The sequence below is a fragment of the Cyclobacteriaceae bacterium genome, from assembly GCA_013141055.1.
Classification (GTDB): domain Bacteria; phylum Bacteroidota; class Bacteroidia; order Cytophagales; family Cyclobacteriaceae; genus ELB16-189.
This window is the reverse complement of record JABFRS010000002.1, coordinates 1,153,431-1,268,773: the sequence shown is the minus strand read 5'-3', so window position 1 is coordinate 1,268,773 and position 115,343 is coordinate 1,153,431. Positions and strand designations below refer to the sequence as shown.

Sequence of the window (115,343 nt, the reverse complement as noted above, 5' to 3'; positions counted from 1 at the left end):
TTGAATAACCGACTTATACCAGACGCTTGCCAAAAACCTCCAAATCGACCCAAAATCGCCACTTTTACCATTTAATGTCAGGTTTGAGACCCACTTTTCTTCGTTTTTAGCTCAATTTGAGGGTTTTTTGAGGTGTTTCTCGAACGTTTCTCGGACGTTCCTCGGACTTTTCAGCTACCATTGCTTGCTTTCTCTGATGTTTCTCTGATCGCTCTCTGATGATTCTCTGATAAAAACGCTGGATTCTCTGATAAATCTCTGATTCACCTCTGATCACTCTCGGTTAAATGCCTGTATTTTACCTTTCAGTCTCTGATACTTCTCTGATTCGCCTCTGATCACTCTCTGATGTTTCCCTGATTCATGTCGGATCTATCTCCTTCGACTCTCTGATTCATCTCTGATCCTTGCCCATGCTTACCCGGAGCTTACGCGATCTCTACTCAGATGTGATTCAGACTCTACCCGGTCTCTATTCGGATCTTACTCAGTTGTTTGTTCGGTAACTCCGATTTTCTTTTTCCAATAAAGGTAGAATGGTACTCCCGTCACCATCAATCCCAATCCAAGCAAAGCTTCTCTCGGTCTTTCCATCAGCGTGATCGCTACCAATGCCATGCAGAACAATATGAACAATGCCGGCACTACCGGATAACCCCATGCTTTGTATGGTCGCGGTGCATCAGGCATCTTGTAGCGAAGGATGAATACACCCAGCGTTGTTGATCCGTAGAATATAAAGGAAGCAAAGATCAGCATGTCGGTCAGCTGTTCAAAGCTTCCGGATAGCACAAGAATGCTGGCCCATATCCCCTGAATGATAAAAGCTTTTGATGGCGTGTTATACTTTGGATGGATGTATGCTGCTGATTTAAAAAACATTTGCTCGCGTGCCATCGAGTAATACAATCGCGGAGGCATCAGCGCAGTGGTGTTTGTTGCTCCGAACGTTGTCAGGAGAATCAGAATTGAAATTAATAATCCACCCGGTCCGCCCAGGAAATGTTTCACAACTTCAACAGCAGCAATCGTGTTTTCTGTTTTACTAACCGCTACCATCTGATCGATGGGCAGAACAAACAGGTATGTAAAGTTAATGCTCACGTATATCAGCATCACAAACAATACTCCAAACACCAACGCGAGAGGAAGATTGCGATTCGGATTTTTTATTTCACCACCGAGATAGCCGGTTGTCGCCCATCCTTCAAAAGCCCAGAAGGCCCCGATCATCGCAGCAAACATTCCTTTTATCAATCCTACATCATACCATGGCCGTTCGACAAAACCTGTTGCATTGGTTTGAATATTTTCAAAACTTCCACCACCAATTGTCAATCCCAGAACGATGATAATGACAATATTAATGACCACCAGGATCAGGATGATGCGACTGAGTCCTTCACCACCTTTCAATCCGCGAAGGTTGACAAAACTTAACGCTGCGATCAACGCAATGGTCAGAAACTTCACTCCGAAATTGTCAAACGGAGTGAAGACTCCAAAGATTGAGATCTCCGAAAGGTAGGTGGGCAGAACCGGTAGCGGTACTAATGAATTAAATGATTGAGAAAATACATACGCGATGGAAGCAAGAGATGCAGACCGGATCACCGTAAAGGCGGTCCATCCATACAGGAATGCAAAGAAGCGATTGTAAATTTTCCTATAGTAAACATATTCACCACCTGAATCTGCCAGCATGCTTGCGATCTCTGCATTGCTCAATGCTCCGCACACAGATATCAAACCAGCCAGCATCCATGCCAGCAGAACAAGTCCCGGTGATAAAAGTTCGATGGACATGATCCCGACCTTTTTATAAACTCCGGAGCCGATGACAGAACTAACCGTAAGAATAAAAGCCGAGAATAACCCAAGGGATTGAATGAGGCGGCCTTGGGGTTGATTCATGATAGAAATTAAGAATTAAAAATGAGGAAGCGTCATGACCATTAAAACTCAGCATTTCCAGGGAATCTCGGGAACGGAATCACATCCCTGATATTCGTCATTCCACTGACGAACAGGATCAATCTTTCAAATCCCAAACCGAAACCGCTGTGAGGAGCAGAGCCGAACTTTCTTAACTCAAGATACCACCACAGGTCTTTCTCAGGAAGATTCAATTCATGAACACGTTTCAGTAAATTGTCATAACGCTCTTCACGTTGTGATCCACCAATGATCTCACCAATACCCGGAAATAAAACATCCATAGCGGCAACAGTTTTTCCATCTTCATTCTGGCGCATGTAGAATGATTTGATGCCAGCCGGATAGTTGTAAAGAATAACCGGTTTCTTAAAGTGCTTCTCCACCAGAAAGCGTTCGTGCTCGCTTTGAAGATCTACACCCCACTCCTCAATAAGATACTGGAATTTCTTCTTCTTGTTTGGATTGGAGTTCTTAAGAATATCAATGGCTTCTGTATACGTAAGTCTCTGGAAATCATTTTGAACAACAAACTTCAGTCTGTCGATCAAGCCAAGTTCGCTTCTTTGCTCCTGAGGCTTTGCGGCTTCTTCTTCTGCAGCACGCTTATCCAGAAATTCAAGATCATCCTTACAGTTGTCCAGTGCATAGCGCACGAGATATTGCAAAAGATCCTGAGCCAGTTGCATGTTATCGTTGATGTCATAGAATGCCATCTCCGGTTCGATCATCCAGAATTCAGCAAGGTGACGCGTAGTGTTGGAGTTCTCAGCGCGGAAGGTTGGTCCGAAAGTATAGATCTCGGACAATGCCATCGCATAGGTCTCACCTTCCAGCTGACCCGATACGGTCAGATTGGTTTCCCGTCCGAAGAAATCTTCTTTATGATTGATGTGTCCTGATTCATCCAGTGGAGGTTTGGTAAGGTCCAGCGTTGTTACTTTAAACATAGCTCCGGCGCCTTCTGCATCAGATCCTGTTATGACGGGAGTATGCACATAAAAGAAACCTCTTTCATTGAAGAAATTATGAACAGCGAAAGCCATTGCATGACGCACGCGCATGACCGCACCGAAAGTATTGGTCCGGGGGCGGAGGTGAGCGATCTCCCGAAGGAATTCCATCGAATGTTTCTTCGGTTGAAGCGGAAACTTTTCTGCATCGCTGTCGCCGAGTATTTCGAGTGACTGCACTTTGACTTCAACGCTCTGACCTTTTCCCTGAGATGCGATCAATTCTCCGGTAACGGAAACGCAGGCTCCTGTCGTAATTCTTTTAAGAGTTGCTTCGGGTTCTGAATTCAGTGTGACGACAGCTTGTATATTATTAATGGTAGAACCATCATTAATGGCAATGAACTGATTGTTGCGAAAAGTACGTACCCAACCCTGGACTAAAACGGTTTGGCTGGAGGGTGAGGTAGAAAGAAGTTCCTTGATCTTCGTGCGCTTCATAGTATTTAGAAATAGGGTTGCAAAAAACGCCATTTTGGAGGGGAAAGCAAAATGCATTTCCCTCATATCCACTCTGATATACCTTTAATGATTGGATGGAACAGTAATAATTGTTCATTGGCTTAAAATTTGCAATTAAAGATCGACACGCTTTTAACTCCATCTTTGAAATGGTAGTTTTGACGATTCAGAACCCGATCAATGCAGCGCCTAGGACTTAGTCAGAATCTTCAGCAAAAGCTTTCACCCCAGCAGATACAATTTATCAAGCTGCTGCAGGTGCCTACGGCCGAACTTGAAAACCGCATAGAAGAGGAGATGGAGATCAATCCGGCCCTTGAAGAAGGTGCTTCCGATGAACCCGAAAATAATACTGAAGACAATTCCGGTGATGACAGTGAACAGGCAGAAGCGCCAACCTCCGAATCAGAAGATCCACAGAAAGAAGGTGAAGTAGACATCAAGGATTATCTCCAGGATGATGACTACGGCGGTTATAAGTCACAGAGCGATGGAGAAGAGGATGAGGAACGCGAGCTCCCGATCCCGATGTCATCTTCCCTGCATGAAAATCTTTCTACCCAGCTTGGATTCCTCGGTCTCGATGACCGCCATTATGCAATTGGAAAACAACTCGTAGGAAGCATTGAAAGTGATGGTTACATCCGTCGTGATCTTGATGCGATCGTTAATGACCTTGCCTTTTCACAGAACATTGAGACCAGCATTGAAGAAGTTGAGCAGGTATTAAAAAAGATCCAGGCTTTTGATCCTCCGGGTATCGCTGCGCGCAACCTGCAGGAATGTCTGTTGCTTCAGCTTGAACGAATGGATGACGGTCAGGATGTAGATGTGATCGTTGCCAAGCGCATTATTAAAGAGTGCTACGAAGAGTTTACCAAGAAACATTATCCGAAGATCCTCAAGAAGCTTGATCTGGATGATGAAGATTATATTAAGGATGCCATTGATCTCATTATAAAGTTAAATCCGAAGCCGGGTGGTGAGATGACCAACAGTCTGGTCAAGAATCAGTATGTCATCCCTGATTTCATTCTTACGAATACGAATGGCAAGCTGGATCTTGCACTGAATTCACGCAATGCACCGGAACTGAGGATCAGTCGCTCGTACACGGATATGTTCAAGGCATATGACAAGAGCGACAAGAAAGATAAGAAGCTGAAGGAGGCTGTGACGTTCGTTAAGCAGAAGCTTGATTCCGCAAAATGGTTTATCGATGCGATCAAGCAGCGTCAGCATACGCTGATGAGAACGATGCAGGCGATCATTGATTTTCAATACGATTATTTCCTGGAGGGAGATGAGACGAAACTTCGTCCGATGATCCTGAAAGATATTGCTGAGAGGATCAACATGGATATTTCAACGGTGAGTCGTGTGGCGAGCAGCAAGGCCATTCAGACGGACTTTGGAATACTACCTCTTAAGTATTTTTTCTCAGAGGGTATCTCTACTGATTCGGGAGAAGAGGTGAGTAGCCGTGAGGTGAAACAGATCATCAAGGAACTCATTGAAACAGAAGATAAGAACAAGCCATTCTCTGATGAAAAGATCGAAGAGATCCTGAATCAGAAGGGTTATAACATCGCCCGAAGGACAGTGGCGAAATATCGCGAGCAGCTGAATATCCCGGTTGCCCGGTTAAGGAAAGAATTATAATCCGAGATGTAATAGAAATGCAAACCGTAGCGAAGATCGTTTCCTATATTTTCCATCCGCTTTTATTTTCGACGTATCTCGTATTGATTCTGGGATATACCATTCCAAGATTCATAGCGTTGCCAACGGCGGCATTGCTTCCTTTTGCAGGATTTGTTTTTGCCATGACATTCATACTGCCGGTTGCCAATCTTATGATGTTCAAGGCATTTGGAACCTTGCCCTCCCTTCAGATGCCGACGCGCGAGGAAAGATTACTTCCCTTCACGCTTATTACGATCATTTATATTGTTGTTACCATCATGTTCTTTTATAAAGTGAAGATGAATATTCATTTTAATAAAGTGATGGTGCTGGTGGCTGCGATGGTGCTTGTGGCTACGGTTGCTACGTTATTTCAGAAGATCAGCATTCATAGTCTGGCGGTATGCGGAGCACTGGGTATTATGGTACCGCTGAATAAGGCCGTTGAGAATGGATCGATGCTCTGGCCAACGATTGGTGTGCTGCTGGTGGCGGGTACTGTTATGTCTTCAAGGTTGTACCTCAATGCACACACGCCACGGGAAGTAATGTATGGAGCGGTGACGGGATTTTCGATCGGCTTCTTCGGAATGATCTTTCTTTTTTAAGTAAAATTTTAAAGCTGATATTTTATGGCATTTCAATTTCTGAAATATGAAGTAGCAGAGGGTGTTGCTACCATCACATTAAACCGTCCTGAGTTTTACAATGCGTTGAATGATGAGATCACTTTTGAATTTCAGGATGCGTTGAAGGCGGTTGCCAAAGATGATGCGGTGAGAGTGGTGGTATTGACGGGTGAGGGGAAAGCATTTTGTTCTGGGCAGGATCTGAAAGCGGAGCCGACAGGTAAGAAGCGATCTTTTCTGGATTCACTTCACAAGAGATATAATCCGATCGTTCGTGCGATGCGGGGATTGCCGAAGCCGATACTTTGCAGATTGAATGGAGTGGCAGCAGGAGCAGGATGTTCGCTGGCGCTGGCGTGTGATATGATCATAGCTTCAGAGGATGCAACGCTTATTGAAGTGTTTGTGAATATTGGTTTGGTGCCGGATTCAGGGTCGTCTTATTTTCTCCCGCGACTGGTAGGCATGGCCAAGGCGTTTGAGTTGTGTGCGATGGGAAGCAAGGTTAAAGCGGCGGAAGCCCTGCAGCTTGGATTGGTTAATAAGGTTGTTCCGGCGGCACAACTGGATGCGGCGGTAAAAGAGTACACAGATTATTTCGCGAAAGCGCCGACGAAAGCGATCGGCATTATTAAGAAGATGTTGAATAAGTCAACGACCTCTTCCCTGGATGAGATGCTGGAATACGAGGCATACAGTCAGGAGATTGCGGGAGGATCGGAAGATCATAAAGAAGGAGTCAAGGCGTTTCTTGAGAAGAGGAAGCCTGGGTTTGTTGGAAAGTGAGAGAGTCGTTCTCTAAATCGGGTTATTTCCACTTGCTTTAATCAATCCTCTCAAAGTTCATTCTAGTATGACAATCAAGAAAAGTATTTTTTTTGTTTTGAATATTTTGCCATTGGTATTCGTGGCGGACAACGTTCAGGGACAGTCACTAACGTTGACAAAGGAGCAGGCAATTGAAGATTTCAGATGGTTACGGTTTGCGTTGGAATATGTGCATCCGAGATTGTATAAGTATGACGATAAGAGAACAGTGGATGCACGATTTGATAGCATCAATAGAAGAATTAGTAACGAAATATCCGGGCTTGATTTTCTTGCTCTTGTAAGTAAGGCAAATGCAACAGTCCGTTGCGGACACCTTTACACGATTCCTCAAGGGCAATTAGCAAAGGACGTTTTGGAGAAAAGGGTATTGCCTTTTCATATCAAGATATTGGAAGACAAAATTTACATCCTAAACGATTGCAGTAACTCGTCGATTCCTGGTGGCTCGCAAATATTGGCTATTAATGGAAAAAATGACAAAGAGATATTTGATGCTATCATACCTGGAATAGCTTCAGATGGATACATCAGGACCAGAAAGCTAAGATTGATGGAGAGGTATTTCTTTTATCCTTTCCATGGCTTTGACCTGTATTACCATCTCTACGTTGACAGAAGTGATTCTTTTAAAATCGACTACCTGGAATATGGCACTCAGAAAAGAAAAACCGTCACCGTAAAAGGTATATCAATTTCCGAGAGACAAAAATTATTAGCGAGGAAATATAGTATTGACGAACAAGCCTGGTTTAAAGAGCCTTCTCCGAAATTTAAAATTGATAAGCAAAATGACTATGCGATCCTGACGCTTTCTCGTTCATTTTACGATAAGACAATTGATCCAAATTTTGACTCATTATTGAGTTCGGCCTTTTCCAAAATCAGGAGCGGAGGTATAAAGAATCTGATTATCGATCTCAGAAATAATGAAGGCGGTGATGAACGCCAACAGATAGAATTGATTTCATATTTATACAATAAACCATTTAAACTTTATCAGAATATCTATTTAAGTCATTTAGATTTCCGACCATTGAAACAGGTTATTCTTGAAAAGGATACATCGAAATTGTTATACAACAACGATGATGAATATATGAGAAGAATCAATGATAATCTCTGGATCAACAACTACGACTACAGCGATAATCTTATATTGAAAACTCCAAAGGAGAATGTTTTCACCGGCAAATTGTATGTATTAATAAATGGTATTTCTTTTTCGAGTGCTGCCGACCTGGCCTCTGATTTAAAAAAGACTACGGACGCGGTTTTCATTGGAGAGGAAACGGGAGGGGCGTATGAGGGACCTACCGGTGGTGACAACATCGTTATTCAATTGCCGAATAGCAAAATAATGATTCGGATTTCTCCAAACATTCAAATTGGACACATGTATCAAAAGCACCCGATAGGTCGTGGTGTTTTACCGACCCACACCCCTAAATATACTATCAAGGACATCCTGGAAGGCAAGGATTTAGAAATGGAATTGGCAAAAACATTGATTCAAGGAAAAAAGTAATCACCGGGCATTCAATACCTGTGACAGAATCGTAGCGAGTATTTCCATTTCGTACAAACTCCTCACTTCGTTGTTATAGATTATTTTTGTTTTATCCTCATCACCGGGACCGAGGAAGCCAAGCAAAACAATTTTTCCTTCCACATCATTTGAATTGATCTTTCCTGTCAATACATCTTCAACAGAGTATCTCTTAACTGTTTTCAGATCGTAGGAATAATCAATGTCGATTGTTTGTAGATTTTTGCTTAAGAATTCTGATGTCTTTGAGCTGTCAAAGGCCATAGCAGTCTGAATGGAGAAATGATATTCAGTATCCTTTTGTGGTCTTTCATTTACCTTTCGCCAAGCAGCAAACTTTATCTGGCTTTCATCTTTTTCCAGGATCAGGTTTGTAAATCCGGTGGTTGAGCGTGGAGGTAGAAAGGCAGCATGATTCCCTGAAACCATGTATTTCTTTTCACTGCCGGCGGCCACGCTTTTAATTAATGTTGCCATGACCAGGTTCTTGCAGCCTGAGAGCTCTTTAATAAGAAGCTTGTCTTTATTATCTCCATGACTTTCCTGAAATATCAGATCGAGGGCGACGACTTTTGGATTGAGCTTGTTGATCATCCCCAGTTGTTTGGCAATTCCCACACGGTCGAGATCGCCGACATTTATTAATATGATATTCGGGTCAAAGGTTTTTGCGCTTTGGGATTGGCAGAAAGGAGCAACCAAAATCAGAAGGAGGGTAAGGATCTTCATAATCAGTTGGATTTGAAACTTCTTAAAGCTGAATACGCAGGATTTGGCGGAAGTAACTTAACGCTGAAGGCAGAATTGATGCACTAAAAGCATGCTTCCTGAAATAAAAAATGAGGCAGCCACGTTTAATACGTAATTGCCTCATTAGTAGTGAGCCTGCAGGGATTCAAACCCCGAGTCTTCTGATCCGTAGTCAGATGCTTTATTCAGTTAAGCTACAGGCCCGTTTTTGTTTTCCTTAAAAACAAGTCCGCAAATTTAGAACATTAATCTATTTCACAAAAAAGACGGTTTTGCCCCTCGCTCAAAAAGCCTATTTTTGGGGCTTTAAAATTCAAAATATCTATGGTAGTTCGATCGGTCATGTTGCTGGTGTTCGTTTTGGCGAGTGTAGCAGGGTATTCTCAGCAGCAGGATTCAATTCAGGCAAAGGCAGTCTCTGTCCCAACTACTAAGAAAAAAACCTCAAGACCTGATATTCCGGGATCAATTGTCGTTGAGTTAGGTCTCAATTTTAAAAATGGCGTCGTTCCTCCTGACTTTCAAAAAGGATTCTGGGGCTCCAGAACACTCAATATTTATTATCAATACCAGATCAGAATTCTTAAGTCAAGATTCAGCTTTACTCCGGGAATCGGATTGAGTCTTGAGCGATGGAAGTTTACGAACAACTACACACTGACCAACTCTCCAGTACCTGATGGAGTGTATGCTGGAACCTATGCACTGGTTCCTGCCAATAGTCTTTATCCAGGCGTTACGATCAACCGTTCACAGCTGATCAACAATTATATTGAAATGCCGCTGGAGCTTCGTTATGATACGGCTCCTGAGGATATCGCAAGAAGTATCAACCTTGCCTTTGGTGCACGATTCGGAATCCTTTATGACTCTTTTACCAAGATCGATTTTAGTGAAGGTGGTGAAGACAAGAGCATCAAGAACAAGCAGAACCACGGTATGAATACACTTCGCTACGGATTGTATGGCCGCATCGGTGTTGGCGGCTTTGGTATTTTCAGCTATGTGAATATGTCGCCGATGTTCCAGGATAATAAGGGCCCGATTCAGACATCTATGAATTCGGTTACCATTGGAATTTCTGTAAACGGATTCTAATCATTTAAGAGATCGTTTTACGCCACACATCTGCATCCTCATGCAGATGATGTATTAGTCACTCATCAGATCCTATCAACCGGTCATAAAGCCGGTTTTTTTATCCCTTCACTAACGTGAATTTATATTTCACGACGCCTCCCAGGTGACTAAATCCGCCCTGGCCCAAAATGTCACTTATATGTCTGTGGTCATCCTGCTGCTTTCAATAGATTTGTTGCACTGAGTTGCCTATGGAAAAAACAAAGATCATTTTTCTTGTTCTCCCTCATGTTCACCTTCTTGATCTGGCCGGCCCTGATCAGGTGTTCTTTGAAGCGATGGGAATGGGAGCGCCCATCACGATTCACTATTGCTCCTATGATCCGTCTCTTTCAACTTCTTCACACGTCGGGATCGCCAAGCTGAAAATGTTCAGCAGTATAAAGATCAGCAAAGGTGACTATGTCATTATCCCCGGTGCTGAAGTTGGATTTTTGATCTCCCCGGTTATCCCATTTGAAAAGGAGATGAAGAAGTGGCTGACAGAAGGATATGATCGCGGAGCTCATCTTTGTTCTATATGTACCGGTGCATTTTTTCTTGCGAGGCTAGGACTCCTCGATGGTAAGAGATGCACTACTCACTGGAAACGTACCACTCAACTTGAAAGGAAGTTCCCAAAAGTTAAAGTAGTGGAGGACATTCTTTTCACTGAAGACGAACGTGTTTTTACCAGCGCGGGAGTAACCGCGGGCATTGATATGGCATTGCACATCACGGGAAGACTGAAAGATGATTTTTTCTCATTCAAAGTAGCGCGTGAGCTGGTCGTTTATATGAGACGGCAGGGGAGTGAATCGCAGCATACTGTTTTTATGAATTACAGAAATCACATTCATTCCGGTATTCATAAAGTTCAGGATTTCCTCCAGGAGAATATTCACAAAAGGTTATCGCTTGTCAGACTTGCAGAAGTTGCCTGCATGAGCCCCCGCAACTTCACACGGATATTCAAGAAAGAAACGGGCGTTACGGTCAATGCTTACATGTCATTGGTAAGGAAGGAATACCTGCTGAAGATGATGGCCAATCCTGATGTTACCAGGAAGCAAATGGCAACCCTCTGTGGATTGAAGAGTGCACGTCAGGTGATCCGTTTATTGAAAACCGTTCCACAATAGAATTATGAGCCGATTAATTTTAACATTAGCATCTTTATTGATCCTTTGTCCGGGATGTAAGGATGATAAAAAAGCAAGTTCAATGGAAACCACAAAAGAGAAAGCCCTTGTCATCAACCCGTCTTCAACTTCTTCAGAGAATGATTTTGATTTCCTGGTGGGTAAGTGGAGTGTGAAGAACAGCAGGTTGAAGAAAATACTCAGCAATGAAACGGAATGGGTTGAGTTTGATTCTGAGTTGCATATGCGTAAGACGCTGGCAGGTCTGGGCAACTTTGAAAACTATTATGCAACACTTAATGGAAAGCCTTTCGAAGGTCAGGCCGTAAGGTTGTTTAATCCCCAGACAAAGTTGTGGATGATCTACTGGATGGATTCCAACAATGCTAAAATGGATGAACATCCTGTTACCGGTTCCTTTGAAAATGGCATTGGTAAATTTTATACCCGGGATTCTTTCAACGGCAAACCGATCATCATGCTCTATCAATGGGATGCCACTGATCCTGAACATCCTGTCTGGTCCCAGGCTTTTTCCGATGATGAAGGCGCGACCTGGGAATTCAACTGGAAGATGATCCTGTCAAGAATATAATCTGATCCCATATTAAACACGATTTTATGATACGTCTAATAACGTTTCTAGTGGCTTGCTGTGCCTCATTTCAGGCAGAAGCCTTCTATCAGCAATCTGATAGCATTAAGAAACTTCCTGCCAAACAGCTTTCCCGTCAAAGGAACATCGATGTAAAGCACATTGCATTGGACCTGCGTTTTGATTTTCATGCGAAACAGGCAAGAGGTACAGCGACGATTATCTTGTCGCCTTTGAATCTTGCCAGCAAAATTTTACTGGACGCAGGGATGCTGAAGATCTATTCGATTGTTTTAGCAAACGGAACTCCTTTGAAGTTCAATTATGCCGGCGGTGATATGGATGATGGACTGGAAATTATGCTGGACAGATTTTATAAAACCGGTGAGGAACTGACATTGAAGATTGATTATCAGACCCTTCACGAGAATAAGGCAGACCCTAACAATATCTGGGGAAGTTTAGGAAAGGGTATTCGTTTTTTTGAACCAACATCCACAACTCCCATCAAGCGGCGCCAGATATGGTCAATGGGAGAGCCCTTGTCAAACCGGTACTGGTTTCCCGGATATGATGGATTGGATGACCTTCGCACAACGGAATTCACAGCGACCGTTGATAAAAAGCTGATGGTCATCTCCAATGGAAGTCTTTTAACATCAAAAGAGAATTCTGATGATACCGGAACTTTTACCTGGAAAGCAGATCGGCCTTATCCAAATTATCTTACCTCTTTTGTTGTTGGTGAGTATATCGATGTCATTCAGAATTATGAGGGAGTAAAACTTCACACCTATGGTTATCCTGATGAAAAAGAAGCCGTGGAGGCAACGATTGTTCGTCTCCCGGATATGGTAAGATTTTTTTCAGAGAAGACAGGTGTAAACTATCCAACACCTGATTATGCACAGGTAATGGTTCAGGATTTTCCTTTTCCCGGGCTCGTCGGGCAGAATGGTTCATCCATCATATCAGATAACATGATTGATGATTTTAAGACGCATACTGATTTCTTTTATCTGTGGGATGGAATTGAGGCGCAGTCACTGGCCTCGCAGTGGTTCGGCAATCTGATCACACCTAAAGACTGGAATCACTTCTGGCTGAACAGATCTTTCAGTCACTATTTCGACGGACTTTACAATCAGTATAAAAATGGAAAGGAAGAATACCTGCTTAACTATCTTCCTTTTGATCTCAGTGTGACGCTGGGTGACTGGAATTCGGGATACCGGCATCCCATTGTTACTGATCATTTTGCAAGCATCTCTGATTTTATCTCCGATAACTATGCAGGCTCACGAGGTTCTCTTGTTTTAAGAACATTGCACAAGCAGCTCGGAGAGGAGAACTGGAAAAAAGCTATTCAGTATTACGTAAAGTCCAATGCCGGAAAGCAGGTATCAACGGAGGATTTTAAGATTGCGATTGAGAAATCAACCGGTGAATCGATGGATTGGTTCTTTGATCAATGGATCTACAGGATGGGACACCCTGTTTTTGAAGTCACGCGGTCGTATGATAGTAAGAAGAAGCTGCTGACGATTGTCCTGAAGCAAAAACAGAAACTGGATAGGAATGATGAGTATCCTCAGGTTGAGTTTTTTAAGGGTAGTATGGAGATTGAGATCGATGACAGGATTGAAAAGATATGGATTGAGCCAAAAGCGGAGAACACTTTTACATTTCCATTATCTCAGCAACCAAAGCTTGTGCATGTTGACTTTGAAAGTGCCTGGATCAAGGAGATTGTATTTGAGAAGACAACGGATGAGTTGATCTATCAGATGCTGAATGATAAAGACATTCTTGGGAAAAACTGGGCAATGGGAGAGTTAGTGAAAATTGCCGGAAAGAAAGATGCTACTATTCCTGACAAGCAGAAGATCTATGAAGCATTCCGAAAGACAATATTAAGCAACTCGTACTGGCGGTTGAGATTTAACACCCTTGCGCAATTGCGACGACTAATGGCTAATGATCCTTTCACTACTTTGGACGACGCCACATCCGGCATGCTCTTGTCAGTTATCAAAAGTGAGAAGTCATGGCTAAGGACGTCAGCGCTTACATCTCTTGGGAACAGTCGTGATGCGCGCTATGCCGACTTGTATATCAATTATCTTAATGACGAAAGCGAAAGAGTTATCAATGCTGCTGCTATTGCGTTGGGTAAGACGCAAAGTCCGAAGGCGTATGATGCACTGGTGGGCATGGCCTACAAACCATCCTGGAAAAGTCAGAGCATGATCAGTGCGCTGAATGGGTTGAAAGAATTGAAAGATCCAAGAGGAGCAGACCTTGCTATGAAAGCATTATCTGATATCCATTCGCCCCGTTGGTGGCTTGCGACGCCCATCTGGGATTATCCAATTGCTGCTGCTGAAACGTTAGTCGCGTTGGGAAAAGGTAAGGATGCATATCCCATGATCTTTGAAAGATTCAGGAAGTCGATGGTTGATAATGACTACAATGACATCTTTGCCAACGTCGTGCTGATCACAACGTTGGCCGATCCGCGGGGGCAGGAGGCTTTTGAAATGCTGAAAGTGAAGTTCAAGGATGATGCTAACGCAATGGTGGCCGTGAGTCAGGCTGAATCACAGTTCGCGGAGAAGATCAAAAAATAGTTGGGAGAGGCTGGTTTATTGAAGCGTCTTGGTATTCCAGCCTTTGAATTTCCAGATGAAATAGACGAGGGATATTGAGATCAGTATAGTTCCGGCGATGGATAAGATATATCCGGCGGAGATGAAGAACTCCAGCCAGCTGAGGTTTGTGTTTCCAAACTCTTTGAAAAGAAGGACTCCGATGCTTCCTACATATCCAAAAGAATCGGCGAGGTACATCAGAAATCCAATGGTGCTGACATATTTAAAGGTTGCAATAATGCGATCAAAAAAGATGCTGTTGAACTGGATGTATCCAAAGTATAAACCCATTCCCACCAGCACCATCCACGTTGGTGCTTCGATCAGCTTATTTTCAAATGCAATGGTGCTGACTCCCACCATGATCATTCCTGTGATAACGATCAGGTGATTGATGATCATTGCCCTGAAGTTGTTCTTGATGATCATGAGGCTTCCGATGACAATCAAGACAATAAAGGCTACGATAGATTCAGTATATGTGAAGATGCTGGGCTTACCACCATATCCCAGTGATGCCCATATCTCTGCCGAAAAATTATCACGGAAGTCGCGATAGGCGGTGAGCATTGTATAGGATAATATTAATAAGATCAACCCCGGTGCAAATGTCAGTGCCAGTTTTATCCGCTCGGGTCCGCTCATCGGACTTCGTTTGGTGCGCAGTTCTTCGTCTTCCGGAGTAGGCGGAGGAATTTTATTCAGCATCCATAAAAACAAAACAAGGGGAGGGAAGAAGAGACATGTTGATACGAATGGCATCCAGAATTCTGATACCGCCCAATCGATGATGATAAAGCCACCGATTGTTTTAGCGAAGCCTGCAGAGAATATGAAGCTTACTGATAAGCTGGCGCCCAGCACCTCAGTTGATTTTCTTCCTTCCAGATATCCGAAAACAATTCCCCAGACCATTCCGAGTGGAAGACCATTACAGAAAAGAAAGATAAGGTTGTAGGGAGTAGGCGTTAATGCAAATCCCAGCCAGGCAATTCCGGCAATGCTCACCATCAAAAGAATTCCTTTTGCCCTTGCATGAGCGCCAAGTTCGGATACGATTTTTATTCCTATAAACTTTGAAAGCATGTAGCCGATAGCCTGTGAGATCACCATCCATACTTTGAAGCTATGTCCTCCCACTTCGATGCCTTCATAGGTTGCCACACCGAATGTTTTCCGCAAGGAGAAGATGCAGGTGTAAAGACAAAATGCGGAGAAGGCCACATAGAGTGTAAACCAGAATCCATTTGTGTTCTGAAGCCAGCGCGTTATCGGATGTGTGGAAGGGGCGTCTGGAGTCATTTAAATAGTTTGCTGATGATTCAATTGCTGAATATTATTTCCTGTAATCCAATGCAGGCTTCCTGTTGCCGATCAATGCTTCATACTTGAAATTTTCTCCGCGCTTCTTATTGAATTCTTTCCATGATTCATCGATGAGTGCCTGATTGGTAAACAGATCCATTGCTGTAAGCGCCATGGTCTTGGCTGCTACCATCATTCCTTTGTAACCAATGCTGGTTCCGCCGGCGGCAACAGCCTGCCAGCTGTGAGCGGATGTTCCGGGAACCCAGGTTGCAGTACTTAGTCCTACGGTAGGAACTACCCATGATACATCACCAACATCGGTTGATCCCGAACCACCTTCATCTCTCGCTTTTAATGGAGGAATAGTTTGAGTAGACTCCAGTGGCAGTGCCTGGTCTTTGAATGTTTCCTGGATCTTCGTTGCGAATTGTTTTTCAGACTCTGACAATGTGTAGCCTCCGACTGTCTGGAGGTTGGCATGCATTGTTTTGGATAGTGTTTCATTTCCAAGAAGATCATACACGCCTCCGGTGATTTCTATTTCTACACGCGTTCCGGTTCCCATAGCCGCCCCTTTTGCCGCAAGCTCCACCCGTTCCCATATAGATTTTACGTTATCACGATCGGGATTTCTTACATAGTAGTAAGCTTCCGCGAAAGCGGGAACAACATTGGGAGCTTCTCCACCACGGGTAATGACATAATGAATGCGTGTCTCCTGCGGTACATGTTCACGAAGCATATTGACCATGTCATTCATGGCTTCAACACCATCGAGTGCTGAGCGTCCTCGTTCAGGAGAGGCGGCAGCATGTGACGCGACACCATAGAATCTTACTTTACCATTTTTGTTCGCCAGTGAAGAGCCATAGTCAACACCATTTTGTGAACCCGGGTGCCAGTTGATAACAGCAGCAACATCGCTGAACAATCCTTCACGGACCATGTACACTTTTCCTGAACCACCTTCTTCAGCAGGTGTTCCATAGAAGCGAAGTGTTCCTGTTTTTTTGTTGGCGATCATCCAGTCTTTAACGGCGATGGCTGCTGCAGCGGAAGCTGTTCCGAATAAGTGATGACCGCAGGCATGACCAGCGTTTTTTCCCGGGATAGGTTTTAGTTCCGCGACTGCATCCTGTGAGATTCCGGGTAGTGCATCATACTCTCCAAGAATTCCAATCACCGGTTTTCCGGAACCATAGGAAGCGGTGAAGGCGGTGGGAATGCCGGCGATGTTTGCCTGTATGGTAAACCCTGCATCTTTTAATACTTGTTGTAATAATAGAGAACTCTGTACCTCCTGATAACCTACTTCTGCAAAGTCCCAGATCTTTTTAGCGGTAGCTGAATACTGATCATACTTTGAGTCGATGGATTTGATAACATCCTGCTTGGTTTTTTGAGCCAGCAGTGTTGTCGATAAAAAGATCAATGTCAAAAGAAAGATGGGTGCTTTCATAAAGGGTAGATTTTTCTTTAAAAGACCAATCTACAAAATTAACCCACGATTTTAACCCACGATTTTATCTGAAGAGGGGGTAGGGATTATGTGTGCGGCGGGACTAGAATTTTTCGTTGCCTTCCTTTCAATTCTGGTAACGATAACAATGAGGACGATGACGGCCACTGCCAATATGAAATAGCTAAACGCCCGGAAGATTTTCTTCATGCGTTTTTCCTGTTCATGGCGTTCAAGAATAGCACCATAGTTGCGGAAGCGGTCTGTGCCGCGTGCCGTAAGTTTTTGCCGGCGAAGACGTATCTCGTGCTTACTCATGATACTTCAACTTAATGTTAAAATTCGTGCGCAATTTATCCAAAGCGCGATACGTGCGCATCTTTGCGCCACTTTCTGTCATATCCAGAATAAAAGCAATTTCCCTGAAATCCTTGTCTTCGAAAAATCTCAATTCAAGAACTTGCAGCATTTCTGTCGGCAGGTCTTTCATATAGGCTAATAGCCGCTGGATAATCTCTTCATCCCAATCTTCGTCACTGCGTTCTACGAGCTCGCGTACTTTTAGTTCTTCCAGGCTGTATACTTTCTTCCCTTTATTTTTCCGGTAGAATTTATTGATCTCATTGGCGGCGATTTTGTACAGCCATGCAGAAAAGGGAAGGCCTCTGAATTCATATTTCGGTAAATGATTCAGCACGTTAACGAATGTCTGTGAACTTAGATCACCTGCAAGGTCTTCATCCGCTACCTGTCTAAGGATATAGTAATAGATCCTGTCGAAATACTTTTCATAAAGTTCGCCAAAAGCCCTGGGATCGCGCTTGGACCGCTCGATAATCTCATGCTCTTTGCGGATCTCATCCTCCGTCATTGAATGGGGGCTATGTCAGTATAATGCCTGATCTGAAAGATAGTCACAAGAAATTTACCGTAACTTGGGGTGACAGAATTCACGTGTTATATCACGAAGTTTGAAAGTTGATGCAAAGACTGTCTGTACTCATTTTTTTTCTAATATTTCTTTCGTCAGCGAAGGAAATATACGCACAGCAGTTTACTCTCAGGCAATACACTGCAGTAGACGGGCTTCCGCAATCGCAGGTAAACGCCATCATAGAAGATCAGTTTGGCTATCTGTGGATCGGAACTTCCGGTGGAGGTCTTGCCCGGTTTGATGGAAGGGAGTTTAAAGTTTATTCAACCCTCGACGGTCTTCTCAGCAATATCGTCACGTCTATTTTTATTGACTCTCATCAGAACATCTGGATTGTTCATCCCCGTGGAATGACACGGTTTGACGGACAGACCTTTAAGAAATTTCAACCGGAACGATCCAATGAGGTGCTCAAGCGGATCCGTCGCGTCGTAGAATTCAATGATACCATCTTTATGGTATCCACTCCCGGAATGATCGGGAAGATCTATCATGACTCTGTTTACTATTGGTCAAAGAATATCCTTCCTTCAAAGACCATTTATTTTACGCATGTCACTCCGGATCACAATATCCTCTACTATCTGAACGATCGTTCCTTTCTGGTTCCGACGCTGGAAGGGTACAAGAAGTATCCCCATTCAAAGATCTTTACAAAAGCATACAGCATTTTCAACCATGCAAGGGAAGTGTGGGTGGATACTGATAGCGGATCCTTTGCTTTGGATTTAAAGAATGGTGAGTTGTCGCGACGAAAGAAGTTAATGGATCGTTATATCGTATGTTATGATACGGTTCAGGATGTCTACTGGACCAGAAATGAACGGACCTTATTCAGAGAGTATAGCAGGAATGGAAAAATAGAAACTGATACTGTTCTTCAGAATGTTCCGATCATGCAGGTTCATCTGGATGCGGAGGGCAACACATGGTTTGGTAGTGGCGGCAATGGATTGTATCGCTATTATCCAAAAGACTTTGACCGTGTTGATAACAATCTTTTTCGTGACGTGATGGCTATTGAAAAAGACGCAGACAATTCTCTTTGGGTTGGAGCACGCGGTCTGTGGAATCTTTCAAAAGGAAAGGCAAGAGCTTTTCCTCTGCCCAACGGAGATGATGATGGAGTACATGCGATCAAACGAAGTCCTTCCGGTGAATTATGGGTAGGATCTTTCTCCGGTCTTGGAAAATACTCTGAGGAGAAAAATGAGTTTACATGGTTCACGCGTGAACATGGATTATCCAGTGCTTACATCACGGCAATAGATTTTAATGAAAAGGGCGATGTATTTATCGGTACTACGGGTGGGGGCCTTAATTTTTATGATGGTAAGAAATTCGAGGACATCAGTGCGCGAATAGGTTTACAAAGCACTAATGTCTTTGCGCTTTGCTACATGCCTGCCCGCAAATCTTTGTTCATTGGAACAGATCTTGGCATCAATGTTCTTAAGGATGAGAAAATAACTAACATTCCATTGCCGGAGTTTGAGAACACGAATATTCTTTCTCTTGCCAACTATCGGGATACTCTTTTACTGGCCGGGTCGGGAGGAGCAGGGATCATGGTGATTGATCCGCAGCATCACACTCAAAGGTTGATCGGTCCGCATGAAGGTCTCTCTTCCGGTTTTGTATTTTTTGTGACATCGGACGATGAGGACAGGATCTGGGTTGGGACAGAAAAAGGTATAACAAGGATCACTCTTGACAGAAATCTGCAGATCGTAGAGCGCCGGGATTTTGGATATAACAATGGACTTACAGGAATTGAAACCAATCAGAATGCATACTTTCTTTCCGGCAAAGAGAAGTACTTCGGATTGATTGATGGTCTTTATCAATTTAATGAATCAGAAGGTCAGTGGTTTAAATCATATCCGGTTCATCTTTCTGATGTTGAGATTCAATATGGCGAAGCATCGAGTCGCGAATTTGGAAAAAGTCAGAACGGATTCTTTAAAATTCCTTCAGGGCTGATTCTTCCGTCAGACAAGAATCACATTACTTTTCATTTCAACAGAGTTGACAAGCGCTATCCGACTTCTGTACGTTACAAGTATTTCCTGAAGAACTTTGATAAGACATGGTCGCAGGAGACGGCCTTGGGTCGTGTGACGTATAGCAATCTGCCTCCGGGCAGTTATGTTTTTACCATTCTTGCGACAGACAAATCGGGAAGCTGGAATAATACACCACTGGAATATGCTTTCACCATCAAGGCGCCTTTTTACAAGACGATGACCTTCTATACGCTGACATCGGCGTTGCTGTTGGGCTCGTTTATACTTTTCACCCTGATGCGTTTGAGAAAGAATGTTTCGAAAGCTATAGAGATAGAGAGAATCCGGCAGCAGGAACAGGAATCTTTGAGGAAGGAAATTGCAAGGGATTTTCATGATGAGATGGGCAACCAGCTGACCCGCATTATTAATTATGTCAGCCTGATGCGACTGAGCGGCAACGCAAATGGCACCGATCTCTACCACAAAGTGGAGGAGTCGGCAAAATATCTATACAACGGAACGCGTGATTTTATCTGGGCAATTGATCCCGTGAATGATGATTTGTCTAAGTTGTTCCTTCATATCCGCGATTTCGGAGAGAAGTTATTTGAGGAAAAGGAAATTCAGTTCAGGGCATACTACGAATTGAAGGATAAGGTGAGGCTTCCTTATGGGTTTAGCAGGGAAGCGAACCTGATATTTAAGGAGGCGATGACGAATGTTTTTAAGCATTCCGGTGCTTCCAATGTATCGTTTTCTTTGTATAACTTAACGGATAGCTACAGCATGGTGCTGGAGGATGATGGAAAGGGATTTGATCCTGAAACTATCAGGTCCAATGGAATAAAAAACATTCGTTCTCGGGCCGAAAAAATTCAGGCTTCGTTAACAATAGGAAAAGCAGAAAAGGGAACCGGCACACGTATTGAATTAAAATTTTCAACTTTAAAAATAAAATCATATGATCCCCACCACAAAAAAACGCGTATTGATCGTTGAAGACGACGCGGAAATACGCAACAGTTTTGTTTTGATCGTCAATAGCTCACAAAAATTTGGTGTGGTCAATGCGTATGGTAGCTGTGAAGATGCAATCAAGCATCTCCACCAGGATAAGCCTGACTATGTGCTGATGGATATTGAGCTGCCTGGAATGAATGGTATTCAGGGAACGAGGATCATTAAAGATAAAAGTCCGAATTCCGAGATCATCATGGTCACAGTTTATGAAGACAATGAGATGGTGTTTGAAGCCATGAAGGCAGGAGCGACCGGCTACATTACCAAGAGTGCGAATCATCTTGAACTATTGGCGGCATTGGAAGAAATCTCCAAAGGTGGTGCGCCGATGAGCAGCAAGATTGCCCGTCTTGTGATCGACAATTTTCATATCAATCCAAACTCTCCTCTCACCAAGAGAGAAACAGAAATATTGACATTGATCTCTGAAGGGAAAACGTATACACAGATATCAGAGCAATTGTTCATCTCAAAGGAGACTTCAAAAACTCACATAAAGAATATCTATTCAAAGCTGCAGGTGAACAGCAAATCCCAGGCGCTCGCAAAAGCAGCTCAGGAAAAATTGATTTAAAGCGGGGGGTCGTTGCCTTTGAGTAGAGTCAAAGTGCTAAACGATAAATCCCTTACAAAAGGTGATTCCCCGCAATTTCTGGATGATTAGCTTTACTTCAGATTTTGGGTAAAGGTCCGGTGGCTGCTTTCAAGTTCATGGGTGGAATTGGAGCAGCCACCTTTTTTTTCCTCCCATCCTCATATCCTTGAAAACTCCTCTTTGATTCCTTAGCTTTTGGGGTTTTAAAATCCCAAAATGAAAAAGACTCTTCTACTCCTCCTGATCGGGGCTTCTTTCGCCTCCTATGCACAAAAGAAAAAGGATCAGGATACTGCTCCTCAGCAACAGGCCGCACCTGCAAATTCCACCATTGAAGGAAAGACTGCCGGAATGAAGAAATTCCAGGGATACTTTGACTTTTATTATGATGAGAAACAGGACAAGATATTCCTGGTGATCAATAAGTTCGACACTGAATTTCTTTATGTAGAATCACTCACCGCCGCTGTTGGATCAAACGACATCGGACTCGATCGGAATCAACTCGGTCGCGAGCGCGTTGTAAAGTTTGAACGTCGCGGACCTAAGATATTGATGACAGAGATCAATCTTGCTTTTCGTGCGATCAGTGACAATGCCGCTGAGCGCAAAGCTGTTCAGGATTCATTTGCACAATCTGTGCTATGGGGTTTTACTGTAGTGACAGAAGAGAATGGAAATGTTCTTGTAGATGCATCCGATTTCTTTTTACAGGATGCTCATGATGTTATAGGAACACTCCGAAGCTCTCAGCAGGGGAGTTATTCATTGGATAAATCCCGCTCAGCATTTTACACACCACGTATCAAAAATTTTCCTCAGAACTCAGAGTTTGAAGCGACACTGACTTTCACTGGTCAGCCGACGGGAGGGTTTATCCGCAGCGTTACACCAACTGCTTCTATTGTTACGGTCAGAGAACACCACTCATTCGTTCAGCTTCCTGACAACAATTACAAACCAAGGAAGTTTGATCCGAGGGCGGGTTATTTTCCAATGTCTTATTATGACTATGCAACGCCGATCAGTGAACCGATTGAGAAAAAGTTTATTACACGCCATCGTCTAGCCAAGAAGGATCCCAGTGCCGCAGTAAGCGAAGCAGTAAAACCTATTGTTTATTATATGGATCCCGGTGCACCGGAACCTATTCGTTCCGCTTTGATCGATGGAGCCAAATGGTGGAACCAGGCATTTGAAGCGGCCGGATATAAGGATGCCTATCGGGTTGAACTGCTGCCGGAAGATGCAGATCCAATGGATGTGCGATATAATATCATCAACTGGGTTCACCGATCCACTCGCGGCTGGTCGTATGGAGCATCAGTGACAGATCCACGCACAGGTGAGATCATAAAAGGACATGTTAATCTTGGTTCTTTACGCGTTCGTCAGGATTTCTTAATAGCAGAAGGATTGCTTGCTCCATATGAGGATGGTAAACCTGTTTCAAAAGAAATGGAATTGATGTCGTTAAGTCGGTTGAGACAACTTGCAGCACATGAAGTTGGACATACATTAGGAATCTCCCATGCTTATTCATCGAGTTCGGAAGCGTTGGCATCCGTTATGGATTACCCGCATCCTTATGTAAAGCTTACCAACGGCAAGGTGGATCTGAGCGAAGCGTATGATACCAAGATCGGTGCATTTGATAAAGTAATGATTGCTTATGGTTATCAGGATTTTCCTTCCGGAACAGATGAGAACAAGGCACTTTATGATATTATCCAGAATTCAATAAAAGCGGGATATACATTTTTGTCAGATCAGGATGCAAGACCTATTGGGGGTGCTCATCCTTTTGCGCATTTATGGGATAACGGAAAGAATCCTGCAGAAGAATTGAATCGTGTAATGGGAGTGAGGGCGGTTGCGCTAAGAAATTTTGGTGAGAATAACATCAAACCAGGAATGCCGATGGCTACACTGGAAGAAGCTCTGGTGCCGTTGTATTTCTCTCATCGGTATCAGGTGGAAGCTGCTGTAAAGATGATCGGCGGTCTTAATTACCGCTATGCTTTGAGAGGCGATGGTCAACCTGTTGCGGAATTGCTTACCCCTCAGCAGGAGTTGAATGCCCTGGAAGCATTGATGAAGACTGTTGAACCTTCTGCTCTGGTATTACCTGAAAGTTTGCTGAAGATCATTCCACCGCGGCCTTTGGGATATTCACGTCATCGTGAATTGGTTAAATCAAAAACTGATTTAACATTTGATGCATTGTCAACGGCAGAGACAGCGGCAGATCTTACCTTCAGTGCGATTCTTTATCCCGCCAGAGCCAATCGCATTTTTGAACATCATTCACGCGATGCCAGACTTCCATCTCTGGAAAGCCTGATTGACAGAATGATCAGTGCGACGATAAAGGCGTCCGTAAGACCTGGTATGGAAGGAGCCGTTCAGATGTCGGTAGATCAGACTCTGTTGACCAATCTCGCCAAGCTTGCCCTTAGTAAGGATACGAGTGTTCCTGCAAAAGCAATTGCGTTGTTAAAACTGGACCAGCTTAAAGCATGGGTAACGGCAAGGGCAAATGTTACCAATGAAGAAGAGTGGAGATCTTTTTACTTTCACATGGCATTCCAGATCGGAAAACTTCAAAGCAACCCAGAGGAATTCAAGCAAGACACTCCATTGGCAGCACCTCCGGGAATGCCAATAGGTGACATGGATCCGGATTACTGCGGGTATCGATAGATTGATGATCTCCATTCAGGGACTTACATATTCCTATAATCCTCAGAAGAAGATTTCCTTCCAGGATTTTGCTATTCAGAATGGAGAGCATTGGTTACTGCTTGGACAATCCGGAAGTGGTAAAACTACATTGCTTCATTTGCTGGGCGGACTTTTGAAATCACAGGAAGGAAGTATTCTTGTCAATGATACTGAGCTTACCAAACTTTCCGAAGCAGCATTAGATCGCTTTCGCGGAAAGTACTTTGGATTTGTTTTTCAGAAGAATCATTTGATCACGGCCCTTTCGGTGAAGAATAATTTGCTGATGTCTCCCTTTCTTGCAGGATTAAAGCAGGACGAGCATCGGGTTAGCGAAGTGCTTACGCAACTGGACCTGATTGAGAAAAAGGATTCAAGTATTAAAGAGCTCAGCCATGGGCAGGCACAACGTGTAGCGATTGCAAGGGCAGTGTTAAATAAACCCGCACTGATCCTGGCAGATGAACCTACTTCAGCACTTGATGATAAAAATTGCGATCGCGTGATCGATCTTTTGTTGGAAGCATCCGCACAGAACAATGCGACATTGATCGTGGCGACTCATGATCAGCGTTTAAAATCGAAGATCAAAAATCAAATCATATTGTAATTCCCATATGAATCTCATTTCACTTGTATGGAATTATCTCAAAGCCAGACCACTGAATACAGTGCTCAATATTTTTTTACTGGCGCTGGGCATTGCTGTTATCACTGTGTTACTGTTATTCAACAATCAGCTTCAGGAAAAAATCTCTTCCAATGCAAAAGGAATCGATCTTGTTGTTGGTGCAAAAGGCAGTCCGTTACAACTGATCCTTTGCAATATCTTTCATGTTGATTTTCCTACCGGCAACATTAAACTATCTGAAGCCGAAAAGGTGATTCGACATAGAATGGTAAAGAAGGCAATTCCATTGGCACTGGGAGATAGCTATAATGGTTACAGGATTGTTGGAACCAATCATGTCTACCCGGGTCTTTATAACGCAGCCATTCAACAGGGTGATTGGTGGAAGAATGATCTGGATGTTACGATAGGATCCACAGTTGCAGAATTATCCGGATTAAAAATCGGGGATACATTTGCCAGTGCTCACGGTCTTTCAACAGATGGTCATGATCATGAAGAGAATCTTTATAAAGTGACAGGAATTTTAAATCAGTCCAACACGATCATTGATAATCTGATATTAACCAATATTGAGAGTATCTGGAGAGTTCATGCGGAGACGCATGACACGATTGCAAAAACCGCATCGGTTCCTGGTAATCCTTCTGCTCTTGTTCCATCCATTGAAGCAGGAGATTCCATCCGGGAGATCACATCATTGCTAATTCAGTATCGGAATCCCTTAGCGGTCATTCAACTTCCCCGGTTTATTAACAGTAACAGCAATCTGCAGGCAGCATCACCTGCCTATGAGACCGCACGATTGTTTTCTATTCTGGGTGTTGGAGTAGAGGTTATTAGAGGCTTCGCTCTGGTTCTCATATTTATTTCAGGACTTAGTATTTTTATTGCCCTTTACAATTCTTTGAAAGAGAGGCAATATGATCTTGCTATTATGCGATCCATGGGGGCGAGCCGCAACAAGCTGTTTATTACAATTGTTATGGAAGGAAGTATTCTAACGTTGCTGGGAAGCATTGCGGGACTTGCCCTTGGTCATGGCGTACTTTGGATCTTTACTATTATGGTCGAGGAAAGTCAGAAAGCGGGCGTGTCCGCAACCGTGTTCTATGCAGCAGAAGGCTACATTCTGGCAGGAGGGTTGGTATTAGGAATTTTATGCTCTCTGATTCCTGCTATTCAGGCTTACCGGACTGATATTCATAAAGTGCTGGCCGGTAACTGATAATTTTAAGGAATGGTATAATTTTGGATTCTATCATTCTGCTAACAAATAAATCGATGAAGAAGTATTTCGCTGTTCTCTTATTCACAATGACTGTAAGTTCTGTATTTGCTCAGACAGATGGATGGGTACTCTTTGCCAAGACGAAATTTGAAGCGAAGTACAATGAAAAGCAGGCGGAGTATTTCCTGTATCCTGTATTTGCTCAGGAGTTGAAAGACATGGTGGGAAAGGAGATCACGCTGGAGGGCTATTATATGCCGATCGATGTGGAAGGAGATGCCTATATCATCCTTTCAAAGTTTCCGTACAGTCAATGTTTTTTTTGTGGTGGTGCGGGACCTGAATCAATAGCAGAGGTAACGTTTAAGGTAAAACCTGAAAAATTTACGATGGATCAGTTTATCCGTGTCAAAGGAAAAGTAAGGTTGAATGAGAATAATATTGATCATGGCAACTTCCTCCTGGACGAAGCCACGCTGATCAAGAAGTAATAGAAACGGCTACCAGAGATTCTGATAGCCGTTCTTTTTTGGTTATAGTTTTCAATGCTTATTTAAAAGCACATCCGTTAGGAGCAATCCCTACTTCATAGGTTTTTATCAAGGTTCCGGCAGGATCATATACATCGATGCTTCCTTTTGAACTGAAGTTTGGAGCATTGCAGCCAATTACATTTCCTGTAAAGGGATCAACAGCGATGCCGTAATAGTTCTTTGACTTGAATGCTTCGGTAGGTAGTGCAGTGGATGTAGTTGCTATTGAATAGATGGAGCCATTGTAATTGTAATACAATGTTGCCCCATCGGGAGAAATATCCAGATTGGAAGGCCCATTGTAAACAACTCTGTCTACTGTAAGACGCAAGGTCTCAGTATTGGTTGCAGAGATCTTGCTGATTGATCCTTTGGTGCTGTTTGCTGAGTTTCCGTAGTCAATGTTTCCTGAAGCAGAAACCCAGATGTTTCCATCTTTGTCCTTAACAATGCTGTTAGGATTGTCTCCGGTTGTGATGGTTGTCACAATTGCGTCAGTATTGGAGTCTATTATAACTACTGTATTGTCTTTATCGTAACCACCTGCGTTAGCCACGTATACAAGATTATTTACTTTTAGCATTCTATTGGCTCCCTTGCCAGTTGGAATAGTTTTAGTGACTTCAAGTGTTGTTAAGTCAATAACTTTTACGGTTCCTGTTACGCCGTCAAATCCCCAGTCCGTTACGTATCCTTTTTTAGCTGAGATGCCTAAAAAGTATCGTGGGCTTTCCACGCTTGTTACACTACCGAATGACTTCAGGTCATCTGTATTGATCACTTCTATTTTTGAAGAATTCTGAACGACAATGTATCCCTTTCCTTCAAACACGGTCATGGATTGCGATTGATCACCAAGCGGTCTGCCGTTAACAGAGGAGAACAGATCATTTGTTACTTCATCTGTTTTGCGATCGTAGAATGAGATTGAAGTATTGCCATTACCGAAACCACCCTCGTTGACTATAAAAAATCCGGAAGCACCGGGCTTGACAACAGCATCAGAATCTGTTTTACAGGATTGGATGAATACCAGTGATATCAGGATCACCGCGACACTCAGCTTTCTAAAAAAATTAAACTTCATATTGAATTTGGTTTAGTAAAATGTATTGTAACTCCTATTTTAAAATTGGTGCGAGGCAGAGGATAACCTGGTCGTGCCTGATAATCGACATTGAAAATGTTATTCCACTCACCACTGAGTGTAGTTTTTATTTTTTTTACCTGGAATGGTTTACTGAGTGAAGTATTGAGAATGTTATAGGAACTCATCGCGAATGTGTTGGAGTTATCACTATCCGTGAATTGAGTACCCGTGAAATTGTCAATGATGTTCAGATAGAATTTATTCCAGATTATTCTGACTGTACCACTGGCCTCATGAAGAGGTGTCAGTATCAATTGCTTGTCAAGCTCATTGGTGTTGGCTTCATAAACACTTTGATTAGTGGCCTGCGTGAAACTGTAATGGCCGGAGATCATGACATCAACCTTGCCTAACCTTTTACTTATTGAGGTTTGTGTTTCAATACCTCTTGACCAAACTTTCTTAATATTATGCGGTGAATAAATTCCGCCGGCACCAGGAATCCACTGGATCCAGTTGTCAACGTGATTGCTGAACACGGCAGTTTTAAATGTCCATAGTACGTCGGAAGCGTATGTCTGGTGAGATGAGAAATTTAAGCCGGCTTCGCCACCGAGAGAGATTTCCGTCTGAAGATCCGGATTCCCCAAGGCACCTGATCTCCAGTACAGATCATTGAATGTTGGAATGCGATAGTTTCTGGAAACATTGCCATATACTTCTATTCCTTTTTTGGTTTTGTACTTCGCTGTCAGGGACGGTGCGAGGGGAGTGGTAGTACTATTAATGATCTCATTTCTGATTGAAGTAATAAACTCCCAGCGCGTTCCACCTTTCCATTTGTATGCTCCGAAAACGGCTATCCTGTTTCGTACAGGATTTAATCCACCAAAGGCATCTACTTTCCCCTGTTCGAAAGTATAGTTCGCGCCCGTTGTCAGACTGGCACCTTTGCTAAATGAAAAGTTGGCTTCAAGATTATTTATAAAAGTGTCAAATACACTGGGGGAGATCAGATCGGTAACGGGATCCTGGTAGTTGAGATCATAATGGACAAAGGCACCCTGATAGTTGAGATCAAATGAATTCTTTGTAAAGTTCCATCCAAGTAATGCACGATAAAATTGATCACGTTCTGTTGCTTCTGCCGGCTTGGAGGTAAAAGTGGCGTTAGGTACTTCATAAAGATTGTCCTGATACCAGAGCTTGAATGTTAGAAGATGCTGAGAGGAGATCTGCCAATAGTTTTGCTGTAAAATTCCTTTTTGATCAAAGCCCGAATGTATTCTTCTGTCAATCCGTTCTGGAAAGAAGTTCTTGTTGAGATACTCAAAATCATTTTTAGCCTGACTGGTAAAGACCTTTGTGGAGGTAATGAATTTTTTGCCGCTCCAGCTAACTCCGAAATCCTGGTAGTAGTTTCCAAAAGAACCCACATTCGCAAATGTTTTTAATGTTAATCCGGAGTTGAAGCTTGCCTTATTGTTGAGTTGGATGGTTCCACCGATGGATCCATTTCCATATAGACCGGCAGAGCCACCGGATTGAACCGATAGTTCATCAATGAAGCCAACTGGTACCAGGGAAAGATCAGATTGTCCTGACAAAGGACTTATGATGTTGATTCCATTCCATAGTATGGCGGTATGATTGCTTCCGGTGCCGCGAAGGGAAGCGGTTGCCAATCCGCCAGGTCCATAACTACGGATGTGACCGTATCCGAATTTGCGCAACATATCCGCGAGGCTTCCGGAGGAAGACAAAGCACGCGTCATGCTGTCCACAGGAAGCGCGTATTGACTCGTCGAATAATTGTTAAGTCGGCTTTGTTCAATGATCACATTCTGTAACAGTCTGACAGAATCTTTCTGTTGAGCTGAAACATGAAGTGAAGCAAAAGCACAAACACCGAAAACAATTGTTTTCAGTTTTGCAATCATCAAAATTTTTAACCTAAAATTTCAAGTGACGTTTCCTTCTTCCCGAGGTGATCGTCTTACTATTTTGTAGTGGCAGGTCTCCTGACTTGTGTCTGGTTGCCGGCCTTCCCATCCGCTCGTTGGCGAATAGTGACCCGGAATCGTGGGGCAACCTTTAAATGACACTTACAGTAGCGGGAACTGTTCCGGATTCACACCGGATTCCCTATTAATCTTATTGATCTCGTCTGATCATAAGAACCAATACGAGTGCAATGATAGAATATTTTTCTAAGATTTTAGTAATGAAGATCATTTAAAAGGTGTCTGCCCATCTGATTGCGCGATTCTTGCCCGCTATAATCAGAGCCGTCGAAACTTATTTTTTGATAATTGGAAAAAATAATTTAGACTTGCCTAAATTTTATAATGCGTCAACTGGTTAATTTCCGCCTTTTACTCTCGGTTTCCTTCTGGATTCCGGTAATGGCCTATGCCCAAAGCAGGGTCATTTCTGGTTCTGTGGTGGAATCGGAAACAAAAGAGGCGGCCAGTTTTTGTCACATTTCACTTCTTCATACTTCGCTTGGTACAGTTTCTGACATCAACGGTAGGTTTCAAATTGAAATCCCTTCAGGAATTGATGAACCTTATCTGCTGATATCTTATGTTGGATATAAGCATGATACGCTCCGTGTTACTCCAGAACGTAACGACTACAGTATCACTCTTGTAGCAGAAGAAAAAACCCTGGACGAAGTTGTGATCACAGGCCTTTCAAAGGCTACCATCATCCGTGAAAATCCTGTTGCCATTTCCCTGATATCTTCAAAGCTTATCGAAAGAACTATTGAAAGCAACATCATCGATGTTCTTTCACAGAATGTTCCGGGGTTGAATTCTGTAAAGACAGGTCCTAATATTTCAAAGCCTTTTATCAGAGGACTTGGATATAATCGCGTGTTAACCCTTTACGATGGTGTTCGTCAGGAAGGTCAGCAATGGGGAGATGAGCATGGCATTGAGGTTGATGCTTACAATATTGAGAAAGCTGAAGTGATCAAAGGACCGGCAAGCCTTATGTTTGGCTCAGACGCCTTAGCAGGAGTGGTGAGCTTGTTTCCGTATGCCCCCGAAGAGAGAGATGGAATTATAAGAGGTCGCTTTGTCTCAGAGTACCAGAGTAACAATGGGTTGATTGGGAACGGTATCCGAATGAGTAGTGGCGGCACACGATGGCAATGGACTTTGAGCGGATCCTATCGTAAAGCAAAAAATTATTCCAATGCAGTTGATGGAAGAGTTTATAATACAGGATATGATGAAAAGAACCTTGCGGCTTCCGTCGGTTATAAAAGTAAAAAAGGATTCACCAACGTAAGTCTTACGCTGTATGATAACCTTCAGGGTATCCCAGATGGCAGCAGAGATTCATTATCAAGGAAATTCACAAAGCAGATTGCTGAAGGATCGTTTGACGATGTTCAAAACAGACCGATTGTTTCTGATACAGAACTTAATTCATACGACATAAGTCCGTTGCATCAGCATATTCAACACTATCGTGCATATGTCACCAATCAGTATCAGATAGGTAAGGGTGATATGAGTGTGTTGCTTGGGTTTCAACAGAATGTTCGTCGTGAGTATAATCACCCAACAGTTCCATCACAGCCCGGCCTCTTTGTAAGATTGAATACTATCAATTACGGTTTTCGTTATAATGCCCCTGAATTTTCAAACCTTGAAGTTTCTTTTGGTGTGAATGGAATGTATCAGGACAATAAAAACAAAGATGCTACAGATTTTCCTATACCAGACTTTAATCTTCTTGATGTAGGTTCCTATGGATTCATAAAATGGTCTAAGGATCAATGGACGGTCAGCGGTGGTGTCCGCTATGATGTCAGAAATGTTACCAGCAATGACTTTTATGTGAGAACGAATCCACAGAATGGATTTGGACAACAGGCTTTATTACCCGATACCACCAATTCAAAACTTCAGTTTGCAGCACTTCGTCAATCCTTTAATGGTGTCTCCTTAAGTATAGGAACTACTTACCAGCTAAGTCAAAAGCTCAGTCTGAAAGTTAATGTTGCCCGTGGATACCGCGCACCAAGTATTCCTGAGATCGCGTCAAACGGTCTGGATCCAGGAGCACATATTGTTTATATCGGTAATCGGAATTTTGTTCCGGAATTTAGTTTTCAGCAGGATATCTCAATAAATGGAGCCTTCAGGAATTTTAATGCTTCAGTAAGCCTCTTCCATAATTCTGTTCAGGACTATATTTATTTGAGTCAGGTCGTCGACGAGCATGGTAACCCAATTGAAATACTGCAAGGGAATAAAACTTTTCAGTATCAGCAAGGGTCTGCCCAATTGTATGGAATGGAGACGTCTCTTGAAATTCGTCCGTCCTCTTTAAAAGGATTGACCATCAACTCAAATCTTGCATTTGTAATTGGATCAAACACAAAAAAAGAGTTTGAGAATAAGGGAACTGATGGTCAGTATTTGCCATTTATTCCACCGCTAAAGATAATCACGAGTGTGAGCCAGGAAATACGATTGGAAAGCAAACTGTTTCCAATGATCAATGCCAAGGCAGACATTGATTACAGTGCCACGCAGGACCGCTTTCTTGCACTTTACAATACTGAGACTAAGACACCAGGATTTACTTTATTCAATGCTGCATTGGGAACAGATGTACAGCTTTCAAAGAAAACTTTAGCGCAGATACAATTCCAGGTGAACAATGTCTTTGATTTTGCTTATCAATCAAATCTCAGCAGACTTAAATATTTTGAGTATTTCAATCAGTCACCTAACGGTCATCTGGGTATTTATAGCATGGGAAGGAACTTCTCTGTAAAGGTGATCATTCCGTTTTAAGTCTCATTTGGTGATAATCGCCTCTGACTTTCTCACCAGCATGTAGTTCTGTTTTTTTGTATCCCAGTGATATCCTATTGAAAACGGTATTTCAGTTTTAGAGATTTTCGTTTTGTATGCTGAGTCAAGATCCCGTTGAAATCTATCTGCGAATCCTTTTACCGGTGTTTCATAGTCGCCAAAGAGTTCTAGATTCCAATCTAACCTGTTTTTGAAATCCTTATAGGGTATGCCAGTATCATCCTGAAAAAGTGATAGAGAGTTTTCAACAATTATCTTTTTTATTTCTGTGAAAGGCTTTTTGTGCAGCAGATAAGAAGCAGATTTGATAAAAGTGTTGTAGGGACCTTTCCGTGCAATGAATTTTTGAAATTGGGGATTTTCTTTTAATCCATCATTGGAAACATCCACATTCACATAATACAGCTGCTTGATTTGTCTGGTGAGAATGTTTCTGAACTTAAGTCGTACCCCGGGAAATTTATGAGAATGCAATTGACTGCCAGGAATGGATATTTCAGTTCCGGTAGAATCCAGGTAAAAAAAGCTTTGCGCCAGAAGCTCATGTCCTGTCCGTTCAATAAAAAAGTAAAGGGGGGGTAAAACGCCCTTCACGTTCTTAATATCCTTACGCATTTTTAACGTGATGAAATAGCTTTTTCTGAAAACATCTTTCATTGAATAGGCAAGGCTATCAAAGAAGCGATCGCGCAACTCAGTTGTAAGAGTATCAAGTCGCGGGACTTCCTGGATGGGTTCCAGTGCCGCAAGAATGTATTCCGAAACCATTGGATACAAATAGTAAGCATGCAAGAAATCCGGTCCTGAAAAAGGATAGAAGAGCTTTAATGAATCATTCAGCTTTGAATTCAGATTTGATTCCTGCCATTCACCCATTTTGCTGAAGCGTTCCGTGTCAATACGGTTCCAGTTGGAGTCGGTAGAGGATTTGAAATTTTCCCAGTAAGGATCTTTTTCGAAGAGAGTAAAGACATTGCTGTCTCGCTGAGAGATGCCTGCTATGTAAGCAGCCAGTGCATCCAGACTTTTATCTTTTTTAACAGTATCGATTTCTATAACCTGCAGAGTGTCCAGAGCAGGAATTGAATCTGTTGGGATGGAAGTGGTTTTTTCCCTGCCTGAGTTGCAACTGACAACAATGATTATCAGCAGGAGCCAGATGCTAGCTTTCAATAGTTTTATTTTTTGAGACGCTAAAGTATAGAATTGCGCCAGGAACCATTGTGGCCAGCGAATAGAAAATTATTTTAGGATCCTCCCTGAACATGTAATATATCATCCAGCTGGTAACTACGATGAAGATGATGGGAGGTAAAGGATAGAGAGGAAGTTTGAAAGGCTGATCTTTTTCACGCCTTCTCAGAATAAATACTCCTGCTACTGTGATCATAGAGAAGATGGAAAGACTGATTGATATGTATTGAATAATTTCTTTGAATGAGCTCACCAGTACCAGAAAGATTGACCATCCTGCCTGAAGAAGGATTGCCCCGTAAGGCATACTGTGACGATTCTTTGTTGCAAATTTTCTAAACGCAGGATAATCTTCACCCATTGCTTCTGTAATGCGCGGTCCGGCAATCGTCATAGCGCTTAATGTGGATAGCAATGCGATGCTGAACAATGCCGAAAATATCTGACCGATTGTACTTCCAAACAGTTTGATGGCAACTACGTTTCCGATATCATTCTGTCCCTCCAGTTCTTTGAACGTCGCGACAAACATGAACATGCTATTCAATGCCAGATAGATGACCAGCACAGCAATGGTTCCGATCAGCAGAGCTCTTGGAAGGTTTTTGATGGGATTCTCAAGATCTCCGGCAATGTAAGCCGCAGCATTCCATCCAGTGTAAGCATAAACAACAAATACCAATGATACAGCAAAGTCTGGCGTCAATATAAGATCCAGATCTCCGGATTGAGGAAGGAAACTGATTCCGGAGTTGACGCTTCCTGAAAAGAAAAAAGGAGCCAGGCAAAAGAACAAAATGAGAAACAATTTAAGTGTTGTTAGAATAGTCTGGGCGATTCCACCAACTTTTACTCCAAAGAGATGAACGGCGGAGATCAATACAATGCTGGCAACAGCAACAATTTTTTCTGAAATATTAAACAGAACAGAAGAATAGGATCCTATGGCAATGGCTACGGCAGAAATCGCTCCTGCAAAACCAACAGCGGTACTCATCCATCCACTGATGAATCCAATAAAGGGATGATAGATCTTCGCAAGATAAAAATACTCTCCTCCTGATCGCTTGAGCGTTGTTGAAATCTCGGCATAGGTAAGCGCGCCGCTGAGTGCAATGATTCCACCTAATAGCCAAAGCATAAGGATAACAAAGCCTGAGGGGAGTGGGCCGACCTGATATCCGAGTGATGTAAAGACACCCGTTCCGATCATATTGGCAATCACCAATGCAATACCGACACTCAAAGTATATTTAACAGGCTCTTTCAAAAGATATAAATCAAATTGTTCAACGTGTGTGATGAAATCAACACAGCGAGAAGATGCGAATATTTTTTGATAATGTCTATCAAAAAGTAAATCCAAGATTTACATAACCTTTGAAAGTTTTAGATTGATCGCTGTAGATCAGGGAGATTTCGATGGGCCCGATAGCAGATCGGTAGCCCCCGGAAAGGGCATAGCCACTTATGAAATCGTGATTGGGATTAAAATTCCCCCGATCAATAAAATCAAATACTCCAACATTGGCCCTGAAGGTGGTGACAATATTGGTGAAAGGTTCAAACTGGAATCCTGCCATCACTGCAGAAATACTGCTGGCGTTCACTTCATTCTCTCCTAATCCCACAAAAGGAATCTGGTTACGAATGAAATCATTGATACCACCTACTGAATAAAAATTAAGAGAAAGTTCATTGTAATTGAGATTGATCCCACTGTTGAACTGACTGATCAGAGTCCATCGCTGACCTAACGGGAAATAATGACCTGCTTTAATCTTGATCTGCTGATAGGAAGTCAGGCCAAGATTAACGGTGTCTGAAGAGACAGGCAACCCATTCAGAAGTAAACTAAGACTTGGATTTTGCTTGTAGATCATGCCTGCCTGAACATCTACAAATGATCCTCTGTGTGGAAACACTTTTGTATTAAGGCTATTATGTTGAAAGAAGAAATAGCTGTTCCAGTAATCATTGGTGCTGATCAGATCCAGGTTAGGAGCAATCACAGGATCAAGCTTCAGCCACTCATGAGAAGTTCCCACACCGATCATAGAAGTTGTTCCAAACAACCGGTAGATTTTCATATCGGCATAGGAATAAAAGCTCCGGTAATCCTCTTGCGGTTTGAAATAGCTGTAAATGGGAAATCTGAAGCGTTCATGATAGAAAGACAGGAGTGCGCCCCATCGTTGTTTCTTACCGAATGCCTGATCGTGACGTAGCAGCATTCTAAAATTGCTGCTCCAGTTTATTTTAGCATAGCTTTTAGATCGATTGAAAATTAGATTTCGTGTGGCCAGTGTAGTGATCATGGCAATGTCGGTATAGGTATGATAATGAAGTCCCACTTTGAAATGGGTTGGGGGATTCTCAAGGATCTCATATCTTAATAATACGTGACCTTCCGCCTCCTGTGGTTCAACAAAAAAGGAAATGCGTCTGAAGTTGCCGGAGCTGAATGCTTTTCTTGCTGCTTGTGAAATTTCTTTTCCTGAATATGATTTGCCTGCAATCAATCCAAGCTTACTCACGAAATCCGCATAAGAGCTTTTAAGGAGTCCTTCTGTTACAAAGCCATCAACAATTACTTTTTCTAAAACGGGCAATCTGTTTTTTTGTGGCTTTGCCTCTGGGTAAAGTGCCTGAATCGAATCGGCTAGTCTTTTAAAATAGGGATAGTATTTTCTGCCCACCTCATTTCCGATATTGATAATGCTGTCAGTAGCACCGAAGCTTGCTGCAGAAAATTGCTCCAGGTCAGGTTCAATCAACAGATTGCATAGCTTCTTCTCTTGTTCAAAACCATCAGCATCTTTATAAAATCCAATCTGATAGATCATATCGATTGGTGACTGAAGTTTTTCAGAAGACATAAGTCCATGAGACAGATTAACTCCGATAATATAATCTGCGCCCATTTGTTTGGCGTTGCTGGCAGGAAAATTCTTTACGACTCCGCCATCCACCAGTTTCTTATCCTGATAAGATACCGCTGAAAAGATGGAAGGAATGGCCATGCTGGAGCGCACAGCTTTTACGATTTCTCCCTGGCTTAATACTACAGCTTTTCCTGTTGCCGCTTCTGTCGCAATGCATTGGAATGGGATGTTGAATTTTGAAAAATCCTTGATCTTGTGGACAGGATAAAACAACTCACCGAAACGTAACCATATCTCCTCTGCTTCAATGAATCCTGAATAGAACTTTGCTTTCCCACGCTCTAAGGGAATCTCAACGGCATAGTTGGAGTATTCCTTCTTTTCATTCATGTTTACCAGATCGATTGGCGGCTTGTTGGAAAACATACTTACCCAATCGATCTTCCTGGCAATTTTTTCTATTTCGTCACCAGAATACCCAACAGCATATAAAGCCCCCATGATGCTTCCCATGCTTGTGCCAGTAACCATGTCAATTTTAAGTCCGGCGCTGTCAATAGCTTTCAGAATGCCAATATGCGCCAGGCCTTTTGCGCCACCACCACTTAAAGTTAATCCTACCTTTGGACGATGGGATTGTCCCTGTAATGCAACACTCAAAATCAAGAAAACAAAAAGGTAAAATCCCTTCATTGATCGGGTGGGTAGATTAAAGAATTCCTAAATTACTTCTTCGGCGCCAAAATCTCTGCAATCATTTACCACAATCATCTTGTGATATTTCCATCACGATCGAAAAATGACTCCCTGAATGACGGTAATCAGTGATCCTGGTGTTGTGCATCAATAATTCTTGCCATACAACTAATTCTCATTGAATTTGCACGATCTGCTCATTACCTTACCGTTATAAAATGATATGAAATGAAAAAAATGTTTTTATTCCTGTTAATGGCGGGTCTACCTCTTCTCGGCTGGTCTCAGGTTCCCGATTCTGTTTATGCCAGTCAGAATTATGAAAAATTCGAATATCAGATTCCAATGCGTGATGGCACTAAGCTCTTCACCGCTGTTTACGTTCCAAAAGATAAATCCAAAGTATACCCCATGATGATGCAGCGCACATGCTACAGTGTTGCTCCTTATGGTCCAACAAAATTCCCAAGGCGTACACTTGGTCCTTCAAAGTATATGATGCGGGATGGGTACATTTTTGTGTATCAGGATGTGCGTGGCAGATGGATGTCAGAAGGAACTTTTGATAACATGCGTCCTAATATTCCGGGTAACGACAGAAAGAACAAGTCTGCAATTGATGAAGCATCGGATACGTGGGATACTATAGATTGGCTCATTAAAAATGTAAAAGGAAATAATGGTAAAGTAGGTCAATGGGGTATCTCTTATCCTGGATTTTACACCGCGGCAGCTATACCGGATGCTCACCCTGCATTGAAGGCCTCATCTCCTCAGGCTCCTATCTCGGATTTTTTCTTCGACGACTTCCATCATCAGGGAGTTTTCCTGCAAAGCTATCTGGCAGCATTTCCTGTTTTTGGATATCAGCATTCAGGACCGACTACCAAAAGCTGGTATGACGATAAGATTGCAAAATTCTATGAGACACGCCCAAAGGATGGTTATAATTTTAATCTTAATATCGGTCCGTTAAAGAATGCTACAGAGAAATATCATAAGGATAATTTCTTTTGGCAACAGACCGTGGATCATCCAAACTATGATGAGTTCTGGCAAAAGAGAAGTTTGCTGCCTCATCTCACAGGAGTGAAGCACGCCATCATGACAGTAGGAGGTTGGTATGATGCGGAAGATCTTTTTGGTCCATTAAACATCTACAAGAAAATTGAAAGCAGCAGTCCTGGTACTTACAACACTATTGTTATGGGGCCGTGGAGTCATGGTGACTGGGCAGGAGAAAGAGGATACCAGATGATTAATCACATTTATTTCGGCGATAGCATTTCAACTTTCTATCAGCGTGAGATCGAACGAAAGTTCTTTGGATCAATTTTGAAAAATAATCAACCTACTGGTTTGCCTGAAGCGTATATGTTTGACTGTGGTCTCAAGCAATGGAAGCAATTCGCTGAATGGCCACCAAAGGGAATTCCCCCGGTAAAGTTATATTTTCAGGAGAACGGTAAGTTATCTGTGAATGTTCCAACAAAAGCTGAAGTTGTATTTGAGTATACCAGCGATCCGGCGCATCCGGTAGCCTATACTTCTCAAACGGAAGGACTTGTTTTCACTCCGCGCAGATTCATGACCGATGACCAGCGAAATGCTTCTACGCGTCCGGATGTTATCACATTCCAAACCGATCCGTTAGCAGATGATATTACGCTTGCGGGTGAGATTGCTGCGCGCCTTAAAGTTTCAATGACAGGTACAGATGCTGATTTTGTTGTAAAGCTGATCGATGTATACCCTGATGACACACCAAATGATAAAAGAAATCCGGCCAATATTGTTATGGCGGGCTACCAGCAGCTTGTTCGGCATGAAGTATTCCGTGGTCGCTTTCGCAATAGCTTTGAAAAACCTGAGCCTTTTAAGCCGGGCGAGATCAGCGATGTTTCTTTTGCTCTGCAAGATATCCTGCATACATTTAAGAAAGGTCATCGTGTGATGATTCAGATTCACAGCACATGGTTTCCATACATTGACAGAAATCCACAGAAGTATGTTGAAAATATCTATAAAGCCAATGCGGAGGACTTTATTAAGTCCGAGATCAAGGTTTATGGATCTTCAGTAGTTGAAATTGGTGGAGGAGAAAAGCTGAATACTAAAATTGACGGCGTAAAGAAATAGTTAATGAAAAAGCTGCTGATTCTGATATTGTTAAGTGCTTCGTTTGCAACCTATTCGCAGGCGAAGTACGACACGCTTCCCAATTTACCTGAGCATTATGCAACGCGTCTTGCAAAATTCAAAAAAGAGCCGGTTGCTACAGGGAAGATTATGTTTGTTGGAAACAGCATCACAGAAGGAGGAAACTGGAGAAAGCTTTTGAAGGATTCCAGTGTTATGAACCGTGGTATTTCAGGGGATAATACTTTTGGCTTGTTGCAGCGAATGGATGAGATCATGCGTCACAAGCCTTCATCCATATTTTTATTGATAGGTGTGAATGATCTTTCAAAGGACATTCCTTCAGAACGTACAATTGAGAATATTTTCGCTATTGTTGGTAGGATCAGATCAGCTTCTCCAAAAACAAAGATTTTTGTGCAAACTCTTTTACCTGTAAATCCTTCTGTAAAGAATTTCCCTACGCAATTCGACAAGCAAGAGAAGATTACGGAAATCAATGATCAGTTAAAAAAGTATGGTGGACCGTTGAAATACACATTTGTGAATATTCATAACCATTTCCTTGCAAAAGGAGTATTGGATGCTAAGTTTACCTATGATGGACTGCATCTCAATGCTGTTGGATATAATCATTGGCTTGCTTATTTGAAAAAGAACGGGTATTTATAAGCTTACTGAAATATGAGAACGTGGGTGTTATTTTTTGGGGTGTTGATGAGCATTGAATGTTCCGCTCAGTTTAAGAATATTAAAATTGCTGATGAGTTGAATGGATTCTCTCCTATAAATTCCAGCATCGCGATTAATCACAAGGATTCAAAAAATATTGTAGCAGCAGTTTCTTTAAATCGCTCTGTTTATACACTGGATGGCGGTACTACTTGGGCGGAGTCAAAAGTTCCATCAGTATTCGGAGGTGGCAATCCTTTGGTTATTTCTGACATGAAAGGACACTTTTACTATTTCCATCAATCAGATCCTGGTGGAAAGGGAAAAGGAAACGAAAACTGGATGGATCGGGTAGTCCTCCAGAAATCTGATGATGGTGGTGCGACATGGGGAGAAGAAAATTTCTTTGGATTGAATCCTTCTAAAAACCAGTCTCACTTTACTCCTTCCATCAACGCTAAAAAGTCAATTCTTTATTCCGCATGGACACAGTTTGACCAGTATGGTTTAGATGATGCAAGCTGTCAATCAAGCATTCTTTTCAGTGTGTCATCGAATGGTTCAAAATGGAGCAAGCCTCTCCAGTTGAGTCAAACCCCAGGAGATTGTATGGATGGTAACAAGACAGCCGCCAATGCGACCGCCGTAGTTTCTCTTGATGGGAAAATGTATGCGGCATGGACTCTGAATGAAGTCATCTTCTTTGATCGTTCTTATGATGGTGGAGATACATGGCTCAGTAATGATCTTGCTATTGGTAAACAAATTGGTGGATGGGCTTTAAGCAATATTCCTGGCGTCAAGCTTAGTAATAGTCGCCCGACGTTGATTATTGATACGAGTCCAACAAGAGTTATGAATAGTCTTTACGTCGCTTTCGCGGATCAAAGAAACGGAGCCAACGATACTGATATCTGGTTCATGCGATCTGTGAACCGAGGCGATAACTGGACGTCGCCATTTCGCATTAATAGTGATGGTAAAGGCCATCACCAATTCTCACCTGCAATCGCTGTTGATGCCAGCTCGGCATTTATTTATGTCGTTTATTATGACAGGAGGAATTATGAGGACAATCAGACGGATGTTTACCTTTCCTATTCATTCGATGGAGGAAATGTTTTCTATGAAAAGAAAATAAGCGAAACTCCCTTCACACCAACGGACACTGGATCACTTGGTGATGTGATCAATATTGCGGCTTCTGACGGAATCATTACACCAATATGGTCACGCATGGATGACGGAAAGGTGAGCGTTTGGACTACAATTATTAAGGTAGGTGATTTGTCCAGAGGAAAATAGATCTAACAATCTTTTTGTTCAGGATCACAGGTTTCTCCTGCTAATACTACCTGGTCGCCAATCTCAGTCAAAACTTTAATAAATGTTTCTGTTGGCTGAGCGCCTGATAATCCATATTTATTATTGATGATAAAGAAAGGAACGCCACTGATTCCACGTTGATGATTCATGCCTTCAGCCAATTCCACTTCGTCAATTCCTTTATCAGAATTCAAAAGATCTGTGACTTCCTCTTTTTCAAGCCCGGCTTCAACGGCAATCCTGATCAGGTTATCATTTTTGGATAAATCAATTCCATCTTCAAAATAGGCCTTCATAAAGGCTTCATTTACTTCCGCCTGTTTACCTGCTACTTTAGCGAAAGCGATAATGCGATGAGCATCTCGTGTATTAGGAGAAATCCGTTGTTGGTCAAAATCGAATGAAAGGCCTTCCAGTTTGGCTGTATTGACAACATTGTTGGTGAGTTGTCTGAATTTTTCTTCACTTCCGAATTTTTTTACCAGATAAGCTTTTTGATCAACTCCTTCTTTAGGCATCTCTGCGTTTAGCTCAAAGGGTGAGTAGGTTACAGAAATATCGTATTCACTTTTCAATTCATCTACCGCTCTTTCAAATCGCCTTTTTCCAATGTAACACCATGGACAGACTACATCAGAGACAATTTCAACTTGTATTTCGCGCTTCTTCATTTGATAATTTGGTTCATAACAGCCTCTCATCTCTTGAAAGTTCCTCAAATGATGAAGTTTTGGGCGTAATCCATACTCATTGGAGATAGCCATCATTTTTACAAAGCTTCTTATTACCTTTGCCGCCTAACCACCGAAAAACAATAAATTATAATGGTAGCCGAAAAACTCAACTATAAGGTAAAAGACCTTTCATTGGCCGAATGGGGCCGTAAAGAGATCAAATTAGCAGAAGCTGAAATGCCAGGTTTAATGGCAATCCGCGAAGAATTTGGTTCAAGCAAACCACTTAAGGATGCCCGTATCGCAGGCTGTCTGCACATGACCATCCAAACAGCAGTTTTGATTGAAACATTGAAAGAACTGGGTGCAGAAGTATCCTGGTCTTCTTGCAATATCTTCTCTACACAAGACCACGCTGCTGCAGCCATCGCGAAAGCTGGAATTCCTGTTTTCGCCTGGAAGGGAATGAATGAACAAGAGTTTGACTGGTGTATCGAACAGACTTTATATGCATTTAAGGATGGCAAGCCACTCAACATGATCCTTGATGATGGTGGTGACTTGACTAATCTTGTATTGGATAAGAATCCTCAGTTGGTAGCTGGTATCCGTGGTATCTCAGAAGAGACTACTACCGGAGTTCACCGCCTGATCGAACGTGCGCAGAATGGCAAGTTGCCTTTGCCTGCGATCAACATCAACGATTCAGTTACAAAATCAAAGTTTGATAATAAATACGGCTGTAAGGAATCATTGGTAGATGCAATTCGTAGAGCTACTGATGTAATGATGGCTGGTAAAGTTGCTGTCGTTGCCGGTTACGGAGACGTAGGCAAGGGTTCAGCTGCTTCCCTTCGCGGTGCAGGTGCACGTGTGATTGTTACAGAGATTGATCCTATTTGCGCCCTTCAGGCTGCAATGGATGGATTTGCTGTTCGCAAGATGGACAATGCTGTTAAGGATGCAGACATTATTGTAACGGCTACTGGTAACCATGGAATCATCCAGTCACGTCATTTCGAGAATATGAAAGACAAGGCTATCGTTTGTAACATCGGTCACTTCGACAATGAAATTGATGTTGCATGGTTGAACAAGAATGCCGCTAAGGATGAAGTGAAACCACAAGTGGATCTTTACACTATGAAGAATGGCCGTCAGGTTATCTTATTGGCAGAAGGTCGTTTGGTCAACTTAGGGTGCGCGACAGGTCACCCTTCATTTGTAATGTCGAATTCATTCACGAATCAGGTTCTTGCTCAGCTTGAACTTTGGATGCACACTAAGAACTACAAGAATCAAGTGTACATGCTTCCTAAGCATCTGGATGAAAAAGTAGCAAGCCTTCATTTGAAGAAGATCGGTGTGGAACTTGAAGAGCTTTCTCCGGAACAAGCAAAATATATTGGTGTGGAAGTTAAAGGGCCATTCAAGCCTGATTACTATCGCTATTAATAGATACAACTAACTCTCTGCTTGCAAAACTTAGAGTTGCCCATCCTGAGAAATCGGGATGGGTTTTTTTATGTGGCTTTCCTTCTATTTAGGATGATAAACTTTCTTTGCACTCTTATAAACTTCCTCCTTTTTCAATGTCATTTTCTTGGTCTTCTGCTGAGTGAATAATGTCATCTGATCATCAAAGTGTGGGTTGCCTGGAACATTGGATGCTCCATAACAATTAATGGTTTCGATCTCTGGTCCATCTTTGGTGAACTTTACCAGTTCGATGTAGGATTCTCCCTGTTCACCCTTCACCATTCCGTTTTTATGCTCTCCTGATCTCATTGCAGCGATCACATCGGGAAGTCCTGCCAATGGAATATTTTTATCACCGCGAACAAGCTTTTGATATTGACCTAACGTGCTTTCTTCAGCTTTGAAATTGCTAAGCATATATTGTCTGGCGTAGGCGATCAATTCAACGCATTTTGCTTTTGTCAAAACACGGTAAGCGGCTCCGTTTGATTGCTCTTCAACAACTTTGTAGTATATGATGGCGAAGATTGCAGCGCCTTTGCTGTCAACAGTAGCTTTTCGATCCCAGTTATTGAGTTGGTGAATAGTGCGTGCAAGAGATGGGTATTCTGATTCTTTTAATAAGAACAATGTGTCACAGGAAGTCTGATATCTTAATTTCTGAGGAAGCTGAAAGTCATATTTAATGCGTTTAAAATCATCATAACTTACTTTGGAATATGATTTCATCAATTCCATAAAACGTTCACTTCGGTTATTGTCATTGGTTTCATAACCCATCGTAGCATCATAGTCAGTGTTTTTGATGTTGTCGTTTGCCGAGGTTGCATTGAAAGGAGAGTGGTTGCTGTTGAAGAGATAACCAGAAGACGGCTGAAGAATCTGAGGCAGATCATTTATCGGATGAAAATCTTTCCAAAGAGTTTCTGTTGTGTTGCCAGGCAGGGTGGTAGTCCATGTGAATTTTTTATCACGGATAGGAATTCTTCCATTGCTCAAATAATAGATGGTGTCATACCGATCGGCATACACAATGTTGTATCCTGAAATCGCTGTCATCGAAATAACTTTTTTGAATTCTGTAAAATTCTTTGCCTTATTCATTCTGTACCATTGCTCAAGGCCACGTATTTCCATTAATGCTCCGGTTCTGACAGCGAATGCTCCTTTTGCTGAAATCATCACCGGACCATAAATGCTGTTAAAAGCATCTCTCTTGACCGAAAGCTGAATTCCTGCGACTTTGACTTTTAGTCTCACTACTTTTTTCTCAAGATCTTTCCATTCCCCATCAATCTTGTATTGATTTTTATTGAGAGGATTTATCTCAAGCTCATAAACATCCAGTTTGTCGGGATAGTTAACTGTGTGGGCCCAGCCAAGATTTTCATTGCATCCATGGAGAATGCTTGGTGCTCCTGGAAATAAAGCGCCTAGTATATTCCACCCTTCTTCGCTGCATAGATGAGCTTCATACCATGCAACAGGTCCTTCCAACGGTTGATGAGAGTTGATTGCCAGATAGGTATTTCCATCGGAGGTAATTCTGGAGTTGAATGCGTATGCATTGGATCCGCCTGGCTTTAAACCTGAGGGAATTGTACTGTTATTAATTCTTGTCAAGGCTTCGTCTGCACCAGCTGAGATCGCCAATTGCAACACAGAATAGGTGAGCATGTCTTCGGGCGAGACAGGAAATAATCTCTTCAGAAGAACTTCCTTTGGATGCTTTGTTGCATAAGCATTAATTCCATCGCAATAGCTTTGTAAGATCTCTTTGTATTGTTGAGAGATGTCGCCTTCATATCGCTGATCTACGATTTCGCGACAACGCAGGAATTGAATAATATAGTCTACCGTGGCACCAGATTTACCTGCATACTGTCCCAGCATTCCTTTACTTGCCAGAAATCCTTTTTGAATCGTCTCAAAATCATCTTCCGAATGGGCCCACGCTAAACCGTACGCTACGCCGTTATCCTTTTTAGAAAATATGTGCGGCACTCCCCATTGGTCTCTTACGATATCGATCTCATCAGGATTGATTTGAGTCTGGGAAAATGAATGGATGCTGATAATGCTGAAAATAGCGAGGGCAAGGATGTGCTTCATAAGTCGAAGCTAACAAATCATCTTTACTTAATCTTCAATCTTATTCTAGTCGCGGCACTTATCCAGCAGATTGCTTAATTGTGTGGCTTCTTCTTTTGTAAGCTTAAGAAGTGTTTTCTCAGATTCGTGGATTTGCGTATCAATGAGTTCAAGTATTTCTAATCCCTTTGCCGTGATCATCACATCTGCGGCACGTTTATCATTGGGACATTGTGATTTTGAAATAAGATTTTTCCTGATCAGACGATCCAGTAATCTTGGAATATCTGAATTTCTATCAAGCATTCTTGATTTGATTTCTACTCCAGAAATTTTATGGGGATGCTGTCCGCGAAGAATCCGGAGAATATTAAACTGGGATGAGGTGATCCCGAAAGGTTTAAAAAATTCCTGTTGCTTGCTTAATAGCCAGTTGCCGGAATAAATGATATTAAGAGCTGCCTTTTGATAGGCATTCCTGAAAGTTGTTTGCTTGATCTCTTCTTCAATTTTCATATGAAAAAAGAAGGGGAGCTTGAAGGCTCCCCATTTTCTTTATTTCTTCTCAGCTGCAGGAGCTTGTTCTTTATCCAATTCGATCTTACAAGTGATTTCAACATCATCACCTAATACTGCGCTTCCATCCTGAAGTTTGCTTGCGAACTTCACACCGTAATCCTGACGGTTGATCTTGCCAGTCAACTTGAAACCTGCCTTTACACCACGACCTGTGTCGATTGTACCACCGTATGTTACGTCAAACGCAACATCCTTTGTTACACCTTTCATGGTGAACTGACCTTTCAACTGGTATTTGCCACCAGCCTTTACCAGATTTCCTTTGAAAGTGATTTCAGGGAATTTTTCAGCGTCTAGAAAATCAGCTGATTTCAAATGTCCATCGCGTCTTTCATTTTCTGTATTGATTGAAGCAGCTTTTGCTGTAAAATTTACTTCTGCACCATCGAAGTCAGCAGTCTTGCTCACAACCTTTGCAGAGAAGTCCTTGAAGTTTCCGGAAGCTTCAGAAACAACCATGTGCGTAACACTGAATCCAATGCTCGAGTGTACTTTATCGATGTTCCAGGTAGTCTGAGCGGATACCGCTCCAGCCATCAAAATGAGGGCGAAAAGTGCATTAATTTTTTTCATAGTTGTGTTTGATTTTTGATACCACAAACCTAGTGAAGATTCAGAAACATATGTTTAAACATGCATTATTTAGTTTTAATAGCCTGATTATCAAATAGAAATAATAGCATTGCCCAATATGAGCAGTAAATCTTAACACTTACTAATACCACATTAGTGGGTAGATCTAGGATTGGAGATAAAATTCTGATGTTAAGGCACGGTATTCTTCTGACCACACCATTCCAGATTTGTAAAGTGTTAATGAGTCTGTTTTTTGCTGTCTTAAGCTCATCCCAAACTCCATAAGGGATCGTTCCTGTGGTTTATCATTTCTTGAAAAGAAATCAGTAAGCTTGTTAAGATGCAATCGGTTCTGACTTGCTTTTTGATTAAGTATCTCAGCCTCCTTGGTGGGAAGAATGACATTAAAATTTCCATTTGGTGAGATCATTCGGATCACAGATTCAATCAATTGATTAAAATTAAGTTGATCGTCATGCCTCACATCTCTTCTTGAGGTATCCGGTGGCAATAGGCTTTTTGTAAAGAAAGGTGGGTTACAAACAATGAGATCGTATTTCTTATCAGGTCGAAACTCCAGAATGTCTCTATGAAAGACTTTTACCTTTTCTGACCACGGTGAACTTGAAACATTTTCACTGGCTTGCTCCGCATCTTCTTTCTGCAACTCCACAGCATCTATTCTTGTATCGGACGCACTTCGTTGTGCCATCATCAATGCAATCACTCCTGAACCCGTGCCGATATCAAGTATGGACTTGGCGTTGTCAACATTTGCCCATGCTCCAATCAACACAGCGTCCGTTCCAACCTTCATCGTCGCACGGTCATCACAAACCTCAAACTGTTTAAACCTGAAAATGCCCAATTCTGATTCTTCTATTTCCCAACGGCCTCAATCACACTTTTCGCGAACTCTAGCGTACCAGATCCATGATGGCTTACACCCAATCGTACAATTACAAGTTTCTTCGATGGAATGATCCACACATACTCATCTTCAAAACCTTCTGCACCATATTCATCCTGGGGAAGTCCGGGATGATAACTCTTTGATGGATCTCCCTTGGCACCAGCATTTAACCAGAACATGCCTCCATACTGACCAATCGGAGAAGCGGGTGCAGGAGTTGATGTAAACTTTGACCAGCCTTCAGGAAGAATGCGTTCACCATTCCACATTCCATCATTGAGGAAAAGAAGCCCGAATCTTGCCCAATCTCTGGCACTTGCATATCCATACGATGATCCTACAAATGTACCGGAAGCGTCAGGCTCCAGAAGTGCATGATTCATTCCTATCTTACGAAAGAACTTTTCATACGGATAGCGATGATACAGGCTGTCGCCCACCGTTTCTCTTATGATCTTTGAAAGAATATTGGAAGTTCCGCTTGAGTATTCCCAGAATTCATCGGGTTTATGTTCTGCTTTTTTCGATGCCGCATATCCACCTTTATCGTCGCTGTGCATGAACATATTGTGAAAATCTCCGGGGAGAAAATAAGATTCATTCCACTCCAGTCCACTGCTTCCCTGCATTAGATTTTTAATGGTAATGACTTTTCGTTCATCATTTTGCCATTCAGCAACCGGGGCTGGCTGATCAAGGCTTAATTTATTTTCCCTGATTAATGTTCCAAGCAGTGCATTGGTTAAGCTCTTTGTCATGGACCAACCCATGAATCTGGAATTTTTGTCGAAGCCAGAAGCGTATCGCTCGCCTATAATTTGTCCATCATATAAAACGATAACGGCTAACGTATTTTTTGGCTTTTCAGGATCTGTTTCAGCAAAGGCTTTATCAATGGCCACTTCAATCGCAGCAATTACTGTATCCTTTTTAATATTTCCGGAAGGCCAGGGGATTGAGTCCTGATTTACAGAATCTGGTTCTATCAGATTGAATTCCTGATTCATCACTTCTGATTCAGGGCGTTCCGCCAGGAGTGTGCATCCCAATCCTGGTCTATAAACAGCTTTGCTCGTTGACCACAATATTTTTGCCGTGACGGCAGAGGAATCAATGAATTCGATCTTCGCCTTGTTCATCCCTGGAAATACTGCGAACTCTTTCTCAATGACACTCTCTGGAGTGCGATCCAATACAAACACACAGGAACACATAGTCTTCGCAGCCATTCCCGACATGATCGGTAGAAACGTTACCGATGCATAGATTATACCTACCAGCAGCAGGCATCCAATCAGAAGAAAGAAATACTTGAAGATCTTTTTTACCATACGAACGTGATTTATTCATGAACTAAGAGCCATGAATTTATAACTCATAACTCAGAATTCATAACTTAAAATAATGCTCAGATGGGTTTGAACTGCTCGAAAGCTTCTCTGCAATCAAAACAATAGTGTAGTGATCGGCAAAGTGTTGGACCAAAAGGGGATTTCATCTCGGTATGAGTTCCATTGCATCTCGGACAAATGGCATGTTCCAGAATATCCAGGTCGTAAATAATTTCCCTGGTGGACGGAGGAGGGGCAAAGCCAAATTTTTTCAGAGCTTCTTTTCCCTTTTCAGTGATCTTATCGGAGCTCCAGGCATTCCTGAAATTTATATCAACCGTTACGTCTGTGGTTCCATGCTTTTCCATTACGGCAAGGATTTCTGTTTTCATATAATCCATTGCCGGGCAACCAACAAAAGTGGGTGTCATTTCAATATGAACTGAATCATTGTCAATGCTTACACTTGTGATTACACCAAGATCCACCAATGAAAGGACGGGGATCTCAGGATCTTTGACTTCCTCCAGCCAGGAATAAATTACATCAGTTGTCAATTTAGTGGTTGACAAACTCATGGATAAGTGATGTTAAACGATGCCGGTATGATCTGATTGATATGATGCTTAAGATGTTTCACATAGTCTTCAGCAAGCCACTCCAATGTGTGTAACTGGACGGATTGTTTTCCTGTATCCGCGGTGCGCGTATAATTTTCTACCGACATTGATTTCAGAACGGCACAGATCTGCAGGTTAAGTAATTTCCACAGTTGTATAACGTCAGTTGAAGGTTGATGCTGGTAATCATTGGACGTTACCCAGAAATTCTGATCGTAAGTTATTTTAGGATTAGCCTCGTATTGGGCAACCACAAATCTTCTGAGGTTGCTTTGTGCTGAATCAATTAAGTGCCCGACTACCTCTTTCTTGCTCCACTTTTCCGGCGCAGGCCTATTCACAAAATCACTTTCTGATATTCGGGTAAAGCGTTCAGAATAGGCGATGACAATTTCCTGAAGTTCGTTGATAGTCTTTTTCATTGTGTCAAATTTACCATTCTGCAGTGGGATCAATGCGAAATACTTCACTCATTTCTTCCAACATAGGCTGAAGGTGTTCAGTGTGTTTCCCCGACCTTCCACCAAAGGATGGGATAATTATTTTCAGATCGGGAAGCTGTAACTGAGTTTGTAAGAGTACTTCCTGAATTTTAACTTTCCATTGATCTGCCAACGCTTTCTCTCCTGCGAAAATTCCATTGGCGATAAGATCCTTTTCAAAAGGAGATTCTTCAAAGATTCCAAGGGCATACGGCATCGCCTCTATTAATGATGACTGCATTCTTGAAATACTCTCTTCAGTAGCAGATCCCAACTGTTTCATCCAGGTATTTGCATGTAGAGTGTGATAGCGAAGCTCGCCTCTTATCTTTCCTGCCAGTTGTGAAAGAGGCTCATACGACGAACGTGTAAGCATTTCCCAACGCAAGCTGTCTGCGGTATCAAACAAAAAATGGCGTACAAGACTAAAATCGTATTCCTGATTGGGCAATTCCACGAAAGTGCAATTATGAAACTGATTGGCATTTCTAGTGAAAGCAACCGTGTCGGGATTTTGTTCTCCCAACTGGTGAAGAATTGTATAGAGGGCAAGACTCTGTCCGACTTTGTCCTGCGCCATCGATGAAAAGGCAATGTCTTCCTCCAGCAAAGGTCCCATGCCAGTCCACTCGGAATTCCGATGTCCGAGGATCAGAAGGTCATCGGCCATTTTATAAAGTAATTCTTTGAGAGCGAGTTCGTTCATAGTTTCTTTTGTTGAAACATCAGGCGATAATGCAGAGCATAATAGATCCCAAGGGGAATGACGATATAAATGATAGATCTGACATTATAGAATAAGTTCAGCAGGACCAGAGCATAGATGCAAAGACATGCAACGATCTTAATGATCTTGAATCCAGGATCATAAACATTCATGGCCTCCGTAAGTTTTCCTGTAGCAAGCAAAATAAATCCTCCGTAAATAAGATAATGCTCTGTATCCATCCGGTTCCACATCAGAAAAACCCCAGCCATCATTAAGACAACTGCAGAGACCTCCAATATTCTCTGATATACTCTCCAGTTCATGACTCTACTTTTGTTTCTCTAAAAACACTTTCAGTTTTTCTCCACCTTTATAATCGCCAGCGTCGCGAAAGCGTTTTTCGGGTAGGGTAGTCCAGAGATCCATATCTTCAGGTTCTGTAAATCTTATTGTTGAAGACCGAATTGCCCATACATTATAGATCACTTTTGAATTCAGGGTCTGTTTTGCAACACTCATTGCTTCCTCTGCTGAGCCTGCCTCTACCGTGCCAGCATGAACGTGCTGCTTTCCTCTCTTTGTAAGATGATAGATTTCAAACGACTCCTTTGTTCCTGATGATCTCACATCCTGAATCAAATCATAGACATTTCTATTTGCATCGGTAAGGGGTGACACAAAAACATCACGGGTGTCAACGACATAAAGAGAGACACAGGTGAATCGCCTTGTAAATGTTTCTTTGGCAAGAATATAAGCAAGCTCAAGATTGGGTGAATGGATGGCTCCCTCATGCTGAAACGGCTTTCCGTCTTTGGGTTGAACAAAGACTTCAAAAGACCCGAATTGATCCAGCGGAACTTTCGGCTTAATGACGCCCGGTTCTCCTATCAATGGCAGACGCAGTACACGTGGATCAAGTGATTTCATATCACGCAAGCGGCATTACATAAGCAGTCTTCGATGTAGTGAGTGCTTTACGTACCCAACGACCACGCTCTTCCGCGATTCTTCTTACTTCCAATCGCTCTTTATTGCAAGGACCATCTCCGTTGATGACTCTTTTAAACTCTTCCCAATCCGGTTCAGTGTATTCCCATTTCCCATCAGCATTTTTCTTAAGCTTAGGATCTGGTATCACAAAGCCGAGTTCCCAGATCTTTGGAACATACATATCCAGAAACTGATTTCTCATCTCATCATTGGTTCCCATTTTCACTTTCCAGCGCATGAGTACTTCTGTGTGAGTTGATATTTTATCGGAAGGACCAAAAAAATGCATCATCGGAGGCCACCATCTGTTTAATGCTTCCTGGAACATTTCTCGCTGCTTCGTTGTGCCGGATGCGAGATAGATCACGCAATGATGTCCATATTTCAGGTGGAAAGATTCTTCTGCACAAATTCTATCGAGTGCCCTGCAATATGGTCCATAACTTCCCTTGGCATTCGCCAATTGATTAACAATGGCACCAGCATCAACAAGCCATGAGATAAAACAACAATCAGCCCATGTGAATGTAGGGTAGTTGAAGATGTTTGAATATTTTGATTTGCCTGTGATCAGATCATCGATCATTTGCTCTCGCGACTTACCGAGCGTTTCAGCAGCACTGTATAAAAGCTGAGCATGGCCCACTTCATCCTGAACTTTGGCCATCAAAGCCATCTTTCTCTTAAATCCAGGAGCTCTTGTAATCCATGTTCCTTCCGGTAATGCTCCAATGATCTCGCTATGTCCGTGCTGTTCGATCATACGAATCAACTGCTTGCGGTAAAGTTGAGGCATCCAGTCAGTAGGTTCAATCTTTTCTCCACGGGCAATGCGCGCTTCAAACTCTGCCAGCTTGATGGGATCCTCCAGTGCAACGCTGTCAGTTTTGACACCTTCAAACGTATTTCCTCCTCCGTACATATCGATCAGTTTTGCTTTGTGCCGTTTGATGAGGAAAATCAGCTGATCTTAATCAGAAGCTTCCCTAACAATCGTTTGCAAAAATAACAAAGAAGGACGAGGAATGTTGCCTTTCAGAGAGTAATTGAATGAAACGGCGGAATCGCCGGATATTTTAAGGCTTGACCCTTTTAAGACCGTTTACCAGCATATCGGATAATTGCTGGCCCAGGCTCTCAGGCACAATATTACTTTCTGGATCATACCACTGCGGCATCCAGTTGAGGGATGAGAACAGTGTCATGACAGCAAGTTTTTTATCAATATTTTCCTTGAATTCCCCGGAATCGATGCCTTCCTCGATAATCTCCTTAAAGCGATTGATATAATTGATCCTGAGTAGCAGGAATTCACGCAAGTAAGGTTGGCTCAGGTGACGATGCTCATTCATGAAAACTGCGGAAGCAGTAAGATCCCGGGCCATCACGGCAACGTGGGCTGTAATACCTTTTCGAAGCTTTTCGCTGGCTGGCCCTTTCTGTTTTTCAACTTCGTCAAGAGCCTTTCTGAACTCGGTAGCCATGTCGAAGCACAGGCTTTGAAGGATTTCTTCCTTTGATTTAATGTGCGAATAAAGACTGGCAGCCTCTATTCCCAGTTTTTGAGCCAGATCACGCATAGAAGAAGCAGCATAGCCCTTTTCACGGAAAAGTTCAGCCGCTTTGCGGAAAATCTGCTCTTTGCGCGTTAGGTTCACAACTGGTTCCATCTACTATTCCTATTATCTTTAAGACCTGAATATCAAAATGAAATTTCTTTCTATCAAAGAATACTTCTACAAACTTAATACTATCGGCTTCATCCTCCTACTGATGCCGTTGATGGTGTTCATATTTTTGTATTATACTTTACCTGAGAATGTGCCAATGGTTTCAGATCAGGAGCAGGAGGCAACACTCCTTTTGATTGTGCTTGTCATTTTCTTCATCGACCTAACGACCGTTCACTGGTTGTGGTCGGTAAAAATGAAGAAGATTGAAAAAGAGATTGAACTTGCTAAAAGAATGGATGGCTATTATTCTTTAACCATCATGAAAATGGTCATGTATTGTGCTGGTTCGCTGATGATGGCCTTTGCTTTTTATCTTACCAGCAGCATGATGTTCACTGCATTCTTTCTTGCTATTTCAATTGTCATTGCTTTTCAATGGCCAAGCGCTTCAGCATTCTGCAAGCACTTCAGACTTCATGGAAGAGAAAGAGAGATGATCATGACCGGAGGAGATGTTGTAACAAAAAATAAGCGAAGGTAGAATTCCCTCCGCTTATTCATTCAGGATAATTAAGACTTACAATGTTATTCCAAAGCTGAAGGCCTGAAGCTTGGGACCTTTATTCTCAGTAAACAACTCATTCATATCATAGTTGAAGAAGATATCAGTATCACGAAACCCGATCTGAAGACGAAGTCCGTAGCGAATATTGTTCAGATATAAGTTGTCATGATGATGTTCTCTTCTTTTGTCACCGTTATCATAATACATCTGCTTGGTATAGCTGTCGATAAGATATCCTGCATACGGACCAACACCGATCCTGAAAGAATTAAAGTGATTGTTTCCGTCAAAGAATGTTGATTTTTTTGAATTGTCACCAAAGTCAAGCATCGGTACGGCGGAGATATTAACATAGGCTGCTGTAAGCTTGCTCTTCTGGAAGTCCACATCGCGCTGATCTTCTGAGAAGATAACACCATTGTCGTCTTTTGAGATAACAGTTTTGGTATTGTTGAACTTGAAATTATACCAGCTCACGCCGCCGCCCCATTCCAGGAAAAGTTTCTTCGCCATTCTTGTGCGCCAGATGGAATTCAATCCTACATACCATGATCCCCAGGGTTTCACACTATAAAGTTGATTGCTTGCATCCGGGAACTTTCCATCCTGAAGATAGTTGTTCATACCTACGTCGATATTGAACGAGCCATATGTCTTACGATTTTTTCTTTCGCGGCGATGATTGCGACTGAAATTATAATTGTCCTCATCGTTGTCCTGGTCGCGTATCCATTCCGAATTCGAGTTGGATACGGTCGTTGTTGGAATGGTGTCTTTTAGATATTCTACCGAAGACTTGGTCAACTTCGTGCTATCACCTTTCTCCAGCTTCTGCACCATGTCATCCATCAGTGCCTGAAAATTGTAGTGCTTCAGTGTCTCGAGATCTTTTTTATCCTTTATAGAGAAGATCACCTTGCTCTCTTTGCCCACACGGATCACCACAGAGTCCTGTTGAGCATTTGCTGAGGAAAAATATCCAATGAAGGTGGTTATAAGTACTGCGGCTCTTAGTTGCTTGTTCATATTATTATTGCTTTTTACCTGTGTTTTTCTTTTTTAAGTCAAGTGCAAACAGATCTTCTTTCATTACTCTGAAACCGGTCAGCGGAGCATCACCATTTTTTATGTCTTTGGCGAATTTCATAACCTTCTTCAGAGAGTTATCTTTTTTGTCAGAGGCTATCATTTCTTTATGTGTTAGCTCTGGTGTTGGTTCAATCTCAGGAAGCGTATAGGTTAGCACAATTGATTTTCTTGAGTCTACTGTTGCAACTGCTTTGGATTTACTTTCTTCTGTTTCCGTCAAGTCAATTGATTCAATGCTTTTCTCTTCTTCTTTAACCTGTGCCACTTCCCTCTGTTCTTCCTTTACATCAAGATGTTGAATCGGTGGAAGAGGTTGCTTCGTCGATTTCTTTTTTCTTTTTGATGTTGAATTTGAACTGATCGTTTGCTGATCATGCTCCTGAGTTTGATCAGGATTTGATTTCTGAACCTCTTTATTCATTTCTGATTCCGGAGATTGTTTTTTCTCTGTTAATACAGGAGCAGTGGCATCCTCATTCCTGACAATAAATATTCCGATCAGAAAAGCACCGATGAGAAATACGGCTGCCCATCGGAGCCAGATCAGTCCGTTATTTTTTTTTGAAATTCCTGCCTCGACTTTGTCCCACGCTCCGGCCGAAGGTGTGACAGAGTGATCGATCAGTTTTTCTTTGAAGAATTCATCAAGCTTGTTCATTTTTCTTTTTGCTTGGGTTGAGTACTTTTTTCCAATTCCATCAACTTTGCCTGCAAGTGTCCTCTCGCTCTGCTCAACTGTGACTTTGATGTGTTTTCATTGATGCCAAGGTGATCCGCAATTTCTTTGTGAGAGAATCCGTCGATGGCATACATGTTGAAAACAATCTGATATCCTGGTGGCAGCCCGGCTATGAGTTTGAGAAGATCTTCTGTTTCCAGATGAGTACTGAGGCTGGTGTAATCGGGTTCATGATCTGCAGCTGCAAGATCAGTCTCCAGATACATGTTTTTATTCTTACGTAAATAGGAAAGAGACTCGTTCACTACAATCCTCCGTACCCAGCCTTCAAAGCTTCCTTCCCCTTTAAACTGATCGATGCGATCAAAGACTTTAGTGAAAGAAGTTACAAGTACATCCTCAGCTTCCATCCTGTCTTTGATGTAGCGGCAGCAGAGAGAGAGCATTTTGCCTGCCATTTGCTCATAGAGCTTCTTCTGGGCAGAACGTTCGTTTCTCCGGCAGCCTTCTATCAGTTCCTTTTCGCGCGCGCTGTAAATCTGGAAGTGCATTAAAGTTGTTTCACCAATAAGATGCAAACCTCTGGGGAGAGGTTGCTTGGTATACGGAAATTATCGAAAAATGGCCTAGTAGGTGGCCTCGTAGTCAATAGTGATGGTTAGCCAGGGATATTCACTCTCCCTTACCACTACAGGGTTGATGTTATTCTTGTCGTCAAACAGGTTGGCATAGAAGCCGTTTTTTTCCTTCGTAAACACAGAATAGGAGCCAGGCGCAAGCTTTATTTTGAAGCTGCCGTCGGGTTTAGATAGAATACTTGCAACGAACTTTGTTTTAATATCCCTGAAGAATGGGCCAATCTGAGTTGCATCTTTTATGGTCGTCAACTCATATACCACAATTTCCCGGGTGGTTCCCTGATTCGGAGAAAGGACAGATTCAGGACCCGGCATTTGATTCCCTGACACCCAGAATACCTGACCCCGCAAACCTTGTTTTTGAGAAAACGCAGTAAGCGAACTAAGTACTATCGCGAAGAGAAAAACAAACTTCATGAAAGGTCAGGTGGTACGGTGAAATTACTAATTTCTTCCTCTGAATAGATTAAACATCCACAAAGATTTTTCCAGGAGATTTCAATCGAATTTTTTCTATAAAAAACATAACAAGTGTTAGCATCGGGTGGCGAAGAATTCAATCCTCCCGCCGCTAAAAAAAATCGTACCTCGTTATTAGAGTTTATCCTCATCGCATCAATCCATCACGGTGCAAAAATGGCATTCGTGGACGGATAAATAAATTGTTTATACATGATTGGCGGAAAAAAAAGCAAGTAAAAGGAATACTTTAGGCGCTTGTCCTCAATAAAAGTCCCCCACCATACAGTAGTTTATACAGTGCCAACATCATCCATTGAAGCTAAAGGGCGATTGAAAAAATACCGAGCACTACGCACGAATTCACATTAAATGAAAAAAAACTCTAACGCCTAATGAGGGATTTTAAGCCAGGAAAAGATATGATCGGCTGAAGATAATGAAGTGCCTGAGTGTGGGTTCAAACTCAGGCACATAACATCAATTTTAGTTCTTTATGATTTCTGGATTTCCGCGATGCGTAACACTGCTGACAATTCCTTCCTTGATCTCTAACCGTTCCGTTACATTGACTTTTGCAGTGGAGGCTCCATGGGCTTCTACAATGCAATGTTTCACCTCATAACCAAAAGCACGCAGACCGGAAACGCCGGCAATGTCGGCCTCCAGAAATTTCCCACTGCCTGATAACTCCAGAGATGATGCTCCATTTAGATCAACATTTAAAGTAACAGCATTCAGATCACCCTCTCCGACAATGGCCCCGTTCAACTGAATATCCACTTCATTTTCGTCAAAGCCCTTGAATTTCAATTTCCCGGCTCCCTGCATCCTGATGTCGTGAAGTTCAGGCATGGTAATAATGATCCTCATCTCATTGTCACTTTGGGAATTTTTCTTCCAGAAGACTTTGCTGTGATTATCATAGTCGACCACCAGTGTCCCTCCGTTGGTATATATTTCATATCTCCTTTTTTCAGATTCTGGTCCTTTTAATTCGACTGCATAATTTTCACCTTTTTCAATCCTTACATTCAGAATTCCTTTGAGGTCCAAGGAATTAAAATCGCTGTATCCAAACTGATCCGAAGCTTTGTTAGTGCGATCCGTTACAGCGATAGAACAACTTGTACATTCAAGACCCTTGTCAGTCATCTTCCAGGTTTGTGTATCCTCATTGAGCGAGAAATCATAATCACGTACATCAACGATATCCGTGTTAATCATTCGCCATAGCTTTGCATCCACTACAAAGGGTTGATTGTAAGGAATCATTACATCGATATCGAGTTGCTGTACACGGAACTTTGAATCTTTCTTAAAGGTCACATCCGAATCAAACGCAATGATGCTGTCGGTCTGAGCTACATGATATTCGACCATCTGAGCATTTTCCATCGCGATTTTTCTTGATGCTCCCTGCGACTTAAATCTTTCGATCAGCTTGATCTCTTTGCCATCATAGCCCTTGAAGGAAAGGGAAGTCCCGTTATAATCATCCATTCCTGTTTCATTGATATTGAAGACTGGAGTTTTTCCCTGGATATTAAATGTAAGCTCTTCCCTGAACTCACCCTTCTCTTTAAATCCATATATGATTTGTGGTACACTGAAGCTGACCACAGCAAGACTTACAAAGAAGACCACAAACAATGACCATCCAACAGCAGCACGGAAGACCAGTCTTTTGGCAATGATGGAATTACCAATCAGCATCAGGAACAGTGCCGGAATGAAAGTAGCCAGGAATCCAAAGATCAGGGAGAATGTTGGAAAGCTATTGCGGATCGCTGCAAGCGGAAGGTTAGGAGTATTTCCACCCCAATCGGAGAAGAAGTTCCAATCCGGTGCATGAAATAGTCCGATCAATATTCCGAATGCCATCAGCAAGCATAGGATCAGCAATAATCCGGTGAATGAGATAGATAATCCGATTGCAACGCGAAGAATATCAATCAGAAGACTTAAAACCGGACCTAATACTTTCCCCAATGCATTCAAAACAAGGGCGATGGCTCTGAATGGAAATAGAATGATCCTTGCCAGAATACTTTCATCACTTTCCTTTTCATTCAATCCTTTCTTAACGGTGGATTCAATGTTGGACAGCGTCACAGGTTCGCCCTGCATTTTCATTTTTTCGGTAATTGTTTTAGCCTCTGGAAGCACGATCCAGAGGACTATGTATAATACGATACCAACTCCACCAAAGATGGCTGCGATAACAAACAGGAGCCTGATGATCGCGATATCAGCGCTGAAGAAGGCTGCCACACCAGCTGCCACACCACCCACAACTTTCTTGTCGGGGTCACGATACATCTTTTTGATGGATGCTTCATCTTCAAAGTGAGAGATCGGCAACACAATCCATAATACTATGTAAACCAGTAGGAAGATCCCTGATGTGCCGACAACCAATAGTGCAAACAGTAATCTTGGCCATACCGGATCAACACTGAAGTAATGCCCTAAGCCGGCGCATACACCACCCAGGATCTTTCTGTTTTGATCACGGAAGAGTTTTCGTGGTGCTGATGTTGTTGAGGATGATGATTGCTGCTTTGTTTCGCGTGCAGGTTCTCCGGCAGCGAATTCTGTTTCTTCTGCTGCTTTGAAATCACTCACGCTACCCATGGTCGAAATAAGGCTGCTGACATCTTCGGATGTGATGACCTGTTTTCCATCGTTGAGCTTGGACAGAAATATCTCGGCAATTCTGGATTCAATGTCAGATAGGATCTCGCTGTTGTCATCAAACGAAGCGAAGTACTTATTAACAGAGTCCAGGTATTTGCGCAGGGTATCGTAACCGTCTTCCTCTATGTGGAAAATTATACCGCTGATGTTGATGCTGATGTTCTTTTTCATATCTCTACTAAAAGATAGGAGTGTTGGATTAATTTTTAAACGCTTGCTTTTGATTTCTGTGTGATCTGGTCCGTTGATTGAACCAACTCATCCCAGGTGTCGGAAAGTCCCTTCAGAAAGTGAGATCCCGTATCCGTGAGCTTGTAATATTTTCGTGGCGGACCCGATTTGGACTCCACCCATTTATATTCCACCAATCCTGCATTCTTTAATCGTGTGAGAAGGGGATAAAGAGTTCCTTCCACCACAATCATGTGTGCCAGGGTCAGTTCTTCCAACATGTCGGAGGCGTACACTTCCCCCCGCGCAATGATGTGAAGGATGCAATATTCCAATATGCCCTTCCTCATCTGTACCTGTGTGTTTTCAAGATTCATACATACACTTTAAAATAAGGCCCCTGTGACTTATACGGTAAAGTACTATGCATGGCCAAGTACTATGAGGATATTTTGCATTATTTTTATATTTCTTGGATTTCGGGCAAAAAAAGCCATTTACATCCTTACGAATTGCTGTATTTACCTTATTTACTGGACTGATTTTAACGGAAACGGCTTTGAAGGGAAAGATTCGGGTTTACACATTATTATGTCTGATGGCAATTGCCGCCTCGCCAGCCATAGCCCAGTTTTCCAATGAATGGATCAACTTCACCCAATCCTACTATAAAATACCCGTTTCTCAGGACGGTATATATAGAATTTCCTATGCTGATCTTCAGGCAGCGGGTGTTCCCATCGGAAGTATAGATCCAAGGAAGATCAATCTCTTTCACCGCGGCAACGAACAATCGATTTTTGTTCAAGGGCAGTCAGATGCTTCTTTTGATCCCGCCGACTTCATAGAATTTTATGGCAGAAGAAATGACGGTACTCTGGATGCCGACCTTTATAAACCTTCTTCCTTACAACCCCATCCATATTATAATTTATTCAGTGATACCACTTCTTATTTCCTTACCTGGAATTCTCTTCCGATACAGGGAAAGCGCATGTCTCTGTTTTCAGAAACCAATAGTTCAAGTTTACCGGTAGAAATCTATCACACCGAAGAACGTCTTCAGGTTTATTCCAATGAATACTCCGGTGGCCTTACAGTCCTTGGTGAAATACAAAGCACTGCCTTTGATCAGGGAGAGGGCTGGACAGGATTGAACATTTGTAAGAATCTTTCAGGATGTACAGGTCAGCGGGACTTTCTTATCGACAATATCGTAAGAGGTGTAACTCCGTCAGGAACACCCCAGCTTGAACTTCTTCTTGCAGGTCGTGATGATGTTAGTCACCAGGTGGAGGTATATGTCGGACCTAATGCAGGCGGCTCACGACTGGTGATCGCTCAAGGTTTTGCCGGGTATGAGACAGTAAAACTTACTTCTTTACTCGACTGGTCGGATATCGGAAGCGATGGAAAGATGATTGTAAGCGTTCGGTTGACATCTACATCACGCGATCAGCTAAGTCTATCGTATGCAAAAGTTAATTTTCCCCAGAGCTTTGACTTCAATGGAGTTTCCTCTAAAACAATAAGTCTTGTTCCCAATGCATCTCAAAGATCATACATTGAAATACAAAATTCTCCAATAGGCGCACGCATCTGGGACATTAGTGATAAGAACAATGTCAGCATGATTGGTACAACTCCCATCTCCGGTGGTACCAGTGCCGTTACACTTTCCGGTAAGAAACTATACATTTCAGGAACCACACTTTCTCCAACGCTTCGCAAAGTCAGTTTCCGATCGTTCTCTCCTTCATTACATGACTACATCATCATTTCAAATCGTTCATTGATGAAGCCAGCCCTCGGTTACGGGGATGCAGTTCAAAGTTATGCAGCGTATCGTGCCTCTTCTGCAGGTGGAGGTTATGATACACTCACGGTTCCTGTGGATCAGCTTTACAATCAGTTTAATTATGGTGAGACTTCTCCGCGGGCGATCTATCAATTCATGAAGTACATGGTGGGTGGTGGCGATCCTAAATTCTTATTCATCATCGGAAAAGGACTGGAAGTCTCTCAGGGATTCTATCGCAAGACTTCATTCTTGCCTGCAGATCTTCGTGACCTTGTACCATCTGCAGGTATGCCAGGAGCTGACATGGCTTTTACGGCCGGACTGGATGGAACTTCATTTGAACCAGCAGTGCCTACCGGGAGACTGACAGCAAGCACACCGGTACAGGTTGCTGCTTACTTAAATAAGATAAAAGAAACAGAAAGTCTTCCCTTCAATGATCTCTGGAGAAAAGACCTGCTGCATCTCAGTGGAGGTATTAATGCCGGTGAGCCAGAAGTTTTCCGGCAGTATGTTGATGGGTTCAAAGCAATTGGTGAATCATTTTATCTTGGTGGGAAAATAGAAACGATCTCGAAGCAAACATTAAATGTTGAGCTTATCAATGTCAAAGACCAGGTAAACAAAGGTCTCGACCTGATTACTTTCTTTGGTCACTCGGGTCCGGGAACAATTGATATTGATATCGGATATGTCAGCGATCCAACATTAGGATACAACAATGCAGGAAAGTATCCCGGATTTCTGATCAATGGATGTAACGCAGGAAGATTTTTTGACAACCGTGTTACTTTCGGAGAAGACTGGATGCTGACTGCTAACAAAGGAGCTAAGTCTTTTATTGCCCACAGCTCATTTGGATTCACAAATACATTAAGACTGTATTCTGATATTTTTTATTCAGTTGCTTTTGGTGATTCAACATTCATAAGAAAAGGAGTGGGAGAAGTTCAGAAGGAAACCGGTAAGAGATATCTTTCTCAGGCAGGTGCCGATCTTACCTCCATCACTCAGGTTCAGCAGATGATGTTGCTGGGAGATCCTGCCGTTGCTCTCTTCGGTGCGCGTAAGCCGGATTATGAAATCAATAGCGGATCGGTCTCAATTGTTTCCATGGATGGAAATCCTGTCACCGCGCGTTCTGATTCATTTGCTATTGACATTCGTGTTCGTAATTTCGGAAGGGCTCAACCGGGTTTGGTTGAAGTGCGCGTGACGAGAACACTGAGTGATAATTCAGTAGTTGTTTATAATTCCCAGGTCGATCCCATTCTTTATACCGATGTAGTGAGGTTTGTCGTGAAGAAGGGTGGAAGCACAGCGGAATCCGGTAGTAACAATTTTGCTATTACCATCGATCCGAACAATCTTATCCCTGAGCTTGATAAGACCAACAACACAACTTCGGTTGGCTATTTTATTCCATTGAATGGAACAAAGAACTTATTCCCTTCCAACTATGCCATCGTCAATACAAGTTCGGTTAATCTGACATTTCAGAACACAGACCTACAGGCAGACACACGATCATTTGCCATTGAGATTGATACTGCCGCTACTTTCGACAGTCCCTATTTAAATCGCAAAGTGATCTCAGGAAAAGTGATTGCAAAAATGCCTTTGACTTTATTAACGGAAGATTCACTGGTGTATTACTGGAGAACAAAAATCAGCAATCCCCAGACCGGAGAAAGCCGTGAGTGGGTGAACTCATCTTTTATCTTTATTCAGAATAGTCCTGAAGGATGGTCACAGTTAAAATTCCCTCAGTTTACGGAAGACGCGCTGGTAGGCCTATCAAGCGATCCTCAAACAAAGCGATATCAGTTTCTTGAAACAATGTCAACGGTTGAGATCAGAGCATTGGGAAGTGCCAACGCTGCACCGTATTCACAAACATCTCTAAAAGTCAATCAGGAAGAGCTTAATGTTTCCACTCAGGAGCAATACTGCCGCAACAATACTCTTAATCTTATTGCGTTCGACAAAAGTTCAACAGCAGCGTATGCCGGGATTCCCTTTGCCAATTTCTTTGATCCCCGTGCATGTGGTCGCGCTCCGCAGATGATCAATAATTTTCTGGCAACAGAACTTGAGACGGGACATCAGGATGATCTTGCGCAGTGGGTGTCCAATGTTCATCCCAGCGACTCGGTTGTGATTTTTTCTATTGGCGATGCGGGCTATGCATCCTGGACGACGGGCATCAAACAACAGTTGAGTTTTCTTGGTGTGGGCACCAATCAATTGAATGGAGTTCAGCCGGGTGAGCCCTTTGTCATTTTTGGAAAGAAAGGATCACCTGCGGGAAGCGCAAGAATTTTCAGGCCTTCGCAGGCACCTGCCAACGCACAGCAAGTCATAGTGAATAAAACTATTACAGGTCGCTATACACAAGGCTCACTATCATCTGTTGTGATCGGTCCCGCGGAAGCATGGTTGCAATTGACGTCACGTGTAGCGGAAGCAACAGCAAACGATCAATACAGTGTGGAGGTAAAAGGTATTAATCTGGCGGGACAGGAAACTATTCTTAAGAATACAACAGCTGGCTCCATTACATTAGCGGATATTGATGCAAGGATCTATCCTTATTTAAGATTGACTCTTAAGACAACCGATGTTGTGGATCTTACTCCATTGCAATTAAAAAAATGGCTTGTAACCTATAAGCCAATGGCGGAGGGAATATTATTGTATAAAGGAGCGAAGCAGCAGGAGATAGTTCAGGAAGGTCAGGAGTGGAAAACCCAATATGCATTCACTAATATCTCTACAAGGAATTTTCTGGATTCATTGCTGGTACAGGTCTCTGTCTTCTCAAGCGCAAAGCGATTGACGCAGCAAAGCTCATTTCGCATTAAGCCTCCTGCCCCTGGAGATACATCAAAGTTCTCAGTTGCTGTAAAGACATCCGGGAAGGCAGGACTCAATGATGTAACTGTCTTTGTCAATCCCAAAGTCCAGCCGGAAATGTATTATGACAACAACCTCCTGCCTTTGTACAGTCATTTGAAAGTGGAGGCGGATACCCGTTCTCCTCTACTGGAAGTCACTATTGATGGAAGACAGGTGATCAATGGCGACATTGTTTCTTCTTCACCGATAATCCTGTCGAAAGTCATTGACAGGAATCAATTCCTTTTCAAGAAGGATACAGTGGGTATTAATTTATTTCTGCAATCCCCATGTGCACTGCAGAATTGTTCATACAAACGAATCAACTTCTCGCAATCAGATGTAAGCTGGAAACCAGCAACGGCAACCAGTGATTTCGAGATCGCATACCATCCAAATAATCTTGCCGCAGGTGAGTATTCATTGAGGGTAGAGGCAGTAGATGCCAGTGGTAATAGAAGCGGAAGCGAGCCTTATGAAGTAACCTTTATTGTCACCGACAAAGTATCCTTTGTGCTTCAGTCAGTTTATCCGAATCCCTCTTCTGATAAATTCAACTTCAGAATATTACTCTCTGGCAATTCGATGCCCGACAATTTTCAATTGAATGTTTATTCAGCAACAGGTACTTTGGTTAAAACTTTTGGTTCCGAGGCGTTGAATGTTATGAACATTGGCACAAACGAAATATCCATGAGTGCTCTTGATAATTCAGGTAGCCTGCTTTCACCGGGGATCTACCTGTTCAGGATCGTAACTTCGATACAAGGGAAGGAGTTTTCAAAGAGCGGCAGACTGGTGCTGATACGCTGATTCTTTTATATTGTTTAACTATGGATCAATTTTTTCATATCCGCATCATCATTGGAATGGTTTTGGGTCTGGGCATTACCCTTATTCTGAAGGGTCTCAGTAAGTTCATTCAGCATCCTGGTCGATATAAAGTGTATAGTGTGCACATCGCCTGGTCGATCTATGTCTTCATGATGCTTACGCATTTCTGGTGGTGGGAATTTCATCTTGCGTATGTTGAGGTGTGGACTTTTACCCATTACGCTTTCGTCATTTTGTATATCGTCATTTATTTTCTTCTCTGTGCGATCCTGTTCCCGGATGATATAGACGACTACCCAGGCTTCAAGGATTATTATTACTCACGTCGTTCATGGTTTTTTGGATTGCTGATACTCATTCTGCTCGTGGATGTTGGCGATACGTGGCTAAAAGGCAAAGAATATCTTGAGCATTTGGGAACAGAGTATTTTTTACGAACTGCTTTTCTTTTGGTGCTAAGCGGACTTGCCATTAAGATCAGATCGGAGCGATTTCACATGGTAGTGGTGGCCATCTTTATCCTGTATGAGATCCTATGGACATTAAGAATGTACATGACCTTACAATAATCAGCTATCAAAGAGACTTATAAATCCCTTCATCATTTTTTCAATGCTCTTACCTGCAATCTCATCAACCGGCATTCCCTCCTGATTGAATTTGCTGCGTGCTCCCTGAATTAATATTGAGGAATCCTCATTCATTTTAGATCCAACAGTAGTCATAATAAGCTTAAGCGATTCAAAAGTCTTTTCTCCGATACCCGATGCCACAATTAATGCTGTAGGTTTATCCAGGAAGACCGTGGTGGAAACCGTCCATTCAATTGCATTCTTCAGTGCGCCCGGGAGACTGAATACATATTCCGGTGTGCAGATGAGAATTCCATCCGCCGCCATGATCTTATCCCGAAACTTTTTTACAAATGGTGACAATGAATCGTCAGCGATGTCAGGATTGAAGTGGGGCAGGTCGGAGATACCCTGATAAAGCTCAAGTTTGAATTCGGATGAGTAGGTTGTTGCAATTCCTTTGAGGATTGCTTCATTGGTTGAGTTGCTGCGCGTGCTGCCGCAGATGGCGAGCACAGATTTTTTGTGGATCATTGTGCGCTAACGCAAATTCCGGTCAGCCAGTTCGTCTGAAGTTGGGAATTGTCAGTGTTACGGAAGTCCCCTTGTTTTTTTCTGAATTCAATTCAATCCTTCCGCCCATCATGTCGATGGTCTCTTTTACAATGTAAAGTCCGAGACCCGACCCGTCGCTTCTTTCGGTAGCGCGGAAGAACATGTCAAAGATATTTTCCTGGTATTTCTTCGATATACCGATACCATTGTCTTCGATAACAATCCTTGCTTCCGATTCATTTTTAAATACTTCTACCTTTACAAATGGATTATCCTTTGTAGCATCATAGTATTTAATTGAGTTGGAAATAAGATTCTGAAGCACAAAGTTCATGCGCATTTTTCCGCAATAGAATGAAGGACCTTCATGAATAACGATGTTCTGACTGATGTTGGTCGCTCCATTGATAAACTTCATGTAATCAAATGTACCCTGAAGGAGGTCTTCAAAGTTGATCTCATCGGGTTCTTCTTCCAGTCGTGCGTTCTTTGAATAGTCAATGATCTGACGAAGGGTAGTATCCAGCTGCGTGATGCTTTTTTCGATCATCTCAAAGTACTGGGGCAGCTCTTCGGTGGTTTTGTTTTCTATCTCCTGACGTGACAGGCGGACCAGTCCCAGAACAGAAAGAAGTGGTGCACGAAGATTATGAGAAGTGCTGTACACAAATCTGTCAAGCTCCTGGTTCAGCTTTTTCAGTTCCTGATTCTGAAGCATCAGTGAATGATTGGCAATGGCCCTTTCACGCTCCGCCTTTTTTTTGTTGATAGCATTATTAATAGCAGAAGGAAGTCGTGCGAGATTGGACTTTAAAATGTAATCGTCAGCGCCAAGATGAAGAGAGGAGACTGCAAACTCTTCTGATACCGCTCCCGTAACCAGGATAAAGGGAGTCATGGATGATTTTTCCTTGAAGATGCGGAGTGCTTCACTGGAGTTAAACTGGGGTAATGCGTGATCGGACAGAACAATATCCGGCTGGAAAGAATCAATGCTTCTGATAAAATCTTCTTTTGAATCCACACGCAGGGATTCAAATCTTATTCCTGCTTTTTGTAAAACACGCTGTATTAAAAGTGAGTCCTCTTCAACATCCTCCAGCATCAATATCTTCAGTTCCATATCCATCCTTACTATCTCGTCTTTATTTCTTCACTGGCGGTTGATTTAAGACCAGCCAAAAAAGTCCCACCTCAGTAACTGCTTTTACAAATTGATCAAAATCCACAGGCTTTACGATATATGCATTTACTCCAAGCTGATATGATTTGATGATATCGCTTTCTTCTTTGGAAGAGGTAAGCATCACTACTGGTATGATCTTTCTTTTCTCATCTGCCTGTAATCTTCTTAGTACATCAAGACCATCCACCTTTGGCATTTTAAGATCAAGGAGAATGAGGCGGGGCATCTGATTTGCTTCATTAAAGAGATAGTCTAATGCCTCCTGACCATCCTCAAGATGTAACAACCGGTTAGCCAGATTGTTTTTCTTGAGCGCGCGAATGGCAAGATTTGCGTCATCAATACTATCTTCTACCAAAAGAATTTCAACGGCATTGTTCATTCTACTATGTTGTAAAGCGGTTTTGTATCAATTTGATAACGTTCACATCATAAAATTCAATAGAATCTTATCGAATCTTACATCTGTACTTTTTGAAAAATTCTTTGCAGACAGAAGAGTAGAATTTTCAAAAGTATCTATAGAATCCTTTAGTTATTCTAAAGAATTCTATAGACAAATATTGAAGTGTAGGCTTGAGGTATTAGGAAGTTACTGTTATAAAAGAGTATTGTCTAGTTTTCACCAAACTATTTAAATGTATTTGTGAAAAATGCCTGATTAAACGTTATGATCGGTTTTGATCAATCAGGTGTTCATAATCCGCCCAATGATCGAGATTGCTTCTTTCGATGTCTCAATGCCGTGACCCGTTTGTTTCAGAACAAATACCTCCTTCAGGTTCTTAATGCACTTCGTGGCATGATCGATTGATTTCTGATAAGGAAATAGCAGATCGTTTTCACCTTCCAGTAAATAAACATCTGAAGAAACCTTGCTCAGCTCCGACAAAGGCATTTGATAAGGTTTTTGAGCCTTATCTATGAATCGCGTCAGAGCCATCATTTCGTAATCGAGAATGAGCTCTTCAGAATCCGTCGAAAGCTGGTGATTCGGTTTACAGAACACGGCGGCGTCCAGGAATGTCTTCACATTCTTTCTTGATGGGAACAGGATTGGCAGCATATTATAATAAAGATTCTTCAGCGAAAGCGAGAAGGGCTGAAGGCATCCGGGATTCAGCATGATAGCTTTCTCTACTTTTTCAGGAGCTACTATGCAAAGTTTCATGCACACGAGCCCGCCGAACGATGCTCCCGCCACTACTGCTTTTGTTAATCCCAGCTTTGTGATCACCTCGCTTGCCCATAGTCCATAATCATTGGATTTGATGTCAGGGGTATTGCCATCACTCAGGGAAGGTTGTCCATTCGTATCTACTAAAAAGATGCGATAGTTTTTCTGTAAAGGTTCAAGCGCATTGTCAAAATCCCAGAATAAGCTGCAGGTACGGAAACCCGGAAAAATGACCAATGGTTTAAGATCTTTTTTATCTCCGCTAAGGCTCCAGACCACGGTCTTGCCAAGCGAAGTCTCCAGATCAATGCGACCATATTTCTTATTGTTAACCTTTTCGAGTCTCACGACCCAGTTTTCGAAGTACTTTGAATCTTCAGGGGTTTTGAAAGAACAGGTGCTGTGGATCTGCATTCGGAAATTTTGGAGAGTATACGGAGAGAGGACAAAGAAGTTGAGAACCTATCAAGAGTTATAACCTGATTCTCACGCTTCCAGATTGTCTCCCAGAAACAGGCGATACTTTTTTTCTGCCTCAAGAAGATTGCGTTGATTCTCTTTTGACAATGAACTGAATGGAAAGGAATTAATAGTCAAAGCCTTTTTAGTGACGGTGCGATTCCAGGTGCCTTCGATCTTTCCGTTGATGATGATCATGCGGTTGAATATTGGATTACCGCGACTGATCTGTTTGGCAAATTTTTCTTTGTTGAAGATATCACTTCGTCCACGATAGCTCATTCCATATTCATCGTAGTCGGGCATGAGGAACGTAGAATCACTCGTTGCCATGGAATAATCTCTTTTATAAAAGATGAATTCCCGATCGTTGATCTTCTCATGGATGAACTTTTTATCCAAAGAAGCAATACCATTGCGTGCATCTTTAGCAGTAAGTCCCGACCAGACAGCAAAATCCTGAACCGTAGCAGGCCCGCGACTCTTGAAGTACCGGTGCGTGAGTTCATTCAGGGCTTCTTCCCTTGATATAGATTTTACAGGTGGGACACGTTCCTCAAGCAAAGCATATGTGAATTGTTTGCCGACTCTCGGCCCACTGCAGATGACGCCTTCCATCTCTGCGTGCATGAGCATGTAGCTCAACAGGAATTCATCTGTTGGTATTTTAGCTTTTTCGAGAGCTGCCTTCAGAACATTTCTCTCCAGGTGATTCCCACCCTGAAGCATTTTGGTAAAGATGTCAGCGCTGCGATTGAAGATCTTATCGGTGAGCTCTGACTTGCGAAACATGAAAGCGCTTACTGCATAGACTCTGTCTTTTGTTAACGCTAGCATCCACCGGATGTCGGCAGGTGAGACGAAGTGCCAGGTAGGACGGAGAAGATGGGTTCGTAAGATGTGACCTTTGTTAAATGCCTTTTCAACGTCAGCATCTTTTGTGCCGGGTAATCGCAAACCGATTGCCCATTTGGCCATTGCATATTCCTGCGCCTGCATGGCTCCCAGATATGATACAATATCCTGAGGCTTCTTAAGCTTGTGATGGGAGATATGTTGATTAAGAAGACGGTAGGGGATGATCATTTCTAAAATTAAAGAAAGGAATAAACGTTCTATCAACTCATCAGAAAAAAATAAAGGCCAGAGACTGGCCTTTAAAATAATTGGATCAATATTGTTTTAGTGCGCGCCTCCCGGACCATGCACATGTCCATGAGCGATCTCATCTTCAGAGGCATCACGAACTTCCATGACTTCAACATCAAAGTTCAGTTCAACACCGGCAAGGGGATGATTGGCATCTACCGTTACAGAATCAAGAGATATCTCTGTAACAGTAACCACGGCACCACTGTCAGTCTGGAACTGCATTCCTTTTTCAACTTTCTCGCCCTGAAATGCTGAACGTGGAACTTTTTGCATCATCTTATCATCCCGCACACCATATCCTTTTTCGGGTGATATTTTAAGCTTCAGCTTCTTTCCTTTCTCCTGGCCCTCGAGCCCTTCTTCCATTCCTGGGATAAGATTCCCTTCGCCATGGAGGTAATACAATGGCTCACGCCCTTCACTGCTGTCAAGTACTTTTCCTTTGTTGTCAGTCAGTGTGTAGTGGATCGCAGCCACCTTGTGTTTTGATATTTTCATTGGGTTAGTAAATGTTTGTTTCTCACGGCTGATCTTTCTGTGGCAGTCCTGGGAAAGTTTTTAATGAATAATAATTAAGATCAGAAAGGTAGGAATTCAACTTCAAAAACCATTCCCTGACCCATTTATTTCGGGCTGATCTTCTTTAACGTCTTGTCTAGCGACATTCCTTCCACTTCATAGGTGTCCGTATGATTCAGGGAACATTTTCCCTAAGGATATGCTTTTGCTTGTTGAGTTCAAGTAAAAATCTGTAAGACATCCATGAAAGGATAATTAACTTCACGCCATTCAATGCATAGTGTGTTACATTGGGATTGGTATAAGAATTTTCCTTTGTAACCCTTACCAGTACAGAAATAATTTCCTTCCGTCTGAAAATTCATAATGACCGAAGGTGAATAGACTATTTCTGAAAAACATCTCCCATCAGGTTGGTAAGCTGAGCGATGAGGCCACAGATGGAAATTATAATTGCTGCGTAGAAGATCTTCATGGGTAGAGTAGGTTAGGTAGATATAAAGCAAGTTTGATGTGGATAATTGCGTTATGGCGCTTGTGGGAAAATCAAACTTTCGGCATATTTGCAGCCCCGTTCCAGTTGCTGAATATGAGCAACCGAAGCAGAAGCCCAAATGGCGGAACTGGTAGACGCGCACGACTCAAAATCGTGTACCGTAAGGTGTGCCGGTTCGATTCCGGCTTTGGGTACTCAAGGTAAAAAGAGCGAAGAAATTCTTCGCTCTTTTTCTTTTGTAACAATCTGAAAGAGAATCAGCTACAAGGAATTTTATTAGTTCGATAAATCTGCAGCATTTTATCTGCTTTTTTTGCTAAACCTGATAATTGAATTGATTTCTGACTTTCAGGGTTCGATTCGTCTACGGGCCGGATCGATTGCATACCCTCAATGATCACTTCCAAGCTATCTGTGTCCCGATGATATCGCAATCCATCAGGGAAGACGATGTCAGCAAGTTTCCTTTTACCGAAACATGTCAAAGAGTTCCAAAGGCTTGCAAGGCTAAGGCATTCCCCCACAGCCTTGTCAAGAAACAAAGATGAATTCCGGAATTCAAGTGAGGTCATCATCAGGTGATTTTCGAGTTCCTGTTTCTCTCTTTGCAATTTCGACAAGGTTAAGTTGAAGACTTTCAGATCAACATATCCAAGATCATTGGACTCCTGGAGTAATTTGATTTCCTTAACTACTTTACGGTGATGCGATTTGAGTTTAATAGAAACTATTTTTTCAGTTGTAGTTAAGGTTTCACAGGTCTTTTTGAAATTACTTTTCAATGGATCAAGGAAGTGGTCTTTCAAAGGATATGTTTGAAGGAACTCTTCAAATAGTTTGTGAATAAAATTAGCGTTGCGATTGTTGCAACATGCCATCGTTTGACATTTATAATACGACAAGCGTTTCTTTTTTATCAGATATCCAGTCATGCTGATTCCGCATTTTCCGCACTTTAAAAATTGCCTTAACGGCATGACTTCCGTTTTGGCATGCTTGAAGCCCTTAGGTATTGTTTGCATTACATAGTTGACTTTTAAGAACACCTCTTCGGAGATCAAAGCTTCGTGCTTGCCTTTTATGATCTTTCCGTCTAGCAATTTGTGAGATATGTAACCGCAATAGAATGGGTTCCTTAGCATATCTGTTAATACCTTATTTGAGACTTTGAATCCCTTTGATGCCATTTGTCGGGATATCTCAGTATTAGATATGGTGTTGGAGGCCTTTAAAATAAAGATCTGTGCGACAGACTCTGCGTTTTCATCAAGTTCAATTGGTTTATCTCTTCTCTCCGTGCGACGATATCCTAGTGGCGGCCTACCCATCCACTCGCCTCGGTGCAGTTTTGCCTTCATTCCGACCATGCATTTTTCCCTACGCAAGTCATTATCGTACTGACTGAAAATAAAATGAATGCTCTCCTGAAGTTTGCCGGAATAACTGTCTGTATCAATTTGCTGTGCAACGGATAGGATGGAGATCCCATTTCGTTTCAGTTCTGAGGAAATAAAAATTGCATTGCCGCCAGTTCGACTAAAGCGATCCAGGCTGTATACAAGAATGAAAGCCACTTTTTCTTTATGAGCCTTAATGTAATTCATCATTCGATTGAATTCTTTGCGCTCGTCCGTTTTAGCACTTTCATACGTTCCTCCGTAGAAGCCGATAACATTAAGGTCATGGCTAAGCGTGTATTGTAGGCATTGCTTCTTCTGTGTTTCCAGACTTTGATTGTTGAGAGCCTGTTCCTTTGTTGATACTCGCGTGTAAATAATTGTATTGCGGGTTTGTTTTCTGTGGCGATTTGCGTCGACGGGTCTGAGATTTTTAATCAACTCAACAGTAATGCTCATATGAATAAATGGTTGGTTTATCCGGGCAAGCTAAGAGTATTCGCGAACTGAAAATTCATTCAATAGTGCGGATTGACTAGATTATAAATGTGTGTGTGCTGAGTTATTAAGATGGAATATCCAGCCTCGATAATTTTCTCTCCTTCAAACTTATGGTGGTACTGAAAAATCTTAAATTCAACGGAGTTTTATTTCAACAAAAGTGTAAATTGAAGTCAATTCAATCGGACTTTGTGGGGTGGGTGCTCTAAAAACTATTGAATTTTGGTGTTGTTCTCGCGGCAATTATGAAAATGTGAGGATCATTCAGTGCTACGCTCATCGATTCCTTATACGCGTTGCTACTTGCACTTAAAGATGAATATCGTGAGCACCCACTTTCCCAAAGATGACACCAGAAGAAATTAAAGAATTAACGGACAGATTTTTAGCAATTAAAACGCCGAGACAATTGGCTAAAGTATTGGATGTGGAATTCAAAATTTTGACATACTACTTATACAAGGTCCCGGAACTTAAAAAATATAATGAGTTCGATATTCGAAAGCGAAATGGAAATGCAAGAAGAATTATCGCACCAATAGGTGGGATTAAGCGAATTCAAAGGTCTTTAAATTTCATTCTCCAAACTTTATATCCAACCAAGAAGGCTGTACACGGGTTTACTCTTGGCAAGAGTATCAAGACGAATGCCTTAGCTCACGTAAAGAAAAATCTCATTATTAATATTGATATTAAAGATTTTTTTCCGTCGATACATTTTGGACGAGTGATGGGTTTAATGATGGCTAGACCGTTCAATTTTAATGAACCACTAGCAAGAGTAATTGCACAAATTTGCTGTCATAAAGCCTCCTTACCGCAAGGTGCCCCAACATCACCAATAATTTCCAATTTCATTTGTAGAAAAATAGATAATGCTTTTCTAAGACTAACAAGTTACAACCGATGCACCTATTCGAGATATGCAGATGATATTACAATATCAACTAATCAGAAGAAGTGGCCTACAGAAATTGCAAGGATTGAAAATGGAAAGGTGCTATTAAGTAATATTATTCAAGGAATTTTTCATAGTAATGGATTCTTGATAAATGAAGATAAGACTAGACATGCGACGAGGGTAAACAGACAGGAGGTTACTGGCCTTGTCGTAAATGAATCCATTAACATTAATAGAAAATATTATCAGCATGTTAGGGCCATGATTCACGCAGTTGAAAAATATGGTATAACTCTCGCTGCAAATGAACACTTTTTGAAGTATAATATTAAAAGTAAAGAACCCGATAATATTGAACTTTCCTTTCAGAATGAATTAGTGGGAAAACTTGGTTTTATTGGATTTATCAAGGGAAAGGAAAATTCGACTTATAAAAAATTAGCGGCCAGAATTAACACCGCTGAGCCTGGTATTCGACTTAAGATCGTTCAAAATGAAATTGATGAAGCAGCAAATCCAATAATTTTTGGTGAAGGTAAAACAGATTGGCGTCATTTAAGTAAGGCCTTAACTAAATTGAAAAAAGAGGGAATGTTCAAATCGTTGTTCCTCAGATTCAACAGGTATGAAAACCTTGAGATTAATAACGAACAATTATTAGACATATGTAAATCCTTGCCTAAAGGTGAGCCATCAAAAAAGATAGTTATTTGTCTTTTTGATAGAGACACCAAAAAGATTAATAATGCGGTTGTAGAAAACGGAAAAGACTTTAAATCTTGGGGTAATAATGTTTTTTCCCTGCTGATGCCAATACCAGTACATCGGAAATTTGATGAAATCTGTATTGAGCATTATTACCTTGATACAGAATTGAAAAGAACCGATCATGATGGGAGAAGGATATTTACATCTGACGAATTCGACAAGGTTACAGGAATTCATAAACAAGAAAATCTTCAATATCCATATATCGGATATCTTCAACCAAATTTCCCCAGGATTATCGATTCCCATGTGCGCAATGATATAGGGCAGAACGTAGCCTTAAGCAAAAACAATTTCTCAAATAATATTTTGAATGATGTACCGCTTTTTGATGACTTCACCTTTAGTCATTTTAAAATAATCTTTGATAGAATTGAAGAAATAATCACATCTCACCCAGTTGGTTGATTTAATTCGAGGCTGTTAGGATGTACTTATGCAAATAAAGCGTGCTTTTTGAGAGGGCATTGCAGTCTCAAATGCACAAAAGATTGCTTTTTTATTCAATCTCGGGTTTCATGACGATCAAACTCCCTTAAAAACTCATTTTCCGGAATACCAAGTTTTGTAAGTTCCCGACGTAAGGCTTTCCCAAGCTTTTCTAAGTCGTCCGCAAGCGCGATGTTCTTCTTCGAAATGATATGCCAGTCTTCCGATATCAGGATCTCCAGTAATTCTTTCGAGAACAATGGCAATTGATTGTCCATCTTCTTCTCGAGCAAGCGCTTCATATCTTTCCTTAAGACGGTCAAGTTCTTTTCGAGTTCTCGTAGGTTCGAATCTGAGATTGTCTTCTTTCTCTCGAAATCGTGCTCTAAGTTCTTTTTTTCCAGTCTGTAAGCGTTCAATATTTCGTTCTTCGGCTTCGATATCTCGTTCAATTTGTTGCGCTTCTCTTTCAAGTAGCTGTTGGACTTCTCTCGTTCGTTGTTCAGAAGGCTTTCTATTGCTTCGTCGTTCTTTGTCGATTCTTGTTGCAATGTCATTTTCTGCTTCAGCAAATTTTTCTCTCTTGCGGCGATATCGTTCCTCCAACCTTTCATGGAGTTTGTCAAGGCGGAGGCTTTTTGAAGACAGATCTGTTCGGCTTCGATCAACCTCTGATGTTTCAGGTTCAAACTCGACCTCGATACGTTCCGTGATTGTTCTTCGAATTTCCTGCTCATCTCGTTCAAGTTTGATTCTTGCATTTGCAGCTCCCCCAATAGCATCGTTAAGTGCTCTCGAAGCTGCTGTGTGCGATTCTGATTCCAGGCATTTGTTAATCGCTCGTACAAGGTTTCCAATTTGGTTCGTTCTGCATCGGGTAGATTCTTCAAGAAATTCGCTTTGGTGCTCATCAAGTTCTCGTACTGGTTCACCAGGCTTTGGGGAAATTGGTAGTTTGTAGGTAGTTCGCTCATATTCTTTATTAAAAATCCATTTCGTGCTATTAGTTCTCTGAAAGACGGCTTGGATGGCTGCCTGAGATTCGGTTGGTATGCGGACTTGGACTGCATCAATTCCGATGGCACTCAGGTATGCACGTTCGTCGTCGGTTTTAGGTTTATATTTTTCAACCAATTCAATGAGAAGAATTGCGTTTTCGGCTTGATCAAAGAAAACGATGTCTGCTTTGAAAACCTCTTTTAGAAATGGTGTGTGTTGTTTGTGTGACCATCCAATACTTAAATTTTGATCCTCATAAAAATACACCGCTGCCTCAATTTTATAAGCGTTAATCGTCTGTGGACTACGAATGCGGTTTGGCGCTCCTTCAACACCTGGCGGCGGTTGCTTGAAGACCGAGGGCACTTTGATTGACTTCGTTCGTGCCAATATTTCCTTGGCAATCTTGTTTCGCTCCTTGGGATCTGAATATGTGCATCTGGCCTTCCACTGCACGTCTTTGGCATAGTGACGAAAGAAAGGTCTCTTCTTAGTGCATTTTACAGCAACCATTGCAGTCTTACAGTCCTCGCATGGGCAGAGATAATCATGGAGCCCACTTTGCGCATCTGTAATGTCAATTCTATTCCCGGCCTTGTCTAGCGCAAAAGCACTACGCCGATTGCTACGATTATTTGGCTCTATTACCATCAAACCTTTCTTTTTAGGGTGAATTCGGCCTATCGAATTGTTTTCAAAGCAAAGGAAGAATAATATTTGGAATAAAAAATGTTAAAAAGGAAAATTTTTTTAACTTTGAAACATGGCATTAATGTTAACACAAGAGGAGGTCAGCACGATTGGAGGCGACCACTTCAGCAGAATCGCGTCAGTCATCGAAGGCGCATTTGAAGATTATCAACGGTCGCTTAGCAGTATTAGCGCAGCGGGCATTCGGACAGATTTAAGAATTCGAACTGCTGCTTCTTTAGTTCACGACATGATCTCGTCGCGTTCAAAGCTTGAGTTCTCAAGCGAGGCAAGGATAAAAGTTGGTGAGTTTAACGGCATCTTTGGGATGGTTATAGACCGGAGAATTTTTGTCCGTTTCAAAAAACTAAATTCAGAACTCAAGACTTCTAATATTCCGACACAGCAAGCCCAGGGTTTTATCAAACAACAGTTGGAGCTTCCGGGATTTGGCAAGCTAACGCTATTGACTGCTGGGTATCTTCTAAGTCCCACAGGAACAGCCATTCGTAACATTTATCTGACGTGCAGACGTGGAAATGATATAATTTGGCATCGTGATCTAAGGGGTGGCGAAAGTGGATCAATACCACTATTTGGACCGGATCTTTCACCAAATGACAGGCCGAAAGTACCAACAGAGCGTCCACCGCTTGTAGTTCTTAAAGGTGGTAAAAATGATTCTTCACAAACAGGAAGTTGATAGACAGATTAATGACCATTAATTCTGAAATGATTAGGCTCGCGCGTGAGTCCCGCGGGCTGAGTCAGGCTGAGCTATGCGACAAGTTGCAAGTTGCGCAAGGCACTATCTCGAAAATCGAGAATAAGCTTATTGATTGTTCAGCAGATCTTGCTGAATTGATAGCGACTAAACTTGAGTACCCGCTGACTTTTTTTTACCGTACTGAGCTTATCTTTCCCGCTAGTATGCACTACTATCGCCGAAAGCTCACCCTCGGAAAAAAGATATTGAATAAAGCCGAGGCGCGAATGAACATTCTTCGGATGGGTATTGAGCAATTGCTTAACGAAGTGGAGATTCCGGAGCAGTCATTTGGGCGATGGGATGTGGAGCATCTTGGTAGTCCAACAATGGGAGCACGCTTCCTGCGCGAGTCGTGGCGATTGCCGAAAGGGCGTATCGATAATATCACCTCATTATTGGAGCAAAAAGGTATTATCATCTTTCATTTTGATTTTGGCAGCGATAAGTTAGATGGTCTAAGTTTTTATACACAAAAAGGCCACCCAATCATTTTCGTGAATAGAACTCTGCCGGGAGATCGACTTCGCTTGACGATTGCCCATGAGCTTGGACATCTTTACATGCACATAGGGCAGCCAGTTTCTTTGGATCGTGATGTTGAAGCTGAGGCTTACGAATTTGGAAGTGAATTTTTGGTTCCTATAGATGAATTCAGCGCAACAGTCACGATAATTGATTTAAAATTTCTCGCTGACCAAAAGAGGTATTGGAAGGTCGCAATGTCAGCTTTAGTTGTAAAGGCTCGAAAGAATAATATAATAACAGAGAACCAAGCGAAATACCTTTATTCCCAATTGTCTGCACTCGGATATAGAAAAAGCGAACCAGTTGAATTAGCGATTGAAAAAGAGCATCCCACGCTGATTAAAAATGTGATGGATCTTTATCGCAAGGAGCTAGGCTATTCTCCTGAGCAACTCGCTGCAACCGTTCATATGAGTATGAAGGATTTTGATGTTGAATTTGATACACATCCTTTTGGTCTTCGGTTGCTGCGGCGCAATTAAAGTATACGCGAATTTCCATGTTCCGGCTCAAATTGTCTTTGATTAAAGATTGTATTTTGATGTTAGCGGGTACCATAGGAATGTTTTTAATAAAAGAAAGTCTCATCAATATTGACGTCTAGCTATGGCAAGTAAGTCTCAATCAGAGTTAGAAGAAACCCTCTCCAGGTTATACCTGCGACTGAATGGATACATTTCAATGAATTATTTAATTCATTCTGAGAAACATGGGCGACTTACCTCAGAACTCGATATTATAGGCATTCGGTTTCCCTTCCACTCTCAAAAAGATCGAAAGGTAGAAACAAGCCCTTTTTTAGAAGCCAGCTTGGATCGCATTGAAGTAATGATCGCTGATGTAAAGGGAGGTGAAATAATGAAGTTCAACGAAGCACTTACAAAGGAATTGGTCGGCGTCCAAAAGATGCTTTCCTGGATTGGAATTTTTACGGAAGAGGAGTTGGTAAAGTATGATTCTATTATCCAGAATGAGCTTATTGCCGTTAGTGAGAAACCGATCGATAGGTTTCGTTTTCTGGATATTGATTTGAAGAGTGGTCGCTATCGAATCAAGTTTATTATTATTAACGTAAATGCTGAAATGTCAAAACCCGGCGAGTTAAAATATTTGCATGGCGAGGAGGTTTTAAGTTATTGTTGGGAGTGCTTGCGACTAAATGAGGTAGTGGATACCTGTTCTCGGAGATATAATTATGAAAATTGGGGTAATGAATATGAAGGAATAGTGCGATATTTTAAAAGCCGTGAAGAAAATCATGGTACGATTAAGGCATTTTATGATCACTTCAAGTCAGAGCGCCTTGACCCCGACGTCGCCTCAGCTATGAGCACCTGAAATTTATCTAAAGGTTCCTTTTAGATAAACTATAGGAACCTTTAGTTTATTCGTCTGACTTGGATGAAATAGTAATAAAAGGGTTATTGGCGTGTAATGTTTCCGGTTTTTACTTGAGTTTAATTTCCCTTTCGCTACCTTGTACATGGACGATACGAAACTCCCCAAGTCTTGAGTCTTCCTGCCTTTATTATCACCGTTTTAAGTACTATCATCGTTTTTTCAGAGCAGAGTGTTTCTGTGAAACACCGTTCGAAGACTTTTTATTAGAACATTGATCTCAAATACAGGTTGCTTTTAGACATGCTACGCAGCGCTTTTTTAAGAAAGAAAATTTGATAAACAACGTAGTGGATGTGGCAAAAAATTGAACTTTATATTATTTCACTTGTCTTCTTGTTTCTGCTTATTGGGCTGAACCAAGTTCCAGTTTGCTATGGCCGAAATTGTGATTTTTTAGGATTTAAGGAAATACTTTTTGAGTGGCCCCCGATTATCTTATTCTGTTCTATAGGTGTGGGGTTATCGATTATTTTTTATTTCAATTTTAGGTATCGTATTGTTAAAGGAGCAACACTTCCAGCTGAAAAAATTAAGGCAATTAGTAGTTTGAATTATGAGAATCTGACTTTTCTAGCAACGTATATTATACCACTGGTATGCTTTGACTTGGATTTTCATTTAACCACGAATAGAAATTTCGTGATGTTAATATTTGTGTTAATTCTGATTGGTTGGATTTATGTTAAGACAAACATCTTCTACACGAATCCTACGTTGGCCGTTCTTAACTTTAAAATATACAGAATAACAACTGACGGTCGAAGTGACATTATCGTGATATCAAGGGATCGGCTTGATGTTGGGAACCAAATTCTGTTGAATAAGATGGATGATAAAATATTTTTTGCTTCAAAATACAAATAATGAAAAACTTTGCTGCACTACATAAGAAAATATTGGAAGGGAAGCCTCCCTACCTCACGATGTACTTTGTTTTTAAAAATGAGGAGACACCGTTTACTCCAATCATTCGACTTGTTGATATAGATAAATCAGTAAGAGAGGATCTGGCGACTAAATTTACTTTATTCTTGGCGGGTTATTCCGATAGGGATCTTTCAGTAGGTAATGTGAGTACGGCGGATGAACGACATTATGATGCATTCATATTTGACATTGCACTTGTGTCGCCTCTGGAGCAGTTGGAGGAACTTTTAAACAAGCCGGACGTGGATAAATATGAATATTCTAAAGACGGAAAGAGGAAGCTCGATGGCTACATTTTTATCATGGGTAATGACAAAGTGAAATTCTCTTTCTACAAGGAGCATTACCCAATGGACGCAATAAGGCGAGATACCTACGCAATATTTGGAAGAAGTGGATCAAGATTCGTTTCTGTGCCGGATGAAGAAATTTTTAAGTTAAACAGTAAGATCGATTTCTTGCTTTACGATAAGGTTTTGTACGTTCTTAACGAAAAGGTAATGGAATCAAACTTTAAAATTCACAACGTTTTGAAGAAGAAGGCTGAAAAGGTTGTCGATGTGTTGAATAAAATGTCACTGGTTGAAAATCCTGAATACTTAAATCAGTTGATTAGCGAAAAGCCGGCATTTGCACGTAAGGTTCTTCGCGTAAATGCAGATTCTCCAGTAATTAAGTTACCGTTTAAGGATATTAAGAATTTTATTACGCGGCACCCTCACTTAAACGGTAAGTTAACCTATAATAAGAAAGGGGACAGGATTAAGCTGGATACTAAGGTCTCAGCCACATTGTTTGTTAAATTAATGGATGATGATTTTCTTAAATCTGAACTATCCCAACAGCTTTACAGTAGTATTTCGAAGGATCGGTTGGTGGATACGGCAAACACTGACAAAACCGCGTCTGGTTCCAAAAAATAGAAGAATTGCAGAATGTTTTCCCTATAAAGATTGAATTTATAAAAACGCTCCTTAAAGGAGTTATCGCTATCGATGTCTTTTGGCCATAAGGTGGTTAAACCCAAACAATATTTTGTCAATCTTTTTTTATCAATCCTATTTGACAAGCTATATCGCTTATAAACTTTGACATAGGTCGTTTGTGAATGTCTTTTTCATCTGTGTAGGTACCAGTTAGTAGCCGGTTTACTATACTTTTGTCCTGAAACATTTTTGGAAGTGAATTTGCCAGCATTTCCTTGTAAGCATCGTTGTAGGATACTGCCTTTAAAATTAACTCCGCAACTACATCTTTCTGGGTGTCATAGATTTTCTGAATAGCAAATAGGGAATCAAATGATTCAATTCCCTTGGTTGGGGGTGGTTCAGTAAATTTGAATTCGATGTCCTCCAGGTTCCGGGTTAACATGTACTTTGCCTGACAGCCGGTTGCTAATTTAAAATGAAATGGTGATGGATTGGCTTCCGTGTTTGAGTAAAGGTTGAATTTAATTTGTTTTACACCTTTAACGTTATTGCAGTTAGCGCATACTGGATAAAGATTAAATAGAGAGATGCTGAAACACGGGTATTTGATTTTTGGAAGATAGTGGTCAACTTGAAATTTAGCTTGCAGTTGCTTTTTTTTCCGCTCGATGGTGACGGTGAGTTGTGAGTTGCAGTACACGCATGATTTAATTCCGACTTTCTGAAAATATTTCGGATAGAAAACTGTCCGTAATGAAGAATATCCTAGCCTAGAAATTATTTCATCTCTGAATATCTTTTTCGACTTCGCCTTCATTTTGATGGGGTCGATGATTCTGTCAAAATCATTCTTATATTTATTCAAATCACTATTATTGGCGGTAATTAAATTGACACCCAGTGATTTGATGTGTTTTACATATTCGATTTCGTCGGGATTGATAAGGGTTACTGATAAATTATCCAGACTTGCGACGATTTCCTTGTGATATTTTGAAATATCTTCTTGAAGTAAGAAGATTATCTCATCTATATTTTTATTTGGGATTGAGATCATTATTCAGGAAGATTTCTTTTTAAATTTTCTAATCTGCTGACTTCTTCGTTAATACTTGACTTTGTTTGAAGATAGGCATCAGCGTATAGGTCGTTCAGACCAGTGCGTATCAGAGGTTCGCCAATAATATCGATCAGTTTTCTAATTTCGAGTTTTTTTTGAAGATCTATGGGGAGATTAGGATTTCTAGACTTGATTATTTTTGTCAAAAATGAATGTGCCATCTTTATTTTTGATTTGGCGAATTCTCCCATGTATCCGTCTGAATCTAGGAAAAAGCTATTGGACAAGAGATCGTGAATATTTCCTCCAAAAGTGTTGGTGACTGGGTATCGCTGAATTGCTTTTTGATTTAAAAGATCAAGATATAATGTATTCTGTTCTGGGATATCTGATAAGACAAAAGGGGAATGTGTAATAAAGATAAAGTTTATTGAGTTGATCAATTTGAATTTGGCTGCGGCAAGGCTATCGATTAAATCTTTAATAAAACGACGCTGAAGATCGGGGTGGTAATAAAGTTCTATCTCATCAAATATTATGTTAATATTTTTGTATTTAATTAATTCGTTTTGATGGTCTATAGTTTCTTGATTTTTCAAAACTGACTCAATATTCTTTAAATGATAAATTACCGAAGCTAATGCGTAAGTTTTTTGTTTTTCGCCGGAGCTTAATTTTGAGAAGAGGTTTTCTGGTTGCGAAAATTCAATGTCGACCGAAAGGAATGAAGGGGGTGCTAACTCTAAAGCATCAATACCGTTGTTCTTTTCAATCTCTGAAATCGTTGAAGAGAGCTTGCTAACATTCAATGAAAAGACTTCTTTGTCCTTTGGCAGTGCATCGAAACGAAGAAAATTTATAGCTTGTTTTAATTTAAAGGTTATGTGGCTCTTATCGGCCCTCAATGCTTTAAGGTATTTGATCATTAAGGCGTTTGTTCCTCTATTTTTATAGCCCCTGTATTTCAAGTAATGTTTGTATTTGGCAATGATTGAATGGAGTTTTCTGAGAATGTATTCTTTGGCGTACTTGTTAAGAAGGTTATCAGCCGGGATGAATGTCGGATCGTTATAAAATACTTCATAAATACTGGGAAACACATATGACTTCACTCCGTTTGTGAGTACTAAAGAAATCTTTTTTGATTTCTTGTTAACCTGAAATTTGTCATAATTTAAAGAGAAATGAAGTTTGGTTGGAGTCTTTGGAGAACTTCGGAAGAAGAAACTTTTAACTTTAGGCTCTAAAATATTCACGAGCATACGTGACTTTACTAAATGATTTTCGATGTTTATATCGATGTTTCCCTCATCGCGGAAAGGGTTCAGAACAATCGGCGTTTGATATGCGTCGTTTTTATGGAAAATGGCCTTAATCCAAGGCCCGAGATCATTCTCATTTAATGCATAATGCGAATAATTAACAACGATATTGTAGAAGAGGTGTTCTAGTATTTTCTTTGAATCAACTCTTTTTTCTTCGTCAAAACCAATGAATGACTTTTTGAATTTATAGAGTGTATTTATGCCTGACTTTTGCTCAAGTTTGAAGATGTCTTCATTGTTTGTGAAGTAGATTGCTATGTTTATATTCTCTTCGAACTTGTATAAGAGACCGTTTTCATCCTTTTTAGGTAATAATCTTTGTTGTTTTGCAATATTGTAAAATGCGACATAAAGCAATTCGACTAAGCTGCTTTTACCCGATCCATTTTTTCCGACGATTGCTGATATGTTTATTTTTAACTTTCCTAGATCATATAATCGAGGTGGTTCTTCTTTTAGGGTTATTTTCTCAATTCCATTTTCGTCCTGTGTAATCTGATAATTATTGAATAAATAATATGGTTTGTTTGTGCTTAATATTTTAAGGAAATACTTATTGCATCCTTGGAGTGGAGTGATGGCAATAATTTTAAAGCCGGTGTTATTCATTTGGACGAAAGGTTAAGGAGGAAATGGTTTATGAAAAGTTTTGATATCAATCCGACTCGGCGGTTTATGCATACTAGTTAGTTCTAAGCGGTTTGTAGCGAATCATTTTTTATTATGGAGCCCTAAAGAATCGCTCATTAAAGCAACAAAAAATACCATTAAATTCTTTATTTGTCTGAGTAAGTTTTCATGATTAGTATATTTAGCTATAGTTCAAACGTAGAACTTTTCCATCCTGGCTATAAAATTAGCAGCCATGGTTCTGGTTTCATTTTAATAGCGATTAAAATTAGGCCAGTGAATTTGATCCATGCCCAAAGTAATGTCCTGACTAAATCTTGCGCTAAAATAACTCCCAAAGTGTTAACAGCTTTGTAAATTCAGATTTACGTAGCCATATATTTGAATAAATATTCGTCGACGTGCACACTAATTGATTCAAAGGGTCGCTTTGGATAAGTGAGCCCGCAAGCTAATTTGTTGCGATTTGGGAAAATTCGTACAAGAATTCTAGAGACATTTTTCTTATAAATAATCACTTTGGAATTTTGAGAGATCTTGAAGAAAAAAGTTCGATATTCGAGACCCGTAGCGTACGTAAGGAATCCCATCATTAATGGTTCGGGATTTTTTTACTTATTTTGATAGTTTCATCTCTAGAACGACAGAGCAGTGGCAAGTGTCTGCATTCAAATAAAATCCAGAAACTCTAAATAGGAAACAACCAAGGTTTACACACCAAGCCGAAAAATGACCACAGAAGAACGGTATCAAGTTTATGAAAAATGATTTATGGTCGTGGAAACCTACCTACCCTGATGAACTGGCGTATGAACTTATAACATTGATGGGTAACAAACCAAAAGACAAACGGAAAAATGACGATAATGAAATTTGATCCGCGCCGAGTCTTGCAATTCACTGTGACCTTCTCCGACCTATGAGGTACTGGGAAGCACTACTTATCTCCTGGCAAAACATGGGAAGGAATGGGTTGTCGATTCCTTTTGTAATTGGAAGCCAAGAATTTTTACCAGATAGCTACGAGCTGCAATCGGTCGCCGAGTTGCTTGAAGATATTGTGCAGACAGAACGAACTCGTGTGTGCATTTCCTTGTGCCATGAAATCAGTGCGTTGATTTTAAAACCCATTGGCGATCAATTACCCAACAATGGTTTTTTCCCCACTCACAATGGATCTCATCAAGGACATGTTTTTGTAATTAACCTGACCGAACTGCCAGACGATATGGGATTAATCAGCGAGGTATTGACAGAACGGTTTGAATACGAAATATCTCATGGTCTCTTCTCCAAAAGGGAGACCGGATCATATCAGAAGTTCAACGCTGCTGACATTTTATTTATAAAAGAAACATTTTTACAATACGAATTAACATCCGATACCCGAACATTATGACAGTTATTAGTAATCTTTTTGCAATCGATAAAATTGCGGTAGCGTCTGATGGTTATATTACCAAGGAGGGCGAGGTGCTGCGTTCGGATGTGCGAAAGTTTGTAAAATTTGATCAAGCAAACTGTGTCGTTTCATTTTTCGGCTTTGCCCAATTCGATACGTGGTCGATCGATAATTGGCTCAACCGAGAGAATGAATACCTAAACGAAAATCCAGACAAGCATACTACTCTTGAATCACTTTCGAAGTACCTAGCCAAACAGCTTGAATCAACGTTAAAGAACGGTTTACCATTGAAGCAAGTGCTAGAAAAGAATATTGGCCTTCATGTCGCTGGATTTGAACCAATTGCTAACGGTACACTAACTCCAGAGTTATTCTTGATAACAAACTATCGTCTCGATGGTGAAGGGAAATATTGGTCACCAGAGCCTTCACTATCTTGCTCCAGGCGCACCGTAGTTGATTTTATTCCGCCGGACCGAAGGGCGGATTCGGTAGAGGAGCGAAGACAGTATATTTATGATACGATCCTATCCAAAGGCACGACGATTATCTTCAATAATGGCGACCCAGTCATGCACAATATTTTCTTCAGTGGATACAGTTCAGCGATGCTCCGCGCCCTTCAAAGTGATCTTCTTAAACCAATGGAAGAAGGAGACGTTTTAAAAAGATTTGTTTCCTGGCCAATTGAACGCGTCAAGGATTTTCAGGCCGAATTTTATAAGAAAGAGGAAATAACTGTTGGAGGGACAGTGTCCTCTATGATTCTCACTTCGCAGGGGTGGTGGTATTAATTGAGCATTTTAGAAGATGTGTGAATAGTAATCAAAACCACTAATGGCAGCCTCAATGATCCTTCAAGATAGTGTCAATTGATCCAAACTCGTGAATTATTTCATCGTTGCCATAATGATATGCTACAAAACAACTTGGGATCAATGTGTTTTGAAACGTTGGTTTTACTTTTTCGTAGTAATCTATAAAAGACTCAATAAGTTCCTTTCTTCCCCATAAGATCGGTGCAAGATAAAAATCCGGGCGTTGCTGAATTCCTTTCGTTTTTAACTTAGTGGGAATTTTTTGCATTAGAATATTCTCGATCGCGGCATCATCCAATTTCTTGTCTATCGGTAAGTGTAGGCTAACAACTTCAACTAAGAGGTAACTGCCAGTGGCATCGATTAAAAATCTGAAATCGATTTTGCTACCTTCTTTTTCTTGGGTAACACGCGGAAATTCAGTAGCAACAAGTTTATATCCCAACTGTTTTTTGATTGCATTCAGAATACACAGTTCTCCTAAGTGGTTGAGATATTTCAGGTCTACGTTGGTTAACAGGCCAAATATATTGTCTTTAATTAAGGTTTTCTCGTTGTCATCAAGATGTTGAGCCAGCTCTTCTAACAACCTTTTGATAAACAAATACATTGATTTAGCGTGTGGCTTTTCGAGGACAATACCCATGATAACATCGACCAAAGAGGTTTCCACGAAAATGCCTCCGCCAGTACGTTCGATGCGTTCACGTCTTTTATTTAAGGAGCGTTGCGTGACCTTACCGATCGTCAACCAGTCAAGTGGTTGATTTCCTAGAAGTTCGAATAGTATAGGTAGAACTTTGCGAAACAGTGGTTCTAGATTCTTAAACTGAGATATCGAATTCATGCTTACCCTTTGAAATGTTCTCAATTCTGAAATCTAAAAGATGCATTTCTGCCCTTCACAGTAATGCTTAATTTATTCAAAGTAAACTCTGCCGCTGCCAGGGAATCGGTTAGTTTAAAGTCAATCCTTTGCAGCAGACGATGCGGGTTGTTATCAAGATTATAGGTAATGTCAATGTCCCTTCCACGAAATGTTCTGCCCTGAAGTTGGAATCCAAAATCCTGCAAGTGCTGGGTTAACATGTGCAACTCTTTTTCAGATACAGTCAGATGTATCGTCTCAATCTTTTCAAAAAGCTTCGTGAACCTGATTGAATCAGGTGATGTCTTACGGACGTGAGCACGATAGTATCTCATATAATCCCAGTATTCGATCTCACCCTGCAGATCTTTTTCCGTGAAGCCCGAATAAAGCATATCTTCTTTGGCGTTCTCCAAAAGGAATACTCGTAGTTGCAGCGAGTCAGCATCGTAAATCGACAACGCAGTAAACCAGGGGTAATTGACACCATTATCCAGAATTGTTCGATCTTTTCGATCGACGCTGTCTTCAGTTTGTGACCAGCGTTTATATAAGGAGTCGAGCGTGCCCATTTTGGTTGGCATGAAGCCGAGGCCGACATTCCCTAAAGTGGATCCGGGATAACCTCCCGGCTTGAATATCTCGAGGTAATGACCTTTACCATATAAATATTTTCCTGACCAACTTTCGTCTTTGGAATCACTTTGACTCTCAACCACACCTGAAAACTCTTTTAAGAAAGAATTGCTGCCAGACAAAAGTTCGTATGTGGTGCTGTCAATCACAATATACAAATGGTTGAACCGTATGTACTGTTCGAAACTATAGTCTGGTGACTTCTCTGTGTTGCGTGAGCACGACCCGGTTCCGATTAATATAATGGCGAAAAGAAGCGTGACTTTATTTCGAAGAGTCATAATCAGGATTTGATACAGTTTGGAGGGGAGTATCTAAATACAGAAATTTCTGACACGTTTGCAAAGAATTGAACGAAAAGCAATGTAATGAAGTTATTGAACGAGAATACAGGATTGAATCTGAAGAAAGAACATTTATGAAGAAGATAGGATTTTTATCGTTTGGACATTGGTCGAACCACCCTGCTTACAAAACCCGTTCAGCAGGAGATACTTTACTTCAATCAATTGATCTGGCCGTCGCTGCCGAAGAAATTGGATTAGACGGCGCCTACTTCCGCGTGCATCATTTTGCCGCTCAGCTGGCTTCTCCATTTCCTTTGCTCTCCGCCATCGGAGCCAAGACAAAAAAAATAGAGATCGGAACAGGTGTAATTGATATGCGTTATGAAAATCCACTCTATATGGTGGAAGACGCTGGAGCTGCAGATCTGATTTCCGGTGGACGATTGCAGTTGGGAATCAGCAGAGGTTCTCCTGAACAAGTTATTGAAGGATGGCGCCACTTCGGATATGAACCAGCCAAAGGTGAAACGGATGCTGAGATGGGTAGAAGTAAAGCGCTGGAGTTTCTTGAAAAGTTAAAGGGCGTAGGCTTTGCCCAGCCTAATCCTTATCCGATGTTTCCCAATCCTCCAGGCTTGCTGCGCTTGGAACCACACTCGGAAGGTTTGCGTCAACGCATTTGGTGGGGAGCAGCTTCCAATGCTACGGCAGTTTGGGCAGCAGAAAATGGAATGTTCCTTCAAAGCTCTACCCTGAAGTTCGATGAAAGCGGTAAGCCTTTTCACATACAGCAAGCCGAACAGATCAGGCTGTATAAAGAAGCATGGAAGAAAGCCGGACACAAGAGAGAACCGCGTGTGTCGGTGAGCCGATCTATTTTTGCTTTGGTGAACGATCAGGATCAGTATTATTTTGGTCAGGAAGGAAAGCAGGTAGACAAGATCGGAATGATTGAACAGGACAAGCGCGCCATTTTTGGAAGAGGCTATGCAGCCGAACCGGATCAACTGATAAAAGAGCTGGCGAAAGATGAGGCAATCCAGGAAGCAGATACGTTGCTGTTGACGATACCCAATACCTTAGGAGTTGATTACAATGTGCATGTGCTGTCATCCATTTTAAAGCACGTTGCACCGGGACTGGGTTGGCGTTGATTTATTGTCGTTAATCCTGGCAGCAGGTGGACCTCTCTAATTCTGATTGAATGATCGCCTGAATTGAAGTGGGGAAACTTCAGTTCTGACTTTAAATAGTTTACTGAACGACTGCGGATGTTCGAACCCCAGTTGATATGCAATCTCAGCTATTGATAAGGTGGAGGTAGAAAGTTTCTCCTTTGCTTTTTCAATAAGCTTTATGTGAATAAACTCCTGAACGGTTTTTCCCGTAAGGACTTTCAGCATGCTGCTAAGATACTTTGGCGAAAGATTCAGTTGGTCTGCAAAATAAATTACCGTCGGAAGACCATTACCTGTTAAGGTATTGTCACTGAAATATCCTTCCATCAGATCTTCAAGCCTGATCAGAATCTGATGGGCAGATTTTTTCCGTGTGATGAATTGCCGGTTATAGAAACGCTCTGAATAATTGAGAAGGGTTTCTATCTGGGATATTATTATGTTCTGACTGAATTTATCAATGTTGGCATGGTATTCCTGCCGGATATTCTGTATGACTGTCAATAGTATCGTCTCCTCTTTTGGCGATACAAACAAAGCTTCGTTGAGCGAATATCCAAAAAAGTCATGTTGCTTAATGCCTTTCGCTAACGGTGTGTTCCAGAGAAAATCCGGATGAATGAGGAGCATCCACCCTGACTTATCGTTAGAGGCGGGCTTGTCACGTTGAACACTAAATACTTGTCCCGGGGCGATGAAGAATAACAGTCCCTCGTCAAAGTCATACTCCTGCTGCCCGTATTTTATCTTGCCATCAAAATTTCTTTTGAGAGAAATAAAATAGAAGTCCAGTACCCACCTCGTGTTGTTAAATTCCGGTGGAAGCTTTACATCGGAATAGTCTATAACACTTATCAACGGATGCTCCGGCGGTGGAAGACTTCTTGTGCGGTGATATTCGGTGATCGTTTTAACCCGTGTAATTTCTGTCATAGCAATTCTTTTGTATTCACGCTCATCTTTATTTCGGAATGTCCGGTCACAAATGCCAGGTTAGCTTTCATTGTATGCTGCCGCAAAATCCTTAACAAAGGTCTTTAATTTAACTAACCCAAGTTCCGGTTTATGGTTATAATAATCGACATATAACGATCCATCGCCTTGTGCCGCCTGTAATTCCACAAACCCTTTTGCGATCTGTTCATTAAATCCAGCCTTTAGCCAGCTGTTCAGTAATTGTTCATCCGTGATCACCTTCCATTGAAGGTCCGGCTTTCCGATCGCCTGACCAATTGCGCTTGCGATTTCGTTGGGAGAGATCTCATCACTGGCAACATAGCGCACGGTGCGACCTTGAAATGGCGAGCCGGTTTCGGCTGCAATAACGCTTGCAATATCGGTTGGAGAGACCCATGGTTCTTTCATGTCGCCCCCATAGTTGGAGATAATAGCTCCCTGACTTTTAATAGTATGAATGAATGACATCATATTAATGTAGAATCCTACAGGGCGGATAAACTTAATGGCCACATCTTCCGGCAGACTTCGCAATATCGTTTCAACATTGTGATGAAAAGCCAGAATGCCGTTGCCTTGTTTCATGTCGGCACCGATGCTGCTCAGGTGTATCACGTTTTTTACGCCAGCCCGTGACACAGCTTCTTTGTAATTCTCACCAATCGCGCTGATGCCGCCGATGAAGTCTACACTTTTATCAAACATATCACCGACGGCTTCCATTGTTTCCATAAGATAGACGATATCAGCACCGTTGAATGTTCGCGTTAAAAAGTCTACGTCCTGGATTCTGCCGATCGCGGGCGTTGCACCCAACGCTTTTATGTCCTTGGCTTTTTCATTGCTGCTGCTGATAACCGTGACTGAATGTCCCTTTTTTACCAGCTCAGGAGTAAGCGGTTTGCCTATGTTCCCCAGAGAACCTGTGAGTACGATGTTCATAAATCCATATTTTGTTTATGCAAAACTCCGGATCATGGGCACGGATAAAGTAGCGTAAAGGCTAAATGTTGTAGTCAAAAAGATTTTTTTCGTCAGTGCATATTTAAGTATCCACAATCCGATGATTGTCCGTATCGACAAGCATACTGCACAGATACTACAAGGTCATGACTCTGAGCAGACAAGCTGGAACATCCGGGAGGAATAGGGAGGAGATAGGTAGGTAATCCGGAGATGATCAGGCAAAAGTCTCGTTAAGGTCTCGATAAGGTCTCCATAAGGTCTCGTTAAGGTCTCCATAAGGGTAGGAGGTTTCGGGCCCGGGTTGTGTTTGAATCTGTAATAGATTCAGGCTTTTCCAGAATTTAACCGGTATTTCAATTACGTAAAAACCGTGGCACAAGTCAAAAAAATGATAGAATAAATTAAACAGCACTCGACAATCATCCGATGATCATCCGTATCGGCAAGCATACTACACAGATACTACAAGGTCAAGACACTGAGGAGACAAGCCGGAACATCCGGGAGGAATAAGAGAGGAATCGGTAAGTAATCCGGGGATAATCCGTGATAAGTCTGACTAAGGTCTGAGTAAGGTCTGAGTAAGGTCTGAATAAGGGTAGGGGGTTTCGGCCCGGGGTGATGTTGAATTTTTAATGGATTCCGGCTTTTCGGACAATTTCACATCGTTCTTCAATTACGTAAAAAAGCTGCTTTGTGGTTAAAAAAGATTGGTAAATCATAATTAAAAAATTGCATCACTATTTATTTAATACACCAGATCCTGGTTGGGTTAAAGAAGTTTTAAAGAGTTTTTGCAAACAATGAAACCTTTATCGTAATTTTACGATTACAGGATTATGGGACTTACCAAGACAGAAGAATTTACAAAAGCGCAAAATGAACTGGCCTCATTAACGAAGGCATTGGGTCACCCTGCCCGCATTGCTATTCTTCAGTTTCTAATTAAACAAAAATCATGTGTATGTGGAGACATTGTCGATGAGCTTCCATTATCCCAATCAACCGTGTCTCAACATTTAAGTGAGTTGAAAAAAGCAGGACTCATCAAAGGTGATATAGAGGGACCATCTGTCTGTTATTGCATTGATGAGAAAGCCTGGGCAAGGGCTCAAAAGTTAATTGGCGGCCTGTTCGAAACGTATCAGCCTGCAAACTGCTGCTAAAGTATTTTTTTGACATAACTGATCGCAATATTACGATTACATTAAACCAAAGAACATGAACACCTTACAAACCTCAGAAGACATCAGACTAATGGTAAAAGAGATGTACTCGAAAATTGCAGGGCAAAGCAAAGAGAGCAATGAGACATCCTGTTGCGGAGCTACAGGATGTGGAACGATTGATCATACAGTGATGGCCGAAGACTATTCAAGCCTGAAAGGATATTCTAAAGATGCTGACCTTGGCCTGGGTTGCGGACTACCAACGGAGCATGCTAAAATGAAAGAAGGTGACATTATTGTTGATCTTGGATCCGGCGCTGGCAATGATGCGTTCGTAGCACGTTCGATTGTTGGAGAAAGTGGAAAGGTGATCGGCATTGACTTCACCGAGAAGATGATTGAGAAAGCCAGACTGAATGCAAAGAAGCTTAACTATTCAAACGTTGAGTTTCGTCAGGGAGATATCGAGAACATGCCGCTTGCCGGGAATACAGCGGATGTTGTGGTGAGCAATTGTGTGCTGAATCTTGTTCCCAACAAGAAACAGGCATTCGCAGAGACTTACAGGATTTTAAAGACGGGTGGACATTTCAGTGTGTCAGATATTGTATTGATTGGCAATCTTCCTGAAGGATTACAAAAGAGCGCAGAGATGTATGCCGGTTGTGTATCCGGTGCGATCCAGATGGATGATTATCTGGGCATTATTAAAGAGACAGGCTTTACAAACCTTTCAGTACAAAAGGCAAAGCGAATTATACTTCCCACCGAAATCCTGAAAGACTATCTCTCAGATGAGGCAATCGAAAGATTCACTAGGGGTACGGATGGAATTTTCAGTATTACGGTTTATGCCGAAAAGCAAGACTCAAGGTCGTGCTGTGGTCCGGATTGTTGCAACTGATTACCTAATTACTATGAAGATCATTTCTATGCAGCCTGAGCACTGGGATCAGGTCAAAACAATTTATGAACAAGGCATTGCTACTGGTCATGCAACCTTTCAAACTTCTGCACCAGAGTGGGATGAATGGAATGAGAGTCATCTGGCAAAGGGCAGATTGATAGCTATTGATGAGAATAGTAATGTGTTAGGATGGGCAGCATTAACACCAGTTAGCGGACGATGTGTTTATGCGGGTGTAGCAGAAGTAAGCGTGTACCTGAGTGAGAGCGCCAGGGGAAAAGGAATTGGAAAGACTCTTCTGGCAGAACTTATAGGAACAAGTGAGCGTGATGGATTCTGGACATTGCAGGCAGGCGTGCTTCGTGAGAACATTAGCAGTATAAAAATTCATGAGGCGTGTGGATTTCATATAGTAGGTGTTCGTGAAAGGCTGGGTCAGTTAAAAGGTACCTGGCGGGATGTTGTACTTCTTGAGCGCAGAAGTTTGGTGGTAGGCGTCTAACTTTAAATAATAAACGAATGTCAATACCCTCACTAAGACATGCTTCATTGGTTGCTGAACTTGAGATCACGGTAAAAGCACTTGTTTATGATTTCGACGAAATACCAGTTGAACGTAAAGAGGTTTTGAAACAGCTTACGGCCTTCGTTCAGAATAAAGTTAAAGACGGAGAAAAAGTCTATTTGAATTTCATATGCACTCATAATTCGCGACGGAGTCACCTGGCACAGCTATGGGCTCAGGCGGCGGCATACTATTATGGAGTTTCTGGAGTAGAGTGTTTTTCAGGAGGGACGGAGACAACGGCCTTTAATCCCAGGGCCGTGACGGCAATGCAGAATGCTGGCTTTGAAATTATAAAAACAAAAGAAGACTATAATCCAATATATGAAGTTAGGTATGCCCGGAATGCTCCGGTTGTCATCTCTTACTCTAAAAAGTATGACGATCCCTTCAATCATAATAAGGATTTTGCAGCAATCATGACATGCTCTCATGCGGATGAGAATTGCCCGCTTGTATTGGGAGCTTCAGCCCGAATCGCGTTGACATACGATGATCCTAAAGAATTCGATGGCACCCCGATCGAGTCGGTCAAATATTCAGAAAGGGTAAGGGAGATTGGGAGAGAAATTCTGTATGCATTCTCGCAAGTAAAAATCTAAATCTAATATGCACATTGATACAATTCCCTGGACCAGGATATCCAAAGAGCTTGTTGCTTTTGTGTATCGGAGAGTAAAAGATAAATCCCTTGCTCAGGACATGGTGCAGGATGTCTATTTGAAAATACATTCGAACATGGGACAACTCAAGGATAGGGACAAGATGATGTCATGGATCTATCAGATCACAAGAAACGTGATCGCCGATCATTTTCGCGCGGCTTCTAAAAAACTCATTCCGGTATCAGACTTGGAGGATCAAAAGCATCCGTTAAATGATTGCGTCGAGACGTGCCTTGGGGAGATGCTTTTTGAGTTGCCTGATAAATACAGGCAGGCCCTTGAACTGACAGAAATGCAAAATCTCTCCCAGACTCAACTTGCCGAGCAGTTAAGTATTTCATATTCAGGCGCTAAATCAAGAGTACAACGAGCGCGTACGATTTTAAAAGGGAGGATGGAGGAGAGATATAATATTAAAACAGACTCGTACGGTAACATTGTAGTTTGTGAAAACAAAACTCCTTGTAGTTTCCCTGTTCCATTTAATGAAATGAAAAGCAGTTGATAAACTGCTTTTCAAATTTACTAGCAACATCCGGTGCGGATGCCGCCACAGCAGCTGTCATCACAACCGCCCGGGTCAAGAAGATTTTCCATTTGTTTTAATCGGTAGATTTGTCATCAGACAACAACCTTTGTTGCTCGCTTTAATGACGATTGCTCTCCGGAAAAGACGCAAACTTTATTCTTGCGTCTTTTTCACCTCGTCTGCGTCTTACTGATAAAAACAATTCAAAATGAAACATCTATTGTTATTTGCCTCAATTGTAATGATCAGTATGATATCCAGCTATGGTCAGAAAACGAAAACGTTAACCCCATCACGTGGCCATTATAAACAACTAGAGGCCTTCAGTGGCAAGACAAAATCTTCCAATGAAGGAATCGACAAACAGAAATTTATTACTGATAAGGAAACTGTTGAAAAGAGGATGAGTCTTAAGCCGATCTACCTTAAAAATATTACGGCTGAAGATTTCAAAATCCCGGATGTTCCTGCAAACAGTTCAGACAAGACAAGGGCAGAAATCAATTATCTGTTGGCATTGCAAAAGTATCGAAACGAACAGGAGGTAAAAGAATGCCTATACCTGGCGGACATTTATTATAACCTGAGAATACAACCCAATAATCCTGATTACCCTCGCTATCGTAGAAACCTGTTTCACATCGGTCGTTCTGTTGGTTCATGGTTTAATCCGGAAACTCTCCCGGTAACAGCCGACTTAATGGCTAGGGTATGGCAGGATGCGAGTTATTTTATCTGGTCTTTGAAATTCAAGTATGCAAGGATACGTCCCGTAGTGATTGATCCTAATGTAAAAAACCAACAGGAAACTGATTGGGCTGCTTATCCAAGTGGACATGCAGCGAATTCCTACATAAACGCTTACATCTATCTGGAACTTGCCCCGGAATTCACGGACGTTTTTGTCAAAGACGCTTATGACATGGCTCATTCTCGTGAAATTATCGGAGTACATTATCCAAGCGATTCGGAATCCGCCAGAATATTTGCGAGGCAGTTTGTAAACCTTCTCTTCCAAAACGAAAGTTTTCTCAAAGATTTTGAGAACGTAAAGAAGGAGTGGGCAATGAAAGCAAGGGAGGATTTTAAGTAGGCAATCTTTGGATTCAATGGTGAACTGTTTACCTTCGGATCTTAAGCCTTCCAAAATGCAGACCCGCTTTCATTCATTGAATTAATGAAAAAGCTAAACCTTATTTTTATCCTGTATTTTTTAATCTGTACTGCATTATGTGCTTTTGGGCAACATGATGATGTTATAGACAAAATAATAAATAGCAAGAATGACTCTTTATTTAAAAATGTAGAAGATTACAGACTATATGCTCTCACATATAAAAAATCAATTTCTGATATAAGAAGAATTGAGAGGCAGGCTGATAGTGTCCGGAATATCATCAGGAATTCTTCCTTAGTCATGGACGAAAAAAGAATTGCTCTTGAGATCATTAACATGTCCACCAACGATAAGCCCGGTGATTCTTATTCAAATGTAAAAGAACTCGATCCTTCATTAGTTTCTTCCATGAATAAACTTGTGTCGTTAGAGCTTATTTATGAATTGGAAAGGAATTTTAACACTCAGCTATCGACAATAAAGAAAACCAGGCTGTGGACAGAAAGGGTATCGAAGTTCATTCACAACCAATCCATTGATTACTTCAATGCGGATAAGGTAAAAGTCCCGGATTCTGTCTTTCTATCAGAAATAAAAACATACACTTTCGGGAAGAACGATGTGATCGCCGATATCGGTGCAGGATCCGGTTATTTTGAAAGAGTCCTTTCTATGTACTGCGATCATTTGACGGTTTATGCCAACGAAATCAATTCCTCAAATTTATCCCAGCTCAAAACCAGGCTGAAGTTCTTGGAACTATCCGACCAGAAGGATATCACCTATCATGCAATCCTGGGAAATGAAAATTCAAGTCTGCTGCCCTCCAATACTTTTGACAAAGTCATTGTAAGGAATACCTATCATCATTTTTCCAATCCGGATAAAATGGTTAAGGATTTTAAAAGGATACTCAAGAAAGACGGCAAGCTTTATATCGTTGATATATTAACTGACGAAACCGACAAAGAACCCGAATGTAAATCTCATCTTACGAGAAAGGATTTCATGAAGGTGATCAATGAAAATGGGTTCCGTTTAGTTAATGAAACTAAGTTGGATTACGACAATTTCAAGTGTTTCGAGTTTCGGTTGATGTTATAGGAAGGAAAATGTATTGGAAGCAATTCGGCCATGCAGTTTTTTGAATGGGAAACGAAAGTTTCTTTTCTGCAATGATCGAATTTTACCTTAAAAGCGCTTTTGAATACCATTATGAACTGTTTAACTTCGAATCCAATAAAGATATATAGGCCACTAGTGGCTTATAGCCAAACGTTGTGGGCCATTTAGGCGGACAGCGAAGTGCTAACGATAAAGACGGACAACAAAAATATGATTAAACAATTCTGGGACTGGTTTACAAAGCAACAAGCGGGATTAAGAAAGATTACTGACGGGGACTACGACCTAATTGACAGTATACTCATTGAACTAAGAAAAATACAGACAGGACTTGCAGTTGAGTTTGAGAAGCATGGGGACCTTATAGTCATGACTATCTCAGCTGACGGAGTTGAAGAGAATTTTGACATAGTACAGGAAATTGTGAATCACTCACCAACCATTGACAAGTGGAACTTTGTTGCTTTCCGACAACCTGTTTCGAAGGAAAACATTAACAAGATTACAATAACAGTTAAAGGCATCGAACTCGACCCCAAAAAGTTAAAGTTTCTGCCAATAACTGAGGACGACAATTTATACATCCAAATATTTTCTGGGACATTAACCGATGACAATAAAAGTGACATTGGATATGGTTGTTTAATGCTGATTGACAATCTAATCGGAGAGTATGACTGTGTGACCAAAGTTAGAGGATACGAGTTTTACAATTTGAGTGAATCAAATGACTTTGCGGACGACTTAAAACCGTTGACAGAGATTCGTGACTTTCTGGACAACTATTATGGGGTGGATGCTTAAACGGCCCACAACAAAGTGCATAATCAATGGCGGGGTTCAGTGTAAATTTGTAGTTTATTTTTTCAAAATACGTTTGGTGTCGTGGGACAGTGATGCGCTTCGAATTCCCGCCACTGCTTATGCACAAACGTTGTGGGCCATTATGTCGGAGAGACTCCTTGGAGATAGCAATGAAAAGAAAGACGATACTATTGACGACTTCAATAATTTTCATCGGACTGGTGACAATTGTCGTGTTGAATCCAGAGTATGAAAAAGTCTTAATTCATAGAGGCCACAGCATTAAGTACCGACAATACTTAATGGGAAAAGCACTTTCCAATTCCAGACATCGTCCGACAAATGAAGAGTTGACTGATCAGGCATACATGAGACTAGCAAACAGACTACTTGACGACTATTTACAGAACAGGGACTCACAATTAATTGACGAAGTAATAAATATCAGCATCGATCACAACTTGAGATACAGGATAAAACAAATAAGCGCGGACTCATTAATTCAAAATCGAGAAAGTGTATTGGACACAACATTGTGGGTTATTGACCCATAACGGCCCACAACACCGTGTATATTCCATGGCGCTGGAGTGGAGATATTAATTTTTAATTTTGCCAGCGCCACGTCATATACACAAACGTTGTGGGCAACTCCAATAGAAAAATGAGGTTAACCAATTTAATAATCACATTTATTTTACTTGTCTCCTGTGGGGAGAAGGAAGCAGAGACCCAAGCAATTGAGTTTTGGGGGTATTCTGAATTTAATGACGAGTTCTTAGCTTATACTATAGAGGTTCCACTTGGAGGAGAAATCATTCCTTATGATGGAAAGAAAATGGAGGGCTGGGAAGAATGGGAGAGAAAAATTCATGTGGTGTATAAAGACGGCTCTGACATTTTTATAACTAATCAATATACATGGGGAGCGTTGAATGCTCTAATCAGAATTCAGATTGGCGACACAACGATGACGCCCAACACAAAGCCAATTAAAAAAGGGATGTTTAATTCTACTTTCTTCAAAGAGCAAAGAGTTAATGCCATAGTTGTTGGTTATGAGTTCGTTCCATCGGACAAACTTGAGTTATTTGAGCGATGTTTAAAATCTCTAAAAGAATCAAAAGAATTAAAACGAAGGATTTTAAAGGAGATGGATATCGTGAAGGATTCTACGATTAACAATGGCTAATGGTGCCCGCTGCCCACAACAAAAGCTATAAGCCATTGTTTTATTAATTATTTTTAAAGGCCAAAACAACGGCTCATAGCCAGACGTTGGTGGCACATGCCTTTAGACAATGACATCGTAAAGTAATCAGACATAGTCATACATGACGAACAATTTAAAATCCATTTTATTTTTAGTAATCGCCATCGGACTTGAATTTTTTATTTTTTTTATGCCGAGAGAATTAATGTACTCTGACATGGAGTGGATTAAATGGATTTGCATGCTTGGAGTGATTTTTATCCTTATTCCAGTATGTCTCTACAATGGACTTAAAAGAATTATCTCTGCATCGTGGGTAGTCCAGTGCATATTGTTAATTTCAATTCCCTTAAACGGATTCACCTTTGGTCTTTACCATCAAGACAGAGAATTAAAAGAATTAAAATACGATGGACTATGGACAACTGGAACTGTCATTGACAAGGAGTATAAAAGTGGAAAGGGACCAGACTACTGGGCAGTTCAACTAGAGTACTATGTGGACAGTGTACGCTATATTACAAACTGGGAGGAGGATGAGAAAAATGAAATTGAAAAAGGACAAATCTTAGACGTGATTTATTTGGACGGCTTTCCAAAAATATATAGAGTCAACACAGGAGTCGCAACCCGAGAGGATTATTTTGAGTAGGCACGAGCCACAACAATGTCTATAAAACATATGCTGTATTGTAGATTCTTAACGTTTGTGCATTTAAATTTATTTATCAACGCGGGACAAAGATGTAGGTATTTAAACGCATACGTTTTATAGACTAGCGTTGGCAGCAAGCCGTTTTGGACAAAGTAACATACGACAAAAAATGATAAGAGCGATAAAATACATATTGACTACTTGGACATTATTCAGTTCGACTATGGTGTTCTCACAGACAATCAAGTTTGACAAAAGCAGACTCGAATTGGTTAATGTGACCATGGCCATAGAAAGACTGACCGGAAAGGAGACGGTGAAGGTTATCAAAGACTCCACCGTAAAAGAGTTTGACGAACCGACTTTTATAAAAATAAAAGGGACGGACTTCAAAAACGGCATAATTGAAGTAAAGGTACAAAGCCGACTTTTGAAAGATGCTCCTGATTTTGCGCGAGGTTTTATCGGAATTGCTTTTAGAATTAATGACAATAATTCAAATTTTGAGTGTATTTACCTTCGCCCAACAAATGGGCGAGCGGACAATCAACTAAGAAGAAATCGTTCGACTCAATACTTTTCCTTTCCTGACTTCAAATTTGAGCGACTGAGAAAAGAGTTCCCTGGGGAATATGAGTCGTATGCCGACATGGGATTAAACGAATGGATAAAAATTAAAATTGAAGTTAAGGGCAAACAAGCCAAGCTGTTTCTCAACGAAAACAAACAACCGACACTAATTGTAAACGACTTAAAACACGGGGACAATAACTCAGGGACAGTTGGACTATGGGTTGATATTGGGACGGAAGGTTTTTTTTCCGACCTAAAGATTACTCGGGACTGACAAGCAAAGAAAAAGAGTTGAGTTAAAACGGCCAGCTGCCAACAATGTGCATAATCAATGGTTCAGTGTAATTTTGTAGTTTAGTTTTTCAAAATACGTTTGGTGTCGTGGGACAGTGACGCGCTTCGAAAGCCCAGCCACGTTTCATACACCAACGTTGGTGGCAAGCCTTTAGGACATGACGACAAAAGAAAAGTTTACGACATATTATCGACCGTGGCTGATAGCAATGTTATTAATATTTGGAGTCCGATTTGCGTTTGGACTTTTTGATGAGCCCAAAAGAGAAAGAACAATTAGTGCCAATGGACTTAGTTTACTAATAGGACTAATAATTGGGACATCGCTTATATGCGGTGGAATCTATCATTGGTTCTTTGAAGTTTATAGACCAAAACGACTGGTCAAACTTTTTAACAAAATAAAAACTCTGGACTTACAAGAATTCGGACTTAAAGTAGACGAGAACGAAGAAAACTTTAACGGACATTACAAGGGGTACTACATAACGGTCTTTCCCGACAGCACTGCTGACACTGGAGATTGGATTAGGACAAATGTTTTCATCATTCCAAAAGCGACTCAAGAAGAACTATACATCAGACTTGCAAAAAAGTACGATTTCAACTCGGGGGACGGACTAGTTTGGTTTACATGTAAGACCAAAATGAAATTCGGAAGGGTGCCGAAAATTGAGATTATAAAACAGGACATTAACGAACTAGTTGACGCTTTGAGATACGAAAGGGTTGATCCATTATTAGTGACCGACTAAAAGGCCAGCCACCAACACAAGCTATAAGGCATTGGCCTTTTTTGTTTATTTTTAAAATTAAGGTAAGGCCAATGCCTCATAGCTAGACGTTGCCAGCAATAGCGCGAGACAGATGAGACTACTAATAGTAATACTTACGACAATTATTTGGCAGACGACTTTTGGACAGATTGTCAATTCGTTGTCGGCTGACAAGACAGGAATGTTTTATTACTCGGTGGACTCTTTGATAAAGAAGATTGAGAAGGAAAAAAGAATAAAAAAAATAATTTTAAAGGCAGATTGGTCAGCAATTCAAGATTTTCCGGAGACAATTAGAAGCATCAAAATAGTTAAACAAGACAAGACGAAGGATTATAAAACAAAGGACTTTGGTGATAATGATGTTTTATTCGAAATCAGCGGACTAACAATAATTCGTAACCAAGTTACTTTATCCATTGGGACACATGAGAAAAGAGGTAATGGGATGACATTCTTCGCTGACGGAGCCTACATTTTCTATTTCAAATATTTACCTAAGACAGAAACGTACAAACTGACACAAATAAAAAGTGGAATAAGATTGTAAGCGCTACAGCTGGCAACACCGTGTATGCGCCATGGTGCTGGGGTGGAGATAATAATTTTTATTTTTGCCAGCACCACGTCACATACACAAACGTTGGGTGGCTCTCGTGGCTAGGGACATCGAATACGAAAATTCAATAAATAAACCATTTGACATTTATTCCACAGACATTCTTTCACATTTGTAGACATTGACAATTCACTGCCATGGCATCAGACCAGAAATTTGTAGACTATATCCTTGACCAAATTGACACCTCCGGACAAGTTACCTGCAAGAAAATGTTTGGCGAATATGGGCTGTATTTTGACAACAAGTTATTCGGCCTTGTATGTGACAATAAACTATTTATTAAGCCCACACTTTCGGGGAGACAATTTATCGGGAACATTGTTGAAGCGCCACCGTATCCAGGAGCAAAGCCAAGTTTTTTAATTTCGGAAAAATTGGACGATCGTGATTGGCTAAAAAAATTGGTTAAGGTAACTGCTAAAGAATTGCCAGAACCAAAACTCAGACAAAAGAAACAAAAGGATAAATGACATCGAGCACTGAGTAACCCAACAGCACACAACAAAAGCTAGACGCAATTGCTAGGCTCGGTGGTGGTAAAAAAGTTTTTAATACCTAATTTTAATTCTACAAAGTGGACAGTGAAGCAGTTTCTATACCCGCAACTGCTTTTAGCTAAACGTTAGCGGTCATGCTATGACGACAGTGCAAACTCAAACGACAGGACATAAAATGAAAGAACTAATTGCAGTATTTATTGGTAGCGGACTTGGCGGACTTTCACGGTTCGGACTTGGTAAGTGGGTTGACAGTTGGCACAACCATAATTTTCCATTCGGGACTTTTGTAGTTAATGTGGTGGCTTGTTTCATTTTGGGTTTTGTAATCGGACTTGCTGACCACAAACAAATTCTTTCACCGACAGCACGGCTGTTTTTAGCAGTTGGCTTTTGCGGTGGCTTTAGCACCTTCTCGACTTTCAGTAGCGAAACACTGACACTTTTCCAACAAGGACACAACACAAGTTTAGTGCTTTACATACTTGGTAGCATTTTGCTTTGTGTAACGGCAACCTTTAGCGGACTTTTTATTGCGGAGAGAATTTAATCTTGACAAATGAAAAAGATAACAATTTTAATCACTTTGTCAGCTTTGACAATCACAAGCTGCAACAATTCTAAAGACAACAAAATGACAGCAGGCAATAAAACGACTTCTGTATGCCTTTCCTTTCAGACAGAAAGCTATTTTTTGGTTATTGATAAATGATCTCAGAGAAAGGGAGCTGATATAAATTAATTGCCGGCAACAAAAGCTAAACGCAATTGCGGGGAAACGTTTTCCAATGAAAAGTAATTACTAAATTTAGTTCGCACACGTGGGACAGAAATGATTTCAAAATCCCGCAACTGCTTTTAGTTAGACGTTGTGAGCAAGGCTCAGACATAACAGTTTCAGTTTACATAGGCAAAACAAAATCATAGACGTTGCTTAATGGCACTAAGGATCTCTCTTCTAACTGTTTTATTGATAATAAATTATACTGAAACAGTATGTCAAAACAATTCCGATTCAGTTAAAAGCATCGTAAATGACATAGCACAGAGACACATACTTCAATATGAAAAGATCGGTATTAGCGGTGAAGTTTCTAACCTCTGGATCAATTATCAAAAATTAAAGCAATTCGCTTCGGAACAAGAACTTATTGACAATATGTCTCATGAGAGCAAAATTGTGAGATGCTATTCCTTTATGGCACTAAACGAAGCAAATAGCAATAAGATTTTCGAAATCCTAGTTAATAATCTAAAAGACAATGAATCGATAGGGATTCAGGCGTTTGATGTTATCTATTCTCGAAAAGTAAGTGATTTCTATTTATCCTCGATTCTTCCTGGCAATATCTCACCCAGTGAGAGGCTTCGTCTTGACAGTATGATATTAATAGATCAATCTATCCAACTGGCTTATAAAAATGCACTATTAAATGAACTTCCTGCAACTGACAAATATTATGGGATCATTAGGCAATATGCTGAACTAGGAAATGGTGACGCATTGGTAACATTAGCTCGATTTCAGAGAGAAGCTGATAAGGATCTTATTCTAAAGACATTGGATAGCAAAGGCAACCAATATTTTGCTTTTAAAGCAATTCGCGAATTCCCAGACAAGGACTTTTTCAAGCCTTTGACAAAGCAATTTTATAAACGGTGGTACAGAACTCATTACAATTACTCTGAATTGAGAATGATTTACCAGGCCTTAGCTAAGTTTCCAGAGCAAAAAGGGACAATTAAAATTTTCAACAAAACGACAAAAGCTTTGGGCCGTTGGAAACGAGACTATTTCAGTACATATGTAAAAGTCGCAATAACGAAGTATCCCCATAAGAATTTTGACTACCTAGTTGAGAGAATTGATTTGAGCGATTTCAATGAGAGAGCGTTTAAAGACTATTTTGAAATTGACAAATGAGTTATTTTGCGGCTAATACCCGGCGCACAACATAAGCTATAAGGCGTGGCGGCACGGTTGACATTTAATTTTATGTTTTGGTGTGCCGCCACGCCTTATAGCCGAACGTTAGCACCAATACTAATACAGAATTATTTTGGAACTAGGTGCATCATATGCTTTATGATACAAACACAATGAAGAAACATCTGATCATCTTATCTGCTATCATTCTCATTTTTATAATCGCTGGATGTTCAAAGGAACTCAAAGGGGACCTGATCATTAAAAATATTGCAGTGATCGATGTTTTGGATGGCACTATTGATAATTCGATGGATATTGTAATTATTCAGGATAGAATAACGGAGATTATACCACACAGGGAAAACAATACGTATTTAGCGAACGAAATTATTGATGGCAAAGATAAATTTATAATACCCGGATTGTGGGATATGCATACGCACACTTGGTGGGCCTACAAAGAATTCTTTCCGTTACTGATGGCTAATGGAATAACCGGAATCAGGGAAATGTGGGGTGACCCCGCGGAAGTTAAAAAAATTCGAAACAAGATTGACAGTGGATTAGTGACAGGGCCGGATATTATAAGTTCGGGGGCAATCATTGATGGTAATCCGCCATTATGGAAAGGTTCTGATATTGCCGACTCTCCCGAGAAAGCAAGAGCCCTTGTCAGGAATCAAAAAGCTCAGGGCGCTGATTTTATAAAAGTGTATTCCTATTTGGAGAGAGATGTCTATTTCGCCATTGCCGATGAATGCAGAAAAGAAGGAATTCCCTTTAGCGGACATATTCCTTTTAAAATTTCTCTTGAAGAGGCAATCCATGCAGGTCAAGGAACACTGGATCATTTTTTTGGAGTTCTGGATTTCTGTTCCACGGAAAAAGAGTTCCTGACTACAGCGATGCACGCTACCGATAAAAATGATTCTCTTTTTGAGGCGCGTAAATTTTCAACCTTCCTAACCAGGATGCGGTTTGAGAATAAAACATATGATCCTTCGCAATTATCGAATCTAATGTCACTCTTAGCAAAAAGTAACTCCTGGGTATGTCCGACTATGATTGCTGCTGAAGGTTCTATCGATCGATCAACGCCTGACTTCAAACCCAAGGACATAATCAATTATATGCCCGACTTTGCAGTTGAAGATTGGGCGCCACGCAATGATTCCGCAAGTATAAAGTCGCGCGTCAGGAACAGAAAGATAGAAAGTGATTGGTACAAGCAAACCACCTCCCTCTTCAAACCATTAAAAGACGGAGGAGTAAAATTTCTTGCCGGTACTGATTATCCAAATCCCAATTGTTATCCGGGTTTTAGTTTGCATGACGAATTGCAAATTTTTGTTGAAAAAGCTGCCTTCACTCCCCTTGAGGCGCTTCAAACGGCTACGATCAATCCGGCATTATTCCTTAAAATAGACAAGGATATTGGAACGGTGGAGATTGGAAAAAAGGCTAACCTCATAATACTTAATGCTAATCCAATGGAGAATATTAATAATACCAGACAAATCGATGGCGTTATCTTGAGAGGTAAATTTTACAAATCAACTGTATTAAATGACTCTCTTGAACAAATAGTTCGGAAGGTTAATTCAGCGGATCAGTGACAACATAGAGACTGAGCGGCACAGGTGCTTTCAAAGTCTATAAGTCATTTGCCTTCTTTTGTTTATTTTTATTTTGGGTGAACAAACGGCTTATAGCCAAACGTTGTGGGTATCTATCCTTAGACAAATTTCTCCAAATGAATAAAATACTAATTGTTGTAACCCTGATTTTAATTTCTGGATTTGAGGTTAAGAAATCCCAAAAATTTAATTATCGGATATCAGGAAACGGTAAGCCAACAATTATTGTCGATCTGGCAATGGGAGAAACTCTTCAAAGTTGGCACTCCCTTCAGACAAGACTATGCAAGTTGACAACCGTTGTGACTTATGACCGATTAGGACTCGGGAAGTCAGACACCACAAGTGTGCCAAGGACAATTGAAAATTTAAGTATTGAGTTGAATGAGTTCCTGACGAGCAATGGAATTCCAGGACCTTATTTATTGATCGGACATTCGTTAGGGACTTCTATCCTAAGAAAATACCAAAATGATCATCATGAAAATGTTTTAGGTATGATTTTGATTGATCCGGTCCATGAAGACCAATTTGATAGACTTATTGCAATTAAATCTAAAGAGGATCAGGAAAAGACAATAAAATGGAGAGAAAAATTTGAAATGACACTTAAGACTGGAGAGAGAAATGAAGCCATTATGTACCATCAACAGATGGCGGCAATGAGAGATGTTAAGTATCCAACCAATATACCAATAACAATAATCGGTTCATTTCGGGTAGGACCTGGGGCGAGCGAAGAGGATAGACAAATCAAGAAGGAACTTTTCAATCAATGGTTAAATCAGGCCCCACAAATAAAGTTAGTAGCAACAACAAAAAGCGGACACTATATTCAGGATTCAGAACCGGAGTTATTGATTGACGAAGTAAAATTGATGATTGAAAAGTTAAGAACAGAGTAAAGATAATTCCGCTTTGTCATAATCACTTAAGCTTCGCAAGCTGAGCTTTGGCATTCTCATTCACCGGATCAATTTCAAGCACACGTTGGTAACATGCCTTTGAACTTTCTTTATTTCCGGCAGCGAGATACGCTTCTCCCAAACTATCAAAGCAATTAGCCGATTGCGGAAACAGGTTAACGTTGATCCGAAAAACTGTGATCGCTTCTTTAACATCTTTGCGCATCAGAAACACATAGCCACAGGAGTTTAAATCCGTCTCACGACCGATATCAGTCCTGATCTGATCGGCCAGCCCGCGCGGACTAACATTATCATCTGATAGGATTCCCTGCGCAAGCCACGCGTTGATCCTGGCATAACCTTTATAATTATGTGTGTAGGATTGTCCCGTGATAATTTTGAGCAGATCGCGTTCAAGCGACTCCACCTGGAACTCAACAATTCTACCCACTTCTTTTTCTTTCTGATAAACAATAAAGGTGGGGACACGATAGATGTTCAGTCCCTTTTCTTCGCGCTTGGGTCCTTGCTTATAAACCTCCAGTGAATCATAAACACCCAGTAGTTGAATATTCTTTTCCGCAAAGCCAGCTTCATGAAGCACTTTCATCATGCGTGGTAACTCACGTTTGCTGTCGCCACACCACGAACCAAAAACGATTTTTATGGTAAATTTTTCAGGCACTGATTTTTTGAGCTGTGCGACAACTTCTGCATTGGGTACATAACCGGTATAGCCTGGTTTGTACCATACGGAATAGGGTTCACGCTGCAGGTCGCTTGCCTGGCAATATCCGAGCAGGCGTTCGTCACGCTTTTGGGCAGCTGCGCTTATGCACACAATAAAAAATACAAGCAGTAAAATGTGTTTTCTCATGGTCGGTTAGGTTTCTTCAAAGCTATCGGCTTGCTTCCGGTAACGATGTTAATGAAATCCTAAAAGATTGTCAGCGAGTTGTTAATACACGCTTTAACCCCACCGGACTTTTATAAATTTGCCACATGTTTGAGTTTCAGAGATTGCAAGGAATGACAAGATTCAGTTTGTATTGGGCATTTGGTGTAATGGCAATGGTTCATTCTGCATCTTCACAACAATTAGCATCGAATGATGATCCGCGTTTAAAGAAACCAACGTTGCTGTGGACGGTCGATTGGAAACCCGATGATAGACTGATTGCAGTGGGAGGTGATGACAGCCTGCTGCGAATTTATTCAGCGAAAGATCTGACACTTGTGAGAGCGTATAAGGTTGGAGGGATGATCCGTCAGATGAAATGGCATCCCACGGAAAGCCTCCTGGCGATTGCCACACACAATGATGCGATCAGTGTGCTGGATATAAGCACGAACAAGACGACAAGACTCAATGGAATAGGACATGGGGCAAGGGGAATTGATTGGAATTATACGGGGCAGCTAATTGCAACGGCAGATAATGATGGGCTTGTGAAGATCTGGAGTAAGGAAGGAGTTCTGAAAAGAACCATTGCCAAAGAAGATGATAACAGCTATTTCTCAATCCAATGGCATCCGTCACGAAACATCCTTGTCGCAAGTGGTGATGATATAAGGATCATGGATACCACCGGATTCACCATGAAGACTATCAGGCATAGAAAGGAAAATACGGGAGTGTTAACGCTAAGCTGGCATCCAACGGGCGATTATTTTGCATCGGGGGACTACGGACATAATGAGGAAGGTGTTCCTTCTCTTATTCAGCTATGGAAGATTGATGGATCTTTGATCAGCACACTCAACGGTAGTAAGGCAGAATACAGAACTATACAATGGAGCAAATCAGGTAAGTCTTTGGCTTCAGCAAGTGATGCTCTCAGGATATGGAGTAACAAGGGTGAATTATTATTCACAGGACGATCATCAGAATTGCTGTGGGGCCTGGACTGGAATTCAACCAATGAACAGATTGTCACCACCGGAATCAGGGGCACCATCTCTCTTTGGACAAAGAATGGAAAATTGATCAAATCGATTGGTCCAAAGCAGTAGATCATACTTACACAAAAAGAAATTACGCAGTTCTTCGTATAACAGCCTGTATTACTATTAAGCAAATTTGTTCAGACTGCTTAATATCATCATATGTACAGGATACTAATAATGCCCGTCTGCATTCTTATAATTGGATTGACACGTGCTCAATCTCAATCAGGTCACATGCCTGCAACACCTGCCATGTGTGCGTTCTTCAATACTGACAGAACACGTTGCCTGACCGTCTCATCTGGTGAAGCTGTGATGTGGGATTACGTTCAGAAAAAACCTATCTGGACAAAGAAGGCAGAAGAGCTGGGGAAGTTCATTGACCTGTCGTTCGGATCTGTCACCACAGACCCGTCACTGACCTATATGCTTAAACGCAACAACACGGACAAGCCTCCCTTTATATACCTGGTAAATCTTAACACGTTCGCGCTTACGAACTGGGGATGGCAGGACAGGCAGTTTGCCGCCGATGGACAGATACCAGTGCGCGACTGGACGCTTGGAAAAAACAAAAGTGTGCTTTACATGATAGACCCGGTAAAGCTGACGAAGGAAAAGATCGCGGAGGACTTTGAATCTTTTTGGTTTGAAGATGACAAAAATACCATCGTCATGTACAAAGAAGATAAAAAAGGAGGGAAGGTACCGGTTGCCTACTATGACGTAAAGGAGAAGAAATTAAGAACAGGAAAGACTGCCAAAGCAAAGACCGATGAAAATCCAAAATTCTATCGCGTATCGCTGACGCAACGCAATGATGCAAGTAACAGAATGATGACGTCGGTGAAGTGTGAGGATGAAGCATTCAAGCCGGTAAAAGAATTTCAGATCAGGAACGCAGGAGCCGTTTATCTGTACACACCCAGTATCAGTCGGGTATCACTACAAGACAACACCGTGACGGTTGTTGAATATGCTAATATGCCTGGGAAGGCTAAGATGTTATTTTCGTTTGTCAACACTTATAATTACCTGACGGGTGAGCTCCTCGAAAGCATGGAGCTAACGGATACATCTGAAACAGGTTTATCGATGGCCGATGCCGAGCTCAAAAAACGAAAGGAGGCTGCGGAAGAACAAAACAGAATCAATAATCTGCCGGAGAATATATTGAAGCAGCGTATCAACATGCTGTCCTTCGAACCATACTATATTAGTCTTAAAACAGGACATATCTATAAGATCCAGGCAGACAAAGGTCCGTTCGAGAATAAGCTGGTGAGTCTTGAGGCTATCACAGGACTTGGCAATTATCAGGTCTTTGAGAACATTGATAACCTGGAAAACAGATCTTACTACAAGGCAATAAAGAATTATCAAACCTGTCCCGTATGTCAGGGAAAAAGTGTGACACAGACCTATAAAGAGCGTGAGATAGATCAGACCTTAAGCTCAGGTCGAAAGATTGTGGAGACCACCGTAAACACCCAGGCATGTACACGGTGCGGAGGATGCGGGGTGGTGCCAAAGTAAGTTGTTGATTATGTTTTGTGGAATGTTGTCTTTCTCTGCATCTTAGAGATAAAACAAGGTTATGACAACTTTTCTAATCGCCCTCACCGGCTTTATCAGCATGGCAAGTTCTTTATTCAGCCTGGAGCTCCCGAAAACCTGGGAAAAGGATTTTACAATCGATGTATCCTATCATGGCAGCATGAGCGGAGGCAGGACCAGCATAAAATTCACATACGACAGTTGTATATATATCACTGACTCGAACCAGGCGCCAAAGAAAACCAGGGCCTATCTATTAACTCAAAAGGACCGTGATGCAATCCTTGGGAAACTTCGCTCCCTGAAGATTGATAAGATCGATACCAAAAAGGAATTTGTGGCGGTGCATGATGGCTGGTCGCAATCAATATGCTTTGGATTTCACTGTATAGAAGGCGGCACTTCCGTTGAACTTACCGATGAAGACAAATCAACGTTTCTTACTGCTTATGCATTTCTTGAGCAGTTCGCGATTGACAACACCAAAAAGGTAAAAACAAAAGTTAAGTAGCATGAATTTAAAATCGTCCCTGTTCTTTTTAATCGCAATACTCATTTCTGGTTATGCAAGTGCTCAGGAATGGGTGCCTGTGGGTGGTGGAATAAATTCAGAGTTCAAGGATCAGCACAATAATATTTATGACATGCTTGAGTATGAAGGTGAGCTTTATGCAGTCGGGTCATTTACAAAAGTCGCGGGCATATCCATGAATTATATTGCGAAGTGGAATGGTGGAGAGTGGTCGGTAGTAGGGGATGGACTGAATGCGATGGCCAGCAGTCTGTGTATTTATAAGGGAGAACTGATGGTAAGCGGCTGGTTTACAAAAGCCGGATCTGTTAATGTCAACCATATTGCAGCATGGAACGGAAAGGAATGGCACGCGGTAGGCAGTGGCTTTGATTCTCATCCAAATGACCTTGTGATTTATAAAGATGAACTATATGCGGGTGGTGAATTTTCAACTGCTGATGGTAAGCCTGCACGAAACATTGCAAAGTGGAATGGGAAGAACTGGTCTGCCCTTGGAAAAGGTGTCGATGTGATTTCTGTAATGGCTGTGTATAAAGATCTGTTGTACACCAGCGGCTGGGCGATGGACAATGGTTCGGAAGGCATCAACATGTGGGATGGAATGAAGTGGCTGAAGGGCGGCTATGATGTAGTGGGGGTTCCTAATTCCATGATCGTTTATAAGGATGATCTTTACTTTGGAGGATACTTTCCTCACAAGGGAAAGAAGCGTGAGACCTGTATCTACAGGTTTGACGGCAAGAGCTGGCTGAATACCGGCAGCAAAGGGACCGACGGACACATTTATTCAATGCTCGAGTATGACGGAGTGCTTTATACTGCTGGATTTTTCACGGAGGCGGAAGGGTTGAAAGCAAATAATATTGCGAAATGGGATGGTGAGAAATGGATGTCATTTATGCCGGGAGTGAACTTTCATCCCCATGCACTTGTCATGTATAATGGATACCTGTATGCAGGCGGAGGATATTCTTCTTCAGAAAGCGGGGAGATCAATAAAACTATGATTGCGAGATTTCAGATGGAGGAAATCTTTGATATTATAAGATAACATCGCACGATTTTTATAAACTGCAATGATGTCAAGAGACGAATTAGTTCAGCTTGTGAAGGAAATTACCGCAGTGGAGGGCAAGACAGAAAGAGAGATCAATAAGTTGATTGAGTTGTTGAAGAGCAATGTTCCGCAACCTCGGTTACTGATTTGATTTACTATGATAATTTGTCTGTGGAAGAAGTGGTTGAAAAGGCGCTGAGCTTCAGAGCTATTGAATTGTGAACTCGGTATTTGTCAACCAGTTCAATGTTTACAATCAATAGTAGAAAATGAAAAAGAATCGAAAGCTGCCGGAATAGCATTTTCATTCTCAGAAAATCCCTGGATTGCAAAGATTCCAATATAACGGGGGTCGATATTGAAATTCTTACTGATAACTTCTTTAAAAGCAAAACCCTCCGATGGTCCGGTTCTATATAAGAATCTGTAAAGCCCATCCTGTCGTTCGATCTTCAATGCAGCAGTTGTTAGATTATTGCGAACCAGTGCTTCGTTCGGTTCTTCTACCGTGAAGATTGTTAAATGGGCAAATTCTTCCGGTTGACTTGTGCTGCCGCTTTCAGATGAACTGACGCCCTGAACAATTATTTCCGGCGGTTTCGAATAGCCCCCGAAAAAATCATTATACGAAATGGATATTCTCACAACCTTGTGACTGAACGTAGAATCTTCTGACAAAAGAATTCCGGCTTGTTGCCAGTTCTTGTCAGGAACAAAATCGTTCAAATGGATCTCAGTGGAAAAGCAGTCTCCCAATATTTTCCGAACCAGCAGGTTTCTTATGCCCGATACATTTTTTGCGTCGGGCCAGTTGTCGCCCTTCAGGGTGTATAATGATAGTGATCCCTTTTTCTCTCTTCTCTTTTCCCACCATTCGTTATCTGGATTCTGCAGCCACCAACCGTTCTCTGTCAAAGAATCGTATGAGAGGAATGTGAAAGGTTCATTGAAATTGGAAACCGGCTGCCCGGAAAACGGATAAAGTAGCCATGCCAGTATTGCGATAATAACGACAGAGAGTATTAAAAGCATTCCGGTTTTTCGTCGTGGCGAAACTGATGGAATCAGATTAGTATCTTTCTTAAAAGATTTTTTATACTGAAACCAGTATGGAAAATGTCCCTCATTGTTTTTTCGCTGGATCTCATCAGTCCTGGGCGCATCCAGCACATACCTTGCCAGGACATCCAGTGTGGCAATCGATGGATTCTCTTTTGATTCTTTGCTCTTGAGAATATACAAGGAATAATTCTTGAGACTTTTCACTCCCAGAAGGAGGCCGGTCTGTTCCAGGATCTTATTCGAAAGCAGTTTACTGTCAGTTTCAGAAAGGGCAGTCGTTAAGGGTGTCCCAAAACATTTATGACATGCCTCTTTAAAAAGCTCAATAAACACAATCTCATTAATGTCCCTCATTTCTGAATGATTATCTTTTAAATCCGGATGATTTCCATGCCAATTCCAAAGGTTTCCACCCCAATTACGGATGCGGGTTCGCCTTTGATGGTCTTTTGTGTCAAATCAACCAGCCATCAATTTTATGAAATTTTTGTTCGTTTCAGTCACCTGCCTTTGGTCAGTCGTCGGATTTTCTCAAAATGTGCAACTTCATTATGATCTGAGGCATACCATCGATCCGGAGTCTAACCCGATGAATTTCCCCAGCCTTACCTTCGAGTATTTTAAGAATGTGGATACCGTAGGAACGGGATCTTTTCTGTTCAAGACTCAGCTTGATCTAAAAGGAAAAAGCAACAATGCGGGTCAGGTGTTTACCCAAATATCTCAGTCACTGCGATTCTGGAAACCGAAGATATATCTTTCAATCGGCTATAGCGGTGGATTGGGAGTGACTACAACTTCTTTCGGATTTTATATTGCGAATTCTTTAAGCGCGGGAGTTTCTTATTCCACTCAATGGAAGGGTGCCTTCATTACAAGCAGTTTGTTGTACCGCTACAATGCGTTTGATGCTCCCAGCTTTGATCCACAATTCACTTTTTATTTCGGCAAAGGATTTTTCAACTACAGGATCTTCGTCGGAGGTAGTTTTGTTTTCTGGACCGAAAATCGAAATCAGGGGAATGACTTTACGAAAGACCTCAGTGGCAAAAAGCTATCGTTTTTTGGTGATCCACAGATCTGGGTGAAAGTCAAAGGTGGATTGTCACTGGGTTCA

101 protein-coding genes, 2 tRNA genes, 1 pseudogene and 1 riboswitch (1 of these 105 only partly in view) are annotated in these 115,343 nt (G+C 41.5%); of the genes and pseudogenes, 56 read left to right on the top strand and 48 right to left on the bottom strand.

The annotated features are described in order from the left end of the window. Positions 1–483 precede the first annotated feature (483 nt). Positions 484–1,914, bottom strand: a complete 1,431-nt coding sequence (locus HOP08_20260) for an amino acid permease (protein ID NOT77264.1) — start codon at positions 1,912–1,914, stop codon at positions 484–486. Positions 1,915–1,955: 41 nt separating this feature from the next. Continuing rightward, positions 1,956–3,389 carry an asparagine--tRNA ligase gene (gene asnS, locus HOP08_20255; GenBank protein ID NOT77263.1) on the bottom strand — a complete coding sequence of 478 codons (1,434 nt, stop codon included), beginning with the start codon at positions 3,387–3,389 and terminating at the stop codon, positions 1,956–1,958. A gap of 201 nt (positions 3,390–3,590) precedes the next feature. On the opposite strand from asnS, the gene rpoN reads away from it, so the two are divergent. The 4 genes from rpoN to HOP08_20235 all read left to right on the top strand — a co-directional run bounded on the left by rpoN (position 3,591) and on the right by HOP08_20235 (position 8,081). Further along, positions 3,591–5,072, top strand: coding sequence for an RNA polymerase factor sigma-54 (rpoN, locus tag HOP08_20250; GenBank protein ID NOT77262.1), 1,482 nt, complete (start codon positions 3,591–3,593; stop codon positions 5,070–5,072). A 17-nt stretch (positions 5,073–5,089) separates the two neighbouring features. Beyond that, complete coding sequence (locus tag HOP08_20245) at positions 5,090–5,704, top strand: hypothetical protein (protein ID NOT77261.1); 615 nt, start codon at positions 5,090–5,092, stop codon at positions 5,702–5,704. A 24-nt stretch (positions 5,705–5,728) separates the two neighbouring features. Next, the gene (locus HOP08_20240; GenBank protein ID NOT77260.1) at positions 5,729–6,511 is read left to right on the top strand and encodes a 2-(1,2-epoxy-1,2-dihydrophenyl)acetyl-CoA isomerase; all 783 of its coding nucleotides are present in this window, start codon (positions 5,729–5,731) and stop codon (positions 6,509–6,511) included. 67 nt (positions 6,512–6,578) lie between these two features. Beyond that, positions 6,579–8,081, top strand: coding sequence for a hypothetical protein (locus tag HOP08_20235; protein ID NOT77259.1), 1,503 nt, complete (start codon positions 6,579–6,581; stop codon positions 8,079–8,081). Here the strand turns inward: HOP08_20235 and HOP08_20230 are convergent, their stop codons facing one another. Together HOP08_20230 and HOP08_20225 are read right to left on the bottom strand one after the other, a co-directional pair. Beyond that, on the bottom strand, positions 8,082–8,831 hold the full coding sequence (locus HOP08_20230; protein NOT77258.1) for a CHASE2 domain-containing protein: 750 nt from the start codon (positions 8,829–8,831) through the stop codon (positions 8,082–8,084). 151 nt (positions 8,832–8,982) lie between these two features. Beyond that, a tRNA-Arg gene (locus tag HOP08_20225) sits at positions 8,983–9,056 on the bottom strand. A 120-nt stretch (positions 9,057–9,176) separates the two neighbouring features. Between HOP08_20225 and HOP08_20220 the strand changes: the two genes are divergently transcribed. From HOP08_20220 to HOP08_20205, 4 genes are all read left to right on the top strand, one after another. Next, complete coding sequence (locus tag HOP08_20220) at positions 9,177–9,950, top strand: outer membrane beta-barrel protein (GenBank protein NOT77257.1); 774 nt, start codon at positions 9,177–9,179, stop codon at positions 9,948–9,950. 233 nt (positions 9,951–10,183) lie between these two features. Further along, on the top strand, positions 10,184–11,113 hold the full coding sequence (locus HOP08_20215) for an AraC family transcriptional regulator (GenBank protein ID NOT77256.1): 930 nt from the start codon (positions 10,184–10,186) through the stop codon (positions 11,111–11,113). 244 nt (positions 11,114–11,357) lie between these two features. Beyond that, positions 11,358–11,708: a hypothetical protein gene (locus HOP08_20210; protein NOT77255.1), complete on the top strand. Its 351-nt coding sequence runs from the start codon at positions 11,358–11,360 to the stop codon at positions 11,706–11,708. A gap of 26 nt (positions 11,709–11,734) precedes the next feature. Then, the gene (locus HOP08_20205) at positions 11,735–14,338 is read left to right on the top strand and encodes a hypothetical protein (protein ID NOT77254.1); all 2,604 of its coding nucleotides are present in this window, start codon (positions 11,735–11,737) and stop codon (positions 14,336–14,338) included. Positions 14,339–14,353: 15 nt separating this feature from the next. Here HOP08_20205 and HOP08_20200 read toward each other — a convergent pair whose 3' ends face one another. From HOP08_20200 to HOP08_20185, 4 genes are read right to left on the bottom strand one after another with little or no spacing between them, the layout of a single operon-like run. After that, on the bottom strand, positions 14,354–15,661 hold the full coding sequence (locus HOP08_20200) for a hypothetical protein (GenBank protein NOT77253.1): 1,308 nt from the start codon (positions 15,659–15,661) through the stop codon (positions 14,354–14,356). Positions 15,662–15,695: 34 nt separating this feature from the next. Continuing rightward, positions 15,696–17,126: an amidohydrolase gene (locus tag HOP08_20195; GenBank protein NOT77252.1), complete on the bottom strand. Its 1,431-nt coding sequence runs from the start codon at positions 17,124–17,126 to the stop codon at positions 15,696–15,698. Positions 17,127–17,177: 51 nt separating this feature from the next. Continuing rightward, positions 17,178–17,444 (bottom strand): hypothetical protein, encoded by a 267-nt coding sequence (locus HOP08_20190; protein ID NOT77251.1) that lies wholly within the window; start codon positions 17,442–17,444, stop codon positions 17,178–17,180. After that, a complete protein-coding gene (locus HOP08_20185; protein NOT77250.1) occupies positions 17,437–17,997 on the bottom strand; it encodes a sigma-70 family RNA polymerase sigma factor in 561 nt (186 codons plus the stop codon). Before HOP08_20185 ends, HOP08_20190 begins: the two co-directional genes overlap by 8 nt. 110 nt (positions 17,998–18,107) lie before the next feature. Between HOP08_20185 and HOP08_20180 the strand changes: the two genes are divergently transcribed. From HOP08_20180 to HOP08_20155, 6 genes are all read left to right on the top strand, one after another. Beyond that, entirely contained in the window at positions 18,108–21,068 is a 2,961-nt protein-coding gene (locus HOP08_20180) for a hypothetical protein (protein ID NOT77249.1), read from the top strand. Further along, positions 21,031–21,663 (top strand): response regulator transcription factor, encoded by a 633-nt coding sequence (locus tag HOP08_20175; GenBank protein NOT77248.1) that lies wholly within the window; start codon positions 21,031–21,033, stop codon positions 21,661–21,663. The genes HOP08_20180 and HOP08_20175 overlap by 38 nt, the downstream gene beginning before the upstream one ends. 237 nt (positions 21,664–21,900) lie before the next feature. Next, on the top strand, positions 21,901–24,387 hold the full coding sequence (locus tag HOP08_20170) for a DUF5117 domain-containing protein (GenBank protein ID NOT77247.1): 2,487 nt from the start codon (positions 21,901–21,903) through the stop codon (positions 24,385–24,387). Between the two features lie 4 nt (positions 24,388–24,391). Next, the gene (locus HOP08_20165; protein NOT77246.1) at positions 24,392–25,018 is read left to right on the top strand and encodes an ATP-binding cassette domain-containing protein; all 627 of its coding nucleotides are present in this window, start codon (positions 24,392–24,394) and stop codon (positions 25,016–25,018) included. 7 nt (positions 25,019–25,025) lie between these two features. Further along, a complete protein-coding gene (locus HOP08_20160) occupies positions 25,026–26,267 on the top strand; it encodes an FtsX-like permease family protein (GenBank protein NOT77245.1) in 1,242 nt (413 codons plus the stop codon). Between the two features lie 56 nt (positions 26,268–26,323). Next, positions 26,324–26,761, top strand: a complete 438-nt coding sequence (locus HOP08_20155; GenBank protein NOT77244.1) for a hypothetical protein — start codon at positions 26,324–26,326, stop codon at positions 26,759–26,761. Between the two features lie 58 nt (positions 26,762–26,819). Here HOP08_20155 and HOP08_20150 read toward each other — a convergent pair whose 3' ends face one another. Further along, positions 26,820–27,890: a hypothetical protein gene (locus tag HOP08_20150; protein ID NOT77243.1), complete on the bottom strand. Its 1,071-nt coding sequence runs from the start codon at positions 27,888–27,890 to the stop codon at positions 26,820–26,822. After that, a complete protein-coding gene (locus HOP08_20145) occupies positions 27,887–29,833 on the bottom strand; it encodes a TonB-dependent receptor (GenBank protein ID NOT77242.1) in 1,947 nt (648 codons plus the stop codon). The genes HOP08_20150 and HOP08_20145 overlap by 4 nt, the downstream gene beginning before the upstream one ends. Before the next feature lie 53 nt (positions 29,834–29,886). Beyond that, positions 29,887–30,093: riboswitch (cobalamin riboswitch) on the bottom strand. Positions 30,094–30,241: 148 nt separating this feature from the next. Here HOP08_20145 and HOP08_20140 point away from each other — a divergent pair. Beyond that, positions 30,242–32,713 carry a TonB-dependent receptor gene (locus HOP08_20140; protein ID NOT77241.1) on the top strand — a complete coding sequence of 824 codons (2,472 nt, stop codon included), beginning with the start codon at positions 30,242–30,244 and terminating at the stop codon, positions 32,711–32,713. Positions 32,714–32,716: 3 nt separating this feature from the next. Here HOP08_20140 and HOP08_20135 read toward each other — a convergent pair whose 3' ends face one another. The 3 genes from HOP08_20135 to HOP08_20125 all read right to left on the bottom strand — a co-directional run bounded on the left by HOP08_20135 (position 32,717) and on the right by HOP08_20125 (position 37,506). Further along, positions 32,717–33,907: a hypothetical protein gene (locus HOP08_20135; GenBank protein ID NOT77240.1), complete on the bottom strand. Its 1,191-nt coding sequence runs from the start codon at positions 33,905–33,907 to the stop codon at positions 32,717–32,719. After that, the gene (locus HOP08_20130) at positions 33,897–35,198 is read right to left on the bottom strand and encodes an amino acid permease (protein NOT77239.1); all 1,302 of its coding nucleotides are present in this window, start codon (positions 35,196–35,198) and stop codon (positions 33,897–33,899) included. The genes HOP08_20135 and HOP08_20130 overlap by 11 nt, the downstream gene beginning before the upstream one ends. Positions 35,199–35,277: 79 nt before the next feature. Next, the gene (locus HOP08_20125) at positions 35,278–37,506 is read right to left on the bottom strand and encodes a hypothetical protein (GenBank protein NOT77238.1); all 2,229 of its coding nucleotides are present in this window, start codon (positions 37,504–37,506) and stop codon (positions 35,278–35,280) included. A gap of 231 nt (positions 37,507–37,737) precedes the next feature. Between HOP08_20125 and HOP08_20120 the strand changes: the two genes are divergently transcribed. From HOP08_20120 to HOP08_20110, 3 genes are read left to right on the top strand one after another with little or no spacing between them, the layout of a single operon-like run. After that, positions 37,738–39,648 carry a CocE/NonD family hydrolase gene (locus HOP08_20120; GenBank protein NOT77237.1) on the top strand — a complete coding sequence of 637 codons (1,911 nt, stop codon included), beginning with the start codon at positions 37,738–37,740 and terminating at the stop codon, positions 39,646–39,648. 3 nt (positions 39,649–39,651) lie between these two features. Next, positions 39,652–40,320 (top strand): hypothetical protein, encoded by a 669-nt coding sequence (locus tag HOP08_20115; GenBank protein NOT77236.1) that lies wholly within the window; start codon positions 39,652–39,654, stop codon positions 40,318–40,320. 12 nt (positions 40,321–40,332) lie between these two features. After that, positions 40,333–41,625, top strand: coding sequence for an exo-alpha-sialidase (locus HOP08_20110; GenBank protein ID NOT77235.1), 1,293 nt, complete (start codon positions 40,333–40,335; stop codon positions 41,623–41,625). A 2-nt stretch (positions 41,626–41,627) separates the two neighbouring features. Here the strand turns inward: HOP08_20110 and HOP08_20105 are convergent, their stop codons facing one another. Continuing rightward, positions 41,628–42,317, bottom strand: a complete 690-nt coding sequence (locus HOP08_20105) for a DsbA family oxidoreductase (protein ID NOT77234.1) — start codon at positions 42,315–42,317, stop codon at positions 41,628–41,630. Positions 42,318–42,470: 153 nt separating this feature from the next. Between HOP08_20105 and HOP08_20100 the strand changes: the two genes are divergently transcribed. Then, positions 42,471–43,775 carry an adenosylhomocysteinase gene (locus HOP08_20100; protein NOT77233.1) on the top strand — a complete coding sequence of 435 codons (1,305 nt, stop codon included), beginning with the start codon at positions 42,471–42,473 and terminating at the stop codon, positions 43,773–43,775. Positions 43,776–43,859: 84 nt separating this feature from the next. On the opposite strand, the gene HOP08_20095 is transcribed toward HOP08_20100, so the two are convergent. From HOP08_20095 to HOP08_20040, 12 genes are all read right to left on the bottom strand, one after another. Then, entirely contained in the window at positions 43,860–45,911 is a 2,052-nt protein-coding gene (locus HOP08_20095) for an acylase (GenBank protein NOT77232.1), read from the bottom strand. A gap of 45 nt (positions 45,912–45,956) precedes the next feature. After that, positions 45,957–46,406, bottom strand: a complete 450-nt coding sequence (locus HOP08_20090) for a MarR family transcriptional regulator (GenBank protein ID NOT77231.1) — start codon at positions 46,404–46,406, stop codon at positions 45,957–45,959. Positions 46,407–46,445: 39 nt separating this feature from the next. Beyond that, complete coding sequence (locus HOP08_20085) at positions 46,446–47,042, bottom strand: YceI family protein (GenBank protein NOT77230.1); 597 nt, start codon at positions 47,040–47,042, stop codon at positions 46,446–46,448. A gap of 166 nt (positions 47,043–47,208) precedes the next feature. After that, on the bottom strand, positions 47,209–47,862 hold the full coding sequence (locus HOP08_20080; protein ID NOT77229.1) for a methyltransferase: 654 nt from the start codon (positions 47,860–47,862) through the stop codon (positions 47,209–47,211). A gap of 62 nt (positions 47,863–47,924) precedes the next feature. Next, positions 47,925–49,289 (bottom strand): serine hydrolase, encoded by a 1,365-nt coding sequence (locus HOP08_20075; protein NOT77228.1) that lies wholly within the window; start codon positions 49,287–49,289, stop codon positions 47,925–47,927. Positions 49,290–49,366: 77 nt separating this feature from the next. After that, positions 49,367–49,867, bottom strand: coding sequence for a phenylacetate-CoA oxygenase subunit PaaJ (paaJ, locus tag HOP08_20070; GenBank protein NOT77227.1), 501 nt, complete (start codon positions 49,865–49,867; stop codon positions 49,367–49,369). Further along, entirely contained in the window at positions 49,864–50,331 is a 468-nt protein-coding gene (locus tag HOP08_20065) for a DinB family protein (protein NOT77226.1), read from the bottom strand. Before HOP08_20065 ends, paaJ begins: the two co-directional genes overlap by 4 nt. A 10-nt stretch (positions 50,332–50,341) precedes the next feature. Next, entirely contained in the window at positions 50,342–51,097 is a 756-nt protein-coding gene (gene paaC, locus HOP08_20060) for a phenylacetate-CoA oxygenase subunit PaaC (GenBank protein NOT77225.1), read from the bottom strand. Then, positions 51,094–51,423, bottom strand: coding sequence for a hypothetical protein (locus HOP08_20055; protein NOT77224.1), 330 nt, complete (start codon positions 51,421–51,423; stop codon positions 51,094–51,096). The genes paaC and HOP08_20055 overlap by 4 nt, the downstream gene beginning before the upstream one ends. A gap of 4 nt (positions 51,424–51,427) precedes the next feature. Further along, a complete protein-coding gene (locus HOP08_20050; protein NOT77223.1) occupies positions 51,428–52,030 on the bottom strand; it encodes a phenylacetic acid degradation b in 603 nt (200 codons plus the stop codon). Position 52,031: 1 nt separating this feature from the next. Continuing rightward, positions 52,032–53,015, bottom strand: a complete 984-nt coding sequence (gene paaA / locus HOP08_20045) for a 1,2-phenylacetyl-CoA epoxidase subunit A (protein ID NOT77222.1) — start codon at positions 53,013–53,015, stop codon at positions 52,032–52,034. A 154-nt stretch (positions 53,016–53,169) separates the two neighbouring features. Then, the gene (locus tag HOP08_20040; GenBank protein ID NOT77221.1) at positions 53,170–53,763 is read right to left on the bottom strand and encodes a TetR/AcrR family transcriptional regulator; all 594 of its coding nucleotides are present in this window, start codon (positions 53,761–53,763) and stop codon (positions 53,170–53,172) included. A 37-nt stretch (positions 53,764–53,800) separates the two neighbouring features. Here HOP08_20040 and HOP08_20035 point away from each other — a divergent pair, with 37 nt between their 5' ends. Then, complete coding sequence (locus tag HOP08_20035) at positions 53,801–54,307, top strand: hypothetical protein (GenBank protein ID NOT77220.1); 507 nt, start codon at positions 53,801–53,803, stop codon at positions 54,305–54,307. A 36-nt stretch (positions 54,308–54,343) separates the two neighbouring features. Here HOP08_20035 and HOP08_20030 read toward each other — a convergent pair whose 3' ends face one another. From HOP08_20030 to HOP08_20005, 6 genes are all read right to left on the bottom strand, one after another. Continuing rightward, complete coding sequence (locus tag HOP08_20030) at positions 54,344–55,357, bottom strand: hypothetical protein (protein ID NOT77219.1); 1,014 nt, start codon at positions 55,355–55,357, stop codon at positions 54,344–54,346. 4 nt (positions 55,358–55,361) lie between these two features. Further along, a complete protein-coding gene (locus HOP08_20025; protein NOT77218.1) occupies positions 55,362–56,078 on the bottom strand; it encodes a hypothetical protein in 717 nt (238 codons plus the stop codon). Then, a complete protein-coding gene (locus HOP08_20020; protein NOT77217.1) occupies positions 56,075–56,650 on the bottom strand; it encodes a sigma-70 family RNA polymerase sigma factor in 576 nt (191 codons plus the stop codon). Before HOP08_20020 ends, HOP08_20025 begins: the two co-directional genes overlap by 4 nt. Before the next feature lie 75 nt (positions 56,651–56,725). After that, complete coding sequence (locus tag HOP08_20015; protein ID NOT77216.1) at positions 56,726–57,154, bottom strand: carboxypeptidase regulatory-like domain-containing protein; 429 nt, start codon at positions 57,152–57,154, stop codon at positions 56,726–56,728. A 528-nt stretch (positions 57,155–57,682) separates the two neighbouring features. Beyond that, positions 57,683–60,067, bottom strand: coding sequence for a PspC domain-containing protein (locus HOP08_20010; protein ID NOT77215.1), 2,385 nt, complete (start codon positions 60,065–60,067; stop codon positions 57,683–57,685). A gap of 35 nt (positions 60,068–60,102) precedes the next feature. Continuing rightward, on the bottom strand, positions 60,103–60,444 hold the full coding sequence (locus HOP08_20005) for a PadR family transcriptional regulator (GenBank protein ID NOT77214.1): 342 nt from the start codon (positions 60,442–60,444) through the stop codon (positions 60,103–60,105). A 182-nt stretch (positions 60,445–60,626) separates the two neighbouring features. On the opposite strand from HOP08_20005, the gene HOP08_20000 reads away from it, so the two are divergent. Both HOP08_20000 and HOP08_19995 read left to right on the top strand, forming a co-directional pair. Beyond that, positions 60,627–65,579, top strand: a complete 4,953-nt coding sequence (locus HOP08_20000) for a hypothetical protein (GenBank protein NOT77213.1) — start codon at positions 60,627–60,629, stop codon at positions 65,577–65,579. Between the two features lie 20 nt (positions 65,580–65,599). Then, positions 65,600–66,169 carry a hypothetical protein gene (locus HOP08_19995; protein NOT77212.1) on the top strand — a complete coding sequence of 190 codons (570 nt, stop codon included), beginning with the start codon at positions 65,600–65,602 and terminating at the stop codon, positions 66,167–66,169. Here HOP08_19995 and HOP08_19990 read toward each other — a convergent pair whose 3' ends face one another. The 6 genes from HOP08_19990 to HOP08_19965 all read right to left on the bottom strand — a co-directional run bounded on the left by HOP08_19990 (position 66,170) and on the right by HOP08_19965 (position 71,199). After that, on the bottom strand, positions 66,170–66,706 hold the full coding sequence (locus tag HOP08_19990) for an NAD(P)H-dependent oxidoreductase (GenBank protein NOT77211.1): 537 nt from the start codon (positions 66,704–66,706) through the stop codon (positions 66,170–66,172). A gap of 22 nt (positions 66,707–66,728) precedes the next feature. Further along, positions 66,729–67,850, bottom strand: a complete 1,122-nt coding sequence (locus HOP08_19985; GenBank protein ID NOT77210.1) for a hybrid sensor histidine kinase/response regulator — start codon at positions 67,848–67,850, stop codon at positions 66,729–66,731. A gap of 22 nt (positions 67,851–67,872) precedes the next feature. Further along, positions 67,873–68,295 (bottom strand): response regulator, encoded by a 423-nt coding sequence (locus tag HOP08_19980; GenBank protein NOT77209.1) that lies wholly within the window; start codon positions 68,293–68,295, stop codon positions 67,873–67,875. A 306-nt stretch (positions 68,296–68,601) separates the two neighbouring features. After that, positions 68,602–69,504, bottom strand: a complete 903-nt coding sequence (locus tag HOP08_19975; protein ID NOT77208.1) for an alpha/beta hydrolase — start codon at positions 69,502–69,504, stop codon at positions 68,602–68,604. 72 nt (positions 69,505–69,576) lie between these two features. Further along, positions 69,577–70,635: a winged helix DNA-binding domain-containing protein gene (locus HOP08_19970; GenBank protein NOT77207.1), complete on the bottom strand. Its 1,059-nt coding sequence runs from the start codon at positions 70,633–70,635 to the stop codon at positions 69,577–69,579. Positions 70,636–70,731: 96 nt separating this feature from the next. After that, positions 70,732–71,199, bottom strand: a complete 468-nt coding sequence (locus tag HOP08_19965; GenBank protein NOT77206.1) for a peptidylprolyl isomerase — start codon at positions 71,197–71,199, stop codon at positions 70,732–70,734. Positions 71,200–71,828: 629 nt separating this feature from the next. On the opposite strand from HOP08_19965, the gene HOP08_19960 reads away from it, so the two are divergent. Beyond that, a tRNA-Leu gene (locus tag HOP08_19960) sits at positions 71,829–71,910 on the top strand. 63 nt (positions 71,911–71,973) lie between these two features. Here the strand turns inward: HOP08_19960 and HOP08_19955 are convergent. Continuing rightward, on the bottom strand, positions 71,974–73,572 hold the full coding sequence (locus HOP08_19955) for a recombinase family protein (GenBank protein ID NOT77205.1): 1,599 nt from the start codon (positions 73,570–73,572) through the stop codon (positions 71,974–71,976). Positions 73,573–73,960: 388 nt separating this feature from the next. On the opposite strand from HOP08_19955, the gene HOP08_19950 reads away from it, so the two are divergent. Next, positions 73,961–75,691, top strand: coding sequence for an RNA-directed DNA polymerase (locus HOP08_19950; protein ID NOT77204.1), 1,731 nt, complete (start codon positions 73,961–73,963; stop codon positions 75,689–75,691). 135 nt (positions 75,692–75,826) lie between these two features. Here HOP08_19950 and HOP08_19945 read toward each other — a convergent pair whose 3' ends face one another. Next, positions 75,827–77,362, bottom strand: a complete 1,536-nt coding sequence (locus HOP08_19945) for a hypothetical protein (protein NOT77203.1) — start codon at positions 77,360–77,362, stop codon at positions 75,827–75,829. A 112-nt stretch (positions 77,363–77,474) separates the two neighbouring features. On the opposite strand from HOP08_19945, the gene HOP08_19940 reads away from it, so the two are divergent. The 4 genes from HOP08_19940 to HOP08_19925 all read left to right on the top strand — a co-directional run bounded on the left by HOP08_19940 (position 77,475) and on the right by HOP08_19925 (position 81,946). Then, on the top strand, positions 77,475–78,104 hold the full coding sequence (locus HOP08_19940) for a hypothetical protein (GenBank protein NOT77202.1): 630 nt from the start codon (positions 77,475–77,477) through the stop codon (positions 78,102–78,104). 11 nt (positions 78,105–78,115) lie between these two features. Further along, a complete protein-coding gene (locus HOP08_19935; GenBank protein ID NOT77201.1) occupies positions 78,116–79,177 on the top strand; it encodes an ImmA/IrrE family metallo-endopeptidase in 1,062 nt (353 codons plus the stop codon). A 199-nt stretch (positions 79,178–79,376) separates the two neighbouring features. Beyond that, the gene (locus HOP08_19930) at positions 79,377–80,033 is read left to right on the top strand and encodes a hypothetical protein (GenBank protein NOT77200.1); all 657 of its coding nucleotides are present in this window, start codon (positions 79,377–79,379) and stop codon (positions 80,031–80,033) included. A gap of 926 nt (positions 80,034–80,959) precedes the next feature. Continuing rightward, positions 80,960–81,946, top strand: a complete 987-nt coding sequence (locus HOP08_19925; protein ID NOT77199.1) for a DUF4868 domain-containing protein — start codon at positions 80,960–80,962, stop codon at positions 81,944–81,946. Positions 81,947–82,061: 115 nt separating this feature from the next. Here HOP08_19925 and HOP08_19920 read toward each other — a convergent pair whose 3' ends face one another. Both HOP08_19920 and HOP08_19915 read right to left on the bottom strand, forming a co-directional pair. After that, a complete protein-coding gene (locus tag HOP08_19920) occupies positions 82,062–82,394 on the bottom strand; it encodes a hypothetical protein (GenBank protein ID NOT77198.1) in 333 nt (110 codons plus the stop codon). 614 nt (positions 82,395–83,008) lie between these two features. Continuing rightward, positions 83,009–84,946 (bottom strand): AAA family ATPase, encoded by a 1,938-nt coding sequence (locus HOP08_19915; GenBank protein ID NOT77197.1) that lies wholly within the window; start codon positions 84,944–84,946, stop codon positions 83,009–83,011. 940 nt (positions 84,947–85,886) lie between these two features. Between HOP08_19915 and HOP08_19910 the strand changes: the two genes are divergently transcribed. After that, a complete protein-coding gene (locus tag HOP08_19910; GenBank protein ID NOT77196.1) occupies positions 85,887–86,366 on the top strand; it encodes a hypothetical protein in 480 nt (159 codons plus the stop codon). After that, entirely contained in the window at positions 86,363–87,166 is an 804-nt protein-coding gene (locus HOP08_19905) for a hypothetical protein (GenBank protein ID NOT77195.1), read from the top strand. The genes HOP08_19910 and HOP08_19905 overlap by 4 nt, the downstream gene beginning before the upstream one ends. Before the next feature lie 52 nt (positions 87,167–87,218). On the opposite strand, the gene HOP08_19900 is transcribed toward HOP08_19905, so the two are convergent. Together HOP08_19900 and HOP08_19895 are read right to left on the bottom strand one after the other, a co-directional pair. Next, entirely contained in the window at positions 87,219–88,037 is an 819-nt protein-coding gene (locus HOP08_19900) for a hypothetical protein (protein ID NOT77194.1), read from the bottom strand. Between the two features lie 20 nt (positions 88,038–88,057). Beyond that, on the bottom strand, positions 88,058–88,975 hold the full coding sequence (locus HOP08_19895) for a hypothetical protein (GenBank protein ID NOT77193.1): 918 nt from the start codon (positions 88,973–88,975) through the stop codon (positions 88,058–88,060). Positions 88,976–89,112: 137 nt separating this feature from the next. Between HOP08_19895 and HOP08_19890 the strand changes: the two genes are divergently transcribed. Further along, positions 89,113–90,135, top strand: a complete 1,023-nt coding sequence (locus tag HOP08_19890; protein NOT77192.1) for an LLM class flavin-dependent oxidoreductase — start codon at positions 89,113–89,115, stop codon at positions 90,133–90,135. Between the two features lie 36 nt (positions 90,136–90,171). Here HOP08_19890 and HOP08_19885 read toward each other — a convergent pair whose 3' ends face one another. Further along, a complete protein-coding gene (locus HOP08_19885; protein NOT77191.1) occupies positions 90,172–91,092 on the bottom strand; it encodes a helix-turn-helix transcriptional regulator in 921 nt (306 codons plus the stop codon). A 60-nt stretch (positions 91,093–91,152) separates the two neighbouring features. Next, a complete protein-coding gene (locus tag HOP08_19880; protein NOT77190.1) occupies positions 91,153–92,058 on the bottom strand; it encodes an NmrA family NAD(P)-binding protein in 906 nt (301 codons plus the stop codon). An 863-nt stretch (positions 92,059–92,921) separates the two neighbouring features. Here HOP08_19880 and HOP08_19875 point away from each other — a divergent pair. From HOP08_19875 to HOP08_19785, 19 genes are all read left to right on the top strand, one after another. Further along, entirely contained in the window at positions 92,922–93,248 is a 327-nt protein-coding gene (locus tag HOP08_19875; protein ID NOT77189.1) for a winged helix-turn-helix transcriptional regulator, read from the top strand. A gap of 55 nt (positions 93,249–93,303) precedes the next feature. Further along, entirely contained in the window at positions 93,304–94,155 is an 852-nt protein-coding gene (locus HOP08_19870) for an arsenite methyltransferase (GenBank protein ID NOT77188.1), read from the top strand. 7 nt (positions 94,156–94,162) lie between these two features. Continuing rightward, positions 94,163–94,660 (top strand): N-acetyltransferase, encoded by a 498-nt coding sequence (locus HOP08_19865; GenBank protein ID NOT77187.1) that lies wholly within the window; start codon positions 94,163–94,165, stop codon positions 94,658–94,660. 17 nt (positions 94,661–94,677) lie between these two features. Continuing rightward, a complete protein-coding gene (locus HOP08_19860) occupies positions 94,678–95,325 on the top strand; it encodes a protein-tyrosine-phosphatase (protein ID NOT77186.1) in 648 nt (215 codons plus the stop codon). Positions 95,326–95,332: 7 nt separating this feature from the next. Then, entirely contained in the window at positions 95,333–95,893 is a 561-nt protein-coding gene (locus tag HOP08_19855) for a sigma-70 family RNA polymerase sigma factor (protein ID NOT77185.1), read from the top strand. Between the two features lie 232 nt (positions 95,894–96,125). Beyond that, positions 96,126–97,010, top strand: coding sequence for a phosphatase (locus HOP08_19850; protein ID NOT77184.1), 885 nt, complete (start codon positions 96,126–96,128; stop codon positions 97,008–97,010). A gap of 324 nt (positions 97,011–97,334) precedes the next feature. After that, positions 97,335–98,138, top strand: a complete 804-nt coding sequence (locus HOP08_19845) for a class I SAM-dependent methyltransferase (protein NOT77183.1) — start codon at positions 97,335–97,337, stop codon at positions 98,136–98,138. Between the two features lie 231 nt (positions 98,139–98,369). Beyond that, the gene (locus tag HOP08_19840) at positions 98,370–98,963 is read left to right on the top strand and encodes a hypothetical protein (protein NOT77182.1); all 594 of its coding nucleotides are present in this window, start codon (positions 98,370–98,372) and stop codon (positions 98,961–98,963) included. 76 nt (positions 98,964–99,039) lie between these two features. Next, a complete protein-coding gene (locus tag HOP08_19835; protein NOT77181.1) occupies positions 99,040–99,216 on the top strand; it encodes a hypothetical protein in 177 nt (58 codons plus the stop codon). Positions 99,217–99,627: 411 nt separating this feature from the next. Further along, complete coding sequence (locus HOP08_19830; protein NOT77180.1) at positions 99,628–100,155, top strand: hypothetical protein; 528 nt, start codon at positions 99,628–99,630, stop codon at positions 100,153–100,155. Between the two features lie 238 nt (positions 100,156–100,393). Next, a complete protein-coding gene (locus HOP08_19825) occupies positions 100,394–100,828 on the top strand; it encodes a hypothetical protein (protein ID NOT77179.1) in 435 nt (144 codons plus the stop codon). 226 nt (positions 100,829–101,054) lie between these two features. Beyond that, complete coding sequence (locus tag HOP08_19820) at positions 101,055–101,678, top strand: hypothetical protein (protein NOT77178.1); 624 nt, start codon at positions 101,055–101,057, stop codon at positions 101,676–101,678. Between the two features lie 178 nt (positions 101,679–101,856). Then, positions 101,857–102,453, top strand: a complete 597-nt coding sequence (locus tag HOP08_19815; GenBank protein NOT77177.1) for a hypothetical protein — start codon at positions 101,857–101,859, stop codon at positions 102,451–102,453. A 112-nt stretch (positions 102,454–102,565) separates the two neighbouring features. Continuing rightward, positions 102,566–103,024 (top strand): hypothetical protein, encoded by a 459-nt coding sequence (locus HOP08_19810; protein NOT77176.1) that lies wholly within the window; start codon positions 102,566–102,568, stop codon positions 103,022–103,024. A gap of 206 nt (positions 103,025–103,230) precedes the next feature. Continuing rightward, positions 103,231–103,566, top strand: coding sequence for a TfoX/Sxy family protein (locus tag HOP08_19805; protein NOT77175.1), 336 nt, complete (start codon positions 103,231–103,233; stop codon positions 103,564–103,566). 202 nt (positions 103,567–103,768) lie between these two features. Continuing rightward, the gene (gene crcB / locus HOP08_19800; protein ID NOT77174.1) at positions 103,769–104,143 is read left to right on the top strand and encodes a fluoride efflux transporter CrcB; all 375 of its coding nucleotides are present in this window, start codon (positions 103,769–103,771) and stop codon (positions 104,141–104,143) included. A gap of 387 nt (positions 104,144–104,530) precedes the next feature. Beyond that, a complete protein-coding gene (locus tag HOP08_19795; protein ID NOT77173.1) occupies positions 104,531–105,517 on the top strand; it encodes a hypothetical protein in 987 nt (328 codons plus the stop codon). A 176-nt stretch (positions 105,518–105,693) separates the two neighbouring features. Beyond that, a complete protein-coding gene (locus HOP08_19790) occupies positions 105,694–107,139 on the top strand; it encodes an amidohydrolase family protein (GenBank protein NOT77172.1) in 1,446 nt (481 codons plus the stop codon). A gap of 137 nt (positions 107,140–107,276) precedes the next feature. Beyond that, on the top strand, positions 107,277–108,065 hold the full coding sequence (locus HOP08_19785; GenBank protein NOT77171.1) for an alpha/beta hydrolase: 789 nt from the start codon (positions 107,277–107,279) through the stop codon (positions 108,063–108,065). 22 nt (positions 108,066–108,087) lie between these two features. On the opposite strand, the gene HOP08_19780 is transcribed toward HOP08_19785, so the two are convergent. Then, on the bottom strand, positions 108,088–108,945 hold the full coding sequence (locus HOP08_19780) for a hypothetical protein (GenBank protein NOT77170.1): 858 nt from the start codon (positions 108,943–108,945) through the stop codon (positions 108,088–108,090). Positions 108,946–109,097: 152 nt separating this feature from the next. Between HOP08_19780 and HOP08_19775 the strand changes: the two genes are divergently transcribed. The 5 genes and pseudogenes from HOP08_19775 (at position 109,098) to HOP08_19755 (ending at position 113,386) form a co-directional block, all read left to right on the top strand. Then, positions 109,098–110,081, top strand: a complete 984-nt coding sequence (locus HOP08_19775) for a hypothetical protein (GenBank protein ID NOT77169.1) — start codon at positions 109,098–109,100, stop codon at positions 110,079–110,081. Positions 110,082–110,174: 93 nt separating this feature from the next. Then, positions 110,175–111,551 (top strand): hypothetical protein, encoded by a 1,377-nt coding sequence (locus HOP08_19770; protein NOT77168.1) that lies wholly within the window; start codon positions 110,175–110,177, stop codon positions 111,549–111,551. A gap of 61 nt (positions 111,552–111,612) precedes the next feature. Further along, entirely contained in the window at positions 111,613–112,083 is a 471-nt protein-coding gene (locus tag HOP08_19765) for a hypothetical protein (protein ID NOT77167.1), read from the top strand. 1 nt (position 112,084) lies between these two features. Further along, positions 112,085–113,158 (top strand): hypothetical protein, encoded by a 1,074-nt coding sequence (locus HOP08_19760; protein ID NOT77166.1) that lies wholly within the window; start codon positions 112,085–112,087, stop codon positions 113,156–113,158. Positions 113,159–113,186: 28 nt separating this feature from the next. Beyond that, a pseudogene (locus HOP08_19755) lies at positions 113,187–113,386 on the top strand (hypothetical protein). A gap of 21 nt (positions 113,387–113,407) precedes the next feature. On the opposite strand, the gene HOP08_19750 reads toward HOP08_19755, so the two are convergent. Further along, entirely contained in the window at positions 113,408–114,580 is a 1,173-nt protein-coding gene (locus tag HOP08_19750) for a hypothetical protein (GenBank protein ID NOT77165.1), read from the bottom strand. A 124-nt stretch (positions 114,581–114,704) separates the two neighbouring features. Between HOP08_19750 and HOP08_19745 the strand changes: the two genes are divergently transcribed. Beyond that, a protein-coding gene (locus HOP08_19745) for a DUF5020 family protein (protein NOT77164.1) crosses the window boundary here: on the top strand, positions 114,705–115,343 show its 5' portion. 84 nt of this gene lie beyond the right edge of the window; only the first 639 of its 723 coding nucleotides appear in the window; it begins with the start codon at positions 114,705–114,707; its stop codon lies beyond the right edge, outside the window.

Coding starts and splice junctions, on each gene's coding strand:
- HOP08_20260 (NOT77264.1), bottom strand. CDS start 1,914: ATGAATCAACCCCAAGGCCGCCTCATTCAATCCCTTGGGTTATTCTCG.
- asnS (NOT77263.1), bottom strand. CDS start 3,389: ATGAAGCGCACGAAGATCAAGGAACTTCTTTCTACCTCACCCTCCAGC.
- rpoN (NOT77262.1), top strand. CDS start 3,591: ATGCAGCGCCTAGGACTTAGTCAGAATCTTCAGCAAAAGCTTTCACCC.
- HOP08_20245 (NOT77261.1), top strand. CDS start 5,090: ATGCAAACCGTAGCGAAGATCGTTTCCTATATTTTCCATCCGCTTTTA.
- HOP08_20240 (NOT77260.1), top strand. CDS start 5,729: ATGGCATTTCAATTTCTGAAATATGAAGTAGCAGAGGGTGTTGCTACC.
- HOP08_20235 (NOT77259.1), top strand. CDS start 6,579: ATGACAATCAAGAAAAGTATTTTTTTTGTTTTGAATATTTTGCCATTG.
- HOP08_20230 (NOT77258.1), bottom strand. CDS start 8,831: ATGAAGATCCTTACCCTCCTTCTGATTTTGGTTGCTCCTTTCTGCCAA.
- HOP08_20220 (NOT77257.1), top strand. CDS start 9,177: ATGGTAGTTCGATCGGTCATGTTGCTGGTGTTCGTTTTGGCGAGTGTA.
- HOP08_20215 (NOT77256.1), top strand. CDS start 10,184: ATGGAAAAAACAAAGATCATTTTTCTTGTTCTCCCTCATGTTCACCTT.
- HOP08_20210 (NOT77255.1), top strand. CDS start 11,358: ATGCGTAAGACGCTGGCAGGTCTGGGCAACTTTGAAAACTATTATGCA.
- HOP08_20205 (NOT77254.1), top strand. CDS start 11,735: ATGATACGTCTAATAACGTTTCTAGTGGCTTGCTGTGCCTCATTTCAG.
- HOP08_20200 (NOT77253.1), bottom strand. CDS start 15,661: ATGACTCCAGACGCCCCTTCCACACATCCGATAACGCGCTGGCTTCAG.
- HOP08_20195 (NOT77252.1), bottom strand. CDS start 17,126: ATGAAAGCACCCATCTTTCTTTTGACATTGATCTTTTTATCGACAACA.
- HOP08_20190 (NOT77251.1), bottom strand. CDS start 17,444: ATGAGTAAGCACGAGATACGTCTTCGCCGGCAAAAACTTACGGCACGC.
- HOP08_20185 (NOT77250.1), bottom strand. CDS start 17,997: ATGACGGAGGATGAGATCCGCAAAGAGCATGAGATTATCGAGCGGTCC.
- HOP08_20180 (NOT77249.1), top strand. CDS start 18,108: ATGCAAAGACTGTCTGTACTCATTTTTTTTCTAATATTTCTTTCGTCA.
- HOP08_20175 (NOT77248.1), top strand. CDS start 21,031: ATGATCCCCACCACAAAAAAACGCGTATTGATCGTTGAAGACGACGCG.
- HOP08_20170 (NOT77247.1), top strand. CDS start 21,901: ATGAAAAAGACTCTTCTACTCCTCCTGATCGGGGCTTCTTTCGCCTCC.
- HOP08_20165 (NOT77246.1), top strand. CDS start 24,392: ATGATCTCCATTCAGGGACTTACATATTCCTATAATCCTCAGAAGAAG.
- HOP08_20160 (NOT77245.1), top strand. CDS start 25,026: ATGAATCTCATTTCACTTGTATGGAATTATCTCAAAGCCAGACCACTG.
- HOP08_20155 (NOT77244.1), top strand. CDS start 26,324: ATGAAGAAGTATTTCGCTGTTCTCTTATTCACAATGACTGTAAGTTCT.
- HOP08_20150 (NOT77243.1), bottom strand. CDS start 27,890: ATGAAGTTTAATTTTTTTAGAAAGCTGAGTGTCGCGGTGATCCTGATA.
- HOP08_20145 (NOT77242.1), bottom strand. CDS start 29,833: ATGATTGCAAAACTGAAAACAATTGTTTTCGGTGTTTGTGCTTTTGCT.
- HOP08_20140 (NOT77241.1), top strand. CDS start 30,242: ATGCGTCAACTGGTTAATTTCCGCCTTTTACTCTCGGTTTCCTTCTGG.
- HOP08_20125 (NOT77238.1), bottom strand. CDS start 37,506: ATGAAGGGATTTTACCTTTTTGTTTTCTTGATTTTGAGTGTTGCATTA.
- HOP08_20120 (NOT77237.1), top strand. CDS start 37,738: ATGAAAAAAATGTTTTTATTCCTGTTAATGGCGGGTCTACCTCTTCTC.
- HOP08_20115 (NOT77236.1), top strand. CDS start 39,652: ATGAAAAAGCTGCTGATTCTGATATTGTTAAGTGCTTCGTTTGCAACC.
- HOP08_20110 (NOT77235.1), top strand. CDS start 40,333: ATGAGAACGTGGGTGTTATTTTTTGGGGTGTTGATGAGCATTGAATGT.
- HOP08_20105 (NOT77234.1), bottom strand. CDS start 42,317: ATGAAGAAGCGCGAAATACAAGTTGAAATTGTCTCTGATGTAGTCTGT.
- HOP08_20100 (NOT77233.1), top strand. CDS start 42,471: ATGGTAGCCGAAAAACTCAACTATAAGGTAAAAGACCTTTCATTGGCC.
- HOP08_20095 (NOT77232.1), bottom strand. CDS start 45,911: ATGAAGCACATCCTTGCCCTCGCTATTTTCAGCATTATCAGCATCCAT.
- HOP08_20090 (NOT77231.1), bottom strand. CDS start 46,406: ATGAAAATTGAAGAAGAGATCAAGCAAACAACTTTCAGGAATGCCTAT.
- HOP08_20085 (NOT77230.1), bottom strand. CDS start 47,042: ATGAAAAAAATTAATGCACTTTTCGCCCTCATTTTGATGGCTGGAGCG.
- HOP08_20080 (NOT77229.1), bottom strand. CDS start 47,862: ATGAAGGTTGGAACGGACGCTGTGTTGATTGGAGCATGGGCAAATGTT.
- HOP08_20075 (NOT77228.1), bottom strand. CDS start 49,289: ATGGTAAAAAAGATCTTCAAGTATTTCTTTCTTCTGATTGGATGCCTG.
- paaJ (NOT77227.1), bottom strand. CDS start 49,867: ATGAGTTTGTCAACCACTAAATTGACAACTGATGTAATTTATTCCTGG.
- HOP08_20065 (NOT77226.1), bottom strand. CDS start 50,331: ATGAAAAAGACTATCAACGAACTTCAGGAAATTGTCATCGCCTATTCT.
- paaC (NOT77225.1), bottom strand. CDS start 51,097: ATGAACGAACTCGCTCTCAAAGAATTACTTTATAAAATGGCCGATGAC.
- HOP08_20055 (NOT77224.1), bottom strand. CDS start 51,423: ATGAACTGGAGAGTATATCAGAGAATATTGGAGGTCTCTGCAGTTGTC.
- HOP08_20050 (NOT77223.1), bottom strand. CDS start 52,030: ATGAAATCACTTGATCCACGTGTACTGCGTCTGCCATTGATAGGAGAA.
- paaA (NOT77222.1), bottom strand. CDS start 53,015: ATGTACGGAGGAGGAAATACGTTTGAAGGTGTCAAAACTGACAGCGTT.
- HOP08_20040 (NOT77221.1), bottom strand. CDS start 53,763: ATGGAACCAGTTGTGAACCTAACGCGCAAAGAGCAGATTTTCCGCAAA.
- HOP08_20035 (NOT77220.1), top strand. CDS start 53,801: ATGAAATTTCTTTCTATCAAAGAATACTTCTACAAACTTAATACTATC.
- HOP08_20030 (NOT77219.1), bottom strand. CDS start 55,357: ATGAACAAGCAACTAAGAGCCGCAGTACTTATAACCACCTTCATTGGA.
- HOP08_20025 (NOT77218.1), bottom strand. CDS start 56,078: ATGAACAAGCTTGATGAATTCTTCAAAGAAAAACTGATCGATCACTCT.
- HOP08_20020 (NOT77217.1), bottom strand. CDS start 56,650: ATGCACTTCCAGATTTACAGCGCGCGCGAAAAGGAACTGATAGAAGGC.
- HOP08_20015 (NOT77216.1), bottom strand. CDS start 57,154: ATGAAGTTTGTTTTTCTCTTCGCGATAGTACTTAGTTCGCTTACTGCG.
- HOP08_20010 (NOT77215.1), bottom strand. CDS start 60,067: ATGAAAAAGAACATCAGCATCAACATCAGCGGTATAATTTTCCACATA.
- HOP08_20005 (NOT77214.1), bottom strand. CDS start 60,444: ATGAATCTTGAAAACACACAGGTACAGATGAGGAAGGGCATATTGGAA.
- HOP08_19995 (NOT77212.1), top strand. CDS start 65,600: ATGGATCAATTTTTTCATATCCGCATCATCATTGGAATGGTTTTGGGT.
- HOP08_19990 (NOT77211.1), bottom strand. CDS start 66,706: ATGATCCACAAAAAATCTGTGCTCGCCATCTGCGGCAGCACGCGCAGC.
- HOP08_19985 (NOT77210.1), bottom strand. CDS start 67,850: ATGGAACTGAAGATATTGATGCTGGAGGATGTTGAAGAGGACTCACTT.
- HOP08_19980 (NOT77209.1), bottom strand. CDS start 68,295: ATGAACAATGCCGTTGAAATTCTTTTGGTAGAAGATAGTATTGATGAC.
- HOP08_19975 (NOT77208.1), bottom strand. CDS start 69,504: ATGCAGATCCACAGCACCTGTTCTTTCAAAACCCCTGAAGATTCAAAG.
- HOP08_19970 (NOT77207.1), bottom strand. CDS start 70,635: ATGATCATCCCCTACCGTCTTCTTAATCAACATATCTCCCATCACAAG.
- HOP08_19965 (NOT77206.1), bottom strand. CDS start 71,199: ATGAAAATATCAAAACACAAGGTGGCTGCGATCCACTACACACTGACT.
- HOP08_19955 (NOT77205.1), bottom strand. CDS start 73,572: ATGAGCATTACTGTTGAGTTGATTAAAAATCTCAGACCCGTCGACGCA.
- HOP08_19950 (NOT77204.1), top strand. CDS start 73,961: ATGACACCAGAAGAAATTAAAGAATTAACGGACAGATTTTTAGCAATT.
- HOP08_19945 (NOT77203.1), bottom strand. CDS start 77,362: ATGGTAATAGAGCCAAATAATCGTAGCAATCGGCGTAGTGCTTTTGCG.
- HOP08_19940 (NOT77202.1), top strand. CDS start 77,475: ATGGCATTAATGTTAACACAAGAGGAGGTCAGCACGATTGGAGGCGAC.
- HOP08_19935 (NOT77201.1), top strand. CDS start 78,116: ATGACCATTAATTCTGAAATGATTAGGCTCGCGCGTGAGTCCCGCGGG.
- HOP08_19930 (NOT77200.1), top strand. CDS start 79,377: ATGAATTATTTAATTCATTCTGAGAAACATGGGCGACTTACCTCAGAA.
- HOP08_19925 (NOT77199.1), top strand. CDS start 80,960: ATGAAAAACTTTGCTGCACTACATAAGAAAATATTGGAAGGGAAGCCT.
- HOP08_19920 (NOT77198.1), bottom strand. CDS start 82,394: ATGTTAACCCGGAACCTGGAGGACATCGAATTCAAATTTACTGAACCA.
- HOP08_19915 (NOT77197.1), bottom strand. CDS start 84,946: ATGAATAACACCGGCTTTAAAATTATTGCCATCACTCCACTCCAAGGA.
- HOP08_19910 (NOT77196.1), top strand. CDS start 85,887: ATGAGGTACTGGGAAGCACTACTTATCTCCTGGCAAAACATGGGAAGG.
- HOP08_19905 (NOT77195.1), top strand. CDS start 86,363: ATGACAGTTATTAGTAATCTTTTTGCAATCGATAAAATTGCGGTAGCG.
- HOP08_19900 (NOT77194.1), bottom strand. CDS start 88,037: ATGAATTCGATATCTCAGTTTAAGAATCTAGAACCACTGTTTCGCAAA.
- HOP08_19895 (NOT77193.1), bottom strand. CDS start 88,975: ATGACTCTTCGAAATAAAGTCACGCTTCTTTTCGCCATTATATTAATC.
- HOP08_19890 (NOT77192.1), top strand. CDS start 89,113: ATGAAGAAGATAGGATTTTTATCGTTTGGACATTGGTCGAACCACCCT.
- HOP08_19885 (NOT77191.1), bottom strand. CDS start 91,092: ATGACAGAAATTACACGGGTTAAAACGATCACCGAATATCACCGCACA.
- HOP08_19880 (NOT77190.1), bottom strand. CDS start 92,058: ATGAACATCGTACTCACAGGTTCTCTGGGGAACATAGGCAAACCGCTT.
- HOP08_19875 (NOT77189.1), top strand. CDS start 92,922: ATGGGACTTACCAAGACAGAAGAATTTACAAAAGCGCAAAATGAACTG.
- HOP08_19870 (NOT77188.1), top strand. CDS start 93,304: ATGAACACCTTACAAACCTCAGAAGACATCAGACTAATGGTAAAAGAG.
- HOP08_19860 (NOT77186.1), top strand. CDS start 94,678: ATGTCAATACCCTCACTAAGACATGCTTCATTGGTTGCTGAACTTGAG.
- HOP08_19855 (NOT77185.1), top strand. CDS start 95,333: ATGCACATTGATACAATTCCCTGGACCAGGATATCCAAAGAGCTTGTT.
- HOP08_19850 (NOT77184.1), top strand. CDS start 96,126: ATGAAACATCTATTGTTATTTGCCTCAATTGTAATGATCAGTATGATA.
- HOP08_19845 (NOT77183.1), top strand. CDS start 97,335: ATGGACGAAAAAAGAATTGCTCTTGAGATCATTAACATGTCCACCAAC.
- HOP08_19840 (NOT77182.1), top strand. CDS start 98,370: ATGATTAAACAATTCTGGGACTGGTTTACAAAGCAACAAGCGGGATTA.
- HOP08_19830 (NOT77180.1), top strand. CDS start 99,628: ATGAGGTTAACCAATTTAATAATCACATTTATTTTACTTGTCTCCTGT.
- HOP08_19825 (NOT77179.1), top strand. CDS start 100,394: ATGGAGTGGATTAAATGGATTTGCATGCTTGGAGTGATTTTTATCCTT.
- HOP08_19820 (NOT77178.1), top strand. CDS start 101,055: ATGGTGTTCTCACAGACAATCAAGTTTGACAAAAGCAGACTCGAATTG.
- HOP08_19815 (NOT77177.1), top strand. CDS start 101,857: ATGACGACAAAAGAAAAGTTTACGACATATTATCGACCGTGGCTGATA.
- HOP08_19810 (NOT77176.1), top strand. CDS start 102,566: ATGAGACTACTAATAGTAATACTTACGACAATTATTTGGCAGACGACT.
- HOP08_19805 (NOT77175.1), top strand. CDS start 103,231: ATGGCATCAGACCAGAAATTTGTAGACTATATCCTTGACCAAATTGAC.
- crcB (NOT77174.1), top strand. CDS start 103,769: ATGAAAGAACTAATTGCAGTATTTATTGGTAGCGGACTTGGCGGACTT.
- HOP08_19795 (NOT77173.1), top strand. CDS start 104,531: ATGGCACTAAGGATCTCTCTTCTAACTGTTTTATTGATAATAAATTAT.
- HOP08_19790 (NOT77172.1), top strand. CDS start 105,694: ATGAAGAAACATCTGATCATCTTATCTGCTATCATTCTCATTTTTATA.
- HOP08_19785 (NOT77171.1), top strand. CDS start 107,277: ATGAATAAAATACTAATTGTTGTAACCCTGATTTTAATTTCTGGATTT.
- HOP08_19780 (NOT77170.1), bottom strand. CDS start 108,945: ATGAGAAAACACATTTTACTGCTTGTATTTTTTATTGTGTGCATAAGC.
- HOP08_19775 (NOT77169.1), top strand. CDS start 109,098: ATGACAAGATTCAGTTTGTATTGGGCATTTGGTGTAATGGCAATGGTT.
- HOP08_19770 (NOT77168.1), top strand. CDS start 110,175: ATGTACAGGATACTAATAATGCCCGTCTGCATTCTTATAATTGGATTG.
- HOP08_19765 (NOT77167.1), top strand. CDS start 111,613: ATGACAACTTTTCTAATCGCCCTCACCGGCTTTATCAGCATGGCAAGT.
- HOP08_19760 (NOT77166.1), top strand. CDS start 112,085: ATGAATTTAAAATCGTCCCTGTTCTTTTTAATCGCAATACTCATTTCT.
- HOP08_19750 (NOT77165.1), bottom strand. CDS start 114,580: ATGAGGGACATTAATGAGATTGTGTTTATTGAGCTTTTTAAAGAGGCA.